The sequence below is a fragment of the Bacillus sp. AR4-2 genome, from assembly GCF_008274865.1.
Classification (GTDB): Bacteria; Bacillota; Bacilli; order Bacillales; family Bacillaceae_G; genus Bacillus_A; species Bacillus_A cereus.
Map to the genome: position 1 here is coordinate 577,672 of NZ_CP031062.1, position 115,343 is coordinate 693,014.

A 115,343-nucleotide genomic window follows, 5' to 3' on the forward strand; every position below is an offset into this window, starting at 1 on the left:
TATGTATCGGAAAATTGTAAATGAAATATGGCAGCCGCATAATAACGAACTTCTCTTTCTAGGACACCCTCAAGGAGAAGCGAGCTTAAGAGAAGAGATTACGAATTATTTGTATGAATCTAGAGGTGTACGTTGTTCAGCTAGTCAAATTGTATTAGGAGCGGGAACACAAATATTAGTGAAACTATTGTTTCAATTGTTAAAGGGAAGCAATTATGCAGTTGAAAACCCAGGATATCATAGAAAGATGGTTGTTTTTGAACAGGGAGAAGCAAGAGTCCAAATGTTATCTTTAGATAGAGATGGAATTTGTATTGCAGATTTAGAAAATAGCAATGCGAATGTTGTATTTGTTACACCTTCCCATCAGTTTCCATATGGAATGATTATGCCTATTACGAGAAGGATGCAGCTTTTACAATGGGCAAAGAAAGAAGAGAGCAGGTATATTATTGAAGATGATTACGATAGTGAATTTCGCTATTCTGGAAAGCCTATACCGGCGCTGCAAGGGTTAGATACAGAGGGGAAAGTTATTTATATGGGGACGCTATCTAAAGCATTATTGCCATCGCTACGGATGAGCTATATGGTGTTGCCGAAGAAATTAATTAAAAAGTATCAACAGCAATATTTATTTTATACACAAAGTGTTTCAAGAATGGACCAAGAAGTGATTAGAAGATTTTTAAATGAAGGCTATTGGGAAAAACATATTCATAAAATGCGTGTCGTCTACCGAAAGAAGAGAGATCGACTTGTTTTTGAAATAGAGAAGTATTTCTCTAATCGTGTTGAAGTGATAGGAGAAGATTCGGGATTACACATTTTATTAAAAGTGCATAATGGAATGCGGGAAGAAGAATTAATTCAAGAAGCTGCGAAACATAGTATCAAAATATATCCTGTGTCTACGTACTATAAAGACGGTACGGCGCCTGAGAATGTAGTTTTACTTGGGTTTGCGATATTATCAGAGGGCGAGATTGCGAAAGCGATTCAATTATTACACACGGCATGGTTTACAAGAAAGTAAAAAACATCCTCCAAACATGAGGATGTTTTTTATTATTTATTTTCATCTAAGAATAAGACCATATGCTCTTCATCCCAATATTGTCCGTTATATTTTAATGAACGTTCTTGTACACCGAATGTTTTAAAACCTAATGATTCATAAAGTTTTTTCGCTCCATCGTTGCCAACAACAACATCAAGCATAACTTGTTCTACTTCTAAAGATTTAGCAAGCTCAAGACATTCTTTAATAAGTGCTTTTCCTGCTCCAAGTCCGCGTGCTTTTGGAGATACATATACAGAACCGATTTTAGCTTTATGTTCTTGTTTTACATATGGTTTCGTTTCCAGTGTTGCAACCCCGATTAATTTTCCATCTTTAAATGCACCTAGCGTATAGTTTTCGTCTTGTGCTAATTTTTGTGCTTTATATTCAATTGCACACTCTTTATTAATAATATCTTCATAAGAAGAGCTGAATGCTTCAGGGTTTTGCTTTAATCCTTCTACGCGAAGTTCTAAGTAAATTTCTGCTTCGTCTTTTGTTAATACATGGATATCCAATTATATCACCCTCCAAATCTTTGCAAATGTACCTTTATTTTATATTGAAATAAGAATAATTTCAAAAGCTTAGCTTATATGAGCTGTTGTTATGAACAAAATAACACCAGTAGTGTTTACTACTACTGGTGTTTTCACACGCATATTATTCAAAAGGTAGCTCGATTATAAAGTTTGTTCCCGCTCCTAATTGGCTTGTTACTAGAATAGAACCGTTATGCAATTCTACAATTTCTTTTGCAACAGCTAGCCCGATGCCTTTTCCGCCTGTAGCTCGTGTTCTGGATTTATCAACACGATAAAAACGGTCAAAAATATGCGGGATATCTTCTTCAGGAATACCTTCACCTTCATCTTGTACACTTATTGTAAAAGAATCTGTTTCCATGAGTACACGTATCGTAATGGATGTGTTTTCTGGCGAATGTTGATAAGCGTTGTGTAATAAATTTAACATAACTTGTTCCATACGTCTTTCGTCTATGCAAACTTCTAAATCATCTTTGCAATATACATGAAGTTGCATTTGCTTATTCGTTAATGTTGTTTTTGTTTTTTCAACCATTCGTTCTAAAAATGGCTGAAGAAGCACTTTTTGTTTTTTTATAACAAATTGGTGTTGTTCTAATTGTACAAGCATAAATAAATCTTGGACGAGATCGGTTACACTATCCGTTTCATCCTCAATAATTTGTAAGTATTCTTCTCGCTCCTCTTTTGTTAAAGAGTCTCTCTTTGCTACCTTCGCATAACCTTTCATATAGGTCAATGGAGTTAATAGTTCATGAGCGACACTAGCGAGAAATTCATTGCGCTCTTTTTTCATATACGTAAGTTCACTCGATAAATCTTCAATTGTTTTTGCTAAACTTCCGAGTTCATCATTTCGTTTAATACCTAATTGAATTGGCTTGTTTAATTTTGACATTTTTTCTGTCGCTCTCTTCATTTTTACAAGTGGTTCTGTAATAACGCGTGAAAAAACAAAGACAGAAATTGTTGTTAAAATAATTGTTAAAACACTAATGATAAGAAATTGGTTCATGAGTTTAAGTAACATATTTTCTAGGAAAGATGTTTTTAATAACATATATAGCTTTCCTTGAAACTTTGTTGTGTTAAGTGGGCTTACTGTTGTGATGAACTTTGATTTTTTCCAGTTCCTTTCAACGACCAATCCGCCGTCTGGGACAGTTTCTGTTTTACAAGTAAGTTGTTTTTGCATATCTTTTGTTACGGGTTCTGAGGTGGAAATAATTTTGCCGTTATGGTCAGTAATAATGATAGCTATATCAGAGTTAGAAATTGATTCCGATTCAACTAAGTGTGCAGCCTCATTCGTAATATCGAACTCAGGGTACACAGGACGTTTAGGATTTTTATTATGTTCAGCGTGTTTCATTTCTTTATAATATTCATCCCGTCTCTCGCGGCTTTTAATTTTTTTACTATAGCGATTACCTTTCTCTAAAAGAGCATCTGTTTCCTCTACAATACGCATTTTTGAAAGGCTTTTATAAAAAGATACGAAGGCAATTGTTTCAATACATAAAGCTAATATTAAAAAGTATGTCCCAATTTTAAGGGAAAGTTTACTCATTTTTTCACCATACCTTATTCATAATAAAGAGTCAGTGGTATACGATTTCCCACTGACCGAAGTAATTATTCACTTTTCCATTTATATCCGACTTTATAGACCGTTTCTAGGTAATCTTCAATAGGAAATCCTTTTTTGCGTAGTTTATCACGGATATTACGAATGTGTGAATCAATTGTTCTATATTCGATATCTGTTTCATAGCCCCAAATTTTTTCGATTAAATCATCTCGGCTATAAGCACGGTTTGTATTTTGTAAAAATAGTCCGAGTAACGAAAATTCGATAGGAGTTAATGAGATTTTTTCATCATAAACTGTGACAGTATGTTTCGTTTTATCCCACTCAATACCATTGAAACTAACAAAGCCATCTTTTTTTGTACGGCGTAATATAGCCTCGATTCGTGCGACTAATACATGCTCATCAAATGGTTTTGTAATATAATCATCTGCGCCCATCGTGAGGCCTTTCACCATATCGTAGTTTTGGTTGCGAGCTGTTAACATAATGATAGGAACGTTGGAAATTTGACGAATTTGATAGCAAGTATCCCATCCATCCATACTTGGCATCATAACATCTAATAAAATAATATCGAATTCTTTTTGTTCGATTAATTTTAGTGCTTCAAGGCCAGAGGTAGCTTTCATACAAAAATAGCCGCGAGGGCTTAAGAACAGATCTAATAATCGTAACATACGTTCTTCATCGTCTACTAATAAAATTTTTACCATAATCTTGTGCACCCCAAACTGTTCATTCTACTTGTATAGTTTACATGAAAATAATAAAAAACTCTTTTTATGTGATTGAATGGAGGGCTGATTTTTTCGCTCAGAGTAATTGACATAAAAAATGCACTAGTTTTGCACAACTATTTTTTATAATAGAAAACGTAGCGACACAAAATACCCTATGTTGCGACATAACGTCATGTCATTTTATTTATAAAATGACAATTCCATTCTATTGTGTATGTGAGATAGAGAGGGTTTTCGTATTCACCTCGCATCGGATAAGAAAAATTTCCTATCTCACACTTTTTTTAAAAGGAGATCATACACATGAATTCAAAAGAAGAAATTTCAAAAAAAGAAAAGCAAGATCGTAATACGGTTGTCATGTGCGTTGCCGTATCTATGGTTATTATTATAAGTTGCGTAAATAAAATTTTGGGGATTTTATAATATAAAAAAAGCTGATTGCTTCTTAAGAAGCAATCAGCTTTTTTCATTGTTAGGGGGAGTGTTCATATAATAAACCAAGGTAAAATTGCTAATCCAGAAGTTACAATTGCTGTAGTAAATATTAAAAGCATAGCTCGTTTGTTTTGTTTCATGTCACATTCTCCTCTACATATCAAGTACATGCGATCAGCGTGGGATGTAGTTCCCCACTGAGTAAAGTTTCACTTTATATTTTTAGTATAATGAATGGAAAGGTTTGGTACGATCGATAAAGGTGACATGAAGATTACATTGTTGTAATGAAAAAAACATCTTTCTTATTAAGAAAGATGTTTTTGGAAAACTCCCCCACTGAGTAAAGTTTCACCTTATATTGAAGTATTAATCATTTAAGAACAGAACCATATGTTCCTCGTCCCAATATTGACCGTTATGCTTTAATGAACGCTCTTGTACGCCGTAAGTTTGGAAACCTAATGACTCATATAATTTTTTTGCTGCATCGTTACCAACTACAACATCGAGCATAAGTTGTTCTACATGTAATTTATCGGCATTTTCAATAATTGCTTTAATTAGAGCTCGTCCTGCTCCGAGGCCACGCGCTTTTGGGGAAACAAAAACGGAGCCAATTTTTGCTTTATGTTCTTGTTTAATGAAAGGCTTTGTTTCTAAAGTAGCGATACCAATTAAATCGTTATCTTTGAAGACCCCTAGAGTATACTTATCCGGATTGCTTAATCGTTTTGCCATAGCAGCTACAGGATCCTCATGTTTAAGAACATCTTCATAAGAAGAGCTAAAAGCTTCCGGGTTCTTCGTTAAACCTTCCATACAAACTTTTAAATATATTTCTGCGTCCTCTGTCGTTAATAAGCGAATTTCCATCGTTGTAACCTCCTTGGTCGATTTTAAATAAAATAAATCCATTGCTTTTATAAGAATGTGTATGCGTTTTGTTAGAAGTCTCTTTTAATTTGTAAAAGAATGAAAAGATATATGCTACAATATTTTGTTTTAATTATGTAATGAAATTATATATTAACTTTATTAACTATTCAAGTGTTTAATATGTTACATTTTTATAACTAAAATAACTCCTCGATTGAGGAGTTATTTTTTAAACATTGGATTGATAGCCATCAATTCGTGTTGGATGTGTGTAAATATTACAAGAGTCATTTCTAATAAACCCTACGACTGTAATGCCTAAATCATGGGCAAGTTGCAATGCTAGTTTTGTTGGGGCAGATTTAGATAGAACAATTTCACATCCGATTTTTGAAACTTTGAGTAAAATTTCAGATGAAATACGTCCGCTAAATGCGATAATTTTTCCTTTAACAGATATATCATTGCGTAAACAATGACCGTATATTTTGTCTAATGCATTATGTCTTCCGATATCCATTCTTGATAGAAGGATATTATTTCGATCACATAGCGCGGTATTGTGAACACCACCAGTTTGGCGAAAGGTAGTGGAAGATTGTTGTAAAGTATTCATTAAGTAAAAACATTCTTCAGGAGTAATTTTTACATGTATATCATGTAAGTCTTTTGCTTTTGCTGCGTCGTTTACGAAAATAAAACCTTGTCTACCTTTTCCGCAGCAAGAAGTGACGTATCGTTTATTATATAAAGTTTGATAGAGCGGATTCACTTTTGATGATTTTACATGGACAATTCCGTTATCTTTTTGAACCCATAGTTCTTCAACATCGTTATAGGAAGAAATAATCCCCTCAGAAATTAAAAAACCAATTACCATATCTTCAATATAATTTGGTGTGCATACGACTGTTACATATTCTTCACCATTCAATTTAATAGTAATAGGAGATTCTGTAACAATCTCATCCAGTTGTTTTGAAAATGTACCAGATTGATAACGTACAATTGTATAAGTCTCTTGCGTAGGCCCCATATTTAATTCCCCTTTTATATGTATTTCTCTCCCACATTTATCATAAAACAATGGGAAAAATAAAAACACCTATTAACAAGAAGATCACAGATTATTTTGGTTATTATTGTATATGTACGATATAATAGAACTGTAGAATAGTGATATTTTCAAGCTTTCGTAGTTATACCTTATAACATCTAGAATCGACTTCATAAGAAAGTATTTGGGTAGAGCGTTTCAAAAATATGTACAGTAATGCGATTTTGAAAACGGATTCATGATTGTGTTGTACAGTTGGTTGTAAGGAGAGGGGAAACTATGGCAGAACAGACAGTCCGTGTAACCGTCGATGGTAAAGAATTTTCTGCATCAGGTGAAAAGACGATACTACAATTATTTAACGAGAGTAATTTGGAACATCCTCAAATTTGTCATGTACCAGAAGTAGATCCAATTCAAACTTGTGATACGTGTATTGTAGAAGTAAATGGAAAGTTATTGCGTGCTTGTTCAACGAAATTAGAGAACGGTATGCATATCGAAAGACAGTCCCAGCGTGCAAAAGAGGCACAGACTGAGGCAATGGATCGAATATTAGAGAATCATCTACTGTATTGTACCGTTTGTGATAACAATAATGGTAACTGTAAAGTCCACAATACAGTACATATGATGGGAATTGAGGAACAGAAATATCCGTATGAGCCAAAAGTAAGTGCGTGTGAAGTGGATATGTCACATCCGTTTTATCGATATGATCCAAATCAATGTATTGCTTGTGGACAGTGTGTAGAAGTATGTCAAAACTTACAAGTGAATGAAACTATATCGATTGATTGGAGCTTAGACCGTCCACGTGTTATATGGGACAATGGTGTAAGTATAAATGACTCATCTTGTGTAAGTTGCGGGCAATGTGTAACAGTATGTCCATGTAATGCGTTGATGGAGAAATCAATGTTAGGTGAAGCTGGATTCATGACAGGATTGAAACCGGATGTGTTAGATCCGATGATTGATTTTGTAAAGGATGTAGAGCCGGGATATAGTAGTATTTTAGCAGTTTCAGAAGTAGAGGCTGCGATGCGTAAGACGAAAGTGAATAAAACAAAAACAGTTTGTACATTTTGTGGTGTAGGTTGTTCATTTGAAGTATGGACGAAAGACCGCCACATTTTGAAAGTGCAGCCTGTTTCAGATGCGCCGGTTAACGGTATTTCAACATGTGTAAAAGGCAAATTTGGATGGGATTTTGTAAACAGTGAAGATCGTATTACAAAGCCATTAATTCGCCAAGGAGATATGTTTGTTGAAGCTTCATGGGAAGAGGCTCTTGAAGTTGTTGCATCCAATATGCAGCATATTAAATCGGAATATGGAAGTGATGCATTTGGGTTTATTTCTTCTTCGAAAGTAACGAATGAAGAAAATTATCTTATGCAAAAACTAGCCCGTCAAATATATGGAACGAATAATGTAGACAACTGTTCCCGTTATTGTCAATCTCCAGCAACAGACGGTTTATTTAAAACTGTCGGTATGGGCGGGGACGCTGGAACAGTGAAAGATATTGCGGAAGCAGGCCTTGTCATTATCGTTGGAGCAAATCCGACAGAAGGACATCCTGTACTTGCAACGCGTGTAAAACGTGCTCATAAATTACATGACCAAAAATTAATTGTGGCGGATCTTCGTAAACATGAAATGGCAGAGCGTGCGGATTTATTCATTCATCCGCGCCAAGGAACTGATTACGTATGGCTCGCTGGTATTACGAAATATATTATTGATCAAGATTGGCACGATAAAAAGTTCATAGCTGAAAATGTGAAGAATTTTGATGAATATAGCAAAATGGTAGAAAAGTATACGCTTGATTATACAGAAGAAATTACGGGGATTTCGAAAGAAAATCTGAAAGAAATGGCACGTATGGTATATGAAGCAGATGGTACTTGTGTACTTTGGGGAATGGGTGTAACTCAAAATACTGGAGGAAGTACAACTTCAGCAGCAATTTCAAATCTATTGCTTGTTACGGGTAACTATCGTCGTCCTGGTGCAGGTGCATACCCATTACGCGGACATAATAACGTACAAGGCGCTTGTGATATGGCAACATTACCAAACTGGCTTCCAGGTTACCAAGCGGTTTCAGATGATGTGCTTCGTGCGAAATTTGAAAAAGCATACGGTACTACAATTCCGAAAGCACCAGGCTTAAATAATATTGCAATGTTACTGGCAGCAGATGAAGGAAAACTGCGTGGTATGTATGTTATGGGTGAAGAAATGGCTTTAGTAGATTCGAATGCCAACCATGTACAACATATTTTAGCGAATTTAGATTTCCTTGTTGTTCAAGATATGTTCTTATCGAAAACAGCTCGTTTTGCTGATGTTATTTTACCGGCAGCACCAAGCTTAGAAAAAGAGGGAACATTTACGAATACAGAGCGCCGTATTCAAAGATTATATGAAGTATTGAAGCCGCTTGGTGATTCAAAGCCAGACTGGTGGATTTTACAAAAAGTAGCTCGTGCGCTTGGCGGGGACTGGAATTATGAAAGTCCAAGTGAAATCATGGATGAAATTGCATCGCTTGCACCTTTATATTCTCAGGCAACATACGATCGTTTAGAAGGATGGAATAGTTTATGTTGGGGTAGCCATGATGGTAGCGATACACCGCTATTATATGTGGACGGATTTAACTTCCCGGATAAACTAGCTCGTCTATCATTAGATGAATGGGTACCACCAGTTGTAGCGCCAGATGAGTATGATTTACTTTTAAATAATGGTCGTATGTTAGAACATTTCCACGAAGGGAATATGACGAATAAATCGGCTGGTATTTTATCTAAAGTATCTGAAGTGTTCGTTGAAATCTCGCCTGAACTTGCCCTAGAGCGCAATGTGAAAGATGGTGGCCTTGTAGAATTAGCATCACCATTTGGGAAAATTAAAGTACAGGCACTTGTTACAGATCGTGTAACGGGGAAAGAGCTATATTTACCGATGCATGCAACGGTAAATGAAGAGGCAATCAATATTTTAACTGGAACGGCGACAGATCTTTATACGTGTACACCAGCGTACAAACAAACAATGGTAAAGATGCGTGTATTACGTGAAAAAGGGAATCGTCCGTTACCATCTTCAAACCCGAGAGATAAAAAGCGTAATCCGCAAAACGGTGTTGAAATCGAGCGAAAATGGCAAAGAAAACAATACGTATCACTTGTGGACTAGGGGGCGGAGATAGTGGCGAAAGAAATTACTGTAATTAAAAAGAAAGTTGTAACAGAGGAAGAACAGAAACAGCAAGTAGCAGATGAACTTCTAAATGAGCTATCTAATAATCGTGAAGCAGTAGAAGAAACAATGCAGCTTTTAGCACAGTTGCAGAAGGCTGGTATATTAGATGCGGCAATTAGTTTACTTGCTGCGAAGGAAGATGTTTCAAAAATCGCTGTGGAGCAACTAAATCGTGAACCAGTTAAAAATGCACTCAACAATATGATGGGGGCAGGAGAAGCGTTATCTTCAGTTGACCCAGAAATAACGAAGCAAATTACGTCAAGTTTAGTTACAGGATTGCAATTTGCAACAGATGAATTAAATAGTGGTAAAAAAACAAAAGTGATGGATTTCTTTAAAGTATTAAAAGATCCAGATATCAATAGAGCTATTACATTCGGTTTTAGCTTCTTGAAAGCATTTGGACAAGGGCTAGAGAAAAAATAGAATAAATGAAAAAGTGATGGGAAGTAGCCATCACTTTTTTCATTATATGTATAAGAGTGTTCATGTTAAGCGGAATATATTATTATTAAAAAGATGGATTAGGACTGGAAATATGGAATCCATCTCAAATACCGTTTTAGAATTTGGAGGAATATATGCAACACCGTAAAAAACTATCTATACCAGGAGTAATGAGACATTCCTTTCAAACAGTTAAATTTGCTTTTTGGAATGTATTAACTTTTCAACTTGCTTATAAATTATTAGCAGCGATTGTGTTCGTTCCACTATTTGGAATTATTTTTAATAAGTTATTGTATTTTGGTGGTTATGCAAATGCGACAAATGATGAATTATTAGCGTTTTTAAAGACGCCTTATGGCATCTTAGCAATCGTAATTTTATCATTGTTAGCACTGTTTCTTATCTTTACAGAATTTGCGGTGCTTATTATTATTTCGTATTTCGCTCATAAAAGACAGAAGGTGAAATTACGTCCGATTTTATATAAAACGGTAACGTATTTACCTACTCTTTTCACATATTGCTTACCAGGATTTATTTTATATGCTGTCGTATTGTTGCCTCTTTTAAATATGGGATATGAAACGGCATTAATCCCGCAAATTCAAATTCCTAACTTTATTACAGGAGAACTGTTTAAGACAACGATGGGACAAGTTGGTTATTACACGTTCTTTGCTGTAGTCGCGTATTTGAATCTTCGATGGATTTTCGTTCTACCTATTGTTGTTTTAGAGCAAAAACCATTTCGCGTGGCAGCACGTAAAAGTGCAACTTTAGTAAAGGAAAGCTTTTTTAAAGTACTATTCTTTTTAGTAGGATTTTTTATCTCAATTGGAATTGTATATGTCGTGTTTTTGGGAATGTATTTATTGTGCCTATGGGGTGTTTATGAATTTACAAACCCGAAAGGAACATTTGCATTATTAGCTGAATCAACGATTTCTGTATTTTTAACGAGTACATTGTATTTATTCAGCTTTATCGTGACGCCATTTTATATTATGGCGATTACGCGATTATACTTACAAAAGGTTCCAGTTGAGGATGTTTTATTAGAAGAAGGATTAGATTATTCGAAAACGAAAGCAGATAAATGTTTCTTCCAAAAACATCGTTGGAAATTCATTGGCGTATACATTGTAGGAATTATTACTGCGGGAATGGTCGTTGCCTTCATTGTAACGTTTATTTCAAATTCGTATAAAGAACCGATTATTATGGCGCACCGCGGGTATATATCAAAAGGCGTAGAAAATACGAAAGAAGCTGTGCAAGGTGCTATTGATGCAAAAGCAGACTACGCTGAAATAGATGTATTACAAACGAAAGACGGTGAACTAGCGGTTATACATGATTTGAAGCTGAAACGTCTCGCAAATGCCAATGTGCATGTGTCAGATTTAACGATGGCGGAGTTAAGGCAGCTTACCCTTAGTCAAGATGGACTTTCAGGACAAATAAGTACACTTGATGAAATCATTAAGCTAGCAAATGGCAAAATCAAACTTAATATAGAAGTGAAGCTTCATGGGGGCGAAAAAGATTTTGTAAACAAAGTCTTAAAAACGATTAAAGATAATGAATTTGAGAAGCAATGTGTAATTCAAACGTTACACTATCCACTTATTAAAGAGTTTAAGCGTGCAAATCCAGATATAAAAGTAGGGTATATACTGTATGCAAGTAGAGCTAACTTAAAGAATGTGAAGGCTGACTTTTACGTAGCAGAAGAATATATGTTAAATAAGAAATTAGTAAAAGAAGCAAGGAAGTTAAACAAACCAATTTACGTATGGACAGTAAATGATATGGAAAATTTAAAGGCATATTATAAGTTAAACGTAGATGGTATTATAACCGATTACCCTGAAGATGCACGTGAAACAATTAAGATGTTAAAAGAGCAAGAAGCGGAAGAAAGTGATCTGTTTGATAAAATTACTGAAACGACAGATGATTTATTTTCTAAGTTATTTATAAGTTACCCAGCTGCTAGCTAAATGCTCGCAGCTGTTTTTTTTGTGAAAAGAATATATCTCTAAAGTATTGAGTAAAGTAATAACTGTATATGTATACGTTATCGCTTAGGTTTCTTACATTGTTACATTATTGTCAAATAATAAATGATTGCTGTTTATTTTGAAGCAGTATAATAAAAATAGAGTGAAAGATAATGGAATGAAACGAAACCCCTAATAGAATCAATGTTTTATATATTTACACTATTCTAAATATAAAAACTTTAGGAAAATGATATGTTAGCGTTTTCATAACTTTTAAGTTATGCTAGAATAAGGACATAAGTTATTAATTATTACAAAAAGAAAAAAGAATCTCTTTTTTCTGTTAATTATAAGGGGGCATTTCATTATGCGTATTGGGGTACCAGCAGAAATTAAAAACAACGAAAACCGTGTGGCAATGACACCAGCAGGTGTTGTACATTTAATTCGTAACAATCACGAAGTATTCATTCAAAAGGGTGCAGGTTTAGGGTCTGGTTTCACAGATGCTCAGTATGTTGAAGCGGGAGCAAAAATTGTTGATACAGCTGAAGAAGCTTGGAATATGGAAATGGTTATGAAAGTTAAGGAACCAATTGAAAGCGAATACAAACACTTCAGTGAAGGCTTAATCTTGTTCACATACTTACACTTAGCTCCAGAGCCAGAATTAACAAAAGCTTTAATCGAGAAAAAAGTTGTTTCTATCGCATATGAAACAGTACAATTAGAAAACCGTTCATTACCATTACTTGCGCCTATGAGTGAAGTAGCTGGTCGTATGGCTGCACAAATTGGTGCACAATTCCTTGAGAAAAACAAAGGCGGTAAAGGTATCTTACTTGCAGGTGTTCCAGGGGTTAAACGTGGTAAAGTAACAATCATCGGTGGTGGACAAGCTGGTACAAATGCTGCTAAAATTGCAGTTGGACTAGGTGCGGATGTAACAATCATCGACTTAAGTGCAGAACGTCTTCGTCAATTAGATGACATTTTCGGAAACCAAGTAAAAACTTTAATGTCTAATCCTTACAATATTGCAGAAGCTGTTAAAGAGTCTGATCTTGTAATCGGTGCAGTATTAATCCCAGGTGCAAAAGCTCCAAAACTTGTAACAGAAGAAATGATTAAATCAATGGAACCAGGTTCTGTTGTTGTAGATATCGCGATTGACCAAGGTGGTATTTTCGAAACAACTGACCGTATTACAACTCATGATAACCCAACTTACGAAAAACACGGCGTTGTTCATTATGCAGTTGCAAACATGCCAGGTGCGGTTCCACGTACATCAACTCTTGCATTAACAAACGTAACAGTACCATATGCAGTACAAATTGCTAACAAAGGCTACAAAGAAGCTTGCCTAGGCAACTCTGCATTACTAAAAGGTATTAACACATTAGATGGCTATGTAACATTCGAAGCAGTTGCAGAAGCTCACGGTGTAGAGTACAAAGGTGCTAAAGAATTATTAGAAGCAGAAACAGTATCTTGCTAATAGAAGCATTATACAAAACAAAATCGAACAATATATAAAACAACATGATAAGAGCTAAGAGTGAAGATCTCTTAGCTCTTCTTGGCAAAAGGGGGCATACATCGTGGCCAACCTATTTAAAAAGAAATCCGTTACGCAATTGTTAGGGGAAAGTAAAAGTAAAACTTTGACGAAAACGCTAGGGGCATTTGACCTAACAATGCTAGGGATTGGTGCGATAATTGGTACAGGAGTTCTAGTATTAACTGGATTAGTAGCAGCAAGAGATGCTGGTCCAGCAGTTATTTTTTCATTCATGATTGCAGCCATCGTTTGTGGATTTGCAGCATTATGTTACGCAGAGGTTGCTTCTACACTTCCTGTTTCAGGTAGTGTGTACACATACTCATATGCAACAATTGGTGAGTTTGTAGCTCATTTAATGGGATGGACATTACTATCCGTATATGTTGTAACGACTGCCGCAGTAGCTGGCGGATGGACTGGTTACTTCCATAACTTAGTGAGTGGATTAGGACTTGAAATTCCAAAAGCACTGCTAACGATTCCGTCTCAAGGTGGTATAGTGAATTTACCAGCAGTTATCGTTACATTAGTTATAACTTGGTTATTATCAAGAGGTACGAAAGAAAGTAAACGAGTGAATAACATAATGGTATTAATTAAAATTGGTATCGTTGTTTTATTCATTGCAGTTGGTGTATTCTACGTGAAACCAGAAAACTGGATACCATTTGCACCGTACGGTTTAAGTGGAGTTTTCGCGGGGGGAGCAGCAGTATTCTTTGCTTTCTTAGGATTTGATGCATTAGCAACTTCTGCTGAAGAAGTAAAAAATCCGCAACGTGATCTACCGATTGGTATTATCGCTTCGTTAGTCATTTGTACAATCATTTATGTTGTAGTTTGTCTCGTTATGACGGGTATGGTTTCATATAAAGAGCTAGATGTACCGGAAGCGATGGCGTATGTGTTAGAAGTTGTAGGACAAGATAAAGTAGCTGGTATAATCGCAATTGGAGCTGTAATTGGTATTATGGCAGTAATTTTTGCTTACATTTATGCAACGACACGTGTATTCTTCGCTATGAGCCGTGACGGTTTATTGCCAGAATCTTTCGCGAAAATTAATAAAAAGACAGAAGCACCAACATTTACAGTTTGGTTAACAGGAATTGGTAGTGCTTTAATTGCTGGATTTATCGATTTGAAAGAATTGTCGAATTTAGCGAATATTGGAGCGTTGTTAACATTTGCGATGGTTGGTGTGTCAGTTATTATTCTTCGTAAAACACATCCAAAATTACAACGTGGATTTATGGTACCACTTGTACCGATCTTGCCGATTATTTCAATTGCATGTTGTCTATTCTTAATGGTAAACCTACCATTAAAAACATGGATGTACTTCGGTGCTTGGTTAGCAATCGGAGTAGTTGTATACTTTGTTTATTCGAAAAAACATAGTCATTTAAAAGACGATGGAAGTTCGCAGGATAATTTAGAACAAGCTAATTAAAAGCTTAATTAAAAGGGATATAAGTATAGTAAGCCTTGTGCGTCTAGGGAGCGCGCAAGGCTTTTTCTTTTGTTGAAATAAAGGGAATATATATTACTTTGTTGAATTTTTATGTCGGAATATGAAAAAAGGGTGGGAGCAAAATGGAAGAAACAAAAGTTGTTGTTGGAGCAGAGGGTTATAATAATAACTCTGGTTGGTTACATACGAATGAAGAAGAATTAAATTTATTACGGAGAGAAACTTGGCTTGATAAATTTCAACCTAATTCTTTATCAGTAATTTTGGCAGAACATGTATGGGAGCATTTATCATATGAAGAAGGAATTGAAGCTGCAAAAATTTGTTATGAGTTTTTAATGGAGAATGGATATATTCGTTGTGCAGTACCAGATGCATTTTTTCCAGATGAAGAATATCAGCAAGGGGTACAAGTAGGTGGACCTGGTCCATTAGATCATCCTGCAGCAAGCCATAAAATTGTTCATAACTATAAAACAATCACGTCCATGTTTGAATCAGCAGGTTTTCAAGTGAGGCTCTTAGAATACTGTGATGAGAATGGTAAGTTTCACTATAATGATTGGAATGAGAAAGATGGATTTATTTATCGATCGAAGCGCTTTGACCATAGAAATCGGGATAATCAGTTAGGATTTGTTTCTTTAATTGTGGATGCGGTGAAAATGAAAAGTAAGTAAAAAAGGGTGTGCGAATTGTACATCCTTTTTTGTATGAGAATATAGAGGGTGCGAAAAATATGTATATGACTTATTAAAATGTGAACGGAAAGTTCATAAAAAAAAATCAGATTTCATTGACACATATGAGTAGGCGCTCATATAATAAGAGTATAAGATATATGAATGATTGTTCATATGTTCAATTAAAGAGGTGAGCTATAATGGCTGGAAATAAAGTAGAAACACCACAAGAGACATGTTCTCAAACGATAATTCATGAAGAAGTTGTAGAGCAAGTAAAACAAACAATTCCAACTGATGAAAGTTTAAGTAAAGTAGCAGAACTATTTAAAGTGTTAGGTGACCGTACACGTACGAGAATATTACATGCGCTATTTGAAGCTGAAATGTGCGTTTGTGATTTAGCTTATTTATTAGGAATGACACAATCATCTATTTCGCATCAGCTTCGTGTGTTAAAGCAAGCGAAACTTGTGAAGAATCGTAAAGAAGGAAAGGTTGTTTATTATTCGTTAGCTGACCAGCACGTAATTCATATCTTCGAGCAAGCGTTTGAACACGTAAACGAAGAAGAATAAAAAGAACGCGAGGAGGGAGAACGATGGCTGAAGCATTAGTGAAAAAGAAACTGATGTTAGAAGGTTTAGATTGTGCGAACTGTGCAATGAAAATTGAAAAAGGTGTTGGGAATATAGAAGGAGTAAATTCTTGCTCTGTAAACTTCGCAACAAAGACAATGATCTTAGAAACAGCGCAAAATAAAGAAAACGAAGTTGTTACGGAAGCAAAACAACTTGTTACAAAATTAGAACCGCATATTAAAGTGCAAGAAGAACAAAAAAATAAAATTGCTAAAGAAGTACTTATATTAGAAGGTTTAGATTGCGCGAACTGTGCAATGAAAATTGAAAATAAAGTGAAGGAAATGCCAGCTGTCTCAGAAGCAACTGTTGATTTCGTATCGAAGAAACTACGAGTAGAAATTGCGAATAAAAGAGAACTAGAAGCGACTGTAGCAAATATAACAAATGTCGTTCAAAAGTTAGAACCAGATGTGAAAGTTGTTCGTGAAGAGAAGAACGGTCATGACCACGGACATAGTCACGATCATGGTGAAGCAAATGTGAAAAAGATGGTAGGGAGATTAGTGGTCGGCGGAATTTTGACAGCAATTGCTGCATTAGCGGGCTTACCACAAATGGTAACAATTCCGTTATTCGTCCTTGCTTATTTATTAATAGGTGGAGATATCGTTTGGAGAGCGGTAAGAAACATAACTCGTGGCCAAGTATTTGATGAAAACTTCTTAATGGCAATTGCAACTGTAGGAGCTTTTGCAATTCAACAATACTCAGAAGCTGTAGCAGTAATGCTATTTTATCAAGTAGGAGAACTATTCCAAAGCATTGCGGTAAACCGCTCTCGAAAATCAATTACTTCATTAATGGATATTCGTCCTGATTATGCGAATGTAAAGGTTGGAAATGAAACGAAACAAGTATCACCAGAAGATGTACAAATTGGCGATTATATTATCGTTAAGCCAGGTGAGAAAGTGCCGTTAGACGGAAAAGTAATTGAAGGAACATCAATGGTAGATACTTCAGCATTAACAGGTGAATCTGTACCACGTGAAGTTGAAGTTGGAAATGATGTATTAAGTGGCTTTGTGAACCAAAACGGTGTGTTGACAATTGAAGTTACAAAAGAATTCGGTGAATCCACTGTATCGAAAATTTTAGATTTAGTTCAAAATGCAAGCAGTAAAAAAGCACCAACGGAAAACTTTATTACGAAGTTTGCACGTTACTACACTCCAGTTGTAGTTATTACAGCGGCGATCATGGCGTTTATTCCACCACTTATTTTAGAAGGAGCTACATTCTCTGAGTGGATTTATAGAGCTTTAGTGTTCTTAGTAATCTCTTGTCCATGTGCGTTAGTTGTATCCATTCCTCTTGGATTCTTTGGAGGTATTGGTGGTGCATCTAAAAGTGGTGTGTTAGTAAAAGGTAGTAACTATTTAGAAGCTTTAAATGATGTAAAATATATTGTTTTTGACAAAACAGGAACATTAACAAAAGGTGTTTTCAAAGTTACAAAAATGGAACCGAGCGAAGGTACTACAAGTGAAGAGTTATTAGAGTATGCGGCATTTGCTGAAGTATATTCTAACCATCCAATTGCCCAATCTATTCGAAAGGCATATGGAAAATCAATTGATGAAAAAATAATCGATGATTATAACGAAATTTCTGGTCACGGTACAGTTGTAAAAGTACAAGGAAAAGAAATTTTTGCAGGTAATGCAAAATTAATGAGAAAAGAAAATATTGAATTTAAGCAACCAGAAACAGTAGGTACATTAGTTCATGTTGCTGTAGATGGAAGATATGCAGGTTATATTGTTATCTCTGATGAGGTAAAAGAGGATTCGAAACAAGCGATTCAAAAATTAAAAGAACTAGGTATTAAAAAGACAGTAATGTTAACTGGTGATGCAAAACCAGTTGGTGAAGCTGTCGGTAAAGAATTAGGCTTAGATGAAGTTCATGCGGAATTACTACCGCAACAAAAAGTAGAAGAGATTGAAAAAATTGATGCAGCGAAGCACGGAAAAGAAAAAATTGCCTTCGTTGGTGACGGTATTAACGATACACCAGTATTAGCCCGTGCAGACGTTGGTATTGCGATGGGTGGTTTAGGGTCAGATGCAGCAATTGAAGCGGCAGACATCGTTATTATGACTGATGAGCCTTCAAAAATTGCGACAGCTGTAAAAATTGCAAAACGCACAAGAAGTATAGTGTGGCAAAATATCATCTTTGCTCTAGGTGTAAAAGGGATCGTTTTATTACTTGGTGCCTTTGGTATTGCAACAATGTGGGAGGCTGTTTTCTCAGATGTTGGTGTAACACTACTTGCAGTGTTAAATGCAATGCGTGTATTACGAGTGAAAGATTTATAAAAAAGAGGACGCAACCTGCGTCCCCTTTTTTATTAGTGATTTTGTTGAAATTGATTCAATAAAATAATATCAAATATTATTTTACTTTTAAATAGTATTATATTAAAATTTACAAATTAAAAACATTCGTCGTATTATTTTAATATATTTTTTACAAATATCCATATAGTATTGAAAAAACCAGAGAAGGAGAAACTTCTCTGGTTACTTTTGTATGTTTTTTTCAACTTGTTCTCGAACAGTTTGAATGTAATTCATTTTATGATCCCAACACTCTTGGCTTAAATCGACAGGGTATTCTTCAGGATTTAAAGTTCGCATATATTCTTCCCAAAATAGAGAGAGACTCTGTTCATTATATTTTTGAATATCTAATATACTTGGTAGTTCATATGTTCTTTCACCGTTAACGAAAATATCTTTATGCAGTTCACGGGCTTCAAAGTTTGTTACGAATTTACTTATATATGTGTGAACTGGATGGAACATTTTTAAGCGCTCTTCTTTTCCAGGTTCTTCAGAATCTAACGCAATATAATCGCCTTCTGCATGATCGTTTACCCGATTGATAATACGATAAATTCGTTTCAGTCCTGGAGTGGTAATTTTTTCAGGGTTAGATGAAATTTTAATCGTATCATTTAATTTTCCGTCAGTATCTTCAATCGCAACTAGTTTGTAAACAGCCCCCAATGCAGGTTGCTCAAAGGACGTAATTAATTTTGTCCCAACGCCCCATACGTCAATTTTTGCTCCTTGAGATTTAAGGTGCATAATTGTGTATTCATCTAAATCGCTAGAAGCGATAATTTTTGTATTTGTAAACCCTGCTTCATCTAATAGTTTTCGTGCCTTTTTCGATAAATAAGCCATATCACCACTATCAAGACGTATGCCATAGAAATCAATACGATCCCCAAATTCTTTTGCAACACGAATCGCATTTGGAACACCAGATTTCAATGTGTCATATGTATCAACGAGAAAGACGCACTTTTTATGAGTTTCAGCGTATTTTTTAAACGCGACGTATTCATCGCGATATGCTTGAACGAAAGAGTGAGCGTGTGTGCCAGCTACAGGAATCCCAAAGCGTTTCCCAGCACGAACGTTGCTTGTAGAGGAGAAACCACCAATAAAGGCAGCACGCGTCCCCCAAAGGGCAGCATCGAACTCATGGGCACGTCTTGTGCCGAACTCTAAAAGCTCATCATTACTTGCAGCATGTTTCATACGTGCTGCTTTTGTGGCAATTAATGTTTGGTAATTCACAATATTTAAGAGGGCAGTCTCAATAATTTGTGCTTCACCAAGTGGTGCATCAACACGTAATAAAGGCTCGTTATTAAATACAACTTCACCTTCTTGCATACTGCGAATCGTCCCAGTGAATTTCATATTTTGTAAATAATGAAGGAATTCTTCTTCAAATTGTAATTCTGCTAAATAAGCGATATCGCTTTCAGTAAAACTGAAATTTTCTATGTACTCTACAATTTTCTCAAGGCCAGCAAAAACAGCGTAGCCGTTCTCAAATGGAAGCTTTCGAAAATATAAATCAAAAACAGAACGGCGATTATGAATACCATCTTTCCAATATGTATAAGCCATGTTGATTTGATATAGGTCTGTATGTAAGGCATAACTATCGTCTTTATAATGAGTCATCGCGAGAACACCTCCATAATTTGGTTATAGTATACCAATTTTTCACCATTCGTAGCAAAGAAGAGATATTGATGTGAAGTCAAGAGAGAAAAAAATGAAATTATGCATATTTTTTAGAAAATTTATATTTATCAATTTATATTTCTCCAGATTTTATGTATTATTAGAGTAATGGGGGTAATGAGAATGGAGGAGGACAATGCAACAAACATTAGAAAAAATAGGCAAACAAGTCTTTTATAAACGGCTCCAGCAAAAAATGACACAAGAAGAATTATGTCAGGGCATTTGTTCTGTCTCATACTTAAGTAAGATCGAAAATGGAAAGATCGAAGCATCAGAAGAAATTCTACAATTGCTCTGCGCAAGACTAGAAATTGCTGTGACGGATTTGAGAGATGTAGAAGAAGATGTGAAGGGGAAGTTGGATGAATGGTTAAATGCACTAGTTCATTTAGACAAGCAACAAGTAGAACGTATATATGAAGAGTTGCAAGGTGAAATGAAGCATGTGTTGGATTTTGAAATTATAAATTATTATAAACTGCTGTATACACGTTATTTAATTATGAAAAGGGATTTTCCTGCTGTCGAAAAAGCGTTAGAGAGCTTAAAGAAGATGTACAAAAAGTATTCACCATTCCAAAAATTATTATATACGTATAGCAAAGGGTTATATTATTTTTTACAACATAGATATAAGAAGGCATTGGAGTATTTGACTCGAACAGAAGTAATGGCAAAGGAACAAGGTTATCATGAGAATGGAATATATTTCAATTTGGCTCTTGTTTATAATGAATTAGAAGTTGAACATATGACTTTACATTTTGCTAATGTAGCAATGGAAGGATTTAAGAATGAATATAAATTCCGTTATGTGATAAATTGCCAGTTACTTATTGCGTTGAGTTATATACAAAAAAAGCAATATAATGAGGCACTATCTATTTATAATAATATTTTGAGGGAAGCAAATTCTTTTGCTGATAAAGAAAGTATAATAGCTATTGCTTTAAATAATTTAGGCTTCTTGTACTATAACTTAAAAGATTATGCAAAAGCAAAAGATTATTATTTACAATGCCTAAAGTACAAAAAGGAAGAGGATTTAAATTATATTGATGCAGTGTATGAGATCGCTTTGCAGTGTATTGAATTAAAAGAATTTGAAGAAGCGAAAGATTGGATTAATAAAGGAATAGATGTTGCCAAGAGGGATGAAAAGTATAAAAGTATGCTATATATACTTTCAATGCTTAAGAATAAATACTTTGAAACGAAAGATGTTTATAAAAGATTTTTAGAAGTTGAGGCAATCCCATTTTTTAGAGGCGAAGAAAATAAAAAGGAATTAAAAATGGTGTATTTAGAACTAGCAGGATATCACGAGGAATTACTAGAATTTAAGGAAAGTAATAACTACTATAAATTAGCAATTAATTTATTAGAAGAAAAGGGAGGAAAATAATATGAAAAAAATAATTATTGGTGCTTTGGCTTTGGTAGCTGTATTAGTGGTATTGGAACCGCAATATGCTTGGACATCGGATATTTATGGTCAAGGCGAAAAAGTAGTAGAATTAATAAATTCTTAACAAAAACCCCTTTCCAATCGGAAAGGGGTTTTTCAATATTTGTTCCTCAAAATTCTACAAAACTTGAGAAAATAATTATTTGAATTTTTAGTATATTAATAGTGGAAACATAATGCTAATATAAAACTACTCTTTTTCAAAAAAATTTTTTATTAGGGGGAAGGTTCATGAAAAAGAAAAGTTTAGCGTTAGTGTTAGCGACAGGAATGGCAGTTACAACATTTGGAGGGACAGGCTCTGCATTTGCGGATTCTAAAAATGTACTCTCTACGAAGAAGTACAATGAGACAGTACAGTCACCTGAGTTTATTTCTGGTGATCTAACTGGAGCGACTGGTAAGAAAGCGGAATCTGTTGTGTTTGATTACTTAAATGCAGCAAAAGGTGATTACAAGCTAGGGGAAAAGAGTGCGCAAGATTCTTTCAAAGTGAAACAAGTGAAGAAAGATGCTGTAACTGATTCAACAGTAGTACGTATGCAACAAGTTTACGAAGGAGTGCCTGTATGGGGTTCTACTCAAGTGGCTCACGTAAGTAAAGACGGTTCTTTAAAAGTATTGTCTGGAACAGTTGCACCTGATTTAGACAAAAAGGAAAAGTTGAAAAATAAAAATAAGATTGAAGGCGCAAAAGCAATTGAAATCGCGCAGCAAGATTTAGGGGTAACACCGAAATATGAAGTAGAACCAAAAGCGGACTTATATGTATATCAAAACGGTGAGGAAACAACATATGCATATGTTGTAAATCTAAACTTCTTAGATCCAAGCCCAGGAAACTACTACTATTTCATTGAGGCAGACAGCGGTAAAGTATTAAATAAGTTTAATACAATTGATCATGTGACGAATGATGATAAGTCACCAGTTAAGCAAGAGGCTCCTAAACAGGATGCGAAAGCTGTTGTAAAGCCTGTAACAGGAACGAATAAAGTAGGAACTGGTAAAGGTGTATTAGGAGATACGAAGTCGCTTAATACAACGTTATCTGGATCATCTTACTACTTACAAGATAATACACGCGGGGCAACGATTTTCACATATGATGCGAAAAACCGTTCAACATTACCAGGAACATTATGGGCAGATGCAGATAATGTTTTCAATGCAGCGTATGATGCAGCAGCAGTAGATGCTCATTACTATGCAGGTAAAACATATGATTACTATAAAGCTACGTTTAATAGAAATTCTATTAATGATGCAGGAGCACCGTTAAAATCGACAGTTCATTACGGAAGTAATTATAACAATGCATTCTGGAACGGATCACAGATGGTATACGGAGATGGTGATGGTGTAACGTTTACTTCATTATCTGGTGGAATTGATGTAATTGGTCACGAGTTAACGCATGCTGTTACGGAAAATAGTTCAAATCTAATTTATCAAAATGAATCTGGGGCTTTAAATGAAGCGATTTCTGATATCTTTGGTACTTTAGTAGAATTCTATGATAACCGTAACCCGGATTGGGAGATTGGTGAAGATATTTACACACCTGGTAAAGCAGGAGACGCACTTCGCTCTATGAGTGATCCTACGAAGTATGGTGATCCAGACCATTATTCTAAGCGTTACACTGGTTCAAGTGATAACGGTGGTGTTCATACAAACAGCGGCATTATTAATAAACAAGCTTATTTATTAGCAAATGGTGGTACGCATTATGGTGTAACTGTAACTGGTATCGGTAAAGATAAATTAGGTGCGATTTACTACCGTGCAAATACACAGTATTTCACGCAATCTACTACATTTAGTCAAGCTCGTGCTGGTGCAGTACAAGCTGCTGCAGACTTATATGGTGCAAATTCTGCTGAAGTAGCAGCAGTTAAGCAATCATTTAGTGCTGTTGGTATTAACTAAGGATTAAAAAGGATAGCTATTAATAAAATACCTCAAAAATAAAGAAGGAGCCTATGCTCCTTCTTTATTTTTTTTTCTCCATTTTTTCCACAAATAAAACAATCCAATAGCGCCTGCGATTGTTACAATCCACTTTGCTTCATTTGTTCCGTTCATGACATGATAGGCAGAATATACTTCGATTAACAATGCCGGTATTTTCCCTATTGTGCTGGCAATACTGAAGGAGAGTAATGACATCTTACCTAGAGCCGCAAATAAAGTCACGATACTTGATGGGATGAAAGGTATCAAGCGAAATGATAGAACGAGTAGAAAGGCCTCTCTACCTTCTACATAAAGAAGACGCTCTACCTTTGGGTATTTATTTACTTTATCGTGAGTGAACTTTTGAAGGCCCATGCGGTAAATATAAAACGAGATAATAGCCCCTAATGCTTCGCCTACGATCGAAATAACAGTACCATTTGTTACGCCAAAGAGCTGTATATTAATGGCGGTTAAAAAAATACTAGGGATAAAACCTAAAAGACTAATGATGATGTTAATTAAGATACTAAGTGGAATTGCGATTGAATAGTATTCTGTTAAGAAATTTTGAATCGTTTCAGCCATTGTTTAAAATCCTTTATCTTTTTTTGCATTACACCACATTTCGTTTGTATAGGCAAGGAGAAATTTACATAATGTAGAAAAACGTTGATAAGAAGGGTATTTTATACCTTATATGGGTATTGGGTATATGAAAATAGGGGTATTTTAAAATGTTTTTAAAAATACTATAAAAACCTTTGTATAAAAGAGTTTTATAGTTATGTTATCGGTGATTTCATCTGGGAAATAATCGAAAAATATAGGGGGTATATATTATAAAAGGCGAAAAATAGAGGGTTGATGAAATTGCTGGGGTAAATATGGAAAAATAGATAAAAAAAATGAAAACTGATAGATTTTTTCGTTGTGAAATTGACTTTTAGTGAAGTTGCGATAATAATCATGGAAGAGGTGATATGATGAAACGAATAAGTAGTCTTTTCTTCAGTAGTTTATTGGTATTAATGCTGATCTTAAGCGGATGTGCAGGAAAAGAACAAAAAACAGAGAAACAGACAGGGAATCAAGCTACATCGGTAGAAAAAATTAGTGATAATATTTTAGATGAAATGGAAGGACCACCTAAAAATGGTCATACGATTGAAAGACATGTAGGCAAGTCAGAAGAGGATTTGAAGAATCGCTTGAAGACAGATAAAGTGTCAGCCGCAAGTACATACTATGATAAAGAAACAGCGACGAAAGCTGTAAAAGATAGCTTGAAGCAACATGACAAGGAAATTCAAGATTGGTTAAAAAATTCTAAAGAGGCTCGTCTCGTATTAAATACAACTCATTCATTTCCTGTTGGAAAAACGGTAATAAAGAAAAATATGAGTGTAAAAGACAAGTTAGTAAAAACTGTTACTGTTTTAGCAAGAGATAAGTCAGGAGAATTAGGGTTTAAGATTATTACTTCTTATCCATCTGATAAATAAGAAGGGGGAGTACATTATGTATACGACATTACAATACTTTCTTAAATCGTACTGTACGTTAAGTATTCATGAGGATGAAATAGTAAGCGTGATGGAAGAGTTTATTGAACAAGAAGACGAAGAAATTGTTTTGAAATTACGTGATGAATTAATAAATATGAAGAAAAAGAACGCGTGGGAAGAGGCGTGTGTATTAGCTGCGAAGCAAGGAAATCGTATGTGGTCTTTAGAAGAAACGAAAGACCATCTTGAAACTTTTTTACTATTACTGCAAAAGAAAAAGGCGTGATTTAATCACGCCTTTTTCTTTATGCTATTCGGTTGGTATTATCTATTCTTTTGGAGCGCTTTTATATACGCTTTTTGAAATTTGTCCATTTGATATTACTTCCCCGTTTTGTGTTACTTTTTTATACGTAACCGCGGTGATTTTATCACTAGTTCTACTAATTACTTGAGAAGAAACTTCAACATTTTTACCAGTATTTGTACCGAAAATGCGTGTAGTAATACTACCTCCATTTGAAAATGCTTGAATATAAATATGATTGCCTGTATTATTTTTAAATTTTAAATCTGGACCATAATCTGCTACTGCTGCATCTTGCCCAAGTGGTAAATAATTTACTGGCATAGAATGATTGCTTCGAGAAACAATGCCTAAATCTGCCCTTAAAGCTGCACTGTATAATGTACTACTGACTTGGCAAACTCCTCCGCCTGCACTTTGTATTACTTTACCTTGGGAATATACTGCTGCAGATTTATAACCATGTGCAGCATCAGTTACGCCAACGCGACCGTTAAAACTAAATGTTTCATCAGGTGCGACAATAACCCCACTTAAAGTATTAGCTGACTTATTTACGTTAAATGATTGATTTCCGTTACGGCCAGCCATTGGAGTAGAATATTCAGCAATGACTTCTTTAATACCCATTTTCTGTATGTCTTCTGTAGAACGTTCTGGTTTTATGAATGTAACTGGTAATGTAACATCTGATTTACCAGTAGTAATAGCTTCATTTGTTAAACCGCTTAGTTTCCCTTTATCAATTTTTTCTCCGTTTTGGCTTTGACTAATATTTACTGTTGAGCCTTCAATACTTAATTCTGCGTTAACAGGATTTTTTAATGTTTCATTATATTTATCTTTTATAAAGGTTTCATAAGCTGTTGCATTTAATTGTGGTGTTAATTTATAGTCACGTTTTAATTCACCGTTTTCAGCTTGCTTACGCATTTTATAACGATTCATTACGTTTCCTTCTTGTTCTTTGAAGATTTTGTCAATAATATCTTTCTCTTTATAATTTATCCCTAAATCTTTCCATGTGTAAGTTTGTTTATCGTTTTGGAATATGTAGGTAAGGGATTTTTGATCTAACTCAGTTACCTTTTGATTAATAATTGCTTGAATATCCTTCTTATTTTTTCCGTCGAGAGAAATACCTTCAAATGTAGTATTTGGTAATGCAGTAGTATCTAATTGATTATTTAATTTGGATACATATTGATATCCCCCAACACCGCCTACACAAAGTAATATGCCCCCAGCAATTGCAGAACCAATCAGTATTTTACTTAGCTTCATTTATTTCCCCCCAGAAATTTATGTATAAATATATGTATTACATTTTTTGTATAAAAATGATGAAAATAACATTATGTACGTACTAGTATACTATTATTTTCACTGTGTGTGTAATGTTTTCATAAAAAATGTTACACCGCTGTAATAATTGTCACTTCTTGTCACAATGTGTATGAAAAATATGTTGAAAAATATAATAAAAAGGCTGTCTAGAAAGATCTAGCAGCCTTTTTATTATAATTTTTTATGTTCATTTTTATTCGTAACACCGAGATGTTTTTGAAGGGTAGTTGAAATAGTATCGACGCTTTTTTCATTTGGAACGTAATAATAAATACCACCTATATATTTATCTGTACCCTCTACTTGCATTTTTTCCATTTTTAAATTTGAATCCATTGAATTTTTTGTAATTGTCATCATATCATCAAAAGTTAAATTGGTTTTTAAATCTTTATCGACAGCGTCTAGTAGGCCACCGATTTTATTAATGGAATTAAGAGATAGTGCCTTTTCAGCAATGGCCTCTAATACAAGCTGTTGACGTTGACCACGCATATAATCACTATCGATATGACGAGTTCTAGCTAGTGCCAGTGCCTCTTCTCCATTTAAATGTTGACGTCCTTTTTTTAGATGAATGGCATCTGCTTCATCTTTACTATTTTGCTCTGTGAACTCAACTGGAACGTCTACAGTAATACCACCAAGAGAATCAACAATTTTAATAAAGGATTTAAAATTGAATTTTACATAGTAGTCAACTGGAACATCTAAAAAGTTCTCTACCGTATCAATTGTGCTGTCTACACCACCGAATACGTGCGCATGTGTGATTTTATCGTATTTATCACGTGATTTAATGTAGACGCGTGAGTCACGTGGAATGCTTACAAGTTTAACGGATTTATCGTTTTTATTAATTGTTGCAAGTAATAACGCATCTGTTCGAGTTGCTTTTCCATAACCTTTTTCCCTAATATCACTTTCATCAACACCCATAATTAGTACGGAAATATTGTCGGTCATAGGTTTAACAGCTTTTTCACGTTTACTGGACTTATCTCCTCGACCTAGTTCAGCATAAGCATTATTTAAGACGGACTTTGCTTTACTGTATATATGGAAGGAGTAGCCTCCTGCTCCAAGTGCTACAATTAGTAATGGAATAAGAAGGAACCAAAGTAGGCGTTTTTTCTTTGAGCGTCCTTTTTTGGCTCGCGTATTGTTGTTCGTGTCGGATTTCATCATTTTTTCTCCTTTAAAACTATCAAAGTGTATACATTTAGAAGTGTATTCAAACACATAAAAAATATTTTACGCTAAATAAAAGCGATTGTACATGTATAAAAAATAGATGTCTTGATTATTTATAAGACACCTATTCGTTATTGTATACAAAAGATAGGGATAAGAAAATGATAAAATTTTACCTAATTACAACATAATGCTTACGATAATTGCAGATAAAATACTAACGAGAGTAGCTCCATATAGTAATTTAAGGCCAAACCTCGCAACAACGTTTCCTTGTTCTTCGTTTAATCCTTTTACCGCACCTGAAATAATACCAATGGAAGAAAAATTGGCAAAAGATACAAGGAAAACAGAAATAATACCAACTGTACGGGGAGAAAGGCTATTAGAAATTTTACTAAGGTCCATCATTGCGACAAATTCATTCGTTACAAGCTTCGTTGCCATAATGCTGCCAGCCGCGACAATTTCAGAACTGGGTACACCGATAAGGAATGCGATAGGTGCAAATACATAGCCGATTAATTGTTGGAACGTAATACCGAATATAATGAGGAACAGGTCATTAATACAACTAATTAATGCGACGAATCCGATGAGCATAGCGCCGACAACAATGGCTACACGAAAACCATCAAGAATGTATTCTCCAAGCATTTCAAAAAAGCTTTGTTTTTCACCTTTGATTTCTAAAATATCTTCGTCATCTTTAACGTCGTAAGGGTTAATGATGAGTACGATAATAAAACCGCTAAATAAATTGAGAACGAGTGCAGTTACTACATATTTAGGTTCAATCATTGTCATATAGGCACCTACGATAGACATAGATACGGTTGACATAGCAGAGGCACAAAGTGTATAAAGACGGTGTTTTGGAATTTGAGCTAATTGTTTTTTCACTGTAATAAAAACTTCTGATTGGCCGACAATGGCAGAGGCGATAGCGTTGTAAGATTCTAATTTACCAAGACCATTTATTTTACTAAGAAAGTACCCGATCCAACGAATAAAAAATGGTAGTATTTTGAAATGTTGTAATATACCAATTAAAACAGAAATAAAGACGATTGGTAATAATACAGTAAGGAAAAATGGCATTTCACCTTTATTTGCAAGACCACCAAATACGAAATTTATTCCATCAGCAGCATACTCGAGTAGCTTGGTAAACAAACTGGAAATGATTCTAATAAGTATGAGGCCGATTTCTGTATTTAATAGTAAATAGGTTAAAATTAACTGTATAATAAGCATGATAAAAATTGGTTTAAATTTAATATGCTTCTTATTATTGCTAGCAATATAAGCGAGCAAGAAAACAACAATTAGTCCGACGAAAAAAGTAATGAATTTCATGGTAAGCCCCCTAAAAGAGATATTCTGCTATATATGTTTTTCATTTCAAGGGAGAATATGCATCTTTGGTAAAGAAAGGAATAGAGAGAGCATGAATATATGTAGAGTGCATCACGTTGCAATTATTTGTTCGAATTATGAGACGTCAAAGGATTTTTATACTAGGATATTAGGGTTTAAAGAGATAAATGAAGTATATAGAAAGGAACGAGATTCTTATAAATTAGATTTATGTGTAGGAGAAGAGTATCAAATCGAATTATTTTCATTTCCAAATCCGCCTGAGCGCAAAAGTTTTCCAGAAGCAGCCGGTCTTAGACATTTAGCATTTGCTGTTACAAATATAGAAGAAGCTGTGAAGCATTTAAACCAATGTGGTGTTGAGACGGAACCAATCCGTATTGATGAAATAACGGGGAAGAAATTCGTCTTTTTCCAAGATCCTGATGGTTTACCTTTAGAATTGTATGAGGTTTGAAAATTGGTGGATTTTATATAGAGTTGCTTTCCAATAATCGAAGAAACTAAAGTGAAACTTCTTTTTAAAAGGAGGTGTAACTTTAGCTAAGAAAGCTAAAGAGCATATGTGGATATTTTAAAATTATTGATGGTAGTCATTCTTATTGGGTTAACAGCATTTTTTGTGGCTGTTGAATTTGCAATTATTAAGGTACGTAGCAGTCGTATTGATCAACTCGTTAGCGAAAAAAGACGAGGTGCACTGGCAGCTAAAAAGGTAACTTCAAATTTAGATGAATATTTATCGGCCTGTCAGCTAGGTATTACAATTACTGCTTTAGGGCTTGGGTGGTTAGGGGAACCAACCATTAAACATTTACTCGAGCCGTTGTTTTTAAAATTAAAATTCTCACCTGCAATTTCCAGTACAGTTTCATTTATTATTGCCTTTGCAGTAATTACATTTTTACATGTTGTCATTGGGGAACTTGCTCCAAAGACATTTGCTATACAAAAAGCAGAACAAGTTAGCTTATTGTTATCGAAACCACTTATTTATTTTTACCGAGTTATGTATCCGTTTATTTGGGCTTTGAATGGTTCAGCGAGGGTTGTAACTGGTTTATTCGGATTACATCCAGCTTCTGAACATGAAGTAGCTCATTCAGAAGAAGAATTAAGGTTAATCTTATCTGAGAGCTATGAGAGCGGAGAGATTAACCAAAGGGAATTTAAATATGTAAATAATATTTTTGAATTTGATAATAGAGTAGCAAAAGAAATTATGGTACCTCGTACGGAAGTTGTAGGCTTATATGAGGATGAACCATTTGAAACACATATTAAAGTAATCGCGCAAGAAAAGTACACGAGATATCCTGTATTTGGTGAAGATAAAGATGAAATTATTGGGATGGTTAATGTAAAAGATTTATTTATTCGTTATATGGATGGTAATCGGGATGAGGAGTGCTCGATTATGCCATATACAAGGCCAGTTATTGAAGTGCTAGAAAATATTCCAATTCATGATTTACTATTACAAATGCAAAGAAAACACATTCCATTAGCTGTATTGTATGATGAATATGGTGGTACAGCTGGGATTGTTACACTAGAAGATATTTTAGAAGAAATTGTTGGAGAAATTCGAGATGAATACGATGAAGATGAGAATCCTCCTATAGAGCATGTAAGTGAAGGTTATAAAATCGTAGAGGGAAAAGTGCTTATTAGTGAAGTAAATGATTTGCTTGGCATACATTTAATTGCTGATGATGTAGATACAATTGGTGGCTGGATTATGGTACAAAAACAAATCGTTGCTGAAGGAGATATTATTGAGAAACACGGTTTTTATTTTAAAGTCCTTGAAAAGGATATGCATCAAATTAAACGAGTGGAAATAAGGAAAGTAGAAGAATGATTTTCTATAAACTTTAATAAAAAGGATATACAGAAAAATAAATGTTTGCGCTTTCAAAAAAGGTGCTATATAGTGAAGGTGGATACTGAAAAATTCTTCTGAATGATACTCGTGTTTTTAGAGGGCGGATTTTTTGGATAAGGATTTAGAATGAAAAAGTATAGGTGATAAAAATGATAGCAACGAAGGATATACGTATAGAAAAAGATTTTTTAGGTGAAAAAGAAGTACCAAGTGCAGCTTATTATGGTGTACAAACATTACGTGCCGTAGAAAACTTCCCAATTACAGGATATCGCATTCATCCATCACTCATTACAGCAATGGCAATTGTGAAAAAAGCGGCGGCGCTTGCGAATATAGATACTGGTTACTTAGCTAAAGACATTGGGCATGAAATTGCAGAAGCAGCGCAAGAAATTGTTGATGGAAAGTTTCATGATCAATTTATCGTGGATCCTATTCAAGGTGGAGCCGGAACTTCTATTAATATGAATACAAATGAAGTAATTGCGAATAGAGCGTTAGAACGTATGGGATATGAAAAAGGGGCGTATGCGAAAATTAGCCCAAACACTCATGTGAACATGGCCCAATCAACGAACGATGCGTTTCCAACAGGGATTCATATTGCAACTCTTATGATGTTAGAAAAGCTTCTTATTACAATGGAAGAACTTCATTCTGCTTTTCGTAAAAAAGCAAAAGAGTTTGATCATGTTATTAAAATGGGACGCACACATTTACAAGATGCAGTTCCAATTCGCCTTGGACAAGAATTTGAAGCGTATAGCCGAGTGCTTGCGCGTGATATAAAAAGAATTAAACAGTCTCGTCAACATTTATATGAAGTGAATATGGGCGCGACAGCTGTTGGTACAGGATTAAATGCAAATCCTACGTATATTGAACAAGTGGTAAAACATTTAAGAACGTTTAGTGGATTCCCACTTGTTGGTGCAGAGCATTTAGTTGATGCAACGCAAAATACAGATGCATACACAGAGGTATCTGCAGCACTTAAAGTATGTATGATGAACATGTCTAAAATTGCAAACGATCTTCGTATTATGGCGTCTGGTCCACGTGTTGGGTTAGCTGAAATTCAATTGCCAGCACGTCAGCCAGGTTCATCGATTATGCCAGGAAAAGTAAATCCAGTTATGGCAGAAGTGATTAACCAAGTCGCATTCCAAGTAATCGGAAACGATCATACAATTTGCTTAGCATCAGAAGCAGGACAATTAGAGTTAAACGTAATGGAGCCTGTGCTTGTATTTAATTTAATTCAATCTATTAGTATTATGAATAATGGATTCCGTGTATTCCGTGAATATTGTATTGAAGGAATTACGGCAAATGAAGAATTGCTGAAGCAATATGTTGAGAAAAGTGTTGGAATTATTACAGCAGTTAATCCTCATATTGGTTATGAAGTAGCATCTCGTATTGCACGTGAAGCAATTGAAACAGGGAAATCTGTTAGGGAGTTATGTTTAGAACATGGTGTACTGACAGAAGAGGAATTGGATATTATTTTAGATCCATTCGAAATGACTCACCCTGAAATTGCTGGAGCTTCTTTATTAAAAAATAAAAAAATGTAATGTGAAAAACACCGATCCACTTGGATCGGTGTTTTATTTTTAAAAGATATTAAATACAGCGTTTAATTGAAGTAAGCTAATAACAGCTAAGAAGATTAAACTGTATTTCATTGCTGTTTTAAATAGAGCAGATTCTTTACCAACTAGTCCAACTGCGGCACAAGCAACTGCTACAGATTGTGGTGAAACCATTTTTGCCATTGTACCACCTACTACGTTTAAGGCAACGAGTGTAGAAGGAACGATGTTTAACTGGTCTGCTGTTACTGCTTGAAGTGGTGCGAATAAAGAACCACTTGAAACTACTGAACCTGTAATGAATACGCCAATCCATCCTAAGATTGGAGAAAGAACTGGGAATGCATTACCAGTAGAAGAGAATGCAAGTCCAAGTGTAGATGACATACCAGAGTAGTTTTCTACGTAAGCTAAAGCGATAACGCTACAAATTGTATATACTGGAGCTTTTAATTCTTTCATTGTTTCAATCATTAATTCTTTAACCATTTTACCTTTTACGCGGTAAACGATAAGTGAAACGATAATTGCTAGTACAATCGCAGTAGTTGTAGAAGAGAATACATCAAATTTGAAAACAGCTGCGAAAGGTGTATCAGCTTTTGTAATTGGTGTAGTTTTCATAACAGCATTATGAAGACCAGGGAACTGAATGTTAAATACTAAGTTTGCTAACGCACCATCTGGAGCAAATAAAGCTTTAATCGGTTTTAAGTTAAAGATTGTTACAAATGCAGTTAAGAATACGAATGGAGACCAAGCATATAAAATTTGATTGAATGTGTGTGATACTTTAGTTTCTTGTTTTTCTTCTTTAGTAGAAGATTTTGGTTGCCAAACACGTAAGAATAATGCAAGAGAGATCATACTTACAACGGCTGCGAAAATATTAGTAAGTTCTGCGCCTAAGAAGTAAGTTACAGCGAATTGAGTAATAGCGAAAGAAACACCACTTACAAGAATACCTTGCCAAGTTTCTTTAATACCTTTAATTCCATCGACCATTGAAACAAGTAAGAAAGGTAAGATAACACTAATGAAAGGTAAAATAAGAACAGTTTGACGACCAATAGTTAATGCGTCAAGTTGAGTTAATTGTGCTGGTACTGTAACTGGAATACCCATAGCACCCATAGCACCACCAGCAATATTAGCTACTAAACAAATACCTGCTGCTTTTAATGGATTAAAGCCCATACCTACAAGTAGTGCAGCTGTAATAGCAACTGGAACTCCTAGACCAGCTGCGCCTTCTAAGAAAGCACCGAAAGAATAAGCGATTAATAATACTTGTAAACGTTGATCATTTGTAATGCTTGAAATACTATCGCGAATAATATTGAATTGCTCTGTTTTAACAGTTAATTTGTAAAGGAAAATTGCGGCGATAACGATAGTACAAATTGGATAAAATCCAGATAAAACACCGAATCCGGCAGATGCTACAGCTACTGTTGCTGGCATTTTATAAACAAATATTGCAAGGATAATAGCGACAATCACACTATAAAGACCAGCCATGTAACTTTTCATTTTGAATCCCATTAAACAAATGATGAAACAAAAGATTGGAAGTGCTGCGATTAGTGCAGATAACCAAATATTGTTTAATGGGTCATAAATTTGTGTCCAAGTACTCATAATAATGACAACTCCTATCTATTATATGTGAAGAAATTCACATTATTTGTGAAACTATTCACAATCAACTTACATGCTTAGTATATTCTCCTTCAACACTATTGTCAACGTAAAAAAGTATAATTATTCCATAATAGTGTTAAAAGAAAAGCTTTGTTCATAAAGTAGACAAAAAACACACTCAAATGAATTTAAGTGTGCTGTATAAACTATGTGCATATTATTTTGCTTATTCAGATGGCATGTTCCTTATAGGCGTATATTAGATGAAGTCTTTTATATTAAGTATAAAGTTTGATATATGCAATTATCTGTCCTGTTTGATCTAGTGGGGGGAACGGTGAGTGGATTTAATAGGAAGTTTTGCACAACAATCCAACCGCTTGCAATACGAATAAAAAATAAGAAACAAATTTTTAATATCACATCATCTCTTTTTACTGAAAATTCCTTTTAGCGTAACAAAGAGGTTAATTATAGTTCAACTACATTACGATAGGTTATCAATTATAGACGGTATTTTACAATACCGTTACTGTGCATTTCAATGAGGTGAAAATATAACAAAAAGCCTGATAAAACAACGTTTGCAAGCAAAGTATTCGTAGGCCATTATTTTGCTTTTTCGTTATATCATATAGTATAATATTCAAAATCAGCAAGGATTTTTTCCTGAATTTTTGCTGATGAAGATGGAAAAATTTTTCGGCTTTATAGGTTGATAAAGTTATGTCGTAACAGGAAATATAAGAACAGATATATAAATAAATAAAAAGAACATAAAAACGCAAATAAAAACGAAAATGAGGGGAACTTTATGAGCCAAAATCAATTCGAATGTCGTATTTCAGAAGAAGATGTACAAATGTTAAGAGCGTTAGCTCACCCACTTCGTCTACGTCTAGTAATGGAACTTATGCAAAGAGGAACATGTAATGTAACACAGCTACAGGAAGTATTAGAAATTCCACAATCAACTGTTTCACAACATTTAACGAAGTTAAAGCAAAATAAAGTAGTACGCTTTGAAAGACGAGGATTAGAAGTGTATTATCAAATCCATAATGATAAAGTAAGTGCGGTAGTAAAAACATTATTTTCTTAAAATTTGAATATTATGGAAAAAGACGTGTAGAATATACGTCTTTTTTTATTTGTCAGAAAGGTAGCGAGAGAGTAAATATTAGCATGTTAGGAAGAAATGACTATCAATCAACATGCTGCCTTACGGAATATATTCTAAAAGGAAAAGAAAAAATAAAAAGGAGTGTAGTAAGCAAAAGGAGGGATAGTAGTATGGATGTGAAACGTGTGAAACAAATCTTATCTTCTTCAAGTAGAATTGACGTTACATATGAGGGCGTACCAGTATGGATTGAGAGCTGTGATGAGCAGAAGGGGAGTGCTCAAGTGTATGATGTATCTAATCCTGGTGAGAGCGTTCATGTGGACGTGACAGCTTTAGAGGAGAAGTAATAAAAAAGACGCTTCTAATTTTAGAAGCGTCTTTTTGTTATTCCATCATATGTGCAATTTTCTTAGAGAACATAAGAAGTACTAATCCCAGTACAATTACGATAATACCGATGCTTGCGAATACTTCTAAATATCCTAAAGATTGAGTGAAAGCGGCTAATTGTCCTGCTAATAAGTTTGCGAAGCCAGTACCAGCTAACCATACACCCATTAATAATGATGCTAATTTAACAGGAGCGATTGCACTTACCATAGATAATCCGATTGGTGATAAGAATAACTCACCGATTGTGTGGAACATGTAAGTGAATACAATGAATAGTAAGTTTGCTTTCATTGTAATGTTACCTTCATCGCTACCCGTTTTTAAAACAGCTAAAGTTAGAACTAAATATCCAATCCCTAGTAAAATCATACCTAATGCCATTTTTGTTGGGATTTTCAAATCGCCATTTTTTGTTTTTGAAAGCTTAATCCATAACGCAGAAACAGGTAATGCTAGTAAGATAATGAATAGTGGGTTTACAGATTGGAACCAAGGTGTTGGAATTGTAAATCCACCAATTGTACGATCTACGAACTTATCTGTGTAAAGTGTTAAAGAACTACCAGCTTGCTCAAATCCTGCCCAGAAGAATACAACGAAACAAGTTAAAATTAAAATTGCAGCAGTACGTTTTTTCTCTTGTGTTGTTAAAGGTTTTTTCTCAATTGCTTTTGCATTTTTTTCTTTAGATTTTTTTCCTACAACAGTTGTTCCGATAGACCCTAAGTAACGAGGTGCTAAGAAATTAAAGGCAAGCTGCCCAATAATCATACCGATACAAGCTGTTAAGAAACCGTATCTATAATCTGCGAAGTAACCGCAAATGAATGGAGCGATAAGAGCTCCTAAGTTAATTCCCATGTAGAAGATAGTGAAGGCACTATCACGACGAGAATCGTTTTCGCTATATAATTGACCTAATAAAGTCGAAATATTTGGTTTGAAGAATCCGTTACCAATAACTAATAATCCTAATCCTAAGAAAAGTCCAGTTTTTGTGTTCATTGAGAATAATACAAAGTTACCAATTGCCATGATGATACCACCAATAGTAATGGCATGTCGCTTCGTAATGAAATGGTCAGTTAACCAACCACCAATAATAGGTGTGAAGTATACTAACATTGTGAAAATACCGTAAATTTGAACTGCAACTGCTTTATCAAATCCTAAACCGCCGCTTACTAAGCTCGTTGTTAAATAAAGAACTAATAAGCCACGCATTCCGTAATAACTAAATCTTTCCCACGCCTCTGTAAAGAACAACAAGTATAACCCTGGTGGATGTTTTTTTGGTGATTGTTGCTCTCCAGCTTTGTCTAATTTTAAAGCTGCATCCATTTTTGTTTCCCCCTAATCCTGTATAACGGATATTTATGTAATCATTTTAATTTACAAAATATTTAGAAGTCAATAGAATTATATGGAAATAGAAAGAAAATTTCTAAAAAAGTTCTATTTTTCTTCGACCGTTACTGTATTTTGCCCTGAAAACGAGATGATAAGCGTTTTCAAATGTAATAATTGAATTCTAAAAGAAAATAAAATAGTGATTAATCAGAAAATTTAGATTAAAATATTTATTCTGATATAAAGAAAATATATTCTATTTACTTTCTCAATATAACATATTGGGAATAAAAATACAAAACGAAATAATGTGACATTTAAGTGAATTGAAAAATAACCAGCTCCACAGAAGGGAGCTGGTTAAGGAAATATTATTTAACAAAGCGTTTTTCGATGTCATCTAATAGTAGGTTAGCGGCCATTACGCCACCAGCTGTATTCCAAATAACGTCATCAACTTTGTATGCTTTACCATTTTTTACTGCATTTAAATTTTTAAATAGAGGATCGTTTATATACTCTTTTTCTAGTTCAGATCCTTTTTTCTCATTTCCTTTATCGAATGTGAAGTAGAATAATACGTCACCATCCATAGCAGAAATACGCTCTTTAGATACGTTACGCTCTGCAAAATCATCTTTATTTTGATCTCCAGGACGTTTAAATCCAAGTTCTTTTAAAATAACACCAGAGAATGTATCGCCATGATAAATACGAACATCACCAGGCATGAAACGAACCATAGAGATTTCTTGGTTTACTTTATCGCCAAGTTTGCCTTTTAAATCTTTTATACGTGATTCGTAATCAGCTACAACTTTTTGACCTTCTTTTTCTTTATTTAATGCTTCTGCATAAAATTTGAAGTTATCTTTCCATTCACCACGTAATGTTTCTGAGAACACAGTAGGTGCAATTGCTTTTAGTTGTTCGTACACTTTTTCGTGGCGCATTTTATTACCGATAATTAAGTCTGGTTTTAAAGAAGCAATTGTTTCAACGTTAACTTGTCCTTCATCACCAACAACTTTTACATCTTTCATTTTATCCTTAATATGTGGATACCATGGGTCACCAGTCCAAGACTTTACAGCACCAACTGGTTTCACACCTAATTCAAGTAAAGCTTCAGTTCCTTCATTTGTTAAGATAACTACACGTTTTGGATTAGCAGGAACTTCTGTTTTACCCATTGCATGTTCTACAGTAACCACTTCTTTTTTATTATCTTCTTTTGTAGATTCTTCTTTGTTATTTGATTTTCCACAAGCGCTTAAAAGCATTGAAAATGCTAGTAAAAATACAAATACTGTAAACGATTTCTTCCGCATGAAATTCATTATGTACCCCCTACATGTTGAGAATATTTTTCAATAGCAAGCATGATATTAAGCCTTTATCTTTTGATTGTCAATACATATGGGTGAAAATAATTCTCATTTCCGTTGACAATGAGAATTAAGTTGAAATACACTAACAACGTATCATTATACATTGAAGGGGAAACGCTGCATGTTATTAAAAACAAATCGAGCAAAATGGATTGGATTATTTGTTGGAATCATTGCAGTCGTTATTTGTATTTGGGGAAGTATTATTTTTGGATATACAAATACGAGTTGGAAACTAGCATTGGATGCTTTTTTCCATTTTAACGGTTCCAATGAACATATTATTATTCAAAATGTACGTCTGCCTAGGGCGTTAATTGCAGCTAGTGTTGGTGCTAGTTTAGCCATTGCTGGTTGTCTTATGCAAACTTTAACTAAGAATCCACTTGCTTCTCCAGATTTTATTGGATTAAATTCAGGTGCTGCGTTCTTCATAGTTGTAGCAATTGTAATCTTTTCAGTAACATCATTATCAGCTTTCACATGGATTGCCTTTTTAGGAGCGGCGGTTGCAGCTGTACTTGTATTTGCTTCTAGTTCTTTAGGAAAAGAAGGAACTACTCCTCTTAAGTTAACGTTAGCAGGGGTCGCAATTAGTGCGTTATTTTCATCATTAACACAAGGATTACTTGTGTTAAATGAAAAAGCACTTGAAGAGGTATTATTTTGGCTTGCTGGATCTGTGCAAGGGAGAAAGTTAGAAATTTTACAATCTGTATTCCCATATTTATTAATAGGATGGATTGCATCTCTTATGATGGCAGGGAAAGTAAATACATTGATGATGGGAGAAGACGTCGCGAAAGGACTTGGACAACGAACAATTTTAATGAAATCATTAGTGTTACTTATTATTGTACTGTTGTCTGGTGGTTCGGTTGCGGTTGCTGGCCCAATTGGATTTATTGGAATTATTACTCCGCATTTTGCGAGATTTCTTGTTGGAGTTGACCACAGATGGAGAGTGCCTTATAGCGGATTGTTAGGTGCAATACTACTAATATTGGCTGATATAGCAGCAAGATATGTCATTATGCCACAAGAAGTACCAGTAGGAGTTATGACAGCATTTATTGGAGCTCCATTCTTTATTTATATTGCACGTAAGAGAGGGCTTAGCAAATGAAGAAATATATTCCGTTTCGTATAGGAAAAGGTGAGCTCTCGTTTTTAATGTATAAACGAGCTTGTCTCGTCTTGTTAAGTTTACTAGTTGTTTTAATAGGATTATTCTTTGCGAGCGCAGGTATGGGAGACATGAAAATTGCTCCTTATGATGTATGGCAAGCGATCACTGGAAATGGCGATGCGATGTCTAACATGGTTGTAAATAAGTTTCGTATGCCGCGTATTTTAATTGCCATCCTCGTAGGAATTGCGCTTGCTGTAGCAGGATGTATTTTACAAGGTCTCGTTCGAAATCCACTTGCTTCTCCGGATATCATCGGGATTACGGGCGGGGCAAGTGTTGCAGTTGTATTGTTTTTAGCTATATTTAGTGATAAAAATAATGCGCTAACTGTAAGCATTCATTATATGCCGTTAGCAGCCTTTGTTGGGGCAACGATTGTGGCGCTTTTTGTATATTTATTTGCATGGAGAAATGACGGGTTATCGCCGATTAGTCTTGTTTTAATTGGTGTGGGGTTTTGGGCATTAACGAAAGCGGCAACGACTTTGTTTATGTTGTTAGCACCAATTTATCAAGCGAGTCAAGCGAATGTATGGATTACAGGTACTGTTTATGGTTCTTCATGGCAAAACGTTATGGTGCTTGCACCGTGGGTTCTCATTTTAACGGTAATATCATTTATAGCTGCTAGACATTTAAATGCGCAAGAGCTAGGGGATGATATTGCGGTAGGACTTGGTGTTCCTTTAACGAAGTCACGCGTATTCATGTTATTACTTAGTACGGCTTTAATTGGGGGAGCAGTTGCCTTCGCCGGAGGAATTGGATTTGTCGGTTTAATGGCACCTCATATTTCACGAAGGCTAGTTGGTTCTTTATACGGTGCATTACTCCCAGTTGCAGCTATTGTTGGTGCAATTCTAGTACTTGCTGCAGATTTAATTGGGCGTACAGTTTTCACACCACTTGAAATTCCAGCAGGGGTATTTACATCAGCAATTGGTGCACCTTATTTTATTTATTTACTTTATAAAAGTCGGAATTCATAAAGGGAGATGAATATGCAAAAAGCATTGGAGACGAAACGTTTGACGTTGTCTTATGGTGAAACAATTATTATCGATGAGTTGAATTTAGAAATTCCAAAAGGTGAAATTACAATCTTTATCGGTTCCAACGGTTGCGGGAAATCAACTTTATTACGTTCACTAGCTAGATTATTAAAGCCAACAACTGGTGACATTTTGTTAGATAATCAAGCTATTCAAAGTATGCAAACGAAGCAAATTGCTCGTCAAATGGCAATTTTACCGCAAGGACCGCAAGCACCTGAAGGGCTTACAGTATTGCAACTTGTAAAACAAGGACGCTATCCATATCAAACATGGCTGAAACAGTGGTCAGAAAAAGATGAGGAAATGGTACAGAAGGCACTTGCAGCAACAGGTATGACAGAATTTGCTGAGCGTGATGTGCATGCTCTTTCAGGTGGACAACGACAACGTGCTTGGATTGCAATGACGCTTGCACAAGATACAGATATTATTTTACTGGATGAGCCTACTACATATTTAGATATGACTCACCAAATTGAAGTGCTAGATTTATTATTCGAATTAAATGAAACAGAACAAAGAACAATTGTTATGGTATTACACGATTTAAATTTAGCATGTCGCTATGCAGATAACATTGTAGCCATTCAAGATAAACAAATATATGCACAAGGTAAACCTGAAGAAGTGGTAGATGAGAGACTAGTACGTGATGTATTCCGAATGGAGTGTCAAATTAGTACGGATCCGTTGTTTGGAACACCGCTTTGTATACCTCACGGAAGAGGAAGACGTGTAGTTAAAGAAGTTGCTCAGGTAATGAGATAAAAAAACGATGAGTGATTCATCGTTTTTTTATTTGGTACAAGAAAATAAGAGGAAGAGAGGAATACGTAAGCGACGTTTATACTCTTCTTCATTTTGAAAATAGGTTGGATTTGGTGTAGCTTCTTTTAATGATGTAATGGTAAATCCGGCTTGCTGTAATAATGTGAAATAATCTTCCGTTGTACGATGATATTTAATAACTTCTTGGTCAATCCATGGTTCAACCCGTTTGCCTAGTTTAAAGTAATCATCGACGAGCCAACTCGTTCTTTTACCACTTGTTTGTAAGCTTTCAAACGAAGAAGTAATAACGGGATGTTGAACGCTAAAGGTAAAGGTGCCATTTGTTTTTAAAGTTTGAAACACATTTTGAAAAATGGTATCAAGATGTTCAATATAATGTAAGGCGAGTCTAGATGTTACTAAATCAAAAGTGGAAGAGGGGTAGGTATAATCTTTGAGGTTTAAAAAATGAACAGATCCATTTTTATTTTCTAGTTGTTTTTTAGCTTTTTCATACATAAGTTCAGAGCCTTCAATGCCGGTGTAAGAGTAGCATCCCTTTTCTAATAATTCCGCGCCAAACTTAGCATCACCACAGCCTAAATCGAGAATTTGTTTTCCTCGTACATGACCAATGAGCTGAAAGAATACTGGTTTTTCAATGGATTCATTTGGGCTATTTTCTCGGTATCTTCGTTTCATATATTGTTCGAAAAATGCTGTGTTATTGTATACATCAGATTCTGTAAATGCCATGTTTGAAACCTCCGGAAATATTTTTTTAATTCTATCAAATATGAAAAGTAAATAATAGATTTATTGTAATGAATCATATATAATCTAAAATTGTAAGCGGTTACTTTAAACTATTTTTCTATAATAAATTCTGAAAACGTGTTAAGCTAGTAGAGGGATTATTAGAACTATTAAGACAATAATCCGCTTACATGAACGATGGGAGGCTTCACGATGTCTAGTAAAACACTTGCGAAATTTTTAGAAGAAAATTTAGAGGATTTAAAATCAAAGGGGCTTTATAACGTAATTGATCCGCTTGAGAGTTCAAATGGACCGATCATTACAATTGGCGGAAAAGAATATATTAACTTATCTTCAAACAACTATCTTGGATTAGCAACAGATAGCCGTTTGCAAGAAGCAGCAATTGGTGCTATTCATAAGTACGGTGTTGGAGCAGGGGCTGTTCGTACAATTAACGGTACTTTAGATTTGCATATTAAGTTAGAAGAAACAATTGCAAAGTTTAAACATACAGAAGCAGCAATTGCTTATCAATCAGGATTTAACTGTAATATGGCAGCGATTTCAGCTGTTATGGATAAAAATGATGCAATTCTTTCAGACGAATTAAACCATGCTTCTATTATTGATGGTAGTCGTCTATCAAAAGCAAAAATTATTGTTTATAAACATTCGGATATGGAAGATTTACGCCAAAAAGCAATTGCGGCGAAAGAATCAGGTCTTTACAATAAATTAATGGTAATTACAGACGGTGTCTTTTCAATGGATGGAGATGTTGCAAAACTACCAGAAATTGTTGAGATTGCAGAAGAGTTAGATTTAATGACATACGTAGATGATGCACACGGTTCAGGTGTACTTGGAAAAGGTGCAGGAACTGTAAAGCACTTCGGTCTTTCTGATAAAGTTGATTTCCAAATTGGTACATTATCAAAAGCAATTGGGGTAATTGGTGGATATGTAGCAGGGAAACAAAATTTAATTGACTGGTTAAAAGTTCGTTCACGTCCATTCTTATTCTCTACAGCATTAACACCAGCTGATGCAGCAGCTTGCATGAGATCAATTGAAATCTTAATGGAAAGCACAGAGTTACACGATCGCTTATGGGAAAATGGTCGCTACTTAAAACAAGGATTAAAAGAACTTGGCTTTAACATTGGGGAAAGTGAAACGCCAATTACACCTTGTATCATTGGGGACGAAGTATTAACACAAGAATTTAGTAAACGTCTAAATGAAGAAGGTGTATACGCAAAATCTATCGTGTTCCCAACTGTAGCAAAAGGAACAGGGCGCGTTCGTAATATGCCTACAGCAGCTCATACGAAAGAAATGTTAGATGAAGCAATTCTTAAGTATGAAAAAGTAGGAAAAGAAATGGGCATCATTTAAGTAACGACATCTTTTGAATAGCTTGCAAATGAGGAGTGGGGAAAATGAAAAAAATTCTAGTAACCGGTTCTTTAGGGCAAATTGGTTCTGAACTAGTAATGAAACTTCGTGATGTATACGGCGCATCAAATGTTATTGCAACAGATATTCGTGAAACAGATAGTGAAGTAGTAACGTCTGGTCCATTTGAAACGTTAGATGTAACAGATGGACAAAAACTACATGATATCGCAAAGCGTAATGAAGTAGATACAATTATTCATTTAGCAGCTTTACTTTCAGCAACAGCAGAAAAAAATCCGTTATTTGCATGGAATTTAAATATGGGTGGACTTGTAAATGCTCTAGAAGCAGCTCGTGAATTAAACTGTAAGTTCTTCACGCCAAGTTCTATCGGTGCATTTGGTCCATCAACGCCAAAAGATAATACACCGCAAGATACAATTCAGCGTCCTACTACGATGTATGGGGTAAACAAAGTGGCAGGAGAATTACTGTGTGATTATTATCATCAAAAATTTGGCGTAGATACGCGCGGTGTCCGTTTCCCAGGTTTAATTTCTTACGTAGCGCCTCCAGGAGGCGGAACGACTGATTATGCAGTTGAAATTTATTATGAGGCGATTAAAAAAGGTGCATACACCTCATACATTGCTGAAGGAACATATATGGACATGATGTATATGCCTGATGCTTTACAAGCGATCATTTCATTAATGGAAGCTGATCCAAGTAAGCTAGTGCATAGAAATGCATTTAACATTACAGCAATGAGCTTCGAGCCAGAGCAAATTGCAGCGTCAATTCGTAAACACATTCCGACGTTTACAATGGATTATGCAGTAGATCCAGCTCGTCAAACAATTGCTGATAGCTGGCCGAACTCTATTGACGCAACAGCAGCAATGAAAGAGTGGGGCTTTAAAGCAGAATACGATTTAGACAAAATGACAACTGACATGCTGGCTAAGTTAAAAAAAAAGCTCACAGCTGAGTTAGTGATGAATTAATAGGAAGAGTCGATTCTTAGGAATCGGCTCTTCATTATTTTTGGGAGGAGAGAAGTCTTATGCAAAGAGTTGATGTCGTATACGCACTAATACATGACGAAGAAACAGATAAAATATTAATGGTACATAATGTAGAACAAAACGTTTGGTCATTGCCAGGTGGGGCTGTGGAAAAAGGTGAAATATTAGAGGAAGCACTAATAAGAGAAGTGAAAGAAGAGACAGGTTTAACCGCCTTGGCTGGGGGGCTTGTTGCGATCAATGAAAAATTCTTTGAAGAATCAGGGAATCATGCACTATTTTTTACATTCCGAGCGAATGTAGTAAAAGGGGAACTTATTGCGGAAGATGAAGGTGAAATTTCTGCAATAGAGTGGGTAGATCGAACAATTGCGAATGAGCGTTTCCCATACTATGACGGAGGATTTGAATCTTTATTAGAAGTAGCCATTCCATACAAGTTTCAACCAGAAACAAAGTAATTGAACGAAAAAACAGGAGCCACAAGGCTCCTATTTTCTATTCAATCGTCTTCAGTAATAGTTTTTTCAGCAATGGTTTAATCTTCAATCGTAAATCTTCAGCATGATTTGCAACTAAGAAGTGATGGTTATAAATGTTTTTCATCAATTGATAAGTTGCTTCTTTCGCTTCGCCTTCTTCGATGAAGATACCGATTACTTCCATACCACTTTTACGCGCGAGTTTAACAGCTTCATGCGTATCTAAAATTCCGTCTTGTTGATAGTCTAGCGCAGAAGGCTCACCGTCTGTGAAGACTAGTAAGAATTTATGTTTCTCAGGTCTTTTGGCAAGCTTTTCAGAAACGATACGAATAATATATCCGTCGCGGTTATCTTCTTCTTCACGAAGTTGCATAATTTCTGGACCAACGTTTGGTAACGTTGAGTTTTTATAATTTACAACTTCATGGATAACGTTCGGCTTATCTTCAGGTTTAGCGCTAGATGCATCTTCCCAAAATCCGCTAATAGCGTGCGGGATTTTTAAAGACTTTAAAGCTTCATGGAATAGTACAACACTCTTCTTCGTTTCTTCCATTTTGTTATACATAGAACCAGAACAGTCAACTAATAGTTGGAATGCAACATCGAGTTCTTGTGACTCTTGTCCTTTTTTATAAAACATACGCGGTTGTTTTTCGGTATAAATACGAAGGAATTTCTTACGAAGTCTTCCGTAATATTTATCACTATTCGCATTCGTTTTATTTTCAATTGTTTTTTCGATAATTTTCTTTAATTCTTTTACATCTTTATTGACGACTGATTTGATAGCTTGGTAATCTTTTTTCTCATCTGAGTTTGGTTTGCGAGCTTCTTTAAATGTATGAGAAGCACCTACATTATACTTACCGTATGCACCGTCGTGCTGGCTAGAAGCGTGTGAAGCCCTTGCTTCTTCTGTATCAGCGCCATCAAAGTTGGATTGTGTACTTTTTTGTGAAGTACCTTGTACAGAACCAAGTGCTTGGTCGCCATCTTCTGATTCACGGGCAGTATCACCCATCATATTAGTTTTTGTTCCGCTTTCTAATTCAAAGCGTAAAAAGTTCTCGTTTTCGTTATTTTTATTTTCACGATGCCATGTGGAGAAACTTTCATCCATTTTGTTTTTATTTTCATCGTCATCTATAAGCTGCGTATCATCATTTGCTAAATCTTCGACGCGACAGTTCTTTTCGTCTGCAAGGACAGATAAGTAAAGTGGGGCATGTCCGAAATAGTTGTTAAGCATATCACTTTCAAGAAGCGCCTCTAAGCGATAGCGAATTTTCTCAACGATATACATAATATCTTCTGTATTACGTGCTTGGAATGTTTCATGTAAAATCGCTTCAATTTGCTCAAAATATTCATTATTAAACATTTCATATTTATCACTCGTTAATGAAAGATAGCATAGGCAAAATAGACGATCGCCGTGATAATTACGAACGCGGTTTATTTCATTTTGAGAGCCGAAATAGTTGCGGTACATTTCTTTTCGACGTTTAAAAACATGCTTCGTGCCAGGACGTAAGTTCTTTACGATTTCCTCAACGCGTAAATCTTCTAATAGAACAAATAATTGTGTTAAAAACTTTTTTAGGGGCGATTCTTGCAATTCAATCGCATAAGAACGAATTAAAGTCATGTCCGAGTAATGTTTATTACCAAGTGCTTTTAAGAACACTTCGCTTTTTAATCCGATTACTGTATCTTCTTCTTTTCGATCATCCCAAAAGTGACTAATGACAACTTTCTTTTCAATTTCGTCGTAGTATGCTTTATAGCCATATTCAAGATAGGCATCGTCTTCTTTTAGAAGGGCATACATTAAGTTTTCCATTTGTAGAAACAGCGACGCATCAATTTTTTTGTCACTAAAAATTTGTCTCATAAATTATCCCTCAAAGAAATAACTTTCTGCTAATTCACGGACAGTCATTTGTTCTGTTTCATCATTAAGTTTTGCAATTATGCTTCGTTCAATCGCTCGCATAACAGGAATATATACACCTAAATCACATGCGTCGATAATGCCACGAATACTTGCCGCTTCTTCACTTACACGTCCATCGCGAGCTAAAGGCATAAGGTCGCTTGCAAAGGCAACGAACTTTTCAATTGTTGCAACATCTTTTAATTTTGATTCTGCTAATAATAATTCTTTTAATGTATCACCTTGAATGTAAGGAACTTCAATAATAACGAAACGGTTTTTTAACGCTTCGTTTAGTTCACTTGTTCCAACGTAACCTTCGTTAATCGCAGCAATTACACGGTATTCGTCATCACCGTATACAACCTCTTGTGTAAATGGGTTTGTGATCATTTTACGGTAATCTAATGCGCCGTGAAGAAGTGGTAACGTTTCAGGTTTTGCCATATTGATTTCGTCAATATATAGGAAGTGACCGTTCTTCATTGCTTTCATAAGAGGACCGTTAACGAATGAAACTTCAGATGCACCATCTTTCGTTTGTAGTGTGTTGTATCCTAAAATACCCTCTACATCTAAGTCGACAGAGCAGTTAATGCTATGCATTGGTTTTTGGAATAAAGAAGAAAGAGTTTCCGCTAGTACTGTTTTACCACTACCAGTCGGTCCTTTTAATAGAATGTTCTTGCCAAGAAGAAGTGCTGTAATTGCATCTTCAATAATGCTATTATCAGACGCTTTATATATTTTCGTTCCGATTAAATGTGCATTTTCACCAGCTTCTTGTTTATTCTTTTCATGAATCGTAGAAAGCTGTTGTTTTAAATCAGCATGTATATGAAATTGTTCTAACATGTATTTCCCACCTAACATTATTTTCATAAAGTAATACATCTTATGATAACTTGTTTTAATATGGTATGCAAAGAAAAGGAAGGAGGATAAAGGGAAAAGAAAAAGCAATCAAGATGAAGTTGATTGCCTACAGTAAAGGAGAAATGAGCCTCATGAAAGACTCCAATATGCGTTTTTTTATACTTCTTTTTTGGAAAGAGTTCCATTTAATTTCAGTCGAATGTTTAAAATCTTCTTCAAAATCACGTTTAATATCGTGAACTGTTTTTGATTCATAAAGTACGCTAATAATTTCGTAATTCAATTCAAAGCTACGTACATCCATGTTCGCTGTTCCAATAGTTGCAATTGTATCATCAACGAGTACAATTTTTGCATGCATAAAACCATCTTTATAACTGTAAATAGAAGCACCAGCTTTTAAAAGCGGAGTGAAATAGGATTGAGATGCTTGATCACTAATGATGCTATCACTTTTACCTGGATATAAAATCCGTACATCTATTCCGGCAATTGCACTTAAGCGTAATAATGTTAAAGTTTCTTGATCTGGAATAAAGTAGGGTGTAGCGATCCAAATGGATTTTTTTGCAGAGCCCATAACAGCTAATAATGTATTACGAATACTTTTATCATCGGAGCTTGGTCCGCTTGCTACAATTTGAACAGCACCTTCTGCATTTGAAATCTCTTTACCTGGGAAGTATTGTCTATTCATGAATTGATCCCAGGAATAAGTATTTAAACCACTAGAGGCATAGAGCCAGTCTTCTAGAAAGATTGCTTGTAATTTATATAATGCTTTTCCTTCTATTTTTAAATGACTATCACGCCAAACAGGAAATTTCTTTGAACGGCCAAGATATTCATCACCGACATTGAGTCCTCCGGTAAAACCAATTTCGCCATCTACAATAACAATTTTTCGATGGTTACGATAATTGACAGTTTCAAGTAACCAAGCTGAAAAAATAGGGTCAAATTCTACAATTTCAATCCCAGCTTCTTTCATAGGTTGTAAAAATCGTCTTCTTAACGTATTACTTCCAAGGCCATCATAAAGGAAGCGTACAATAACACCATCTTTTGCTTTTTGTATTAAAGCATCTCGAACTTTTGTACCAATTTCATCAGATTTATAAATGTAGTATTGAATATGTATATGATGTTTTGCTTGCTCTATAGCTCGCAAAATTTCTGAAAATGTTTGATCTCCGTTTGTTAAAAGTTTTGTAGTTGTTCTATCTGCGGCAGGACCGCCTCCAAATTTTTGTATGACTTCTGTTAAATGTATGGAACGTTCATTTAGTGGGACTGTGAGTAATAACTCTAGTCTTCTTCCTTCTAATATTTCACGGAATAATTTTCTTTGTTCTTCTGAACGATGGAGATGTTTTTTTCTTCTCCAGCGGCTGCGTCCGAAAATAGCGTATAAAAGCACACCTATAATAGGAAGAAGTGCTAATACTAAAAACCATGCTAATGTACTTTGTGGAGATCTATTTTCTATAAAAATAACGAATGAAATTCCTACGATTGTGATGGACCATAGAGCACCGACAAATGTATATAACGAGATATACGATGTATTTAATAGGAACAGAACGATAGATACAATTGTAAATATTAATAGTAATTGAACGATAGGCTTCTTCATTTCTATATAATTCCCCTAATCTTTTTTCAATATAGACTTCTTAAATAGAAGATGTAATATGACATCTTTATTATAAGGTGTTTTGCTTTTTTTACAAAATATAGACATTTCACCTATACTTTCCGCATTTGTCCTACATACAGTGTACTATCCCATTTTTTATCCCACTCTTAACGCATATGAAAATGAAAAAATCGAAAAGGAGCGGAGAAACATGAATTATATAGAAAATAATGGATTGTATTATCGAAATCATCATGGAGGACACAATCATGGTGGGCACAATCATAACGGTGGACATCATCACCATGGAGGACACAATCACTATGATCACCATCACCATCATCATCACGGAGGCGGATGGGGCTGGGGTGGTGGTAGTTCATGGGGAGGCGGATTTTTCCCTGGAAGCTTTGCAGGAGGAGTGTTAGGCGGACTGACAGCTGGTGCATTAACAGGTGCAACAAGTGGAGGGTATTATCCCGCTCCATATCCAGTAGCTTATCCATCACCATACCCTGTAACGTATCCAATGCCATACCCAGGTTATCAGCAAATACCATATTCGTATTAAACTAAAAAAGAGGCTATCCTCTTTTTTAGTTTAATACGGTATTTATTTATAAAATACTTCCAAAATTAAGGTGAAAATATGTTAATATTTTGTTATTGTAATTCAAAAACATATACATTGATGTAGAGTTTTATATTATTATTCGTGAATAGTTATGTAGTATGCTCTAATTTCTATTTCGTTATTAAAAACAAAGAGATCAGATGTGAGTGGTATTAGTTGGAAACAAGGCTTGCATAGAGACACTTAAAGGGATTGCAGTATAATAAGGCGCGAAATAATTAGGGAGATGAGAAGCTACTATTTATAATTAGAACGGTATAATATTGCTTTTTATTACAAATAATATTATGTTATTTTAATCGGTCTATTCAAAAAGATAATTTATGTAATGGGCTAGTATTAGAAAATGAAATATCTCTATTTCTATGAAGAGAAACAGGTTGTGTTTTAGTCAGATAGAAGCAAGGAGAGATGCGCATGCTAGAACAGAGAGGTCATGCATTATATGACTCTTCATTGCGAGATTTAAAGTTAGCATTAGATGAGTCTTCAATTGTTGCAATTACAGATCGAAAAGGTCTTATTACATATGTAAATGATAAATTTTGTGAAATCTCTAAATACAAAAGAGAAGAATTAATTGGGAAAGATCACCGTATTTTAAATTCAGGACATCATCCAAAAACCTTTTTTCAAGACTTATGGAAGCGTATTTTGAATGGGAAAGTATGGACAGGTGAGATTCGGAATCGAGCAAAAGATGGTACATATTATTGGGTCAAAACAACAATTGTTCCATTTTTAAATGAAAAAGGAGAGCCATACCAATTTATCGCAATTCGAAATGATATTAGTAGTAGAAAAGAAGCGGAACATAGATTGCGGCTAAGTGAAAGTCGTTATAGGGAACTTGCCTATCATGATGCTTTAACGAGTTTGCCTAACCGTTTACAATTAATAACGACCGTTAACGAATTGATTGCAGATAAAAAAGAATTTGGTATGATTTACTTTGATTTGGACCGTTTTAAATTAGTAAATGATACATTAGGTCATATGATAGGGGATTTACTTTTAAGTGAAGTTGCTTCAAGGTTGCATTATGTACTAGGAGAGAAAGATGTTCTGGCTAGGCTAGGTGGCGACGAATTTGTGCTGTTAACAAAAAATCATAGACAAGATGATATGAGTCAGTTAGCGACATCTGTGTTGTCATGTTTTCAGGCACCATTTATGCTGGAAGGCCATGAAGTATACATTTCAGCTAGTCTGGGACTTTGTTCTTATCCACAAGACGGACAAGATGTGGAAACGTTATTGAAAAACTCTGACTTAGCTATGTATAGTGCAAAAGAACAGGGGAGAAACGCTGCGTGTTTCTTTACAGATGAGCTACGCGCGAAAATAAATCGTAGAATGAAAGTTGAGTTTGCTTTGCAAAAGGCAATTCGTGATGAAGAGTTAGATGTAGCATTGCAGCCTATTATTGATTTGAAAACGAAGAGATATTCTGGTATAGAAGCTCTAGTACGTTGTATGACAGAAGACGGACCTATTTCACCAAGCGAATTTATCCCTGTAGCTGAAGAGTCTGGACTTATTATAAAACTAGGAGACTGGGTATTAGAAAAATCATGTCGCTTGTTTAAAACATTGCCGAATTATCAAGAAGGACTAAAGTTATCTGTGAATTTATCTATACAACAATTAATGCAGAAACGTTTTATTTTATCAGTACGTAGCATTTTAAAGAGAACTGGCTTTCCTCCGAACCGTTTAATATTAGAAATAACGGAAAGCATTGCAGTCCGTCATTTTGATTATATTATTGCTACATTACAAGAATTAAGAAATATGGGTGTTTTAATTGCTTTGGATGATTTCGGGACTGGCTATTCTTCCTTATATTATTTAAAACAACTACCACTGGATATTGTAAAAATTGATCGTAATTTTATTCGTGAATTTCATTATGATCACGCACAACCAGAACGAACGATTGTAAAATCCGTTATTGAAATTGCTCATAGTTTAAATTTAGCAGTAGTTGCTGAAGGAGTAGAAACAGTAGAGCAAGAGAGTTTGTTACAATCAATGAGCTGTGATTATGTACAGGGATTTTATTATGCGAAACCTTTATCTGTAGGAGAGCTAAAAGAAAAGTTAATTACAGATTTTTAATAAAAAAGAGAAGCCAGCAGCTTCTCTTTATTTAATCCGTTTTTTGTGAGTCTTTCATTAGTACTGGATAAAGAATAAGACCTAATACGAACAATCCAATTCCTAAGAAGAATGTTTTTAAATCAGCAGTTCCCGTTTTGATAACCCAAATGGAGTATATCAACGCTAATGTCGTAATGATTCCATCTTTTACTCGAGATCCTGGCAGTATATCATACGTTTCTCCTGTAATAACTAATTTTAATTGGTACAAGGTAGAAACAAGGTATGGAATTAAATAGGCTAATGTTGCTACGACGATAGCGAAACTATACGCTTCTGAAACAGTACCAGAAATCGTTGAAAATAAGAAAATTTGCGTCATTACATTTGTAATCAATAGTGATTTTGAAGGACTACCTTTTTTATTTGTTTTCCCGAAAAACTTAGGGAAAAGTCCATTTTTTGCTGCCTGGTAAGGTACTTCTGAACTAACAACAATCCAGCCAACTGTAGATCCAAATAAAGATATAAGAGCGAGTAAAGCCATTATATATGCACCTTTATTTCCAATTGCTAAATTTAATGCGTCTACTAATGGTTTTTGAGACTCTTTTAAAGCATCTTGCGGAAGAGCTCCCATTGTAAGTAAAGTAATTGACATGTAAATAAGAAGAGCGATAATTAATCCGAAAATCGTAGCTTTTTTTACATCGCGCTGTGATTTTGCACGATTAGAAAGCATAACTGCTGATTCAATACCGATAAATGCCCAGAGTGTTGCAATAGCAGCTGAATTGATTTGTCCACCTAATGAGATTGATTGTCCTGCTTCATTCATAAAGGTTTGACCGTCTCCGAAATTAGAGGCGTTGAAAATGAATAATGTAATTACAATAAACATTGTAAATCCGATAATTTTTGCAATGGTAGCAAGTAGATTCATGTTTCCAGCTCGATCAATATTTTGAGAAAGAATATATTGAATTCCCCACAGCATAAGGCTACATACGAGGAAAGTTAATCCTTTTCCGAGTTCCAGTGAAAATCCATTTATTGAAAAAAGAATTTGCTTACTTTGTAAAACTGGAAAGAATGTTGATAAATATCCAGCAAAGGAAATAATAACAGATGCTGTTGCAGCCCAGTTAGCAGCCCAATATCCCCATGCCATACTATATCCTGCAACTTTACCAGCTTTTTTTGAAGGAAACATCGCTTGAGCATAGCTTTGTGGTCCAGCTTTTAATTCTGGTTTCCGAATCGCTAAATTTCCAAATACAAGTGCAATCATAAATACGCCAAGGCCTGTAATACTCCATGCGAGTGTAGAACCCATTGGCCCTGATACTTGTGCTAAATTTGCTGGAAGCATAAATACGCCACCGCCAACCATATTCCCGATAACAAATGCTGTTAAAACCCATAATCCCCATTTTTTCGTTTCCATTTTTGTTAACTCCTTTGTAGTAAGTTTTGCTTAAACATCATTTTTTACTAGCTTTTTGACAATAAAAAAAGAGCCATGTAGATAAAAAAATACCTACATGGCTCTTTCGCCAAAGCGTAGGTACAACGGGAATAACCCTTGTACCTACGCGTAATTTTTCCGCTAGGTTTCAAGGGTTACGTATGATGATGATGTTTTTGTGCAAATGTAACTACAGTTGTTGTATAAGTAAGCATAGTTCTTTGCTCCCTTTCTCCTCTGATTTTGAAGTTAGTATACTACATGTTTTTTTGAATGAAAAGAAAAATATAAAAATTTTTATAAAAATACGTTTTAAAGATTAAATATTTACCTATATTTTTCTTGTACTGGAAAATAAGTGAGAGATTGGCAGAAGAGTGAAGCATGTTATAATACATATAGAATTAGAAGGTGACAAGGGGCTATTGTAGATGATGAGTAAGTATGAACAAATTTATACAGAAATCAGTAAATCTATTGATAATAAACAATTAAAAGAGGGATGCAAAATCCCATCAGAAACAGAATTAATGAAGCAGTATGAGGCAAGCCGAGGCACGGTAAGAAAAGCTGTAGATTTACTGCAAGAGCGTGGATATGTGCAAAAAATTCATGGGAAAGGTGTTTTTGTTTTAAAGCGAAAAAATATTGAATTTAATTTTGGCGGTATTGTAAGTTTCCAAGAAGAAAATGAACGTTTAGGACGTCATTGTATTACGGAAGTTGTGGAAATGGACAAAGAAAAAGCCACAAAAGACATTGCGAAATTATTAAATGTAAAAGAAAAAACAGAGATTGACCATATTAAACGTGTACGAAATATTGATGGAGAAAAAGTAATTTTAGATATAAATCATTTTGTATCTGAGTTTATTCCAGGATTAACGAAAGAAATTGCAACTGCATCGATTTATAAATACATCGAGAAAGAGCTTGGGCTACATATTAGTTATTCGCAGAGGGTAATAGAAGTACAGCCATGTACAGAGGATGACAGAAAGTATTTAGATTTAAATGGAACAGACTATGTTGTCGTTGTGAAAAACTTTACACATTTGTATGATGGAAGTCAGTTTGAATATACAGAATCACGCCACCGTTTAGATATTTTTCACTTTTCGGATGTGGCACGCAGGAAGTAAAGAGGTGGAACAAAATATTGTTTCATCTCTTTTTTTTATAAAAAAAACACAAACTCGTATATACGAGTGTTGACTAACTTATATATACGAGTTAATATGTAATTGTAAACGGTATCAAAAAAAGAAAAGAGGGACGGGAATATGGGGAAAGACTATCGTAAAACAGCAGAGGAAGTGTTGCAGTATATTGGTGGGAAAGACAATATTGAACAAGCTGCACATTGTGTGACGAGGCTCCGTATCGCTTTAAAAGATGAAAGTAAAATAGATAATGATAAATTACAGTCTGTTTCATTAGTGAAAGGAGCGTTTCATAACGCTGGTATATTTCAAATTGTAATTGGTCCAGGGGATGTAGATCGTGTTTACGCTGAATTGATAACGCTTGCAGGTATGAAAGAATCGACTGTAGCGGACGTAAAAGACTCTGGAAATCAGAAGTTAAATCCAGCTCAAAAGTTTGTGAAAATATTTTCGGATGTATTTATGCCGATATTACCAGCAATCGTAACAGCTGGTTTACTAATGGGTATTAACAATCTATTAGGCGCAAAGGACTTATTTTTTGATGGGAAAAATTTATTAGATGTTTATCCGAACTTAGGCGGGCTTTGGGATTTAATTAATATGATGGCCAATACAGCATTCGTATTCTTACCAGCACTTGTCGGTTGGTCAGCAACGAAGCGTTTTGGTGGTAGTCCAATACTAGGGATTGTTATGGGATTAATGCTTGTGCACCCGGTCTTATTAAACGCTTGGGACTATGGAAAAGCAGCGACTGGTTTAGAGGGTCAAAAGATTGAGTACTTCAATATTTTAGGACTATTCCAAATTGAGAAGGTAGGATATCAAGGACAAATTTTACCCGTTTTAGTAGCAGCATTTGTATTAAGTAAAGTGGAAATTTTCTTAAAGAAACATGTACCAAATGCAATTCAATTATTAGTTGTACCAATTACAACAATAGTTGTGACAGGTGTGTTAGCACTAGGAATTATCGGTCCGGTTACACGTCATATTGGAGATTTATTAACAGTAGGATTAGTAGGTGTATATGAAACAGTACCAGTAGTTGGAGCAGTATTATTTGGAGCGTTATATGCACCGCTTGTAATTACAGGTATGCATCATATGTTTATTGCAATTGATTTACAATTGATTGCACAACATGGCGGGACATTTATTTGGCCGATGATCGCTCTTTCTAACATTGCGCAAGGTAGTGCGGCACTTGCGATGTTCTGGATTTCTAAAAATCAAAATGATAAAAGTATGGCATCAACATCAGCCATTTCAGCATACTTCGGTATTACAGAACCAGCGATGTTTGGGGTGAATTTACGAAATAAGTTCCCGTTCTATGCAGCGATTATAGGATCTGCTGTGGCAGCGATATTCATTACATTAAATGGTGTATTAGCGCCTGCTATCGGAATTGGCGGATTGCCAGCATTTATTTCTATCATTCCGAAATCGATTCCAATGTTTATTGTAGGAATGATTATTGCAGTTGTAATCCCGTTTACTTTAACATGGTTATTTGCAAAAAGAGTCAAACAGAAGTAGGAGGAAGTTAAACATGAAGGATTGGCATAAAAGTGTAGTCTATCAAATTTATCCGAAGAGCTTTAATAGTTATTACAATAGAGAAACCGGGGATATAAAAGGTGTTACAGAGAAACTAGATTATTTAAAAGAACTCGGAGTGGATTATATATGGTTAACACCGATATACCAATCACCACAAAATGATAATGGATATGATGTAAGTGATTACTACAGCATTGATCCATCTTACGGAACGATGGAAGAGTTTGAAGAACTTTTAGCAGAAGCGAAAGTACGTAACATTGAGATTATGCTTGATATTGTTGTAAATCATAGTTCGACTGAACATAAGTGGTTTAAAGAAGCGAAGGAAGATAAAAATAGTCCATATCGTAATTACTATATTTGGCGTGATGAAAAAAATAATTGGCAGTCTAAGTTTGGTGGATCTGCTTGGAAATATGATGAGAAGACGGAGCAATATTATTTACATTTATTTGATGAAACACAAGCTGATTTAAATTGGGAAAATGAAAAACTTCGTGAAGAAGTATATGATATGATGCGTTTTTGGCTGGATAAAGGAGTAACAGGATTCCGATTAGATGTCATTAACTTAATTTCAAAAGACCAATGTTTCTTAAACGATGAAGGTAGTACTGCGACAAGTGATGGACGCAAGTATTATACAGATGGTCCGCGTGTTCATGAATATTTACAAGAGATGAACCGAAATGTTTTTGCAGGAAAAGATGTAATTACAGTTGGAGAAATGTCATCTACGACAATTGATAATTGTATTAAATATTCAAACCCTGAGCGTAATGAATTAAGTATGACGTTTAGTTTCCATCATTTAAAAGTAGATTATCCGAATGGTGATAAGTGGACGAAGGCTGATTTTGATTTTATTAAATTAAAAGAGATTATGTCTAGCTGGCAAATTGAAATGCAAAAGGGCGGAGGATGGAATGCGTTATTTTGGTGTAATCATGACCAGCCTCGCATCGTGTCACGCTTTGGTGATGATGGAAAGTACCGAAACGAATCTGCAAAAATGTTAGCGACAGCCATGCACATGCTGCAAGGAACGCCTTATATTTATCAAGGGGAAGAAATCGGTATGACGAATCCTAAATTTGAGTCCATCGAGCAATATCGTGATGTGGAATCGTTAAATATATACGATATAAAGCTAAAAGAAGGGCTATCAAAAGAAGAGATTATCGGGATTTTAAAGCAAAAATCTCGTGACAACTCTCGCACTCCGATGCAGTGGAATGAAGAGATGAACAGTGGTTTTACAACAAGTACACCTTGGATTTCAGCGGCTGAAAACTTTAAAGAAATAAACGTAGAGAAGGCATTAGAAGATAAAGAGTCCGTATTTTATCATTATAAAAAGTTAATAGAACTTAGAAAAACATATGATGTAATTACAGAAGGAGAATATGCTATTTTGGATAAAAATGACCCTAAAATTTGGGCATATACTCGTACTACAGAAAGTGAAGTACTACTTGTTATAAATAACTTCTATGGAGAAGAAATAACGTACTCTGTACCAGCGCATGTTCAATTAGATGGAATGAAACAAGAAGTACTACTGTCGAATTATAAAGATGCTAGCAAGGATATTGCAAAACTTAACTTAAGACCATATGAATCAATTGTGTATCGATATATGAAATAAAAAGGTTGTATGCCCATGCGGCATACAACCTTTTATTTTAGGACACCACTGTACAAAATGTTTACCTCTACCTCAGGTTTGAATTTTACTTTTGCATAATCTTTATTCCAATTTTTCTTCTTCCATAAGTCAGGGTGATAGGCGATAAGGTGTCTGCCGATACCGAAAGCATCACAGTTTGCTTTTTGTAACTTTTTCGTTATCTTTTTAGCTTCTTTCGTAAGTTGTGTAGACAATTCTTTATTTAGTTTTTTTCTTTCATCCATTTTGTAAAGATTATCTCTCGGAGCTTCAAGCGCTATAACTTTTAGTTGGAGCTTAATGTGAGCATAAACATTTCCTTTTTTATCTGTTGTTATTTTTAAGTCGCGTTTTAACTTTCGATTGCTAATTTCCATTGTTAAATAATCAGATGTTTTCTCTGATTCATCGCTAGTAAGCTTTTGGGTTATACGGGCACTTGTTCCCATTTTTCCAGTTAATAATACGAATAAAACAGATTGTTTCAAAGGTAAATGCCCAGTTAATTTATCATTATTAAATAAAGCTAGACCGTTTGTAATCACTTCTTTTCCTTTTATTTTTATAGAAGGGAGGGTAAAGTCTTTACCGGGATCTAACATTTTTGTAGAAGCTGTTTCTAAAGTTTCTTTTGGAAACACACTCATATCTTCTAAACTTTTCACTTTTTTCTTTAGAAAATCTCCAATTAGTAAATTTCCTACTTTCTTTTTTTCTAGTATCTCGGATGTTTCACCATCTACTGCAATAAGTTTTACTAAAGCAGTTGGGTTTGTTGGGTCCCGAAAGCTGACATCTAAATAAGGTAATATACCTTTTTTTAGAATTTTGGTTCCTAGTAATTGAACACCATATTTAAAATAACGAATATTCCCAGTCACATTTTTTTTTAGGGCATCGCTTGTATCCCTTATGTTATGCCCCGTTGCTGAATGTATTTCATTTTCGAATGAAGATTGCTCTCCGCTTGAACTTTTTACGAGCTCGATTGTTTGCTGGAGTTTATTCTCTTCCGTAATATCAGATCCAATACTATAAGCTAACCTTGCTTCCCTTAATGGTTCTTGATCCCAACAGCCAGAAAGGACGGAACTAGCACATAATATAGAAAGTAATTTAACTTTTCTTGTGAACATACTGTTCTCCTTTCTTATTTCGTATCACAGAATAAAGTAGAAATAAAAGAGGGAGGACAACAATAAAAATATACGTGAACTTATCAGTGAAAGTTGAGATTACTTTTAATTCTTCAGGTGTATCTATAAATAAGGCTACACTAAAAGCAATAATACCGACGATTGGAACAGCTTTTTTATGATTAGCAAGATTGAATATATGCCCAACTCCGATTGAAGCAGCGCAATAATAACTAGCAATAGAAGCCACAACTGTTATCATCCATATTGGTATAAATAGTAAATCCGTCCGGTCTATAATCCCAATATGTAAGGAACGTAATAAGTAAGCAACTGGTTCTGGAATAAGCTCAATTTGTTTTGGACTAAATACGATAAAGCAAATCCAAACAGTAAAAGTATAAAAAAGAGTTACAAATCCGTTAGCGATAGAAATGGCCTTCAGTTTTGCGACAGAACTCCCGTTTACTTTTGGGAAAGCGATAAGAATGATTTCAAAACCATACATAGCTGTAATTGTTTCTTTGGATGCTTGAATAATATTCCACCATCCAGCTTCTGTAATTGGAAAAATATAAGAAAAGTCAGCCCGTGAGAGCCCAAGTCCAATTAAAAGTGCCATTGGGAAAATAAGAATAGAAGCCATGACATAAAATCGTACAATTACTTTAAATGTATTATAGGCTACATAGCAACAAGCTATTGTAAATAGGATGAGAATGGCAGACCAAGGAGTGGCTTGTAATATCCAAACTTTAATGACATTACAAGCATTCAACATAACCGTCATACCAATAAGCGTAAAATAAAAAACATAAGCAAAACCTAATAGTTTTCCAAACTTATTACCAAATAGCATACAAACACTTTCATACATATCTGCATCAGGAAATCGTTTTAAAAAAAGCCACATAAGTAAAATAATAAGCTGAATTGCAAGCCCGGCGATGAGAGCAGAAATCCATCCGCCACCTTTTGCTATCGGGTGAAGACGGTTAGGTAGAGAAAGGATACCAACTCCGATTTGGCATTGAATAACGAAAAAGGTAAATTGAACGAGCGAAATTTTACTTTGCGTGTTTGTCACCGTCCTCATCCTCTCTCGTTACATGTTGTCGTTGCATTTTTTTCGGTTTTGGATCATGTGGTCGTTCCCAAAACGACCAAATTGGAAGTCTTACAAAAGAATCTTTCATATCTTTTATCCGCATCGGGGCAACAGGAGAAAGATATGGCGTATGAAATGAATGTAATTGACATAAATGAACGAAAGTTATAATGAGACCGAATGATATTCCGACGTATCCGAATATAGCAGCAAGAATCATTAATGGAAAACGAAGAATTCGAACTGCTGAACTCATATCGTTTGATGGAACGAGAAAAGATGAGATTGCAGTTAAAGCTACAACGATAATCATTGTGTAAGAAACGAGTCCGGCTTTTACAATCGCATCACCAATTACTAAACCACCTACAATACCGATTGTTTGTCCAACTCGGCTTGGTAAGCGAATACCAGCTTCCCGTAATAATTCAAAGATTAATTCCATTAAGAGAGCTTCAAAAATAGGAGGAAGTGGTACTTTCTCTAATGAAGCTTTAATTGTATACACAAGTTCGAGCGGCAATACATCAGGATGGAAGGCTACGGTTGCGATATATATAGCTGGTAAGAGAAAGGCAATCAAGAAGCTTACTAGGCGAATCATTCGGACGAAAGAACCAACAATCCAGCGGTTATTATAGTCATCTGGTGATTGGTAAAAAGCAAATAATGTAACAGGAACGATAAGAGCTGTTGGATCTCCATCAGATAAAATAGCAACTCGTCCTTCCATTAAATTTGCTGCGACTCTATCTGGACGCTCTGTATTTAATTGCTGCGGAAATGGTGAGAAAGACGTATCCTCTATAAATTCTTGTATATATCCTGGAGGCATAAGTGCATCTGTCTTAATCGTTTCTAACCTTCTTTTTACTTCTGTAACTAAATCGTCATTCGCTATGTTTTGCATATAAGCAATTGCCACTTTCGTATGCATTTCTTCACCAAGTGTGAAATATTTAATGACGACATGTGGACTTTTTATGAGTTTGCGAATGGAAGCTAAATTGGTTGCTAAGTCTTCTACAAAACCAGTATGCGGTCCACGGACAATTCCTTCATTATCAGGTTCTGCTATATCTCTCTTTAAGGATAGAGCTGTTTCGAAAATACAAAAACTGTCGACGTGTTCATGAAAATATAAGGATTTACCTTGTAATAAAAGCTGCACACCATAATTTAAATTCGTTTCTTTTTTCATATTTAATGTAGAAAAAGCTTTATCTATAGCTAAGTCTGACCGTGTCAATAAAGGCTCAAGAGCTAACTGATGAATTAGATTTGGATCTGCTAAAGATTCGATATATAAGATTATTCCTTTTCCGTTTTGAAAAGGGAGATCTAATTTTTTTATATCATCAGAATGAGAAAGTTTATTTTCAATGTAACTAATGTTCTCCGGAAGTGATGGAAACATATGCTTTTGTTTTTTACTCTCTTGTTGTTCTTTTTTCTCTGTCATAATTTCCACCTCTTTTAAAGTGCAATTGTTTCTGTTAATTTTTGTCGTTTGTGAGAAATTTATGCTTGAATTATTTTTTAAAAAGAGGGTTGAAGGTTACGTTACATTGTCTTTTGTGCATTATTCAATTTCATAGCAGTACTTCTAACATTTGTGTCGAATTAAGAAGATATATAGGAGGGATATATATGGAAATAGCTGTAGAACGTGTTTTTACGAAAGAGATTTTAAAAAGAGCAGCGAATTTGTTTCATGTAACAGTAGAAGAAAAGCCACTTGGAGATTTTGAGAATTATATTTTTAAGGCGAAGGGTGATAATGATGAAGATTATGTATTACGTTTAACACATTCTTCTCATCGTTCTAAACAAGAGGTAGAGGCTGAACTAGATTTTTTACGATATGTTGCGGAGAATGGGGCAAAGGTAGCAGGACCTCTTTATTCAACGTCTCGAAATCTCGTAGAAGAAATCGTAGCAGAGGATGGGACTTTCTTTTTCGCTTCTTTATTTATATATGCAAAAGGTGAGCAAGTAAAAGGAGCAGAATCGCCTTATTGGGGAGATGCTTATTTTGAAGCGTGGGGAAAAGCGATTGGGCAACTGCATCGCCTTACAATGGATTATCCTAAAACAGACTACCGTGATACGTGGGAAGAAGACGAAAGTGGAATTGTTAATGAATTAGAAGATGGTCAAGTGAAAGAGATTGCAGCGGTATTAATGGATGAAATTAAGGCTCTTCCAGTTGAAAGAGAAACGTTCGGTCTTATGCACGGTGATATTCATCAAGGTAATTTTCATTATGATGGTAAAGAGCTAACAATCTTTGATTTTGATGATGCTGCTTATAATTACTTTATACATGATTTAGCGATGGTTTTATACTACTCTGTTCTATTTACACCGTGGACAGCAGAAGAGAAGACAGATTTTGCTCGTAAACAGTTACAAGTGTTACGAAAAGGATATGAGTATGAGCACAGGCTGGCGGATAGTTGGTATGAATCGTTACCACTATTTTTACGTTTACGTGATATAGGTTTATATGGAACGCTTCAAAAGAAGTTTAAAGGGAAAGATATGCCTGATAACTTCTTGAAATTATCAGAAGAGCTATACGAAAGAATTATTAAAAGAGAAGCAATTGTGAATATATAATACATTTAGTTCAAAACAAAGTATATAAAACAAATATATACTTTGTTTTTTTATACAAAAATATGTTTACTTTATTAAAATAATATTGTCCTAGATTCGGTATACACTTATAATTTTATATATATTCTGAATATTCTTTATAAAAGAGGAGGGGGAATGTTGGAAGCTTTCGTAAATTGGTTAAATAATATTGTTTGGAGTCCAGCACTTGTTTATTTATGTTTAGGAGTAGGTTTATATTTTTCTATTCGAACGAAGTTTTTACAAGTAAGACATGTAGGAGAAATGGTGAAGCTGACATTTCAAGGAGAAAAATCAGAAGCTGGTGTTTCTTCATTCCAAGCGTTAGCACTTTCGTTATCAGGACGTGTTGGAACAGGAAATATCGCTGGGGTAGCAACAGCCGTTGCATTCGGTGGACCAGGAGCTGTATTTTGGATGTGGGCAGTAGCCTTTTTAGGAGCAGGATCAGCTTATGTAGAATCAACACTCGCGCAAATATATAAGACGAAACATCAAGGACAGTTTCGTGGTGGACCTGCTTATTACATTGAAAAAGGTTTAGGTGTGAAATGGTATGCTTTAGTATTCGTTGCAGCGACAATTCTTGCAACGGGGCTTTTACTACCAGGTGTGCAAGCAAATAGTATTGCTGTAAGTTTAGAAACTGCTTTTGGTATTAATACTACCGCATCAGGGGCTATATTAGTTGTCGTATTAGCTCTTATCATTTTCGGTGGAGTAAAGCGAATTGTTAACGTAGCGCAAGTTGTCGTACCGTTTATGGCAATAGGCTATATTTTAGTAGCTTGCGTCATTGTTGCTATGAATATTGAAAAATTGCCAGAAGCATTTATGTTAATTATAAGAAGTGCATTTGCATTAGAAGCTGCTTTCGGTGGTATTATCGGTTTAGCAATCTCTTGGGGGGTAAAACGTGGTATTTATTCCAATGAAGCAGGACAAGGGACTGGACCACACGCAGCAGCTGCAGCCGAAGTATCACATCCAGCTAAGCAAGGTTTAGTACAAGCATTTTCCGTTTACATTGATACATTATTTGTTTGTTCAGCAACAGCATTTATGATGATTATTACAGGCATGTATAACGTATTTGATGCAAGCGGAAAAAACTTTATCGTTAATAAACTAAACGGCGCTCAGCCAGGACCAGGATATACACAGGCGGCGGTAGAATCTGTTTTCCCTGGATTTGGAAATGGCTTCGTTGCAATCTCGTTATTATTCTTCGCGTTTACAACAATTATGGCGTATTACTACATTGCAGAAACGAATATTGCGTACTTAAACCGCGATAAAGACCGTCCTTGGATGTCTATGGTACTAAAGTTTGTATTTTTAGGAGCTGTATTCTATGGATGTATAAAAACAGCAGCAACGGCTTGGGCTTTAGGCGACATTGGGGTAGGAATTATGGCATGGGTAAATATCATTGCGATTTTATTGTTACAAAAACCTGCATTAGTCGCATTAAAGGATTATGAAAAACAGAAAAAAGAAGGAAAAGATCCAGTATTCGATCCAGGGCCATTAGGAATTAAAAATGCTGATTTTTGGGAGCATGAATACGGGAAAGATAAGAAAGAAGAAGTATCTTAATCGAATAAAAATGAAGAAGCAAAGGGGAAACCCTTTGCTTTTTTTTATGGACAAATTGAAGCTAAAAGTTATTTTTGGGACTATTTTTGAATATAAAAAGAATGTACATGCATTGTTAGGGGAAGGGGGAGTATGTTGATAGAATTTCGTAATGTAAATAAATATTATGGTAACTTTCAAGTTTTGAAAAATATTAATGTGCAAGTGAAAAAAGGCGAAGTGGTAGTAGTTGTCGGGCCTTCAGGATCAGGAAAAAGTACATTGCTTCGATGTATAAATCAATTAGAGGCAATTACAGATGGAGAATTAATTGTACAAAATACAGAGGTACACAATAAAAAAACGGACATGAATGAATTGCGGCGAAATATTGGCATGGTCTTTCAACATTTTTATTTATACCCACATAAAACAGTTCTGCAAAATATTACATTGGCACCGATTAAAGTAAATAAAGTTTCCAAAGAAGAAGCAGAGAAAACAGCGATGTTTTATTTAGAGAAAGTAGGAATCCCGGAGAAGGCTAACGTATATCCGCATCAATTATCCGGAGGACAACAGCAACGGGTGGCAATTGCTAGAGGACTTGCAATGCAGCCGGAAATTATGCTATTCGATGAGCCTACGTCTGCTCTTGATCCAGAGATGATTGGAGAGGTACTTGATGTTATGAAAGCACTGGCTAAAGAAGGGATGACAATGGTCGTTGTCACGCATGAAATGGGATTTGCTAGAGAGGTAGCAGATAGGATCTTATTTATGGATGATGGTCAAATTATTGAAGATACAACACCGGCGAACTTTTTTGCAAACCCTGAACAAGAAAGAGCTCGTTTATTTTTAAGTCGGGTGCTAAATCATTAGAGGAGGAATTTCATGCTTAAAATGAAAAAGTTGTTCACCTTAATTGTATTTTCATGTTTATTCGTACTTGTCGTTGCTGGGTGCGGAAGTAAAAAAGATGAGGCGAAAGAAACGAATACGAAGCAAGGCGGGGCCGTTGAGCAAATTAAGAAGCGCGGGAAATTAGTAGTTGGGGTGAAGAATGATACGAATTTATTTGGATTAAAAAATCCTTCAACAGGGCAGGTAGAAGGATTCGATGTTGATGTCGCGAAGGCACTGGCGAAAAAGATTCTTGGAGATGAAAAGAAGCTAGAGCTGAAAGAAGTAACGTCTAAAACACGTATTCCAATGCTGAAAAATGGTGATATTGATGCAATTATTGCAACAATGACAATTACGGAAGAACGCAAAAAAGAAGTGGATTTTTCAGATGTATATTTTAAAGCAGGACAATCGTTACTTGTGAAAAAAGGAAGCAATATTAAGAGCGTCGATGATATAAAACAAGGCGTTAAAGTATTAGCTGTAAAAGGATCAACATCTACAAATAACATTCGTCAAAAGTCACCAGAAGCGACTGTATTAGAGTTTGAAAATTATAGTGAGGCATTTACAGCGTTAAAGGCAGGTAAAGGTGATGTGTTAACGACAGATAATGCGATCCTTTACGGAATGGCAAAACAAGATTCTAATTATGAAGTAGTAGGAAAAATTTTCACAGATGAACCGTATGGAATTGCAGTGCAAAAAGGGGCAGATGATTTAACGAAAGAGATTAATACTTTAATTAAAGACATGAAAGCAAGTGGGGAGTATGACAAATTATATGAGAAGTGGATTGGACAAAAACCAGAAAAGTAGATAGTAAAAGTGAGAGGATGAGAGTACTCATCCTCTTCTTGTAAAGAAAGAGGGGAGAATATGTGCCTGATTTTTCTATATTAACGAATAACATTGATATGTATTTAGAAGGGTTTAAATATACAGTTATGTCTAGTGTAATTGCATTGATAGGTAGTTTTATTTTAGGAGTAATTTTGGCAGTAATGCGTATTGCACCTATTCGCATTTTAAATTGGATAGGATCAGCTTTTGTGGAGTTTGTAAGAAATATTCCACTTGTATTAATTGCATTTATATTCTATTTTGCTTTACCTGTAATAGGAATTACTTTAAATGGTTTTGTAGCAGGAACAGTTACGCTTACGGTATATACGGCAGCTTTTATTGCAGAAGTAATTCGCGCTGGTATTTTATCAGTTGCGAAAGGGCAGCTGGAAGCTGCTCGCTCTTCAGGGCTAACGTATGTGCAGGCGATGTATTATGTTGTCTTACCCCAAGCAATGAAAATTGTAATTCCTCCTTTAGGAAACCAGTTTCTCAATTTAGTTAAAAACTCTTCAATACTTGGAATTATTGCTGGTGCTGATTTAATGTATCAAGGAGATTTAATTTCAACGAAGACGTTTGTTACGTTTGATGTTTATATATTTGTCGGGATGTTTTATTTAATATTAACAATTCCGCTCAGTATGCTAGTGCGTTATTTAGAAAAACGCTTAGCAAAGGAGGCGGTGTAAATGGATTTTAAGGGAGCAATTACAGGGGATCATATTCTATTTTTATTAAAAGGATTACTTATAACGTTAGAGGTAGCGCTCGTAGCAATTGTACTTAGCTTTATTATCGGTAGTGTAATAGGAATATTGCGCTACACGAAAATACCTGTCGTCTCACAAATATTAGGAATTATCGTTGAAGTGATTCGAAACTTACCACTACTGTTAATTATATTTTTCACGTATTTTGCACTTCCAGAAGCAGGCTTGAAATTAGAAATTATAACAGCTACAATTGTTGCTTTAACAATATTTGAAGCTGCAATGATATCTGAAATTGTTCGAAGTGGTCTATTATCTATCGAAAAAGGGCAAATCGAAGCAGCGAGGTCTTCCGGATTAACGTATGTTCAAGCGCTGTGGCATATTATTTTGCCACAAGCATTAAGAAGAATGGTCCCGCCACTTGTCAGTCAGTTTATTTCATTGCTGAAAGATACAGCGCTAGCAGTCGTTATATCACTACCAGAGCTTATTCATAATGCTCAAATTATTAGCGGGCAAAATGTGAATTACATGATTCCGACGTTTATAGTAGTAGCTTGTATGTACTTTATAGTAAATTATAGTTTATCAATTTTATCGAGAAGATTAGAACTCCGTTGACTCTTACAATATATGTAAGGGTTTTTTCCTTGTTTCTCCTTATTTTCCTCTAAATAGAATCTAAATCTTGCGATAATTCGATTTTTATATTGTTTTATCAGAAAAGTTTTAATTTTATATAGAAAATGTAATCGCTTTCGTGTATATTTTTATTATCAGAAAATTTTAACAGGATATAGGGGTATGGTAGGGGGAGGATTTAGATGCAGCAACCAACGAATGAGAAATTACATCGTACGATGAAGAGTAGACATTTATTTATGATCGCACTTGGTGGTGTAATCGGAACTGGTTTCTTCTTAGGTTCAGGTTACACCATTAATCAGGCTGGACCAGGGGGAGCCATCCTTTCATATTTAGTAGGCGGATTTATTATGTATTTAACAATGCTTTGTCTTGGAGAGTTAACGGTAGCGATGCCGGTTTCAGGTTCTTTCCAAAAGTATGCGACGAAGTTTATTGGACCAGGAACGGGCTTTATGATTGGCTGGTTATACTGGCTCGGCTGGGCAGTAACAGTGGGTCTAGAATTAACGTCAATCGGTTTAATGATGAAAAGATGGTTTCCAAATGTTGATGTTTGGGTATGGTGCCTTGTATTCGGCGTTATTTTATATGCTTCAAACGCAATTTCGGCGAAAAGTTATGCTGAATTAGAATTTTGGTTCTCTAGTATTAAAGTAATTACAATTCTTGCATTTGTTGTGCTTGGTGGTAGTGCATTATTAGGATTTATATCATATGACGGAAAAGAAGCAGCACCTCTTTTCTCTAACTTTGTAAGCGATGGTGGACTTTTCCCGAATGGACTAGCTGCCGTATTACTTACAATGATTACAGTTAACTTCTCGTTCCAAGGAACAGAGTTAATCGGAATTGCAGCGGGAGAAAGTGAAAATCCAGAAAAAACAATTCCACGTGCAATCCGTAATACGGTATGGCGCATTATGTTATTCTTCATTTTAACAATGACGATTTTAGTAGGATTAATTTCTTGGAAAGAAGCAGGCGTAATTGAAAGTCCATTCGTAGTCGTATTTGATAAAATTGGTATTCCATACGCAGCTGATATTATGAACTTCGTTATTATTACTGCGTTATTATCTGTAGCGAACTCTGGATTATATGCAGCGACGCGTATACTATGGTCACTTGCAAATGAGGGAATGGCACCAACTTCCTTCCAGAAAGTAAATAAGCGTGGTATTCCAATTACAGCGCTAGTCGTAACGATTGCGGTAGCTGGATTATCTCTATTCACAAGTTTCCTTGCAGAAGATACAGTATACATGTATTTATTATCGATAGCTGGTTTATCGGCTGTTTCAAGTTGGATCATTATTGCTCTATCGCAACTTCGCTTTAGAAGTCAGTATATAAAAGGCGGAGGAAAGTTAGAGGACTTAAAGTATAGAACACCACTATACCCAATTGTCCCAATTTTAGCCTTAATTACAAATAGCATCGTTGTTATTAGTTTAGCGTTTATTCCTGAACAAAGAATGGCGTTATACTGTGGTATTCCATTTATCATTTTCTGCTATATATATTATTATATTAGTAAGAAACGGCAGAAACCGATGAAAGTGGAGATGGAAAAAACAAATGAAACTAACAATCAAACACGATGATATAGAAGCAGATTTATCGTATGGTCAATTAGCGATTGGAAAAGAAAACGGGTATTCACCTTTACAATTACTCATTTCTTCTATCGCAGGATGTAGTGCAATTGTCTTTCGAACAATTTTAGAAAAGAAACGTATTCCATATGATACGTTTACAATCGAAACTGAAATTGGTAGAAGTGAAGCTTTATCGAAGCCAGTTGAAAGTGTTCATTTGCACTATAAAATTAAAGCGCAAAACATTACAGAAGAGCAGCTGGACAAGGCGCTGCAACTTGCAGTGAAAAATTGTACGATTGTTCAATCTGTAAAAGATAGTATAAAGGTTACGGAAACAATTGAATTAATAAAGTGAAACTGTAATCAGTGGGAGTGTTTATCCCCCACTGATTACTAGTTGAACCAATCGGGCTTTTACGGGCAGTTGATCTCCTATTTCACTTCTTTGCTTTACAGCAGAATTTTGAGATAGGGATCTTACTGCCCGTTAATGCGGGATAAAATGAAACATAAAAACGTGAGAATACGGCTCTCACGTTTTTATGTTTTTAATAAAGGGAGAAAGTATGATGGAATGTTTAGGTTGTAAATTAGCAAACGAAGAGGAAAAAATATATAAAATATATGAAGATGACTATGTAACATGTTTTTTAGATCATGAACCTTTCTATACAGGACATACTTTAATTGTGCCAAAGCAACATGTTGTAGAAGTAGACGAATTAGATGATGTTGTAGCAAAATCCATTATGGATGCTTCTAAGCTTATTGCAAAAGCGATTAAGATAGTATATAAACCTGACGGAATTACGATTTGTCAAAATGGTGGAATCTTTAATGAACTTACGCACTATCATATGCATGTTGTACCGAGATATAAAGAGCGTTCATTTGCTGAGTTTTATACGGTAAAGCCGGGAGAAAAGAAGAATCATAATTTGGAAGAAATAAAGACGTTGTTAAAAGAAGAGATAGAGAAAATACTGCACACTAAAAAGGCGTAAGAGAATTTCTCTTACGCCTTTTTAGTCTTCATACATACTTAAAACTTCTTTCGCACGCATACGTAAACCATCTATCAATTCTGTCGGTTCTAAAACTTTTGCATCTTTTCCGAGTCTATAAAATAAAGGGGTAATAAAATTGATTTCTCCTTTATCAATTGTTGAATTTATATATCCTGTCCCATCCTCGTTTATTATAACGAATTCCTCAAGATAAGGGACGCTTTTACATTGGCGTACGCCTTCTGTTGTCAGTAAAACATGTAACTGAGTAGGGATGTGTACTACGTTAGAGTTAGAGGCAAACCACTCTTCTAAATTCATGAATGTATCCTCATTTTCTTCCGTTGATAATATGGAAAGAATACGATCGATGCGATACAGTAATACTTTTTTTCTACTGAAGTCATAGGACGGTAAATACCATAGCCCGTCATGAGCATATACACCGATAGGATGAACGTGTTTTGTTTTTAACCCCGATTTAGATTCGTATTGAAAGTGTAAATTTTTATTTTCAATAGCCGCGGTTAACACTTCGTTTAAAAGAGGTGTATCAATTGTGCGCTTAGGATTCCAAAAAGCGATGTAAGAACGTATTTTATCAACTTTCGTTTTTGCATCATGTTGTAGGGAGCTATACAGTTTATGTGTAACGGAATTGATTTCTGTGTTAAAAGGTAAGTCGCGATAGTAACTTAAAGATTGAAAAGCAAAAAAGATAGAGACTGCTTCTTCTTCCGTAAATAAAATAGGCGGAATTACTCTATTCGTTAATACTTTATAGCCGCCGTTACGACCTTGTTCTGCGTAAATGGGCAACCCCATATCACTTAAATCTAAAATGTATCTATGGACAGTACGAACGGAGATATTAAATTCATCAGCTATTTCTTGCGCTGTAAATGTCTTTTTGGCAGAAGCAAATATAAGAATATCTAATAAGCGTTTAGCTTTTGACAAATGTATCACCTTTTTTCTTTTTAACATGACATAAATTGTCATGTTTTATTGTTAGTATATTGTTTACATCATATGTTATCAAGATGAGATGCAAGGAGGAAAAGATATGTCACGTGAAATAGTTTTATTTATTGCGGCGAGCTTAGATGGATATATTGCGAAAGAAAATGATGATTTAGAGTGGTTAATGGAAACAGAAGGAGAGGGAGATAACGGTTATACAGAAATGTATGAAACAATTGATACAATAATTATGGGAAAGAAAACGTACGACTATGTAGTAGAGCATACGGAAACATTCCCGTACTTAGATAAATCATGTTATGTTTTTTCTCGTTCAGAAAAAGGTTCAGACGGAAACGTAGAGTTTGTAAATGAAGATGTAGTGGAGTTTACAAAAAGGTTAAAAGCAAAAGAAGGATCTAAAATATGGATGGTTGGTGGAGGAGAGCTACTGAGAGAATTCTTTAAGAATAATCTAATTGATGAATATGTTGTCACGATTACCCCTCACATATTAGGTTCTGGAGTTCCGTTATTTCAAGACAAGAACCCAGAAATTAATTTAACTTTGACGGATACGAAACGTTTTGGGCAATTTGTAAATTTATATTATAAAGTAAAATGATAAAGAAACACGACTACTGATGGTAGTCGTGTTTCTTTACAGATGGTAATGAAATGATAAAACAAGATCCATGATCAACTTCACTCGTGACAGTAATCGTCCCGCCGTGTAGCTCTACAATTTCTTTCACGATAGATAGTCCTAAACCAGTTCCACCTGTAGCTCGTGATCTTGCTTTATCGACACGGTAAAAGCGGTCAAAAATGTGAGGGAGGTCTTCAGGTGGAATACCTTCGCCTTCATCTTCAATTGCAATGGAAATATGTTTATGTTCTTCTGTAACAGAAATGTTTATATGAGAATGCTCTTTTGAATGTCTATAAGCGTTATTTAAAATATTCACCACAACTTGTTCGAATCGTTGTTCATCTAAGTTTACTAGCAGTGTAGGAGGACAAGAGAAAGAAACTTTACTGTACCTTTCTTTATACATGGCGTTTACTTTTTCACATATACGCGTAAGGAAGGTGTGTAAATGCACTTCCTTTACTTGAATAGAAAAGTTATGTTGTTCCATTTGTGCAAGTGAAAATAAATCTTGAACTAAGTTTGTAATGTAATCAGACTCATCTTTTATAATTGATAAATATCGCAAACGTTGTTCAGAAGGGGTGCTTTCTTTTAAAGCAATGTCAGCATAACCTCTTACGTATGTTAACGGTGTTCGTAATTCGTGAGCAACACTTGCTAGAAATTCACTTCGCTCTGTTTTCATATAATGCAAATCATTTGCGAGCGTTTGAATAGATGATGCCAGTTCACCAATTTCATCATTACGAGTAGTCGTTAACGAAACGGACAAATCGCCTTTACTCATTTTTTCAGTTGCATGTTTCATGTGTAACAATGGTTTTGTTAATAAACGTGATAATAGGAAAATTGTGATGACTGTGAGTAGAAATGTGATGGCACCAGCAATAATGAATTGTTTCGTTAATCCATTAACTAACTTTTCAATTGATTCTGTTCCAAGAAACATGTACACATAGCCTTCATGTTTTCCATCTACTACAATGGGGCTAACTGTACATATATAATTAGATGTTTTCCAATGATTTTCTATAATCGCTCCATTATGGTCTGTTCGAGTTTGCATTTTACTAATATGATCGTTTATAGTCGTGTTTATTTCGTTAGATTTAGCTAGTATTTCTTTATTTGCATTTGTAATAACGACAGTTGTTTCAGCTTCAGATTCCATTAATGCTACGTGAGAGATGGTTTGCTCATCGTAATATTTTTCAAGTACATCTCGATGACTATTTCCTCGCTTTAATAAAGCTGTCATTTCTTCATTTACTCTAGTGTTTACAAGACTATAATAGAGCAAAATAAAGAGAACACTTTCAATTAAAAGTGTAACAATTAAAAAATAAAATCCGAATTGAATTGAAATTCGTTTCATCGTTTTGCCCCTTACTGTTCAGTATCAATCCATCGATAACCTATTCCATACACGGTTTTTAAATGATGATCAATAGGAAAATTTGCTTTTCGCAATTTATCACGTAAATTACGAATATGTGAATCGACTGTGCGATCTTCTGTATTTGTGTTTAATCCCCAAATTCGTTCGATGAGCTGATCACGGTTTAATACGTAGTTCACATGGCGTAAAAATAATCCGAGTAAAGAAAATTCAATTGGTGTGAGAAGGAGTTCTTCATTATGGACAGAAACGAAGTGTTTTGTTTCATCCCATACAATACCGTGATATTGGATTTGTTTATGTTCATTTGTACGTCTTAAAACGGCTTCAATTCTTGCGAAAAGTTCTTCTTCATGGAAAGGTTTCGTTACGTAATCATCGGCTCCAATTTTTAATCCTTGAACGACATCTACTGTTTGATCACGAGCTGTAACCATAATAATAGGAATGTTACTAAAAGATCGGATTTTTTTGCACGTTTCCCATCCGTCCATCTTTGGCATCATAATATCGAGTAAAACAAATTTAAAGTTTCGATTTTCTATATGTAAAATAGCTTCTTCTCCTGAAGTCGCACATACGCAGTTATATCCAATTGGTGTAAGATAAAGCGTTAATAATTCAAGCATTCTCGGTTCATCGTCTACGAGCAGTATATCAATCATAGAGAGCCCTCCATATTTATAATCGTTACTTAAAGTGTAATGCAAAATCATGAAGAAATGGTGCAGATTATGATGTGTCTGCATAATTTCTTCAGAATTGCTTGTTATTGTGGAGTTGAAATTACATTTTAGGTAATCATATTGGCTCAAAAATGATTAATACGGAGGCGGTATAGTGAAAAAAATGACCCGAATTTTTGGGATAATAATAATTACAGCAGTTGGTCTTGCTGCATGCGGACAAACGAATACAGACCATAAAAACCATGAATCTACAAAAGAGAAGAAAACAGAACAAAAGGAAATGAAAATGAATCAGGAGGTAACGGCGCCAAAAGAAATGAACCAAGGTGCATCTAATGATTTATTAACGACAAGTTTAAAAAATGTAACGAGATTAAACACAAATGATCCTTCGCAAATGGCAGTATTAACTTCGCAAACGATATGGCCAGCAACTCATAAGGAGAACCAGCCAGGTGCTGTTATTTTAGTACCAGCAAGCGAGTGGCAATTAGGTATTGCGAGTGCAGATCTTATTCATCATCCGAATAACGGGCCGATTTTATTTATAGAAAAAGAAAAGATACCGGAAATGACGTTAAAAGAAATAAAACGATTAAATCCAATCGGAACGAAAGATGGAACACAAATTATGGTGATGGGAGATGTAGGTACTAGCGCGCTTGAACAATTAAAAGGTTATAAAGTAAAACAAATAAAAGAAACGGACCCAGCTATATTTGCGAAGGATGTTGATAAGGAGTATGCCGATATAACAGGAAGCTACCCAAATAGTGTTATTATCGGTTCGTCTGCAGAAGAAGGACGTTTATATACAACCCCCGCTGTAAATTGGATTTCTCATATGCCGGAACCACTACTCTATACAGAAAAGAATAAAGTGCCAGAAGCGACAATAGAGGCACTAAAAATGAGAAAAGATAAAGCAAATATATATGTATTAGGGCCAGAAAAAATTGTTTCAAAAGAAGTAGAAAAAGAGCTAAGCAAATACGGGAAAGTAACGCGTATTAGTGGAGAGACCCCTACAGAAAACTCGATTGCGTTCGCTAAATTTAAAGATGAAAAAACAAAATTTGGCTGGGGATTCACAAAACCTGGTCACGGTTTATCATTTGTTTCAAGTAAAACACCAGATTTAGCAGTTGCTGGGGCACCTTTTTCACATATGGGTAAACATGCACCTGTTGTATTATTAGAAGAAGGTAAAGCTTCACAACCAGTGTATGACTTCCTTGCAAGCATTCAGCCGAAGTTTAAAGATGATCCAACACTTGGACCATATAATCACGGTTTCTTATTAGGAAGTACGAGTGATATTTCATTTGAAACACAAGGAATACTAGATGAGAGGTTAGAAATTGCTCAGGAAAGTGGTCAAGGACACGGTGGACATTAATGAAATGAGCAAAGACGCTACTGATATAGCGTCTTTTTTTATTTTCCTCGACAAAATATGACAAAAAAGTTGTAACTGTTTCTGTTATGATAGTTTCGGAAATCTTACATTTTACATAATCGGAGGAAAAGAAATGTATAAAAAATTGGGTACTATTGCTTTAACAGGTGCACTTGCTTTTAGTTTAGCTGCTTGTGGTGAAACTGAAGTTAAAGAAGTGAGTAAAAACGATGCTCCTAAACAGGCTGAAAAGAAAGATAAAAAGGAAAAAGCTGAAAGCAAGATTTATAAAATTGGAGATACTGTAGAAGTTAATGGTCTACAACTTACTTTCAGTTCAGCTAAATTCGTTGAGCCTAACGAATACGTAAAAGCTGAAAAAGGGAAAGTACTAGAAATCGCTTTTAACGCTAAAAATAATGGCAAAAAAGATATATATTTTGGAACTTCTGAATTAAAAATTGCTGATACTAACGGCAACCAATTCAAAGAGTACTTTGGTGGGGAAAATACGTTTATAAATGAAAATATTGCGTCAGGTAACCAAATTACAAACAAAATGTTATTTGATGTACCAGAAGGCGATAAGTTTGTTGGTACATTTAAACCTACATTTACATTTGACGAGAAATCAGTGAAATTTGAATTTGAAGTTGCTAAATAAGGAGAGATTGAAATGAAAAGAACAGCTGAATTTGTATTAGGTCTTATTGGAGGTATTTTTGGTATTATTTGTGCATTTGTTGCTTTATTGATCGGCGGTATGGGAGCTGCTTTTGAAGCTGATGGAGCGAATACTGTTATTGGTTTAGGTTGGGGAGCTGTGGCTCTATCAATCTTAGGAATTGTTGGATCTGTTATGGTAAGAAGTAAAGCGAAGGTTGGCGGTATTATGATGACTGTGGCTGCTATCGGTGGATTTATTTGTATTTCTATAATTTACTTATTACCAGGCGTATTACTATTAATCGGTGGGTTAATGGGTATATTCCGTAAGGATAAAGCAACTGTATCTGCATAAAATGAGCACTCGAAAGAGTGCTCTTACTATTTTCATTAAATTAGTATAAACTCCTCTAACCCTAAACTATCCAAACTAAACCTCATATATGAAGTGGAAATATCTATAGAACTTTAAATGAATTCCCTTGGTAGCTAATATCTTGATCCGTGGATTATTCAATTAAATGAACTAAATTACATGTGCATTTTTCATCCATCCAAACAAAGTTCTCTTCATTTGACATACTGTAGAATCCGAAATCATTGTACGTTAAATCAACAATAGGTGATAGTATATTTAAAGTTTCCTAAAAAAGAAGCTACGAAGGTGACATCATTTTTAGGAAACTTTTACATAGCAAAAAATCTTCTACTCGTTATATAATATCCTTCGTGCAGTCGGCTAGATTTTCTTATGGAGAAAATCAAATTATAAAGGAGTAGAGGAGTGGTATTTTGTTTCAAACGATAAAAAATGACTGGTTTTCTAATGTGAGAGGGGACGTGTTATCAGGAATTGTCGTTGCTTTAGCGTTAATCCCTGAAGCGATAGCCTTCTCTGTTATTGCAGGCGTGGATCCGACAGTTGGACTATACGCAGCCTTTTGTATTGCAGTTACCATTTCATTTGTTGGCGGGAGAACTGGAATGATTTCAGCTGCAACAGGTGCAATGGCATTATTAATGGTAACGCTTGTTAAAGATCATGGTTTGCAATATTTATTTGCTACAACAATATTAACAGGTATTGTCCAAATTATTTTTGGCGTGTTCAAACTGAGCTCATTTATGAAGTTTGTTCCGAAATCTGTTATGAGTGGTTTTTTAAATTCACTTGGAATTTTAGTTTTTACAGCGCAATTGCCACATTTTAAAAATGCAACTTGGCAAATGTATGCACTCGTTGTATTAGGACTTGCAATTATATATTTATTTCCACGTATTACAACGGTTGTACCTTCTACGCTTATTTCAATTATTATTGTGACGAGTATTGCACTTATGAGCGGATTACAGTTGAAAACAGTAGGAGATATGGGAAGCCTGCCGAAAGAATTACCGTTCTTTAGTATTCCTGACGTGCCTTTTACACTTGAGACATTAGGGATTATTTTACCGTATGCAGTTATGCTTGCAATTATCGGTTTACTAGAATCATTATTAACAGCTTCAGTTTTAGATGATATGACGCATACGGAAAGTAATAAGCATAAAGAGGCACGCGGACAAGGGATCGCAAACATTGTTGCTGGTTTCTTCGGAGGAATGGCAGGTTGTGCAATGATCGGTCAATCTGTTATTAATATTAAATCAGGTGGACGAGGTCGCCTATCAACATTTGTAGCGGGCGGATTTTTAATCGTATTACTATTCGTTTTAGGAGATTATGTCGTTCATATTCCGATGGCAGCTTTAGTTGCAGTTATGATTATGGTTTCAATCGGAACGTTTGATTGGAACTCTGTAACAACAATTCATAAAGTACCAAAAGGAAACTCATTTGTTATGATCGTAACAGTTGTGATTGTCCTAATTACACATAATTTAGCATTAGGTGTAATTATCGGAACAGTAATTAGTGCGGTTTTATTTGCATTCAATATGGCAAAGATTCACGTGAAACATTTATATATTGAAAATAAGAAAATATACGAAATTCACGGTCAACTTTTCTTTGCATCTACAGCCGATTTCATAACTAATTTTTCATTTAATGAAGATGTAAAAGAAATTGAAATGAATTTTACTCATGCGCACGTATGGGATGATTCAGCAGTGGCATCAATTGATAAAGTTATCATGAAGTATGAACAAAGTGGTGTGAAAGTAAGTATAACAGGATTAAATGAACGTAGCTCAAAACTTGTTGCAAATTTAGCTACTTATAATAAAAGAATTGCTAGTTAAAAGCCTCCTTTTTAGGGGGCTTTATTATATAATACGAGTAGGATAACGAAAAGGGGATTCAGCATATGTACAAACAAATTATATTAGCATGTGACGGTTCTGAACATGCACTTCGAGCAGCGGAACATGCAACATATATTGCAAAATGTAGCGAAGAAACAAATGTTGAAGTTGTGTACGTAGTAGATAATAGAACGGCAAAATCAGATATTATACAAGGTCAAACAGATTTAGAAACAATATCAGCTAGTCGAAAAGATAAATTAAAAGAGATTGAAGGTTTATTAAAGAAAGAGAACATTTCTTATACAATTACGATATTACATGGTGATCCTGGAGATACAATTGTTCAATATGTAAATACAGGAGATATAGATCTTGTCATTGCTGGAAGTAGAGGGCTCAATACACTGCAAGAAATGGTGCTGGGAAGTGTAAGTCATAAAATAGCAAAGCGTGTGAAATGTCCAGTGATGATTGTAAAATGAAATAGAATGTAACGAAGATCTTAGTATAACTGAGGTCTTTTTTTATGTATAAATGACTCTTATTTGTGGAAATACTAGATATATAAGTTGAAAAGATGTTAACTTACAAATTTGTAAGTTAGTTGTTAGAGAAATCGATGTTATGAAATTTTTCCCATTGGTAAAATAAAAGTATCAAAGGGGAGATAGGGAGGATGGAAGCAATGAAATCATTTCAAAATTTGTCATATAGCCAAGGTGTCAGTCTTATTTGTTTAGGGGGATTTGCTGCATCTGTTACGTTAGCTGTTTTAATAAAGGTGTTTCATCAAATCTTTTAATCTTATAGTAGGGAAGGAATTGGTTGTTATCATTAGTAGGAACAGCAATGAAAATAAAAAATAGCTCTTAGCATGTATGTAAATGCTAAGAGCTATTTTTATGGTTGTTATATATTATTTAAGCTTGTTTTGATTTTACTGACCCTGTATTTAAAGTAAGAGCAAGGAAGAACATTGCAAGTACGCAAGATGCAAGTAATAAGATGAATCCGCCATCCCATCCGAATGCATCTACGATAAAGCCCATAGCTGCACTAGCGAAAGCTGCTCCGCCTAAGTAACCGAAGAATCCAGTTAAGCCTGCTGCAGTTCCAGCAGCTTTCTTTGGTGCTAAATCTAGAGCGTGTAGACCAATTAACATAACCGGTCCGTAAATTAAAAATCCAATTGCGACAAGTGCGATACTATCAACCATTGGATTACCAGGAGGGTTTAACCAGTAAACAAGAACTGCGATAAATACACCAACCATAAATAAAATACCAGCAGGTGCACGACGTCCTTTAAATAGTTTATCACTCATCCATCCGCAAAGAAGTGTACCTGGAATACCAGCCCATTCATATAGAGCGTAAGCAGTACGTGAGCTACTATGAGTAAAGCTTTTTTCTTCTACTAAATAAGTAGGAGCCCAGTCTACAACGCCGTAACGTACGAAATATACGAAAACGTTCGCAATAGCGATGTACCATAAAAACTTATTGTTTAATACGTATTTAAATAAAATTTCCTTTACTGAAAGCTCGCGTTCGCGATCTTTTACTTTTTCATCTGGTGGATATTCCCCAGTATGTTCTTCAATAGAAGGTAGTCCGCAAGATTGAGGCGTATCTTTCATCGTAATTAATACATAAATACCAACTAAAATTGAAAGAATACCTGGGAAGTAAAAAATACTTTTCCAGTCATCTGCGAAGAAGTATAAGCCTAATGTTACAAGGGAAGGCATAAGCGCTCCGCCAACATTATGAGCGACGTTCCAAATGGACATTTTTGTACCACGTTCGCTAATAGAGAACCAGTGAACCATCGTACGACCACAAGGAGGCCATCCCATACCTTGTACCCATCCATTTAAAAACTGAAGTACAAACATAAGTATAATGCTCGTTGTAATGAAAGAAAATGAGCCGAAAATAATATTAATGATACCTGATAAAAATAGCCCAGCTGCTAAAAAGTAGCGAGGATTACAACGATCGGATACGATACCCATAAGAAATTTACTTAATCCGTAAGCAATAGAAACTGCTGAAAGGATAACCCCAAGTTCCCCTTTACTAAAGCCTTGCTCGATTAAGTATGGCATTGCTAGTGAAAAGTTTTTTCGAACAAAGTAGTAACCTGCATAACCGATGAAGATACCTAAGAATACTTGTAAACGTAATTTACGGTATTCGCTATCAACGCGATCAGCTGGTAAGCGTTCCGCGTGGGGCGCAGGTTTAAATAATTGTGTGAAAAACATAAAATGAAAATCCTCCCCTAATTAATTCGAAGCGTTTTAAGACAGAGAACATAAAAAGGCCATGAAATATAAAAAAGTTTCCTTTTTTATGATTCATAGCCGTGTACTCCGTTTCTCCGTGACTGTCAATATTAACTTCGTCGAAAATTATACAACTTTGTGACAAAAATGTAAACGTTTTTATGAATAAAAGTATTGACGGATTTTATTCGTGGGATTAATATTTAAATACATTAAATATTTTATTGTTTAAATAAGAGGTGGATAACATGCCAAATGATATGACGCATATCGATAAAATTCAAGCTCTTGCCTTTTCGATTGGAAAGAAAATGCAAACGGAGTTATTAGAACAAATGCAAGCGACAGGACTTACACCACCGCAGTTTTATATTTTAAAGATTCTAGATCATTATGGGGCTTCAAGAGCGACAACATTAGCGAAAAAGATGTATGTGAAGCCTAGCGCGATTACAGTGATGATTGATCGTCTAATCGATCAAGAACTTGTAGAACGCTATCACGACAAAGATGACCGTCGCGTTGTCATCATCGAGTTAACGAAAAAGGGGAAAGCTAGAGTAGAAGAGGCAATGACAGCTCGTAACGAGCATATTGCAAAATACTTTTCACATTTAGAGTTGCAAGAAAGAGAAGATTTATTACGTCTCTTTGAGAAGTTAGAAACCATTATTTGCGGGACACAAGAGAAAAAAGAGAATAACTAAGAGGAATTGAGGAGATTACATGGAGCAACAAGAAAATCAAAATAGAAAGTTGTTGTTAATCGGTTTAATTATCGCGATGCTATTTGCTGCATTAGATGGAACAATTGTCGGTACAGCAATGCCACGTATCGTCGGTGACCTAGGTGGATTAAGCTTAATGACATGGTTAACAACAGCTTATATGTTAACATCAACGACAGTTGTACCAATTGCAGGTAAATTAGCTGATTTACTTGGTCGTCGTAACGTATATATAACAGGGCTAGTTATTTTCATGATTGGTTCGGCGTTATGTGGTATGGCAAATGGTATGACAGAATTAATTATTTTCCGTGGTATTCAAGGTCTTGGTGGCGGTATTATGATGCCAATGGCTATGATTATTATTGGAGATATGTTCACGGGAAAAGAACGTGCGAAATGGCAAGGTATTTTTGGGGCGTTATACGGCCTTGCTTCTGTAATTGGACCACAAGTTGGTGGTTGGATTGTAGATGCAGTGAACTGGAGATGGGTATTCTACATTAACTTACCGGTTGGTATTTTAGCAACAATCTTTATTGCAATGGGATTAAAATCACATAAACAAACAGGACCAATTAAAATTGATATCGCTGGAATCTTTACGATGATTCTCGGTGTTGTAAGTTTATTACTTGCGCTAACGTTTGGCGGAAAAGATTATGCATGGGATTCTTGGCAAATTATCGGTTTATTTGCACTAGCTGTAATTGGTATCGTTAGCTTTGTTATCGTTGAAACGAAAGCTGAAGAGCCAATTTTACCAATGCACTTCTTTAAAAATCACACATTTACAATACTGAATGCGATTGGATTCTTTATGAGTATTGGAATGTTCGGTGCGATTATGTTCGTACCATTCTTCATGCAAGGGATTGTAGGAGTAAGTGCTGCTGAATCAGGAACAATTATGACTCCAATGATGATTACAATGATTGTGATGAGTATTATCGGTGGGCAACTTGTATTAAAAGTTGGTGTAAAACCACAAATTATCGCAGGTATGCTTATTATGGCCGGTGGTTTCTGGTTATTAACAACGATGGATATGCACACAACGAAGCTTACAGCTACTTCTTATATGATGGTTATCGGTTTAGGAATGGGTCTTGTAATGCCTACATTAACATTAGCGTTACAAGAAAGCTTCCCGAAAAAAGACCTTGGTGTCGTAACGTCATCAAGTCAATTCTTCCGACAAATCGGTGGTACATTTGGTATTACAATTTTAGGGTCAATTATGAATAACACTTCAGGTACGACATTAACAAAAAATTTAGTACCTGTATTAGATACATTCCCGAAAGAAGCGGGACAAATGGTAACGAAATTTAAAGATATGATTCACACAGATCCACAAGGTTTATATTCAATGCTATTTAGCCCAGAGGCATTAAAACAAATGCCAGAAGCGTTCGCTAACAGCATTGTACCTATTTTGAAAAACTCTTTAGTAGACTCGCTTCATACTGTATTCTTAACAGGATTAGTATTTATCGTAGTAGGTGCCATCTTTACGATTTTCTTACAAAAAATTAAATTATCAGATCGTAAAAAAGATGCTAAAGAGCCTGTTGTAGAAGAAAAAGAAAAAACTGTATCATACTCGTAATGAAGAAGCATCGCCTTATGGCGGTGCTTTTTTGAGTATAACCTTAAAAGCTTTTTAGTGAGAAATGATTGACGTATTTTTAGAAATACGTTATATTATTTTCTGTAAACGGTTACATGAAATGAGGAGAAAAGAGAATGAGTACGATCAAAGACGTTGCCAAATTAGCGGGAGTATCTGTTGCGACCGTTTCCAGAGTTCTAAATAAAAATGGATATGTTCACGAAGATACATTAAAAAAGGTAGAACGTGCAATTGAGATGTTAGATTATAAGCCTAGTACAGTAGCGCGTTCACTGTATAATAAAAAGTCTCGTTTAATTGGCTTAGTTGTTCCAAATATCGTGAATCCATTCTTTCCGGAAGTTGCACGTGCCGTAGAAGATGTAGCACATAAACAAGGTTACACAGTTGTCCTTTGTAACTCTGATGAAAGTTTAGAAAAAGAGAAACAATATATTGATGTACTTAGACAAAATAATGTAGATGGATTTATTGTAGCAACGAATCCACAAAATAGTGTTAATTACATGAATTTATCTGTTCCAGTTGTTGCGATTGATCGTATGTTTAATGAGCGTATTCCTACTGTATATGCAGATAACTATGCAGGAAGTCAGGCTGCGACAAAGTTGTTACTAGATAAAGGATGTAAACATATTGCACATATTCGCGGTCCACGTGATGTGAGTACTGCAAATGAACGTTTTGAAGGTTTTGTAGACGTTATTACGCAAAATAATCTTTCGTATATGATTGCAGAGAGTACGTTTGATCCAGCAAATAGTGAGCGTGTAGCGATGGAATTATTAGAAGAATACCCGCATATTGATGGTATTGTCGCTGGGAATGATTTAATTGCGATCGGTATTGTAAAGGCGGCACTTCAAAAGGGGATTGCCATTCCAGATGATTTACAAATTATCGGATTTGATGGCATTTCTTTAACGGAAATGATGTATCCATCTATTACGACAGTTGCACAACCGATATATGAAATGGGGAAAATTGCAACAGAGTTGTTGTTAGAGCAAATGGAAGGAAATACATTAGAAGAGAAACATTATCGTTTGCCGATTGAAATTATAGAACGAAATACAACGAAGTAAGGAGATGAAACAGATGCCAAATATTGCAGTAGTAGGAAGCATTTCAATGGACTTAGTGGCTGTTTCAAAAAAACGCCCGAAAGCAGGAGAAACAGTAATTGGTGAAGCGTTTCATACAATCCCAGGAGGGAAAGGGGCAAACCAAGCAGTTGCTGCAGCTAGGTTAGGAGCAAATGTAGCAATGGTTGGAGCGGTAGGAAATGATGATTATGGAACAGTAGTTAGAAAAAATCTAGAGAACGAACGCATTTTTATCGATTATGTGGTACCGGTTACAGATGGAACGACAGGAATTGCTCATATCGTTTTAGCAGAAGAAGATAACAGTATTGTTGTCGTACAAGGGGCAAATGCTCTTGTAAATAAGTCAGTTGTAGATCGCTCCAAAGACCTTCTTGTAAAAGCGGATATGGTTGTTCTTCAACTAGAAATTCCACTTGAAACAGTAAAATATGTATTGGCTATTTGTGAGGAACATAATATTCCTGTTATGTTAAATCCAGCGCCAGCACAAGTTTTATCAGAAGACATTTTAGAAAAGGCAACTTATATTACGCCAAATGAACATGAGTGCCGCATCGTATTAGATGATTTTACATCACCAATTGAAGATTTATTGGCGAAGTATCCCAATAAATTATTGATGACAGAAGGTTCTAACGGTGTTCGTTTCCATAATGGCACGGAGATTGTACATGTTCCTAGCATTGCTGTTGATGTAGTGGATACAACTGGAGCTGGTGATACATTTAATGGTGCGTTAGCAGTTGCACTTTCTGAAGGAGAGACACTTCAAAAAGCAATTCGTTTCGCGAATATTGCCGGTGGTCTTTCTGTAACGAAACTTGGAGCACAGGGCGGTATGCCAACGAGAGATCGAGTACGTGAAGTGCAGGTGATTGTTGGATGAAAAAGCATGGTGTATTAAATAGTGAAATCGCAGCAGTCCTTGCTTCACTTGGGCATACAGATACGATTGTAATTGCTGATTGCGGGTTACCGATTCCGGATGGAGTAAAACGAATTGATTTAGCTGTTGAGATTGGAAAACCTAGCTTTTTAGATGTATTGCAAGTGGTAGCTGATGATATGGCAATCGAAAAAGTGACGTTAGCAGAAGAAGTCATTATAAATAATGCGGAAGTAAATAAAGAGATCGAACAGAAATTAATAGAGCCAGCATTTGAGTATGTATCTCATGAACAATTTAAAGAGCATACAAAGAAAGCGAAGGCAATTATTCGTACAGGCGAGGCTACGCCTTATGCAAATGTAATTTTACATGCAGGCGTGATTTTTTAATAAAGGGAAGTGATGGGAATGCATATTGAAATGAAAAACATTTCAAAGGCGTTCAATGGCAATCCTGTTTTGAAGAATGCACAGTTTATGATTGAAACAGGAGAAGTCCATGCATTGATGGGGGAAAATGGAGCGGGTAAATCAACGCTCATGAAGATTTTAACAGGTGTATACAAAAAAGATGGTGGGACAATCACGATTGATGGGCAAGAGCGCACCTTTAAAAATGCGAAAGAAGCTGAAGAGTACGGCATCGCATTTATACATCAAGAACTAAACATATTGCCGAATTTAACAGTAGCTGAAAATATGTTTCTCGGTAAAGAGTTAATGTATGGGAAAACAGGTATTTTACGCACTCGACAAATGAACGCGATTGCGCAGCAGCAACTAGCAGAGCTAGGATTGCATGTAAGAGGTGCTATGTTAGCAGAGGAACTATCGGTTGGACAACAGCAAATTATCGAAATTGCGAAAGCATTAATGACAAACGCGAGCGTTATTATTATGGATGAACCTACTGCGGCACTGACGGATCGTGAAATCGAAACGCTCTTTACAGTAATCAATAAGTTACGTAAAGAAGGTGTTTCATTCGTGTACATTTCGCATCGTATGGAAGAGATTTTCTCAATATGTGATGCTATTACGATTTTGCGTGATGGAGAATACGTGGGAAAGAGATTAATTCCAGAAACATCATTTGATGAAGTAGTGAGTATGATGGTGGGGCGCAGCATTGGTGAACGTTACCCAGAGCGAAATAGTCAAATTGGTGATGTCATTTTTGAAATGCGTAACGGAACGAAGAAAGGGAAATTTGAAAATGTTTCGTTTCAAGTGAGGAAAGGTGAAATCCTTGGTGTAGCTGGTTTGATGGGGGCTGGTCGCACTGATATTATGAAAGCGATATTTGGTTATGAACCTTTAGACTCTGGACAAATTTTTATAAATGGACAAGAAGTAAAGATTGATAGTCCAATAGATGCAATTAGACAAAGAATTGCTTTCATTACAGAAGATAGAAAGTCTGAAGGATTAGTGTTAGATTTTTCAATTCGAGAAAATTTAGCTTTACCGAATTTAGAAAGTCTTTCAAAGGGAAGTGTTCTAAGCAACGAGCTAGAACAACAGTTTACAGAGGATATGATGAAGCTTCTTAATGTGAAAGCATCTAGCGGAGAGCAGGCAGTGAAATCTCTTTCTGGTGGAAATCAGCAAAAGATTGTAATCGCAAAATGGCTAGGCATTCATCCGCAATTACTCATTTTAGATGAGCCAACAAGGGGTGTTGATGTTGGAGCGAAAAAAGAAATTTACTCTATTATGAATAAGCTTACAGAGCAAGGCGATGCCGTTATTATGGTATCATCTGAGCTTCCGGAAGTTTTAGGGATGAGTGATCGAGTTCTTGTTATTCATGAAGGAAAAGTCGGCGGAGTTTTAGGGAAAGATGAGGCATCACAAGAGTCTATTATGGCACTAGCTACAGGGGGAGAGTAAGGATGGCTAAGAAGGGGAATGTATTACAACAACTTGGTTCTTTAATCGGTTTAGTATTAATTATCGTCGTAATTACAGCTTTAAATCCAGCGTTTATTGAAATTCCAAATTTATTTAATATACTGCGTCAAGTATCGATTAATGCGCTTATTGCATTCGGAATGACCTTCGTAATTTTAACAGGGGGTATTGACTTATCGGTAGGTTCTATTTTAGCATTATCAAGTGCACTTGTAGCTGGAATGATGGCAAGTGGCATGGATCCGTTCCTTGCAATGGCAGTTGGACTATTAGCAGGTCTTGTAATGGGAATTGTAAACGGTATCATCATTGCGAAAGGAAAAGTAGCTCCATTTATTGCAACTTTAGCAACAATGACTATTTTTCGTGGGTTGACGCTTGTTTATATGGACGGACGTCCGATCACTGGTCTTGGTGATCATTTAATGTTCCAAATGTTTGGCCGTGGTTATTTTCTTGGTATTCCGGTACCCGCTGTTACAATGATGATCGCTTTCGCAGTACTGTACTTCATTTTGAAGAAAACGACATTTGGTCGCCGTACATTTGCAATTGGTGGAAATGAAGAAGCAGCAGCACTATCAGGTATTAATGTTACGAGAATTAAAGTAATGATTTACGGTCTTTCCGGAATTTTGGCAGCGCTTGCAGGTATTGTCTTAACATCACGATTAGATTCTGCACAGCCGACTGCAGGTACTTCTTACGAATTAGATGCAATTGCAGCAGTTGTATTAGGTGGAACAAGTCTTTCTGGGGGAAGAGGATGGATTGTTGGTACATTCATCGGTGTACTTATTATTGGTGTACTAAATAACGGTTTAAATTTATTAGGTGTATCTTCTTTCTTCCAACAAGTTGTAAAAGGACTTGTAATCTTACTAGCTGTATTAATTGATCGCAGAAAAGAAGCGTAATGGAGGGACAGTTCATGAAGAAATGGTTACTTATACTCGTTGCATGTATTATGGTCGTTACTGCTGGTTGTTCAATGGAACCACCAGAATGGGCAAAGGATTCTAGCGATAAAGGTCGAAATAAAACTATTAAAGTTGGATTCTCTGTTTCAACTTTAAATAATCCCTTCTTTGTAACTTTGAAAAAGGGTGCAGAAAAGAAGGCGAAAGAAAGCGGCATTGAATTGATTGCTGTTGATGCACAAAATGATGCAGCAAAGCAAACGAACGATGTTGAAGATTTAATTCAAAAAGGTGTCGATGTAGTTGTTATTAACCCGACCGATTCAGATGCTGTTGCTTCAGCGGTAAGTGCTGCAAATGCAGCGAACGTTCCTGTTATTACAGTAGACCGCGTTGCAAATTCAGGTAAGGTTGTTTCTCACATTGCCTCTAATAATATTGAAGGTGGTCAAATGGCTAGTGATTACATTCGTGAATTAGTCGGCGAAGGAGCAAACGTTGCTGAGTTAGAAGGAATCCCTGGATCCTCTGCCGCTCGTGAACGTGGGAAAGGATTCCATAACGTAGCCGATAAGTCTTTAAAAGTAGTTGCAAAACAAGCGGCTGATTTTGATAGGGCGAAAGGATTATCTGTTATGGAAAACATTTTGCAAGCAAATAGCGATATTAAAGCCGTGTTTGCTCATAACGACGAGATGGCATTAGGTGCACTTGAAGCGTTGAAGTCTGCTGGAAAAACAGATGTAGTAGTTGTTGGATTTGATGCAACAGAAGATGCTGTGAAAGCGGTTAACGATGGGCGTATGGCTGCAACAGTCGCTCAAAAACCAGAATTAATCGGAGAGAAGGCGATGCAAACAGCAAAAGAGATAACACAAGGTAAAAAAGTGGACAAATCTATTCCGATTGAATTAGAGCTTATTAAGAAAAAAAAATAAATATAAAATGAAAATTAGGAAGGAAGAATAACAAATGAAATTCTTTATTGATACAGCAAACATTAACGAAATTAAAGAGGCAAATGCATTAGGCGTATTAGCTGGAGTAACGACAAATCCATCACTTGTAGCAAAAGAAGGCGTAGATTTTCACGAGCGCATTCGTGAAATTTGCAACGTTGTAGAAGGTCCTGTAAGTGCAGAAGTAATTAGCTTAGAAGCTGATAAAATGATCGAAGAAGGAAAAGAATTAGCGAAAATTGCTCCAAACGTTGTTGTAAAAGTTCCAATGACAACAGAAGGTTTAAAAGCAGTAAAAGCATTCTCTGACTTAGGAATTCGTACAAACGTTACATTAGTATTCTCAGCAGTTCAAGCGTTACTTGCAGCTCGTGCTGGTGCAACATACGTTTCACCATTCTTAGGTCGCTTAGACGATATCGGTCATAACGGTATGGACTTAATTCGTCAAATCGCAGAAATCTTTGCGATTCATGGCATCGAAACAGAAATCATTGCAGCATCTGTACGTCACAGTGTTCACGTAACTGACGCAGCATTAAACGGTGCACATATTGCAACAATCCCAGCAAACGTAATTGCTTCATTAGTGAAGCACCCATTAACAGATCAAGGAATTGAGAAATTCTTAGCTGATTGGGAAAAAACACAAGAGAAATAATAGAAAAGCAAGAATCCTAGTTTAATTGACTAGGATTCTTTTTTATTTAAAAGAATTTTCATGCAATTTTGCATATTGTCTTTTAAATTTGTTATATAAGATATTTAATATATATCACATAACTCTTTATTTTTCATATTTCGATATAAAGTGAAACTTTAATCAGTGGGGACTTTGTTCATCCCCACACTGATTATTAATTGAACCAAGGGATAAAAAGATAGAGGGTCTGACCAGAAAACTGGAGGGCATGATTCTATAACAGAAAGCTTAACGTTTATAGAATTATGCCTTTTTATATAGGGAGGGTAGTAAACGGGGATTTCGACAAAAATGTACTTATTTATCTGAATTTTAAGTTTTATAAAAGGAGAGAAATGGAATGAGAAGAAAAGCGCCATTTAAAGTGTTATCGTCATTAGCAATTGCGGCAATTATCGGATGCACATCTGTAATGAGTGCTCCATTAACATACGCAGAAACGCCAGCAAAAGAGAAAGATAATGTATCTACAACACCAATTGATTACAATTTAATTCAAGAAGATCGTTTAGCGGAAGCACTGAAAGAAAGAGGAACAATTAATCCAGCATCTTCTAAAGAAGAGACGAAAAAAGCTGTCGAGCAATATATTGAAAAGAAACAAGGAGATCAGGCGAATAAAGAAATTCTTCCAGATGCTCACTCACAAGAAACGTCTGATTTCACAAAAAAAGTAAAAGAGAAAAAGATGGAAGAAAAGGAAAATGTAAAAAAGGCTGAAAAAAATGTTAGCCTTGAGCAAAAGCCAGAACCAAATAAAAAGCAATTGAATGGGCAAGTTCCAACTTCAAAAGCAAAGCAAGCTCCATATAAGGGATCTGTTCGATCGGATAAAGTATTAGTGTTACTCGTTGAATTTAGTGATTATAAACATAATAATATTGATCAAACACCAGGTTATATGTATTCGAAAGACTTTAGTAGAGAACATTATCAAAAGATGTTGTTCGGTAATGAGCCGTATACTTTATTTGATGGTTCAAAAGTAAAAACGTTTAAACAATACTATGAAGAGCAGTCTGGTGGTAGTTATACGACAGATGGATATGTAACGGAGTGGCTAACTGTTCCAGGAAAAGCATCTGATTATGGAGCTGATGGTAGCAGTGGTCACGATAATAAAGGTCCAAAGGGTGCACGTGATTTAGTGAAAGAAGCTTTGCATGCAGCTGCTGAGAAAGGACTAGATTTATCCCAGTTTGATCAATTTGATAGATATGATACAAACGGGGACGGGAATCAAAATGAACCTGACGGTGTAATTGATCATTTAATGGTAATCCATGCTGGTGTTGGTCAAGAAGCTGGTGGCGGTAAATTAGGTGATGATGCGATCTGGTCACATCGTTCAAAATTAGCAGTAGATCCAGTAGCGATTGAAGGTACGAAATCAAAGGTAGATTACTTTGGTGGTAAAGTAGCAGCACATGATTACACAATTGAACCAGAAGATGGAGCTGTAGGTGTGTTTGCACATGAATTTGGACATGATCTTGGATTACCAGATGAATATGACACGAAATATACTGGAAATGGTTCACCAGTCGAAGCTTGGTCATTAATGAGTGGAGGTAGTTGGACAGGGAAAATCGCAGGAACAGAGCCGACTAGTTTTTCACCACAAAATAAAGATTTCTTACAAAAGAATATGGGTGGCAACTGGGCAAAAATATTAGAAGTAGATTACGATAAAATTAAGAGTGGTGTGGGAGTTCCTACCTATATTGATCAAAGTGTTACGAAATCAAATCGTCCAGGCGTTGTACGTGTTAACTTACCAGGTAAAAGTGTTGAAACGATTAAACCGGAGTTTGGAAAGCATGCATATTATAGTACAAGAGGCGATGATATGCATACAACGTTAGAGACACCATTCTTTGATTTAACGAAAGGAACAAATGCAAAATTCGATTATAAAGCAAATTATGAGTTAGAAGCAGAGTGCGATTTCGTCGAAGTACATGCAGTAACAGAAGATGGAACGAAAACATTAATTGATAGACTTGGGGAAAAAGTAGTCCAAGGAGATAAAGATACAACAGATGGGAAATGGATTGATAAATCATATGATTTAAGTCAATTTAAAGGCAAAAAAGTGAAACTACAATTCGACTATATTACAGATCCGGCTGTAACATATAAAGGTTTTGCGATGGATAATGTAAATGTAACTGTTGATGGACAAGTTGTATTTTCTGATGATGTAGAAGGACAGTCTAAAATGAATTTAAATGGTTTTGTTGTTTCTGATGGGACAGAGAAGAAAGCTCATTATTACTACTTAGAGTGGAGAAACTATGCGGGATCAGATAATGGTTTAAAAGCAGGAAAAGGTCCAGTGTATAATACAGGCCTTGTCGTTTGGTATGCAGATGATAGTTTCAAAGATAACTGGGTTGGGATGCATCCAGGTGAAGGATTCCTGGGTGTTGTAGATTCTCATCCAGAAGCGCTAGTTGGTAATTTAAACGGAAAACCAGCATACGGTAATACGGGCATGCAAATTGCAGATGCTGCATTTTCATTTGATAAAACACCAGCATGGAGTGTAAATTCATTAACACGTGGTCAGTTTAACTATTCTGGATTACAAGGTGTTACAACTTTTGATGATTCAAAAGTATATAGTAACAAGCAAATTGCAGACGCAGGAAGAAAAGTTCCAAACCTTGGACTTAAATTCCAAGTTGTTGGACAGGCAGAAGATAAATCGGCAGGCGCTGTTTGGATTAAACGTTAATAACATAAAAGCACATTCTTCATATGAAGAGTGTGCTTTTTGATTTGTACAGTAAGTTATTACTTTAGTTTATCCCGCATTAACGGTCAGTAAGATCCCCACCTCAAAATTCAGTGGAAGTAAAGAAGTTAGTTGGGAGATCAACTGCCCGTAAAATCCCGATTGGTTCAACTAATAATCAGTGGGGAGGAACAAAACCCCCACTGATTAAATTTTCACTTTATGTAATACAAGTGTTTATTCATGTGTACTGTATCAAATTATGTGGGGAAAGGAAATATTTCCGAGGAAATTGTCGAAGTATCGTCAGTATTTATAAACTTTCTGTTTAAAAGAAGAGATGTATTATTGCCTCTACGGCTCAATTTATTTACATTGTTATTTGGTTATACACAAAAGTAATATATTGGGCAAAAAGAGTTCTATTCGATAGGGCTCTTTGGTTTTGTATTTGATATACAAATATTAACCTCAATTGTTTGGAAATGTATCTTCTTGTTTAGCGTCATTTGGACTTTAACTACAGTTTTTGTTTTTCGTTTATATGAAGAAGGAGATGAGCGGTTACCTTTTATATTTAAATTAATTGGCATTATTCCAACGCTTCCATTATATTACGAGTTATATCAATATGCATTTAAAAAAAGACAACGATGGATTATCCCATCATTGTCTTTTTTACTTTGCTTCTTACATAAATCATCCCAGCAAATGTTAATAAAAATGCTGTCCCGATAATGAAGCTGACGCTAGGTGATGCTCCGATTGCGCCGACTGTAAAGGAGCCAGCAACAACTCCTAATGAGAAGAAGGCATAAAATAATCCGAATGCCTTTCCGCGATTATCGTCTGTAGTATTTTCAACGAGTAAAGCGTTAATAGATGGAAAGAGGATTGCGAATCCAATTCCATAAATCATCATTACGATAAAGAGCATACCTTTTGTAGCAAATAATCCGAGTAAAGATAATGCGAATGCCATAACTGCAATTCCGATTAGCATTAGTTTCGAACGATTAAATCGGTCATAAATACGATTTGTTGGAAGTAAGAAGAAGAGGATAGCAGTTATACCAAATACACTTAACATCATGCCTGTTGTGGATGCTTTAAGCGCTAATGCCTCAACTTTTACTGGTAACATGTAAGTGACAATTCCTTGTGAAAACATTAATGTGAAAGCACCAATATATGCTTGTAATAACGGTTCTGATTTTAAAAGTTCAACCATATCTTCTTTGTTCATCATTTGTGTTCTTGATGTATCTTTTCTTGATACGTTATTTGGTAAGAAGAATAGAGATACGATCGTACCAAGAGCCATTAAAATAGAAATAGTAATGAAGACCCATTCTACGCCAGCTGTTGCTTTCATAATACCGCTGAAAGCAGGTCCTACGATTGCCGCTGTTCCAACAGCAGCACCAGATAGAGCCATTGCTTTTCCTTGTCTTTTTGCATTTGTTTGTTTTGATAAAAATGTAAAGGCAGCAGGAATTAAAAAGCCATCACTAAATCCATGCATAAAGCGAACAACTAATAGTTGTTCACCACTTTGAACAACGGTGTATAACAAGACTATGAAACTCGTAATTCCCATGCTTATATAAAGGATTTTTTTTGCACCAAATTTATCGACAGCGGCTCCAGCAATAATATTACCGATCATATTAGCGAATGAGTACATACCGACAACTAGCCCGATAATAAGAGGGGTTCCTCCAAGGCTTTGAGCGAAAGTACTCATAATAGGTAATTGTGAAAATGTATCTAAAAATGCCACGATAACGATAAAGTAAATAAAATATTTCAAGCGATATTCACCTCTCCTATGCTATTATGGCATAATGCTAATTTCACCTGCAATGAAATTGAATTAACAGATGTGGAAAAAAGTACAAAGTGACAAAATATTGAACGTTATTTGTAAAAAATTAGTAGTAATGTGATTGTTTTTTTGAAATATATGGATAGAAGTATTATAATAGAATTGTAAACTTCACCAGGTTAAGTATATACATAGAGAGGGATGTATAAAATGAAAGCACTACTTTGGCATAATCAACGTGATGTACGAGTAGAAGAAGTACCAGAACCAACAGTAAAACCAGGAACAGTGAAAATCAAAGTTAAATGGTGTGGTATTTGTGGGACAGACTTGCATGAATATTTAGCAGGGCCTATTTTTATTCCAACAGAAGAACATCCATTAACACATGTGAAAGCACCTGTTATTTTAGGTCATGAGTTTAGTGGTGAGGTAATAGAGATTGGTGAAGGAGTTACATCTCATAAAGTGGGAGACCGCGTTGTTGTAGAACCAATTTATTCTTGTGGTAAATGTGAAGCTTGTAAACATGGACATTACAATGTTTGTGAACAACTTGTTTTCCACGGTCTTGGCGGAGAAGGCGGCGGTTTCTCTGAATATACAGTAGTACCAGAAGATATGGTTCATCACATTCCAGATGAAATGACGTATGAACAAGGTGCGCTTGTAGAACCAGCAGCAGTAGCAGTTCATGCAGTACGTCAAAGTAAATTAAAAGAAGGGGAAGCTGTAGCAGTATTTGGTTGCGGTCCAATTGGACTTCTTGTTATCCAAGCAGCTAAAGCAGCAGGAGCAACTCCTGTTATTGCAGTTGAACTTTCTAAAGAACGTCAAGAGTTAGCGAAATTAGCAGGTGCGGATTATGTATTAAATCCAGCAACTCAAGATGTGTTAGCTGAAATTCGTAACTTAACAAATGGTTTAGGGGTAAATGTTAGCTTTGAAGTAACAGGTGTTGAAGTTGTACTACGTCAAGCGATTGAAAGTACAAGCTTTGAAGGACAAACTGTAATTGTTAGTGTATGGGAAAAAGACGCAACAATTACTCCAAATAATTTAGTATTAAAAGAAAAAGAAGTTATTGGTATTTTAGGATACCGTCACATCTTCCCAGCCGTTATTAAATTAATTAGCTCTGGTCAAATTCAAGCAGAGAAATTAATTACGAAAAAAATTACAGTCGATCAAGTTGTTGAAGAAGGATTTGAAGCACTTGTAAAAGATAAAACCCAAGTGAAAATTCTTGTTTCACCTAAATAAGATAGAATCGAATAAAGTAGCCCTTTTCTAGAAATAGAAGAGGGCTACTTTTTTTCTATACTGAAAGGTGATAGACTTTCCTTTGACTAAATGTATTTTTGTTTGGAAGGGAGAATCTAATGCTTTCATTTTTGTTAACTTTAAAGCGAATGTTAAGAGCCTGTTTACGAGCGTGGAAAGATAAAGAATTTCAAGTATTATTTGTATTAACAATTCTGACTTTAATATCGGGTACGATTTTTTATAGTACAGTTGAAGGATTACGTCCTATTGACGCTTTATATTTTAGTGTGGTCACGTTGACGACTGTCGGTGATGGGAATTTTAGTCCGCAAACTGATTTCGGAAAGATATTTACAATCTTATACATATTTATTGGGATTGGACTAGTGTTTGGATTTATTCATAAGTTAGCAGTTAATGTACAATTGCCAAGTATATTATCGAATAGAAAAAAAGAGTAAAGCATTCAGATGCTTTACTTTTTTTTTACATTAGTTTAGACAAGCCTTAATAATAGTTTATTAAAATGAAAGTGTATTCATTCATTATATTCACTGTGTATAAAGTTATAATGATATGAACATTTGCATATTTTAATTTAGTGATAGAAATTTCGTGAAAGGTGGGATATTCTAGTCATAGGTTAACCGGACGACATCATAGGATCCTAACAAAATGTTTACAATAATTCAATTATAAAATGGAGGATTTTATATGAAAAAGAAAGTACTTGCTTTAGCAGCAGCTATTACATTAGTTGCTCCATTACAAAGTGTTGCATTTGCTCATGAAAATGATGGGGCACAGAGATTTGGAGTTATTCCGCGCTGGTCTGCTGAAGATAAACATAAAGAAGGCGTGAATTCTCATTTATGGATTGTAAACCGTGCAATTGATATTATGTCTCGTAATACAACACTTGTAAAACAAGATCGAGTTGCACTATTAAATGAATGGCGTACGGAGTTAGAGAACGGTATTTATGCTGCTGACTATGAAAATCCTTATTATGATAATAGCACATTTGCTTCACATTTCTATGACCCTGACAATGGGAAAACTTATATTCCGTATGCAAAGCAAGCAAAGGAAACAGGAGCTAAATATTTTAAATTAGCTGGTGAGTCTTATAAAAATAAAGATATGAAACAAGCGTTCTTCTATTTAGGATTATCTCTTCATTATTTAGGGGATGTAAACCAACCGATGCATGCGGCAAACTTTACGAATCTATCGTATCCACAAGGATTCCATTCTAAATATGAAAACTTTGTAGATACGATAAAAGATAATTATAAAGTAACGGATGGAAATGGATATTGGAACTGGAAAGGTACGAATCCAGAAGATTGGATTCATGGAGCAGCAGTAGTTGCGAAACAAGATTACGCTGGCATTGTAAATGATAATACGAAAGATTGGTTCGTGAGAGCTGCTGTATCACAAGAATATGCAGATAAATGGCGCGCTGAAGTTACACCAATGACAGGTAAGCGTTTAATGGATGCACAACGTGTTACTGCTGGATATATTCAGCTTTGGTTTGATACGTACGGAAATCGTTAAGTATTTAAAAAAGGTCAAATCTCAGAATAGAGTATTTGGCCTTTTTATCACTATACAATACATGGGGGTATGAAACGTGAAATGTAAATTGCTAAAAGGTGTACTTAGCTTAGGTGTTGGTTTAGGAGCTTTATATAGCGGAACGTCAGCTCAAGCAGAAGTGTCTACAAATCAAAATGATACATTAAAAGTGATGACGCATAATGTATATATGCTATCAACAAACTTATATCCGAACTGGGGACAAACTGAGCGTGCTGATTTAATCGGGGCGGCAGATTATATAAAGAATCAAGATGTAGTTATATTAAATGAAGTGTTTGATAATAGCGCTTCAGATCGTTTATTAGGGAATTTGAAGAAAGAATATCCAAATCAAACAGCAGTATTAGGTCGTAGTAGTGGAAGTGAATGGGATAAAACGTTAGGAAACTATTCATCTTCAACTCCTGAAGATGGTGGCGTTGCGATTGTGAGCAAATGGCCAATCGCTGAAAAGATTCAATATGTATTTGCAAAAGGATGCGGGCCAGATAATTTATCGAATAAAGGATTTGTATACACGAAAATTAAGAAAAATGATCGTTTCATTCACGTGATTGGGACGCATTTGCAGGCTGAAGATAGTATGTGCGGAAAAACTTCACCAGCATCTGTACGTACAGACCAATTAAAAGAAATTCAAGACTTTATTAAAAATAAAAATATACCAAATAATGAGTATGTGTTAATTGGTGGTGATATGAACGTAAATAAAATTAATGCAGAGAACAAGAATGATTCAGAGTATGCATCTATGTTTAAAACATTGAACGCTTCTGTACCATCTTATACTGGACATACAGCGACTTGGGACGCAACGACAAACAGTATTGCAAAATATAATTTCCCTGATAGTCCTGCTGAGTATTTAGATTATATTATTGCAAGTAAAGACCATGCGAACCCATCATATATAGAGAATAAGGTGTTACAGCCGAAATCTCCACAATGGACTGTTACATCATGGTTCCAAAAATATACGTATAATGATTACTCTGATCATTATCCAGTAGAGGCGACTATTTCTATGAAGTAGTTTCAAAAAGTTTCTTCGTAAAGAAGAAACTTTTTTTATTTGCAAACAGGAAAATCACACTTTCTTTCCAATATGTATAAGACATATTGAAAAGAGGAGAGAAAAATGTGGATAGAGGAATTTTTAAAGAAGTTCCATTACCGTGTGCATTTTTGGATGAAATGGCTTTAGATAGAAATATTCAATCGATTATAGAGTTAAGTGGAAATAAAAAGATTCGTATAGCGAGTAAATCGTTACGCTCTGTTCCGATTATGCAAAAGATACTAGCTGCAAATGATCGATTTCAAGGTATTATGTGCTTTTCACCTAGAGAGATTTTATTTTTAATAGAACAAGGATTTAATGATTTATTGCTTGGATATCCTGCTTACGATGAAAGAGCTCTGTATGAAATTAGTTTGTTAACAAAGAAAGGTTTCATTATAACTTGTATGGTGGATTGTGAAGAGCATATTGTGTATTTAGAAAGCATTGCTGAGAAATCTAAAGGATGTTTTCGTGTTTGTTTGGATATTGATATGAGTAGTCGTTTCTTTCAATTTCATTTTGGTGTACAAAGGTCCCCAGTAAAAAATGTGCAGGATGCGTTGAAAGTAGTAGAAAAGGTGAGAAGGTCATCATATTTAATGTTAGATGGTGTAATGGGTTATGAAGCTCAAATTGCTGGGGTGGGAGATCATATACCGAATCAATGGTTGAAAAGTAAAATAATTTCATATTTAAAGCAGAAATCAGTGCTAGAAGTGAAAGAAAGAAGAGAACATATTGTAAAAGCAATACAAAACCTTGGTATTGAGCTAAGGTTTGTAAATGGAGGCGGAACAGGAAGTATAAAAACAACCGAGAAAGATAATTCAGTTTCAGAGATTACAATAGGTTCTGCTTTTTATTCTCCGAAGCTGTTTGATTATTATAAAGAGGTAAAATTTTATCCAGCGGTCGGATTTGCCTTACCAGTTGTGCGTAAACCAGCCCCGTTTATTTACACTTGCCTAGGTGGTGGATATATTGCTTCAGGAGCAGTTGGAAAAGATAAAGAGCCTGAAGTTTGGAGACCGAAGGGTGCAAAACTATTAGCTTTAGAAGGTGCTGGCGAGGTACAAACGCCAATTTTTTATAAAGGTGAGGAACGAGTGGATATAGGAGAGTCCATTTTGTTTCGCCATAGTAAAGCTGGTGAGTTATGTGAGCGTTTTCCCTTTTTGTATCGTGTTAAAAAAGGAGAGATTGTTGGGGAGTATTCAACATATCGGGGGGATGGCCAATGCTTTCTATAGAGGGACAAAAGTGGAGAAATTGGACAGGGAATGTAGAAGGAACGCCGCATTATACGATGTATCCAGAAAGTATACAAGATGTAGTAGAAGTTGTGGGACTTGCGCGAAAAAAGGGGAAGAAAATTCGTGTTGTCGGTTCAGGACATTCGTTTACACCCCTTGTGCAAACGGAAGAAGTTTTAGTTTCTTTAGATGAATTGAAGGGTATTGTGAATATTGATGCAGAGAAGATGGTTGCTGAAGTATGGGCAGGAACAAAGTTATATGATTTAGGGAAGTTACTTGAGGAAAAAGGTTATGCGCAAGAAAATTTAGGGGATATTGATTCGCAATCTATTGCAGGAGCGATTAGTACGGGGACTCATGGAACGGGTATTACCTTTGGGAGCTTATCAACACAAGTTATAGAGATTACGGCAGTTCTATCTAATGGTGAGAGTATAGTTTGTTCGGAAGCTGAGAACGTAGAATATTGGAGAGCGTTTCAGTTGTCACTTGGAATGTTAGGTATCATTGTAAAGATAAAATTGAAGGTTATTCCAGCGTATTCACTCGTTTATGAAAGTGAAAAACAGTCATTATCCACTGTAATGAACAAACTAGAAGAATATAAGAAGCATCGTCATTTTGAATTTTTCGTTTTTCCTTATTCTGATGAAGTACAAGTAAAACTTACGAACGAAACAACGAATCAAGGCAGTGATTTGAAATGGCATAAACTAAAGGTGGAGTTACTTGAAAATAGGATGTTCTCTTTACTATCTAAAGGGTGTAAATGGTTTCCTTCTATAAGTAAAGGAGTGAGTCGATTATCAGCTAAAGCTGTACCAAACACAAAAATAATTGGCCCGAGCTATGAAGTATTTGCTACATCACGTACGGTACCATTTTATGAAATGGAGTATAGCATTCCTTCAAAGTATATGAGGACGGTTGTAGAAGAAATCTCAAATCTTATTGAAAAGAAAAAGTATAAGGTGCACTTCCCGATCGAATGCCGCTATGTAAAAGGGGATGATATATGGCTTAGTCCAGCCTATGGAAGAGATTCAGCGTATATCGCTGTTCATATGTATAAAGGTATGAAATATGCTGCTTACTTTGGCGAAGTGGAAAAAATTTTTCTGAAGTATGAAGGGCGTCCGCATTGGGGGAAAATGCATACATTATCATATGAGCAATTACAAGATATATATCCAGAGTTTCATTCGTTTTTACAGGTGAGGAAATCTCTAGATGAACTTGGAATGTTTTTTAATCCTTATGCAGAAAAGTTATTTATCCCGCTATTTGTCGGGCAGTAAGACCCCCGCTGATTAAGGTTTCACATTATGTATATGAAAAAGCTGACAAATAATTATTTGTCAGCTTTTTTTAGTGTAATTGCATTTCTTGTATGACTAATATGTTCATAAAATAGTAGTTTATCACGGCTAAATACATGCAGTAAAACATGAATAATGAATAGGCCGTTAATGATAAATAGGAATAACAATGTAACGAGTAATACTAAAGGCTCTGTGTGATTTAAAATAGAGCTACTAGAAAGAATATAATTGATTCCGCCTAGCGCAAAATAAAATATACCGTAGCGAATAAATAGTTCTTTTAATGTAATACGATTTGATTTTCCTTTCACGTGAATGCGAAGCAATGCTTTCCCAATTGTTTTTCCATTCGTAAAGTATGGAATAATAATAAAGTAAATAAGGATTGAACACGTAATGAAAATGAGTTCATACATATTGGTGTAAGATTGCATATTAGAAACGAAGAAAGAATTTCCTTTGTTTTTAACGACAGGTACGACGATAGATAAGAAAATCCAATCAATTTGCATCGCGATAAGGCGACGAATGAATCCGACTGGTTTCGTTTCCAAATTAATATGACTATCTAACTCGTTTGTCTTCGGAAGGAAGTACGTAAATATTGGTGCAATGATAAAACCAATTACGCCACCTAATGTATTTAAAAACAAATCATCGATATCAAATAATCGGTATGCACAATTGTATATACCGTATAATCCAGTCACTTGTGTTAGCTCAAAAAATAGTGAAAGGAAAAAGGAAATGCAAATTGTTTGTAAGAAACTACGTCGGAAATAATAACGCAAGTAAATGCCGAATGGAACAGTTAATAGAACATTAAAGGCAACTTGTAAAAACGCAGACTCTTTTAATAAGTAGAAATAAGTAGTTGGTTTCGTTAAAACTGCCGATGTATGACTACTAATCTCTTGTATGAAATAAAATGGTGAGAGTTGCATGTGTTGTGTATTAGCCGGTTGTAGGCTACAAGTATCAAACGTTTGTGGCAACGGCAAAATAACAAGAAAATAGGCATTTAATAAGTAAAGTAATAATGAGTATAAAATAAATGAGCGCCATTTATTTAAATAACCGTATTTTCGATAATTAAATATTAAAAAAGGAATTAAAAGAAACATTGCTAAAAAGGGAAATAAAATAAATGCTGTTTTCACTGGAAATAAATATGCAGTCAAAGTAAAACTCCTTTCAATAAAAATTCGTTTATCATTATAGCGCTAAAAATATTTAAATACAAAGTTAAAATCTTTCGAAATAGAAATAATTACTAATTTTATAGGAATTAAGTTATAATAAATTTAATATGAGGATATTATGATTATATAAGTTGAGAGAGGGTACAAGAGATGCGATATGAACTTTTTTCTGTAAGTGGGGATCATATTACGACTTTTGAAAGTGCATGGCGTTTTCAGGAGGGAGAACAGATTTTTGTTCATGATGATCAAACAAAACGAAACTTTATTATTATTCGGCTGACGCATGATGTATTTCAACAAAATAAACATGTTATTCGTTTGTATTGTCAAGAGAAGAAAGTGTATGCATAAGAGAAGCCCTCTTACAGTATGAAAAGTAAGAGGGTCCTTACCTCGTTATTTGTGAACAGCCCAATTGATGAGGGCTGATTAAAGTTTCACTTTATCATTTTGTCCCTCGTAAGGAATAAAAAGAGAAGGGTTAATGCACATAGGTAGCATTTGATTTGGAAGAAAGGATATAGCCTTGTATTTTGTGCTTCAAAGTTTCATTGCCTTCTTTTTGAGAAAGCCATGTATGGTAATCTTGTTGTGTTTTCCATAACATACGAATCATATATTCTGCCTTATCATTTGTACGATGAACATGTGAAAACTCTATGTTAATACAACCGTTCGTTCCAGGGGAAGGATAATATTGTTTAAGCCCATAAAATAGCTCATTTTCATATCCGTACTTAATGTGAATGAGTTTAGTAACTATAAACATATAAACACCTCTTTTACGATAATAGTAGGAAAGATAGAATTACTGTAATAGTGAACTTAAATAATATTATACTATTCAGAAAATTCAAAGTAAATGATAGGTTTTAACTTAATAAAGGTATAAAAAAGCGAGTCATTCTATTACACTAGATGACTCGCTTTCAATTTGTAAGTTTTACTTTATAAGAAAATAAGAGTAAGTACACCTACGATAATACAATAGAAAGAGAAATATTTTAAATTTCCTTTTGCCATAATGTTCATAAACCATTTTAGTGAAATATACGTCATGATAAATGTTGCGATGAATGCAACGACATATGGTACGAATAATGTGTCTAGATTTGGATCATTTGCAATGTCTGTAATGCTTAACAACAAGCCACCTAAGCTAACAGGAATGTATAGTAAGAATGAGAAGCGAAGAGCTGTTTCTTGCTTCATACCAAGTAACATTGCTGCTACGATTGTGGCACCAGATCGGCTTATTCCGGGAATCAGTGCGCAAGCTTGTGCTAATCCGACGATGATTGCATCTTTCATAGAAAGGTCGCCATCATTTTTACGACCGCGTAAATTTCTAATAATCCAAAGGCCGACAGCAGTAATAAGAAGGGAAATCCCAACCATCTTCACACCTTTTAAGTACTGATCGATGTAATCTTTAAATAAAACACCAATAACACCTGCTGGAATGGTTGCAATAACAAGATAAATAATAAAGAAGAAATCTGATTTTGCGTCTTCTGCTCTTGTAAATATATAAGAGAGACCATTCTTCGTTAGACGAATTAAATCATTTCTATAAATAAGTAATACAGCTAATAATGAAGCTGAATTAACAAGTAGTTCGAAGCTAAACCCTTCTATTTTTAGTCCTAGCAAATGTTGTGCTAAAACGAGATGACCACTTGAAGAAATCGGAATTGGTTCTGTTAGTCCTTGGAACAGACCGAGAATTAAATATTTTAAAACGTAGTAAAATTGTTCCATAATAACCTCCTTGTTTATTAGTTGAAAGAAACAACTTTTCCATTATAACAAAGATATGGATGAATATTGAAAAGAAATAAATATTCAAAATAAAATAAAAATCCCTTATAGCAGTATAAGGGATTTTTATTTTTAATTAAGAAGTTACTGTTTCTTGAAGACTTTTAGACAATTGAACATCGACTTTTTCAGCATCATGAATATGATTCATAATAGTAGTATTTAATTTTTGGAACATTTGTTGTGTGTTAGCGAATTCTCGTAATATGTCATCATTACAAGACTTTTGGTTTTCGATAGCCTTAATAACATTTGTAGCACCATTTTGTAACGTTTGAATCATAACTAAAATATTTTCAATTCTAGCATTTGTATCGGCGCTCATTTCTACACCTTCATCGACTAAATGTAAATTATCTTTTGTGTTATCATATGCTTTTTCAATTTCTTCTTGAATTTTTTTCGTTAAGTTGCCGATGTTTTTTGTACTTTCTGCTGTACTTTCCGCTAGTTTTCTTACCTCATTGGCAACGACAGCGAATCCTTTACCGTGCTCCCCAGCACGTGCGGCTTCAATACTCGCATTTAATGCAAGTAAATTTGTTTGTGCTGCAATGTTTTGAATGACTTCTACAATTTGCTCGATTTCCTTTGAGCGTTCGCTTAGATGATTCATACTATTAGACGTGCGTTGAGATTGTTCACCTAATTTATTAATTACAATAAGTAAGCGGTGAACGGATTCTTTTCCTTCATTAGAGCAGTCAATAATTTCTGCAATAGACTGAATTAAGCTTTGTTCCTTTTGTAACATTTCATTATTTAACTCATTGGAATGTGTCGTACGTGTTGAAACATTTTCGAAACATGAACTTAATTGTTGAACTAAATTTTGAAGTGTATTGTGTTGGTTATTTACAAGTTGATGCTCTTGGACAACGCTTTGTACACGATCGTGGATAGTAGAAATAGTCTCTTGCTTTTCAATATCCTTTTGTTTTAATTCTAATTCTAATTCTTGTATACGCTCTTCTAATTGAGCAATTGTATGTTGGAGTGATTTTTTTTGAGTAAACATGTATTTATTTCAACCGCCTTCGAAAGTTATATTTTCTCTATATTTGGATTTTAGCATCTTTTGTATTTTTTAAATATAGGAATTGTTAAATATTTAAGAATCTATTACATTTTATTCATAATTCTCTTTTTTTCGTCACGAAAAATAAACTGTATTTAATCGTTTTGTAAACAAACTGTAAAATAAATCATGTATAACTGTATAAGAAGGGAGTCGGATTATGAACTATTTTAAGCGAATCAGCTGTCTAGTATTAGCAGGAATTATCGGTCTTTCTAGTACAGTCGCTGTTAAAGCAGAGTCAAACGACGAGAAACTTAACAACATGCAACAGCAATTGCAACAAAACGATGCAGAAATGCAAAAGAAAGAGCAAGAAAAGCAAGCTGTTAGTAAAGAAATTAAAGGTATCGAAAACGAACTACATAATTTAAATAATACAATTGCAAAAAATAAAGAGGATCAAGCTGCTATTCAACGTAAAATTGATGAAACACATAAGCAGATTGAACAAAAAAAGGAAGAAATTATCGTTTTAGAGGATAAAGTCCTTGCTCGTAAAGATATTATGAGAAAACGTATGGTTTCTGTTCAAAACAGTTCAAATACAAGTTTAGTAGTAGAAGTTGTAGTAGAGTCAAAAAACTTTGCAGACTTCTTACAACGTATGAACGCAGTTTCTACTATTCTAGAAGCTGATAAAGAAATTTTACGTCTACAAGAACAAGATCTTCGTCAAATTGAAGAGGACAAGAAAACAATTGACGAAAAAGAAGCATCTTTAGTAGTAGATAAACAAAAATTAGCAAAAGCACAAGCTGAACTGCAAGATAACTTGAAAAAACGTCAAGATAACTTGCAAACAGTTCAAGCTAAATATAATGAAGTGGCAAGCCAACTTAATTTAGCAGCGGAAGAGAAAGCTAAAATTGAATCAAATATGAAGGCAGTACAAGAAACAATTGCTCGTGAACAAGAAGCAGCAAGAATTGCGGCAGAAGAGCGTGCAAAAGCAGAAGCGGCTGCAAAAGCAGAGCAAGAAGCTTTAGCGAAAGCGCAAGCAGAAATTGCTGAAAAGCAAAAGCAAGAAAAAGCTAGTAAACCGGTTGAACCAGTAGCTAATAATAATTCGAAGGTAGAACCTGCACAACCTGAACCATCTTCTAAGCCAACTGCTGGTGGGAAAGAAATTTATGTAGAAGCTACAGCTTATACAGCTGATCCAGGTGAAAATGGTTATGCACCAGGTCAACAAGTATTTTCTGCATGGGGACACTATAACTTAACTGCAAACCCAGGAATGAAATTAATTGCTGTAGATCCAAAAGTTATTCCATTAGGCAAAACTGTAAATGTTGAAGGGTATGGAGTCGCAATTGCAGCAGATACTGGTGGAGCGATTAAAGGTAACAGAATTGATGTGTTAATGCCTGATAAAGGGTCTTCTAGTCAATGGGGAAGAAAAATCGTTAAAGTTACAATTTTAAACTAAAACGTAATCCAACTTTACAATACGTAGAGTTGGATTTTTTTATAATAATAATGTTAAGTTGAGTTTACATTTTGTTAAGGATAGCATACAATAATGGTGAGAGGTGGTAAATTTGACCATTTTAAACAGAGTAAAAGAATTAAGAGCTCGTTTTAACTTTACGCAAAGTGTATTAGCAGAAAAGGTTGGAGTAACGAGACAAACAATTGCTGCAATTGAAAAAGGGGATTACGTTCCTTCGTTGTTATTAGCACTTACGATTTGTGATGTGTTTCAGTTAAAGATGGAAGATGTGTTTGTTTTAAATAAGGAGGGGGAAGAGGATGAATAGAATTGTTTTTTCTTATATCATAAACGTGCTTTATACTGCTTTAGCATGCTGGACATTTGTTGAATTTTATAGTGTTATTACAGAGTTAGCAGATATAATTAAAAACGAGAAATTCCCATTTGAAGTATGGTTTAATGGAGTACCATTCATTTTATTATTTATTGGAGCAATTATAGTTACAATTTTTTATAGAATTCAAAAGAAAAAATATAAGAATTTATCTTTTTGGATGTATCCATTATTATTTCCGCTAGAAGATGAACGTGAAAAAGCGATTACGGATAAAGCTTGTCGAACAACATTTGTATCGTTATGGTTTGTGTTACCTTGTGCAGTTGGATTTTTAACTTTTTCGCCTATTATTAATGAATATCTTCCTGGATACCCATTATATATTCTATTTTCTATTTTCTTTATTCAAATGACAGTATTTCACGTATCACTATACAGAAATAAATTAGCTTAAAAAGAAACCTTCTTGCACTGGCAAGAAGGTTTCTTTTTAAGCTAATACTTGTACATATAGCGATATTATTTTATCATTTTATATAGAGTAAGATTTTGTAAGGGAAAGGAACTGTGTATGAATAAGCAAAGAATTTATAGTATAGTAGCAATTCTGCTATTTGTTGTAGGTGGCGTATTAATTGGAAAGCCATTTTATGATGGATATCAGGCTGAAAAGAAACAGACTGAAAATGTGCAGGCTGTTCAAAAGATGGATTATGAAAAGCATGAGACGGAATTTGTAGATGCTTCCAAAATTAATCAACCAGACTTGGCGGAAGTAGCGAATGCATCATTAGATAAGAAACAAGTAATTGGTCGTATTTCGATTCCAAGTGTTTCAGTAGAACTGCCTGTTTTAAAAGCTTCTACTGAAAAAAACTTATTATCAGGTGCAGCGACAGTAAAAGAGAATCAAGTTATGGGAAAAGGAAATTACGCATTAGCAGGACATAACATGTCTAAAAAAGGTGTTTTATTTAGTGATATAGCTTCTTTGAAAAAAGGCGATAAAATTTATTTGTATGACAATGAAAATGAATATGAGTATGCGGTTACTGGTGTATCTGAAGTGACTCCTGATAAGTGGGAAGTTGTAGAGGATCATGGGAAAGATGAGATAACGCTTATTACATGTGTATCTGTAAAGGATAATTCTAAGCGTTATGTTGTTGCTGGTGATTTAGTAGGAACGAAGGCGAAGAAGTAAAAAAAGAAGGTGAACTCTTTAAAGAGTTCACCTTCTTTTTTTACTAATGTTGAGAAATAATAGAATATTTTGGTTTGTATTTAAACATTCTTCTATTTATGTATAATAAAGTTAGAATTCTATTTTGGGGAGGAACAAGAGTGAGACAACAGGTGAAGAAACTTCTTTTCACAACGAGTATAGCGTTATTGGTAGCTCCAATTTCAGCTTATGCGCATCCAGGGCGTACAGATGCTAATGGAGGACATACGTGTCGTACAAATTGTGAGAAATGGGGATTACAGTACGGGGAATATCATTATCACAATAAACCAGCTTCTAGTAGTGGTGCAACGAGCCCAGCTCCTAGCCAGAATAATAATAGTGCTGTAGAAGCTGAGAGACAAGCAGAAGCACAGCGCAATACTGAGGCTGAAAAACAACGTGCTGCAGAAGCACAGCGTAAAGCTGAAGAAGAGAGACAACGTGTAGCCGAGGAACAAAGAAAAGCTGAAGAGGCACGTAAACAAGAGGAAGCGCAGCGCCAAGCTGATATGGAAAAAGGTCAACTTGAAGGTCAAAAGAATGGAGAAACTGATTTTAAAGCAGGAAAAAATGATGTAGAAGTGCATGTAGCTGGAAAATCTGATGCATATAAACAAGCGTTTAAAGCGACTTATGCAGCCGCATGGTCTTTAGAAGAGCAGAAGAAAACGCATTTTGAAAAAGGAAAAGAACAAGGTTTAGCACAAGAGACGATGGACGATAGTCAAGTTGCTTCAGAGTTTAAGGTAAACTTTGCAGACGGATTTAAAGTAGGGAATAAAGAAAGAACAGAAAAAATTGAAAAAGAGCAAGCTGAGTTAGGGGAAAAGACAGGGAAAGAATTAGCTGAAAAGAATCCTGGAAATAGAGAGAAAGAAGTATACGTGAAGGCATATGAAACAGCGTATGAAAAAGGCTATAAATCTACAAAAAAGGCAGTAGAAAAAGCTGGCTATAAGTATGCATTTGAAAACTATGATTTAAAAGTTCCTGCTAAGTATGAAAGAAATGAATTGTTAAAGAAATGGTTTACTGAAGGATTTAAATCGAATAAAAAAGCAGCGGAAATTCGAGAAGAAGGGTATAAAAAGGGAGACAGCTGGTTCTCATTCTTCTATAAGAGTTTCGTACCAAGTGAATATAAAGAACATAAAGAGCTGTACGAACAAGCAATAGAACAAGGTAAAACAGCATAAAAAAAGATGAGGAGAAATTCCTCATCTTTTTTTAATCCATCCATTTCACTAATTTCTTAGAAATTAATAATAAAACACAACCTAGTACAATTGCCACAGCGCCAATAACTGTGAATACTTCAGCGTATCCAAGTGAAGTTGTGAAGCTTGCAAGTTGTCCGCCTAAAATGTTGGCGATACCTGAACTTGCTAGCCATACACCCATTAGTAAAGATGCTAATTTTACCGGAGCAAGCGCACTAACCATTGATAGTCCGACAGGTGATAAGAATAGCTCACCTAACGTATGGAAAAGATACGTAAAGACGATAAATAGTAAGTTTGCTTTTTCTGTAATGTTATGTTCATCACTACCTGTTTTTAATGTAGCGATAACGAGAATGATATAACCGATACCGAGCAAGATCATACCAAGTCCCATTTTAGTTGGGATTTTTAAATCACCCTGCTTGCGAGTTGCAAGTTTTGCCCATAATGCAGAAATGACTGGAGCAAGCAAAATAATAAATAATGGATTGACCGATTGGAACCAAGATGTTGGAACTTCCCATCCGAACACAGAGCGGTCTACAAATTTGTTTGTATATAATGTTAATGAGCTACCAGCTTGTTCAAAGCCAGCCCAGAAGAAGACAACGAAGCATGTTAAAATGACGATAACTGCGGTACGTTGTTTTTCTTTTTTTGTTAATGGTGTATCTCCTACTGATGGTTGTCCAGCAGCTGTTTGTAAATCGCGAGTTGGTTTTTTACCGATATTACCAAGGAAGCGATTTGATAGTGTTGTAAATAAAATTTGTCCAATAATCATTCCGATTGAAGCGGCTAAGAAACCGTAACGGAATCCGTAATGTACAACGCCATCAACTGTTGTTTTGAATAAATTTTCTGATAAAAATCCGCAAACGAGTGGAGCTAAAAATGACCCGACGTTAATACCCATATAGAAAATGGTAAATGCACTATCACGTTTTGGATCGTTCTCTTCGTATAATTCTCCAACCAGTGTAGAGATGTTCGGTTTGAAGAATCCGTTACCGATAATAATAAGCGCTAATCCGAGGTATAGGCCTAATTGGTTTTGCAAGGCAAATAGTGTAAGGTTACCGATTGCCATTGTTATACCACCAATTGTGATTGCTTTTCGTCTACCTAGAAAACGGTCTGTTAAGTATCCACCAATCATTGGTGTGAAATAACAGGCTCCAGTATAAAATCCGTAAATAGAGAGTGCCCATGCGGGACTAAACCCAAGACCACCGCTTACTAAAGCTGTCGTTAAATATAATGTTAATAATCCTCGTAATCCATAGTAACTAAATCTTTCCCACATTTCTGTAAAGAAGAGTAAGTATAAACCTGGAGGATGTTTCTTTTTTCTTTGTTGTTCTCTTTCTAGTTGTATCGCTGATTCCATGTTATTTTCCTCCTGACACAAACAAAAACAAAGTTAATAATTTTGTACATTTAATATTTTACCTTATTAACTATTATAAGTCAATAAAGGTTGATTTTTCAGAAGAAATTGGAAAAGAGGAATAGCTATAGAATGGGTGTTTCTTTTGTGATAGACTATGGACTATGTTTTCTTTGCAAGGAAGCGGGTTATTGTACTTTTTTATATATGAAATTGATTTCATAAAAGATGAGATTAAAGAAGGAGAAAGAAATGAAATTGTTACAGAAAAAAGAAATTTTACTTATTAGCCTTATGTTATTCTCTATGTTCTTTGGAGCAGGGAATCTGATATTTCCACCTTTCCTTGGGTATGAAGCAGGAGAACATGTTTGGATTTCATTAGTAGGGTTTATTATATCAGCAACAGGTCTTCCTATATTAGGTGTTATCTCTATTGCAAAAGCAGGAAGTTTTCAAACGTTAGCGGGTAGGGTTCATTCTTCATTTGCAATTATTTTTCCATGTATCGTGTATGTATTTATTGGACCTGGGCTTGGTATACCACGTGCGGGAAGTTTAGCCTTTGAAATGGGGCCAGGTCAGTTATTCCCTGAAGCAGGAAACGGATTATTATTGTTTTACACAGTTATTTTCTTTAGTATTGTTTACTGGTTAAGTTTATCACCATCTAAACTAATGGGGTTGTTTGGAAAAGTCTTGACGCCATTATTATTATGTATGATTGCACTCATTTTTATAAAGAGTATGTTTACAACAGTAGGAGATATGAAAGAACCAATAGGGAACTATGGCCAAGCTCCTATGTTTCAAGGGTTTTTAGATGGATATTTAACAATGGATGCGTTAGCTGCTTTAATCTTTGGAATTGTTATTGCAAATGCATTACGTGCAAAGGGTATTGAAGATGATAAAGGTTTAGCGAAATATATGAGTATTGCTGGAATTGGGGCAGGACTATTATTATCGATTATTTATGTCATCCTTGGATATGTGGGGGCAATTAGTGGCTCATTAGGAACATTTGATAACGGTGCGAAAGTGTTAGCACAAGTTATGATTACATTATTTGGACAGGGCGGAGTCGTTTTATTAGGTCTTATTTTTACTATCGCGTGTTTATGTGTTTCAATTGGACTTGTTACGTCTTGTAGTCAATTTTTTGCGAGTGCATTTCCGAAAGTATCTTATAAATTGTGGGCATTTATAGTAAGCGTTGTTAGTATGATTTTAGCTAATTTAGGGTTAACGCAAATTTTAAAAGTATCAGTACCAATTCTTGGATTTATTTATCCAATTGCGTTAACGCTTATTATTCTAGGGTTATTCCATCAGTATATTGGAAAGTATGCATACGTATATGCAGTAACTGTTTTGGTTGTAGCGTTATTTAGTGCAATTGACATTTTAAATAAAAATGTAATGATGAATCAGTGGACGTCAGCATTAAAATACATCCCGTTTTATACAGAAGGTGTTGGCTGGATTGTTCCAGCTATTGTAGGCATGTGTCTTGGTTTTATCGTTAGCATTTTTCTAAATAAGAATAAATGAGTAAAAAGGTGTTTTCCTATTTTGGGAAGACACCTTTCTTTTTTTTGGAAAAATACTATTGAAAATGAATAGACTAAGAGTATGATAAAGATAATTGGTAATATATAGGTTTAATGAGAGTGACGAATAAGGGGGGAGCGTATGAAGAAGGATTTGGATAAGAAAATAGAAGCACTCGAAACGGCAATTGAAACAATTCAAGAAGCACTTGCTGAATTAAAAGTAAAGCAAAGGGAAATAGAAGTAGAAAACGCTCAGCAACATGTTAGTAAGAACAAGAAAGAATATATTGAAACGGTAATGGAGGAAAAGCCAAAAGAAGAAATAGTTAAGATAAAAGAGCCTTTGCAAGAACCTGAGTTAAAACAAGTAGATATATCGGCTTTTAAACCAGAGCCATTTAATATTATTAAGTTTTGTCAGACGTGGTTACCGCGTGTATTTGTCGGTATTATGTTGCTTGGAGTGATCTGGTTATTTAAAGCAGGGGTAGATGCTGGTTTATTAACACCAGCGATACGAATTGTGTTTGGTATCGCATTATCTATCGGGTTGTATTATATAGGAGATATTCAAATTAAAAGAGAGCGGCAAGCGTTAGGATTAGTATTAGCTGGAGGAAGTATTACCGGGATTGTTCTAACGACGTTTGCAGCACATTATTTATATGGATTTATTCCGGCAAGTGTCGCGTTTCTCTGTAATATTGCATGGGTTATTTTAGGTATTTATTTAGCGAAAAGATATCAATCGGAATATCTCACTATTTTCGTAGCGGTCGGTGCGTTCTTCGTACCATTCTTGTTAAATAGTACGACTCCTAATCCTTATATTTTCTTTGGATATGAGACAGTATTAACACTTAGTTTATTATGGTATGCGTTGAAAAATCGTTATAAATACTTATATATGATTTCTTACGCTGTTGCTGCCATTGTCCTTTTCGTTTTCTTTGCTGTTATGTCAATGTTAGTAGAGAACTTGCAAATACAGTTAACGATTGTATATGGTTTGATTCATTTACTATTATTTTGGCATATGTTTACGGAGAGAAGTTTTATACCAGAACCACGTTTGGCGATATTTAGTGCGAATGCAGTTTTCTTTATACTAGCTATTGCCAAAATACCTGATTTTACAACATGGGGATTGATTATTAGTGCAATTGTGCACGCTGCTATGTTTGTGCTTGAGTATAGGAAGAATAGACATTCTACATTTACAAATCTCTTATTTGGTTTCGCAATGGGAGCATTTAGTTTAGCGATTTTATACGAGTATAGTTTAGTGAATGCAGCGATTGTACTATTATTACAAGGTTTCCTTGGCATGGTCACTTCTATTAAAGTAAAACAACAGATAAAATTGTATGTTAGTGCGACGGTTTACGCAATTGGAATGATACAGACTATTTTTAGCCCGTTTGATCAATTTATTTCGGCAGGCTTTGTTGCTCATCTTATTTTAATAGGAACGTTCTATTATTGCATGAGAGAAGCGAAAGAAGTATTAGCGAGCTTCGGCAAATATATGTATTCTATAGTGCTCTATTGGTTTATGATAATTGTATTTATTACAATTACGAGAATCGGTGAAGTTTTATCTACAGATGGAAGCGTAATTAGTGTATCAGTATCGTTATTATGGATGGTATATGCATTATTTGCGGTTTGGTTTGGAAGAAATAGAAATATGAATGAAATATTATATGCTGGTTTAGTCGTTTTAGTCGTAACGGTAGGGAAGTTATTCTTACTTGACTTACCAGAGGTATCGATGATGATTAGGGCAGTGTTATTCCTAATCGTCGGTAGTATAGGTATCGTTATTTCAAGAATGTTTTTCTCGAAGGAAGAGAAGTGAGAAGAAGGCAATCCATGTATGGATTGCCTTTTTTATTATTTCTTATTAATCGTTACAGTTTCATTATATTTCGTTGTTGTATTTTGGCGTAGACGAAGCGTTGCTTGTCCAGTTGTATTTGAATCAATCTGTACATTTACAACTTTCTCAGCAGAGCCTAAGCTGTTTGTTGTGAAAGAAAATGCACTACTATATCCGAAAGTAGATGGCCAAGTGCCGTTTGCATTTTGTACTTTAGCCACTTGTGTTCCACCAGTAGTGAAGATACCTAAAGAATAGTTGTTATACGTTGTATTAGGTAGTAAGTTATTTACTTGAATCTTCATTTGGAAAATTTCATTGTTTGGTAGAATGCTAGGGTGTGTAACGACGTAGTCGCTTGTTGTTACCGCACCGTTATAACCGTATGAACCTGGTTTAAAAGTATTTGTATTAAACCATTGATAACCTGCATTTGGTGCACTCCAAGGTTCAGGTTGTGGTTCTGTTGATAAGTTTGGCTGTTCAAATGTTTGTAGAGCTGTAGGTGAATCAAGTTGTAAACCATTTACTTGATCTAAACTTGTAAATGTCTCTTTATTTGATAACCAATTTACGATGTTTTCTAATAAAATCGCATCGTTTTCTTCTTTATAACCATCGTAAGTTTTCTTTGTTTGACCAGAATCTTCACGAACGTATTTTGGCGTAGCATCTTCAACAGGAGAAGAGTCACCAATAAAGGCAGCTTTTCCAAGTCCTACTTTTGCGATAGCAGCATATGGGCCTTCTGCAATACCACCGCCATTATAAACGCCACTATCAACAGCGTTATTCCATTTTGATGGATTTTCTGGAAGGTAAACAAGTCCTTTTGCTAGTTTTGGGTTTGTAATTGCTAGAGTAGAACCAGCATGCATTGCTACAGACGAAACACCTTTTGTAATTCCGAAAGATTGTTCAGGCGATACAATTGTT

General features: G+C 35.2%; 103 protein-coding genes and 1 pseudogene (2 of these 104 only partly in view). 72 read left to right on the forward strand and 32 right to left on the reverse strand.

Going from position 1 to position 115,343, the window contains the following annotated elements:
- Nucleotides 1–1,036, forward strand: the 3' portion of a protein-coding gene (gene pdxR, locus DN399_RS03025; RefSeq protein WP_016121821.1) for a MocR-like pyridoxine biosynthesis transcription factor PdxR. It extends 365 nt beyond the left edge of the window; the window shows 1,036 of its 1,401 coding nt (coding positions 366–1,401); the start codon falls outside the window, past its left edge; its stop codon occupies nucleotides 1,034–1,036.
- Nucleotides 1,037–1,068: 32 nt separating this feature from the next.
- On the opposite strand, the gene DN399_RS03030 is transcribed toward pdxR, so the two are convergent.
- From DN399_RS03030 to DN399_RS03040, 3 genes are all read right to left on the reverse strand, one after another.
- Nucleotides 1,069–1,581 carry a GNAT family N-acetyltransferase gene (locus DN399_RS03030; RefSeq protein WP_000351212.1) on the reverse strand — a complete coding sequence of 171 codons (513 nt, stop codon included), beginning with the start codon at nucleotides 1,579–1,581 and terminating at the stop codon, nucleotides 1,069–1,071.
- Between the two features lie 145 nt (nucleotides 1,582–1,726).
- The gene (locus DN399_RS03035; protein WP_000041024.1) at nucleotides 1,727–3,181 is read right to left on the reverse strand and encodes a HAMP domain-containing sensor histidine kinase; all 1,455 of its coding nucleotides are present in this window, start codon (nucleotides 3,179–3,181) and stop codon (nucleotides 1,727–1,729) included.
- Between the two features lie 65 nt (nucleotides 3,182–3,246).
- Complete coding sequence (locus DN399_RS03040) at nucleotides 3,247–3,918, reverse strand: response regulator transcription factor (RefSeq protein ID WP_000238957.1); 672 nt, start codon at nucleotides 3,916–3,918, stop codon at nucleotides 3,247–3,249.
- Between the two features lie 330 nt (nucleotides 3,919–4,248).
- Between DN399_RS03040 and DN399_RS28285 the strand changes: the two genes are divergently transcribed.
- Nucleotides 4,249–4,371 carry a hypothetical protein gene (locus DN399_RS28285; RefSeq protein ID WP_001085006.1) on the forward strand — a complete coding sequence of 41 codons (123 nt, stop codon included), beginning with the start codon at nucleotides 4,249–4,251 and terminating at the stop codon, nucleotides 4,369–4,371.
- A gap of 381 nt (nucleotides 4,372–4,752) precedes the next feature.
- Here the strand turns inward: DN399_RS28285 and DN399_RS03045 are convergent, their stop codons facing one another.
- Together DN399_RS03045 and fdhD are read right to left on the reverse strand one after the other, a co-directional pair.
- Nucleotides 4,753–5,259: a GNAT family N-acetyltransferase gene (locus DN399_RS03045; RefSeq protein ID WP_000405875.1), complete on the reverse strand. Its 507-nt coding sequence runs from the start codon at nucleotides 5,257–5,259 to the stop codon at nucleotides 4,753–4,755.
- 232 nt (nucleotides 5,260–5,491) lie between these two features.
- Complete coding sequence (fdhD, locus tag DN399_RS03050; RefSeq protein ID WP_016121822.1) at nucleotides 5,492–6,298, reverse strand: formate dehydrogenase accessory sulfurtransferase FdhD; 807 nt, start codon at nucleotides 6,296–6,298, stop codon at nucleotides 5,492–5,494.
- Between the two features lie 300 nt (nucleotides 6,299–6,598).
- Between fdhD and fdhF the strand changes: the two genes are divergently transcribed.
- The 8 genes from fdhF to DN399_RS03090 all read left to right on the forward strand — a co-directional run bounded on the left by fdhF (nucleotide 6,599) and on the right by DN399_RS03090 (nucleotide 18,752).
- Nucleotides 6,599–9,535, forward strand: a complete 2,937-nt coding sequence (gene fdhF, locus DN399_RS03055; RefSeq protein WP_006925034.1) for a formate dehydrogenase subunit alpha — start codon at nucleotides 6,599–6,601, stop codon at nucleotides 9,533–9,535.
- Between the two features lie 12 nt (nucleotides 9,536–9,547).
- A complete protein-coding gene (locus DN399_RS03060) occupies nucleotides 9,548–10,030 on the forward strand; it encodes a helical membrane plugin domain-containing protein (protein ID WP_001040540.1) in 483 nt (160 codons plus the stop codon).
- Between the two features lie 155 nt (nucleotides 10,031–10,185).
- Nucleotides 10,186–12,057: a glycerophosphodiester phosphodiesterase gene (locus DN399_RS03065; RefSeq protein ID WP_001164717.1), complete on the forward strand. Its 1,872-nt coding sequence runs from the start codon at nucleotides 10,186–10,188 to the stop codon at nucleotides 12,055–12,057.
- A gap of 370 nt (nucleotides 12,058–12,427) precedes the next feature.
- Nucleotides 12,428–13,561: an alanine dehydrogenase gene (ald, locus tag DN399_RS03070; RefSeq protein ID WP_001219742.1), complete on the forward strand. Its 1,134-nt coding sequence runs from the start codon at nucleotides 12,428–12,430 to the stop codon at nucleotides 13,559–13,561.
- A 103-nt stretch (nucleotides 13,562–13,664) separates the two neighbouring features.
- Nucleotides 13,665–15,080 carry an amino acid permease gene (locus tag DN399_RS03075; RefSeq protein ID WP_001284887.1) on the forward strand — a complete coding sequence of 472 codons (1,416 nt, stop codon included), beginning with the start codon at nucleotides 13,665–13,667 and terminating at the stop codon, nucleotides 15,078–15,080.
- Nucleotides 15,081–15,223: 143 nt separating this feature from the next.
- Nucleotides 15,224–15,781 carry a class I SAM-dependent methyltransferase gene (locus DN399_RS03080; protein ID WP_016121823.1) on the forward strand — a complete coding sequence of 186 codons (558 nt, stop codon included), beginning with the start codon at nucleotides 15,224–15,226 and terminating at the stop codon, nucleotides 15,779–15,781.
- A 203-nt stretch (nucleotides 15,782–15,984) separates the two neighbouring features.
- Entirely contained in the window at nucleotides 15,985–16,362 is a 378-nt protein-coding gene (locus DN399_RS03085; protein ID WP_000918378.1) for an ArsR/SmtB family transcription factor, read from the forward strand.
- Between the two features lie 23 nt (nucleotides 16,363–16,385).
- Nucleotides 16,386–18,752: a heavy metal translocating P-type ATPase gene (locus tag DN399_RS03090; RefSeq protein ID WP_069604560.1), complete on the forward strand. Its 2,367-nt coding sequence runs from the start codon at nucleotides 16,386–16,388 to the stop codon at nucleotides 18,750–18,752.
- A gap of 204 nt (nucleotides 18,753–18,956) precedes the next feature.
- On the opposite strand, the gene DN399_RS03095 is transcribed toward DN399_RS03090, so the two are convergent.
- Entirely contained in the window at nucleotides 18,957–20,420 is a 1,464-nt protein-coding gene (locus DN399_RS03095) for a nicotinate phosphoribosyltransferase (protein ID WP_000150184.1), read from the reverse strand.
- Nucleotides 20,421–20,619: 199 nt separating this feature from the next.
- Here DN399_RS03095 and DN399_RS03100 point away from each other — a divergent pair, with 199 nt between their 5' ends.
- From DN399_RS03100 to DN399_RS03110, 3 genes are all read left to right on the forward strand, one after another.
- Entirely contained in the window at nucleotides 20,620–21,891 is a 1,272-nt protein-coding gene (locus DN399_RS03100; protein WP_149149318.1) for a helix-turn-helix domain-containing protein, read from the forward strand.
- 1 nt (nucleotide 21,892) lies between these two features.
- Nucleotides 21,893–22,018 carry an NprX family peptide pheromone gene (locus tag DN399_RS03105; RefSeq protein ID WP_000720172.1) on the forward strand — a complete coding sequence of 42 codons (126 nt, stop codon included), beginning with the start codon at nucleotides 21,893–21,895 and terminating at the stop codon, nucleotides 22,016–22,018.
- Between the two features lie 167 nt (nucleotides 22,019–22,185).
- On the forward strand, nucleotides 22,186–23,886 hold the full coding sequence (locus DN399_RS03110) for a M4 family metallopeptidase (protein WP_088362175.1): 1,701 nt from the start codon (nucleotides 22,186–22,188) through the stop codon (nucleotides 23,884–23,886).
- A gap of 51 nt (nucleotides 23,887–23,937) precedes the next feature.
- On the opposite strand, the gene DN399_RS03115 is transcribed toward DN399_RS03110, so the two are convergent.
- The gene (locus DN399_RS03115; RefSeq protein ID WP_000852225.1) at nucleotides 23,938–24,501 is read right to left on the reverse strand and encodes a TVP38/TMEM64 family protein; all 564 of its coding nucleotides are present in this window, start codon (nucleotides 24,499–24,501) and stop codon (nucleotides 23,938–23,940) included.
- 398 nt (nucleotides 24,502–24,899) lie between these two features.
- On the opposite strand from DN399_RS03115, the gene DN399_RS03120 reads away from it, so the two are divergent.
- On the forward strand, nucleotides 24,900–25,418 hold the full coding sequence (locus tag DN399_RS03120; protein WP_000822700.1) for an RNase A-like domain-containing lipoprotein: 519 nt from the start codon (nucleotides 24,900–24,902) through the stop codon (nucleotides 25,416–25,418).
- A gap of 16 nt (nucleotides 25,419–25,434) precedes the next feature.
- Nucleotides 25,435–25,707 carry a hypothetical protein gene (locus DN399_RS03125; protein WP_000288803.1) on the forward strand — a complete coding sequence of 91 codons (273 nt, stop codon included), beginning with the start codon at nucleotides 25,435–25,437 and terminating at the stop codon, nucleotides 25,705–25,707.
- Nucleotides 25,708–25,749: 42 nt separating this feature from the next.
- On the opposite strand, the gene DN399_RS03130 is transcribed toward DN399_RS03125, so the two are convergent.
- The 3 genes from DN399_RS03130 to DN399_RS03140 form a co-directional block, all read right to left on the reverse strand.
- A complete protein-coding gene (locus tag DN399_RS03130) occupies nucleotides 25,750–27,012 on the reverse strand; it encodes a VanW family protein (protein ID WP_000777355.1) in 1,263 nt (420 codons plus the stop codon).
- Nucleotides 27,013–27,246: 234 nt separating this feature from the next.
- A complete protein-coding gene (locus tag DN399_RS03135; RefSeq protein ID WP_002163841.1) occupies nucleotides 27,247–28,263 on the reverse strand; it encodes an LCP family protein in 1,017 nt (338 codons plus the stop codon).
- Nucleotides 28,264–28,449: 186 nt separating this feature from the next.
- Nucleotides 28,450–29,628, reverse strand: coding sequence for a NupC/NupG family nucleoside CNT transporter (locus tag DN399_RS03140; RefSeq protein ID WP_006925013.1), 1,179 nt, complete (start codon nucleotides 29,626–29,628; stop codon nucleotides 28,450–28,452).
- Between the two features lie 91 nt (nucleotides 29,629–29,719).
- Between DN399_RS03140 and gloA2 the strand changes: the two genes are divergently transcribed.
- From gloA2 to aspA, 3 genes are all read left to right on the forward strand, one after another.
- Nucleotides 29,720–30,106, forward strand: coding sequence for an SMU1112c/YaeR family gloxylase I-like metalloprotein (gene gloA2 / locus DN399_RS03145; protein WP_001017675.1), 387 nt, complete (start codon nucleotides 29,720–29,722; stop codon nucleotides 30,104–30,106).
- Between the two features lie 108 nt (nucleotides 30,107–30,214).
- Entirely contained in the window at nucleotides 30,215–31,513 is a 1,299-nt protein-coding gene (locus tag DN399_RS03150) for a hemolysin family protein (RefSeq protein ID WP_000353314.1), read from the forward strand.
- A 173-nt stretch (nucleotides 31,514–31,686) separates the two neighbouring features.
- Complete coding sequence (gene aspA / locus DN399_RS03155; protein WP_000562131.1) at nucleotides 31,687–33,120, forward strand: aspartate ammonia-lyase; 1,434 nt, start codon at nucleotides 31,687–31,689, stop codon at nucleotides 33,118–33,120.
- A 39-nt stretch (nucleotides 33,121–33,159) separates the two neighbouring features.
- On the opposite strand, the gene DN399_RS03160 is transcribed toward aspA, so the two are convergent.
- Complete coding sequence (locus DN399_RS03160) at nucleotides 33,160–34,779, reverse strand: L-lactate permease (protein ID WP_044306389.1); 1,620 nt, start codon at nucleotides 34,777–34,779, stop codon at nucleotides 33,160–33,162.
- Nucleotides 34,780–35,596: 817 nt separating this feature from the next.
- Between DN399_RS03160 and DN399_RS03165 the strand changes: the two genes are divergently transcribed.
- Entirely contained in the window at nucleotides 35,597–35,884 is a 288-nt protein-coding gene (locus DN399_RS03165; RefSeq protein WP_000081428.1) for an ArsR/SmtB family transcription factor, read from the forward strand.
- A 191-nt stretch (nucleotides 35,885–36,075) separates the two neighbouring features.
- Complete coding sequence (locus DN399_RS03170) at nucleotides 36,076–36,255, forward strand: acid-soluble spore protein H (RefSeq protein ID WP_000382679.1); 180 nt, start codon at nucleotides 36,076–36,078, stop codon at nucleotides 36,253–36,255.
- Between the two features lie 37 nt (nucleotides 36,256–36,292).
- Here the strand turns inward: DN399_RS03170 and DN399_RS03175 are convergent, their stop codons facing one another.
- Both DN399_RS03175 and DN399_RS03180 read right to left on the reverse strand, forming a co-directional pair.
- Entirely contained in the window at nucleotides 36,293–37,642 is a 1,350-nt protein-coding gene (locus DN399_RS03175) for a peptide MFS transporter (protein WP_000338311.1), read from the reverse strand.
- Between the two features lie 380 nt (nucleotides 37,643–38,022).
- On the reverse strand, nucleotides 38,023–38,991 hold the full coding sequence (locus DN399_RS03180) for an ABC transporter substrate-binding protein (protein ID WP_001010272.1): 969 nt from the start codon (nucleotides 38,989–38,991) through the stop codon (nucleotides 38,023–38,025).
- Nucleotides 38,992–39,163: 172 nt separating this feature from the next.
- On the opposite strand from DN399_RS03180, the gene DN399_RS03185 reads away from it, so the two are divergent.
- Genes DN399_RS03185 through DN399_RS03195 form a run of 3 tightly spaced genes read left to right on the forward strand, consistent with a single transcriptional unit; the run spans nucleotide 39,164 to nucleotide 42,057 of the window.
- The gene (locus DN399_RS03185; protein WP_049107293.1) at nucleotides 39,164–40,168 is read left to right on the forward strand and encodes a FecCD family ABC transporter permease; all 1,005 of its coding nucleotides are present in this window, start codon (nucleotides 39,164–39,166) and stop codon (nucleotides 40,166–40,168) included.
- On the forward strand, nucleotides 40,165–41,223 hold the full coding sequence (locus DN399_RS03190) for a FecCD family ABC transporter permease (RefSeq protein ID WP_000760054.1): 1,059 nt from the start codon (nucleotides 40,165–40,167) through the stop codon (nucleotides 41,221–41,223). Before DN399_RS03185 ends, DN399_RS03190 begins: the two co-directional genes overlap by 4 nt.
- A gap of 12 nt (nucleotides 41,224–41,235) precedes the next feature.
- On the forward strand, nucleotides 41,236–42,057 hold the full coding sequence (locus DN399_RS03195; protein WP_149149319.1) for an ABC transporter ATP-binding protein: 822 nt from the start codon (nucleotides 41,236–41,238) through the stop codon (nucleotides 42,055–42,057).
- A gap of 27 nt (nucleotides 42,058–42,084) precedes the next feature.
- Here DN399_RS03195 and DN399_RS03200 read toward each other — a convergent pair whose 3' ends face one another.
- Nucleotides 42,085–42,816, reverse strand: coding sequence for a class I SAM-dependent DNA methyltransferase (locus DN399_RS03200; protein WP_000885978.1), 732 nt, complete (start codon nucleotides 42,814–42,816; stop codon nucleotides 42,085–42,087).
- A 213-nt stretch (nucleotides 42,817–43,029) separates the two neighbouring features.
- Here DN399_RS03200 and DN399_RS03205 point away from each other — a divergent pair, with 213 nt between their 5' ends.
- The 3 genes from DN399_RS03205 to DN399_RS03215 are packed head-to-tail and all read left to right on the forward strand — an operon-like array spanning nucleotide 43,030 to nucleotide 45,712.
- Nucleotides 43,030–44,220 (forward strand): glycine C-acetyltransferase, encoded by a 1,191-nt coding sequence (locus tag DN399_RS03205; RefSeq protein WP_000095905.1) that lies wholly within the window; start codon nucleotides 43,030–43,032, stop codon nucleotides 44,218–44,220.
- A 44-nt stretch (nucleotides 44,221–44,264) separates the two neighbouring features.
- Nucleotides 44,265–45,230, forward strand: a complete 966-nt coding sequence (locus DN399_RS03210) for an L-threonine 3-dehydrogenase (RefSeq protein WP_000723125.1) — start codon at nucleotides 44,265–44,267, stop codon at nucleotides 45,228–45,230.
- Between the two features lie 59 nt (nucleotides 45,231–45,289).
- Nucleotides 45,290–45,712 carry an NUDIX hydrolase gene (locus DN399_RS03215; protein WP_001189940.1) on the forward strand — a complete coding sequence of 141 codons (423 nt, stop codon included), beginning with the start codon at nucleotides 45,290–45,292 and terminating at the stop codon, nucleotides 45,710–45,712.
- A 37-nt stretch (nucleotides 45,713–45,749) separates the two neighbouring features.
- Here the strand turns inward: DN399_RS03215 and DN399_RS03220 are convergent, their stop codons facing one another.
- From DN399_RS03220 to DN399_RS03230, 3 genes are all read right to left on the reverse strand, one after another.
- The gene (locus tag DN399_RS03220) at nucleotides 45,750–47,633 is read right to left on the reverse strand and encodes a vWA domain-containing protein (RefSeq protein ID WP_001248851.1); all 1,884 of its coding nucleotides are present in this window, start codon (nucleotides 47,631–47,633) and stop codon (nucleotides 45,750–45,752) included.
- 3 nt (nucleotides 47,634–47,636) lie between these two features.
- A complete protein-coding gene (locus DN399_RS03225; protein ID WP_000892971.1) occupies nucleotides 47,637–48,530 on the reverse strand; it encodes an ATP-binding protein in 894 nt (297 codons plus the stop codon).
- Between the two features lie 127 nt (nucleotides 48,531–48,657).
- Nucleotides 48,658–50,187, reverse strand: a complete 1,530-nt coding sequence (locus DN399_RS03230) for a cardiolipin synthase (RefSeq protein ID WP_000743034.1) — start codon at nucleotides 50,185–50,187, stop codon at nucleotides 48,658–48,660.
- A 214-nt stretch (nucleotides 50,188–50,401) separates the two neighbouring features.
- Between DN399_RS03230 and DN399_RS03235 the strand changes: the two genes are divergently transcribed.
- Together DN399_RS03235 and DN399_RS03240 are read left to right on the forward strand one after the other, a co-directional pair.
- Nucleotides 50,402–50,761, forward strand: coding sequence for a cobalt transporter (locus DN399_RS03235; protein WP_086412276.1), 360 nt, complete (start codon nucleotides 50,402–50,404; stop codon nucleotides 50,759–50,761).
- A gap of 480 nt (nucleotides 50,762–51,241) precedes the next feature.
- Nucleotides 51,242–52,945: a putative bifunctional diguanylate cyclase/phosphodiesterase gene (locus tag DN399_RS03240; RefSeq protein WP_000893345.1), complete on the forward strand. Its 1,704-nt coding sequence runs from the start codon at nucleotides 51,242–51,244 to the stop codon at nucleotides 52,943–52,945.
- Nucleotides 52,946–52,976: 31 nt separating this feature from the next.
- Here DN399_RS03240 and DN399_RS03245 read toward each other — a convergent pair whose 3' ends face one another.
- Complete coding sequence (locus DN399_RS03245) at nucleotides 52,977–54,374, reverse strand: amino acid permease (RefSeq protein WP_000448447.1); 1,398 nt, start codon at nucleotides 54,372–54,374, stop codon at nucleotides 52,977–52,979.
- 452 nt (nucleotides 54,375–54,826) lie between these two features.
- Between DN399_RS03245 and treR the strand changes: the two genes are divergently transcribed.
- The 3 genes from treR to treC all read left to right on the forward strand — a co-directional run bounded on the left by treR (nucleotide 54,827) and on the right by treC (nucleotide 58,781).
- A complete protein-coding gene (gene treR, locus DN399_RS03250) occupies nucleotides 54,827–55,537 on the forward strand; it encodes a trehalose operon repressor (protein ID WP_000987240.1) in 711 nt (236 codons plus the stop codon).
- Nucleotides 55,538–55,678: 141 nt separating this feature from the next.
- Nucleotides 55,679–57,106, forward strand: a complete 1,428-nt coding sequence (gene treP, locus DN399_RS03255) for a PTS system trehalose-specific EIIBC component (protein WP_149149320.1) — start codon at nucleotides 55,679–55,681, stop codon at nucleotides 57,104–57,106.
- Between the two features lie 13 nt (nucleotides 57,107–57,119).
- On the forward strand, nucleotides 57,120–58,781 hold the full coding sequence (gene treC, locus DN399_RS03260; protein ID WP_149149321.1) for an alpha,alpha-phosphotrehalase: 1,662 nt from the start codon (nucleotides 57,120–57,122) through the stop codon (nucleotides 58,779–58,781).
- Nucleotides 58,782–58,813: 32 nt separating this feature from the next.
- Here the strand turns inward: treC and gerKC are convergent, their stop codons facing one another.
- The 3 genes from gerKC to gerKA are packed head-to-tail and all read right to left on the reverse strand — an operon-like array spanning nucleotide 58,814 to nucleotide 62,508.
- The gene (gene gerKC / locus DN399_RS03265) at nucleotides 58,814–59,938 is read right to left on the reverse strand and encodes a spore germination protein GerKC (RefSeq protein WP_016121831.1); all 1,125 of its coding nucleotides are present in this window, start codon (nucleotides 59,936–59,938) and stop codon (nucleotides 58,814–58,816) included.
- Nucleotides 59,919–61,025 (reverse strand): GerAB/ArcD/ProY family transporter, encoded by a 1,107-nt coding sequence (locus tag DN399_RS03270; RefSeq protein WP_086412270.1) that lies wholly within the window; start codon nucleotides 61,023–61,025, stop codon nucleotides 59,919–59,921. Before DN399_RS03270 ends, gerKC begins: the two co-directional genes overlap by 20 nt.
- Nucleotides 61,006–62,508, reverse strand: coding sequence for a spore germination protein GerKA (gerKA, locus tag DN399_RS03275; protein ID WP_000136667.1), 1,503 nt, complete (start codon nucleotides 62,506–62,508; stop codon nucleotides 61,006–61,008). Before gerKA ends, DN399_RS03270 begins: the two co-directional genes overlap by 20 nt.
- 188 nt (nucleotides 62,509–62,696) lie before the next feature.
- On the opposite strand from gerKA, the gene DN399_RS03280 reads away from it, so the two are divergent.
- The 9 genes from DN399_RS03280 (at nucleotide 62,697) to DN399_RS03325 (ending at nucleotide 70,991) form a co-directional block, all read left to right on the forward strand.
- Nucleotides 62,697–63,668, forward strand: a complete 972-nt coding sequence (locus DN399_RS03280; protein ID WP_000401644.1) for a phosphotransferase enzyme family protein — start codon at nucleotides 62,697–62,699, stop codon at nucleotides 63,666–63,668.
- Nucleotides 63,669–63,827: 159 nt separating this feature from the next.
- Nucleotides 63,828–65,288 carry an alanine/glycine:cation symporter family protein gene (locus tag DN399_RS03285; protein WP_033693388.1) on the forward strand — a complete coding sequence of 487 codons (1,461 nt, stop codon included), beginning with the start codon at nucleotides 63,828–63,830 and terminating at the stop codon, nucleotides 65,286–65,288.
- Nucleotides 65,289–65,420: 132 nt separating this feature from the next.
- Entirely contained in the window at nucleotides 65,421–66,152 is a 732-nt protein-coding gene (locus DN399_RS03295; protein WP_006917993.1) for an amino acid ABC transporter ATP-binding protein, read from the forward strand.
- A gap of 12 nt (nucleotides 66,153–66,164) precedes the next feature.
- A complete protein-coding gene (gene glnH, locus DN399_RS03300; RefSeq protein WP_000916491.1) occupies nucleotides 66,165–66,995 on the forward strand; it encodes a glutamine ABC transporter substrate-binding protein GlnH in 831 nt (276 codons plus the stop codon).
- A gap of 62 nt (nucleotides 66,996–67,057) precedes the next feature.
- The gene (locus tag DN399_RS03305; RefSeq protein WP_016121835.1) at nucleotides 67,058–67,714 is read left to right on the forward strand and encodes an amino acid ABC transporter permease; all 657 of its coding nucleotides are present in this window, start codon (nucleotides 67,058–67,060) and stop codon (nucleotides 67,712–67,714) included.
- Nucleotides 67,715–68,359, forward strand: coding sequence for an amino acid ABC transporter permease (locus DN399_RS03310; protein WP_000345978.1), 645 nt, complete (start codon nucleotides 67,715–67,717; stop codon nucleotides 68,357–68,359).
- A 203-nt stretch (nucleotides 68,360–68,562) separates the two neighbouring features.
- Nucleotides 68,563–69,990: an amino acid permease gene (locus tag DN399_RS03315; protein WP_001187097.1), complete on the forward strand. Its 1,428-nt coding sequence runs from the start codon at nucleotides 68,563–68,565 to the stop codon at nucleotides 69,988–69,990.
- Nucleotides 69,965–70,342, forward strand: a complete 378-nt coding sequence (locus DN399_RS03320; protein WP_069604275.1) for an OsmC family protein — start codon at nucleotides 69,965–69,967, stop codon at nucleotides 70,340–70,342. The genes DN399_RS03315 and DN399_RS03320 overlap by 26 nt, the downstream gene beginning before the upstream one ends.
- Before the next feature lie 187 nt (nucleotides 70,343–70,529).
- The gene (locus DN399_RS03325; protein ID WP_179953524.1) at nucleotides 70,530–70,991 is read left to right on the forward strand and encodes an HIT family protein; all 462 of its coding nucleotides are present in this window, start codon (nucleotides 70,530–70,532) and stop codon (nucleotides 70,989–70,991) included.
- Nucleotides 70,992–71,012: 21 nt separating this feature from the next.
- Here the strand turns inward: DN399_RS03325 and DN399_RS03330 are convergent, their stop codons facing one another.
- A complete protein-coding gene (locus DN399_RS03330; protein WP_171009799.1) occupies nucleotides 71,013–71,996 on the reverse strand; it encodes a helix-turn-helix transcriptional regulator in 984 nt (327 codons plus the stop codon).
- 64 nt (nucleotides 71,997–72,060) lie between these two features.
- On the opposite strand from DN399_RS03330, the gene DN399_RS03335 reads away from it, so the two are divergent.
- Entirely contained in the window at nucleotides 72,061–72,582 is a 522-nt protein-coding gene (locus DN399_RS03335; protein WP_000085783.1) for a dihydrofolate reductase family protein, read from the forward strand.
- 13 nt (nucleotides 72,583–72,595) lie between these two features.
- Here DN399_RS03335 and DN399_RS03340 read toward each other — a convergent pair whose 3' ends face one another.
- Together DN399_RS03340 and DN399_RS03345 are read right to left on the reverse strand one after the other, a co-directional pair.
- The gene (locus tag DN399_RS03340; RefSeq protein ID WP_006918010.1) at nucleotides 72,596–73,987 is read right to left on the reverse strand and encodes a sensor histidine kinase; all 1,392 of its coding nucleotides are present in this window, start codon (nucleotides 73,985–73,987) and stop codon (nucleotides 72,596–72,598) included.
- An 11-nt stretch (nucleotides 73,988–73,998) separates the two neighbouring features.
- Nucleotides 73,999–74,676 (reverse strand): response regulator transcription factor, encoded by a 678-nt coding sequence (locus DN399_RS03345; RefSeq protein ID WP_006918011.1) that lies wholly within the window; start codon nucleotides 74,674–74,676, stop codon nucleotides 73,999–74,001.
- Between the two features lie 175 nt (nucleotides 74,677–74,851).
- Between DN399_RS03345 and DN399_RS03350 the strand changes: the two genes are divergently transcribed.
- From DN399_RS03350 to DN399_RS03375, 6 genes are all read left to right on the forward strand, one after another.
- The gene (locus DN399_RS03350) at nucleotides 74,852–76,099 is read left to right on the forward strand and encodes a cell wall-binding repeat-containing protein (RefSeq protein ID WP_149149323.1); all 1,248 of its coding nucleotides are present in this window, start codon (nucleotides 74,852–74,854) and stop codon (nucleotides 76,097–76,099) included.
- Nucleotides 76,100–76,232: 133 nt separating this feature from the next.
- Entirely contained in the window at nucleotides 76,233–76,763 is a 531-nt protein-coding gene (locus DN399_RS03355; protein WP_000277058.1) for a DUF4352 domain-containing protein, read from the forward strand.
- 12 nt (nucleotides 76,764–76,775) lie between these two features.
- Nucleotides 76,776–77,120: a DUF4064 domain-containing protein gene (locus tag DN399_RS03360; RefSeq protein ID WP_000831286.1), complete on the forward strand. Its 345-nt coding sequence runs from the start codon at nucleotides 76,776–76,778 to the stop codon at nucleotides 77,118–77,120.
- Between the two features lie 437 nt (nucleotides 77,121–77,557).
- Nucleotides 77,558–79,009 carry a SulP family inorganic anion transporter gene (locus DN399_RS03365; RefSeq protein WP_000487920.1) on the forward strand — a complete coding sequence of 484 codons (1,452 nt, stop codon included), beginning with the start codon at nucleotides 77,558–77,560 and terminating at the stop codon, nucleotides 79,007–79,009.
- 65 nt (nucleotides 79,010–79,074) lie between these two features.
- The gene (locus DN399_RS03370; protein WP_000277999.1) at nucleotides 79,075–79,497 is read left to right on the forward strand and encodes a universal stress protein; all 423 of its coding nucleotides are present in this window, start codon (nucleotides 79,075–79,077) and stop codon (nucleotides 79,495–79,497) included.
- Between the two features lie 203 nt (nucleotides 79,498–79,700).
- Entirely contained in the window at nucleotides 79,701–79,817 is a 117-nt protein-coding gene (locus DN399_RS03375) for a DUF4027 family protein (protein ID WP_000834733.1), read from the forward strand.
- Nucleotides 79,818–79,935: 118 nt separating this feature from the next.
- Here the strand turns inward: DN399_RS03375 and glpT are convergent, their stop codons facing one another.
- Nucleotides 79,936–81,285: a glycerol-3-phosphate transporter gene (gene glpT, locus DN399_RS03380; protein ID WP_000466385.1), complete on the reverse strand. Its 1,350-nt coding sequence runs from the start codon at nucleotides 81,283–81,285 to the stop codon at nucleotides 79,936–79,938.
- 269 nt (nucleotides 81,286–81,554) lie between these two features.
- Here glpT and DN399_RS03385 point away from each other — a divergent pair, with 269 nt between their 5' ends.
- The 11 genes and pseudogenes from DN399_RS03385 to DN399_RS28290 all read left to right on the forward strand — a co-directional run.
- The gene (locus DN399_RS03385) at nucleotides 81,555–82,013 is read left to right on the forward strand and encodes a MarR family winged helix-turn-helix transcriptional regulator (protein ID WP_001132365.1); all 459 of its coding nucleotides are present in this window, start codon (nucleotides 81,555–81,557) and stop codon (nucleotides 82,011–82,013) included.
- A 19-nt stretch (nucleotides 82,014–82,032) separates the two neighbouring features.
- The gene (locus tag DN399_RS03390; protein ID WP_149149324.1) at nucleotides 82,033–83,646 is read left to right on the forward strand and encodes an MDR family MFS transporter; all 1,614 of its coding nucleotides are present in this window, start codon (nucleotides 82,033–82,035) and stop codon (nucleotides 83,644–83,646) included.
- Between the two features lie 137 nt (nucleotides 83,647–83,783).
- Nucleotides 83,784–84,755: a ribose operon transcriptional repressor RbsR gene (rbsR, locus tag DN399_RS03395; protein WP_000104047.1), complete on the forward strand. Its 972-nt coding sequence runs from the start codon at nucleotides 83,784–83,786 to the stop codon at nucleotides 84,753–84,755.
- Between the two features lie 13 nt (nucleotides 84,756–84,768).
- A complete protein-coding gene (gene rbsK, locus DN399_RS03400; protein WP_001132860.1) occupies nucleotides 84,769–85,665 on the forward strand; it encodes a ribokinase in 897 nt (298 codons plus the stop codon).
- Nucleotides 85,662–86,057 carry a D-ribose pyranase gene (gene rbsD / locus DN399_RS03405; RefSeq protein ID WP_000716137.1) on the forward strand — a complete coding sequence of 132 codons (396 nt, stop codon included), beginning with the start codon at nucleotides 85,662–85,664 and terminating at the stop codon, nucleotides 86,055–86,057. The genes rbsK and rbsD overlap by 4 nt, the downstream gene beginning before the upstream one ends.
- 18 nt (nucleotides 86,058–86,075) lie before the next feature.
- Nucleotides 86,076–87,560 (forward strand): ribose ABC transporter ATP-binding protein RbsA, encoded by a 1,485-nt coding sequence (gene rbsA / locus DN399_RS03410; protein ID WP_006918021.1) that lies wholly within the window; start codon nucleotides 86,076–86,078, stop codon nucleotides 87,558–87,560.
- Nucleotides 87,561–87,562: 2 nt separating this feature from the next.
- Nucleotides 87,563–88,498, forward strand: coding sequence for an ABC transporter permease subunit (locus DN399_RS03415; RefSeq protein WP_001074641.1), 936 nt, complete (start codon nucleotides 87,563–87,565; stop codon nucleotides 88,496–88,498).
- Between the two features lie 14 nt (nucleotides 88,499–88,512).
- Nucleotides 88,513–89,439, forward strand: coding sequence for a ribose ABC transporter substrate-binding protein RbsB (gene rbsB / locus DN399_RS03420; RefSeq protein WP_000758998.1), 927 nt, complete (start codon nucleotides 88,513–88,515; stop codon nucleotides 89,437–89,439).
- A 34-nt stretch (nucleotides 89,440–89,473) separates the two neighbouring features.
- The gene (gene fsa, locus DN399_RS03425; RefSeq protein ID WP_000667661.1) at nucleotides 89,474–90,121 is read left to right on the forward strand and encodes a fructose-6-phosphate aldolase; all 648 of its coding nucleotides are present in this window, start codon (nucleotides 89,474–89,476) and stop codon (nucleotides 90,119–90,121) included.
- A gap of 382 nt (nucleotides 90,122–90,503) precedes the next feature.
- Nucleotides 90,504–92,903 (forward strand): M6 family metalloprotease immune inhibitor InhA2, encoded by a 2,400-nt coding sequence (gene inhA2, locus DN399_RS03430; protein ID WP_001252990.1) that lies wholly within the window; start codon nucleotides 90,504–90,506, stop codon nucleotides 92,901–92,903.
- A gap of 429 nt (nucleotides 92,904–93,332) precedes the next feature.
- Nucleotides 93,333–93,542, forward strand: a pseudogene (locus DN399_RS28290) (hypothetical protein); the annotation flags it as partial.
- A 19-nt stretch (nucleotides 93,543–93,561) separates the two neighbouring features.
- On the opposite strand, the gene DN399_RS03440 reads toward DN399_RS28290, so the two are convergent.
- Complete coding sequence (locus tag DN399_RS03440) at nucleotides 93,562–94,716, reverse strand: MFS transporter (protein ID WP_000873272.1); 1,155 nt, start codon at nucleotides 94,714–94,716, stop codon at nucleotides 93,562–93,564.
- A gap of 225 nt (nucleotides 94,717–94,941) precedes the next feature.
- Between DN399_RS03440 and bdhA the strand changes: the two genes are divergently transcribed.
- The 6 genes from bdhA (at nucleotide 94,942) to DN399_RS03470 (ending at nucleotide 101,225) form a co-directional block, all read left to right on the forward strand.
- Nucleotides 94,942–95,994 (forward strand): (R,R)-butanediol dehydrogenase, encoded by a 1,053-nt coding sequence (gene bdhA / locus DN399_RS03445; RefSeq protein WP_000645827.1) that lies wholly within the window; start codon nucleotides 94,942–94,944, stop codon nucleotides 95,992–95,994.
- Nucleotides 95,995–96,113: 119 nt separating this feature from the next.
- Complete coding sequence (locus DN399_RS03450; protein WP_000948210.1) at nucleotides 96,114–96,458, forward strand: potassium channel family protein; 345 nt, start codon at nucleotides 96,114–96,116, stop codon at nucleotides 96,456–96,458.
- Nucleotides 96,459–96,711: 253 nt separating this feature from the next.
- Nucleotides 96,712–97,563, forward strand: coding sequence for a phospholipase CerA (gene cerA / locus DN399_RS03455; RefSeq protein ID WP_000730995.1), 852 nt, complete (start codon nucleotides 96,712–96,714; stop codon nucleotides 97,561–97,563).
- A gap of 76 nt (nucleotides 97,564–97,639) precedes the next feature.
- Nucleotides 97,640–98,641 (forward strand): sphingomyelinase C, encoded by a 1,002-nt coding sequence (sph, locus tag DN399_RS03460; protein ID WP_086388463.1) that lies wholly within the window; start codon nucleotides 97,640–97,642, stop codon nucleotides 98,639–98,641.
- 107 nt (nucleotides 98,642–98,748) lie between these two features.
- Nucleotides 98,749–99,921, forward strand: coding sequence for an amino acid deaminase/aldolase (locus tag DN399_RS03465; RefSeq protein WP_006920837.1), 1,173 nt, complete (start codon nucleotides 98,749–98,751; stop codon nucleotides 99,919–99,921).
- Nucleotides 99,909–101,225 carry a D-arabinono-1,4-lactone oxidase gene (locus DN399_RS03470; RefSeq protein WP_006920836.1) on the forward strand — a complete coding sequence of 439 codons (1,317 nt, stop codon included), beginning with the start codon at nucleotides 99,909–99,911 and terminating at the stop codon, nucleotides 101,223–101,225. The genes DN399_RS03465 and DN399_RS03470 overlap by 13 nt, the downstream gene beginning before the upstream one ends.
- Nucleotides 101,226–101,278: 53 nt before the next feature.
- On the opposite strand, the gene DN399_RS03475 is transcribed toward DN399_RS03470, so the two are convergent.
- Nucleotides 101,279–102,430 (reverse strand): VanZ family protein, encoded by a 1,152-nt coding sequence (locus tag DN399_RS03475; RefSeq protein ID WP_000128028.1) that lies wholly within the window; start codon nucleotides 102,428–102,430, stop codon nucleotides 101,279–101,281.
- Nucleotides 102,431–102,601: 171 nt separating this feature from the next.
- Here DN399_RS03475 and DN399_RS03480 point away from each other — a divergent pair, with 171 nt between their 5' ends.
- Nucleotides 102,602–102,805, forward strand: coding sequence for a hypothetical protein (locus DN399_RS03480; RefSeq protein ID WP_001268332.1), 204 nt, complete (start codon nucleotides 102,602–102,604; stop codon nucleotides 102,803–102,805).
- A 130-nt stretch (nucleotides 102,806–102,935) separates the two neighbouring features.
- Here DN399_RS03480 and DN399_RS03485 read toward each other — a convergent pair whose 3' ends face one another.
- The 3 genes from DN399_RS03485 to DN399_RS03495 form a co-directional block, all read right to left on the reverse strand.
- The gene (locus DN399_RS03485) at nucleotides 102,936–103,223 is read right to left on the reverse strand and encodes a hypothetical protein (RefSeq protein ID WP_000471249.1); all 288 of its coding nucleotides are present in this window, start codon (nucleotides 103,221–103,223) and stop codon (nucleotides 102,936–102,938) included.
- A gap of 179 nt (nucleotides 103,224–103,402) precedes the next feature.
- Entirely contained in the window at nucleotides 103,403–104,215 is an 813-nt protein-coding gene (locus DN399_RS03490; protein WP_000434794.1) for an undecaprenyl-diphosphate phosphatase, read from the reverse strand.
- A gap of 136 nt (nucleotides 104,216–104,351) precedes the next feature.
- Nucleotides 104,352–105,293 carry a methyl-accepting chemotaxis protein gene (locus DN399_RS03495; RefSeq protein ID WP_000495036.1) on the reverse strand — a complete coding sequence of 314 codons (942 nt, stop codon included), beginning with the start codon at nucleotides 105,291–105,293 and terminating at the stop codon, nucleotides 104,352–104,354.
- 220 nt (nucleotides 105,294–105,513) lie between these two features.
- On the opposite strand from DN399_RS03495, the gene DN399_RS03500 reads away from it, so the two are divergent.
- The 5 genes from DN399_RS03500 to DN399_RS03520 all read left to right on the forward strand — a co-directional run bounded on the left by DN399_RS03500 (nucleotide 105,514) and on the right by DN399_RS03520 (nucleotide 109,552).
- Nucleotides 105,514–106,785 (forward strand): 3D domain-containing protein, encoded by a 1,272-nt coding sequence (locus DN399_RS03500; protein WP_006920835.1) that lies wholly within the window; start codon nucleotides 105,514–105,516, stop codon nucleotides 106,783–106,785.
- Nucleotides 106,786–106,897: 112 nt separating this feature from the next.
- Nucleotides 106,898–107,116, forward strand: coding sequence for a helix-turn-helix transcriptional regulator (locus DN399_RS03505; protein WP_000154019.1), 219 nt, complete (start codon nucleotides 106,898–106,900; stop codon nucleotides 107,114–107,116).
- Nucleotides 107,109–107,582 (forward strand): DUF2178 domain-containing protein, encoded by a 474-nt coding sequence (locus tag DN399_RS03510; protein ID WP_001080043.1) that lies wholly within the window; start codon nucleotides 107,109–107,111, stop codon nucleotides 107,580–107,582. The genes DN399_RS03505 and DN399_RS03510 overlap by 8 nt, the downstream gene beginning before the upstream one ends.
- A gap of 117 nt (nucleotides 107,583–107,699) precedes the next feature.
- Complete coding sequence (locus DN399_RS03515) at nucleotides 107,700–108,332, forward strand: class A sortase (RefSeq protein WP_001041724.1); 633 nt, start codon at nucleotides 107,700–107,702, stop codon at nucleotides 108,330–108,332.
- Nucleotides 108,333–108,472: 140 nt separating this feature from the next.
- Nucleotides 108,473–109,552 (forward strand): YHYH domain-containing protein, encoded by a 1,080-nt coding sequence (locus DN399_RS03520; protein WP_001249798.1) that lies wholly within the window; start codon nucleotides 108,473–108,475, stop codon nucleotides 109,550–109,552.
- Between the two features lie 31 nt (nucleotides 109,553–109,583).
- Here the strand turns inward: DN399_RS03520 and DN399_RS03525 are convergent, their stop codons facing one another.
- Complete coding sequence (locus tag DN399_RS03525) at nucleotides 109,584–110,969, reverse strand: peptide MFS transporter (protein ID WP_000443143.1); 1,386 nt, start codon at nucleotides 110,967–110,969, stop codon at nucleotides 109,584–109,586.
- A 252-nt stretch (nucleotides 110,970–111,221) separates the two neighbouring features.
- Between DN399_RS03525 and brnQ1 the strand changes: the two genes are divergently transcribed.
- Together brnQ1 and DN399_RS03535 are read left to right on the forward strand one after the other, a co-directional pair.
- On the forward strand, nucleotides 111,222–112,523 hold the full coding sequence (gene brnQ1, locus DN399_RS03530; protein WP_000771692.1) for a branched-chain amino acid transport system II carrier protein BrnQ1: 1,302 nt from the start codon (nucleotides 111,222–111,224) through the stop codon (nucleotides 112,521–112,523).
- Nucleotides 112,524–112,664: 141 nt separating this feature from the next.
- Nucleotides 112,665–114,386, forward strand: a complete 1,722-nt coding sequence (locus tag DN399_RS03535; protein WP_149149325.1) for a DUF2339 domain-containing protein — start codon at nucleotides 112,665–112,667, stop codon at nucleotides 114,384–114,386.
- Between the two features lie 35 nt (nucleotides 114,387–114,421).
- On the opposite strand, the gene DN399_RS03540 is transcribed toward DN399_RS03535, so the two are convergent.
- Nucleotides 114,422–115,343: the 3' portion of a DNA-binding protein gene (locus DN399_RS03540; RefSeq protein ID WP_000791506.1), read on the reverse strand. 626 nt of this gene lie beyond the right edge of the window; the window shows 922 of its 1,548 coding nt (coding positions 627–1,548); its start codon lies beyond the right edge, outside the window; it ends in the stop codon at nucleotides 114,422–114,424.

Bases quoted from the DNA above. Each gene is read 5' to 3' on its own strand.
- DN399_RS03035 (WP_000041024.1), bottom strand. From the start codon at position 3,181: ATGAGTAAACTTTCCCTTAAAATTGGGACATACTTTTTAATATTAGCT.
- DN399_RS03040 (WP_000238957.1), bottom strand. From the start codon at position 3,918: ATGGTAAAAATTTTATTAGTAGACGATGAAGAACGTATGTTACGATTA.
- DN399_RS28285 (WP_001085006.1), top strand. From the start codon at position 4,249: ATGAATTCAAAAGAAGAAATTTCAAAAAAAGAAAAGCAAGATCGTAAT.
- DN399_RS03045 (WP_000405875.1), bottom strand. From the start codon at position 5,259: ATGGAAATTCGCTTATTAACGACAGAGGACGCAGAAATATATTTAAAA.
- fdhD (WP_016121822.1), bottom strand. From the start codon at position 6,298: ATGGGGCCTACGCAAGAGACTTATACAATTGTACGTTATCAATCTGGT.
- fdhF (WP_006925034.1), top strand. From the start codon at position 6,599: ATGGCAGAACAGACAGTCCGTGTAACCGTCGATGGTAAAGAATTTTCT.
- DN399_RS03065 (WP_001164717.1), top strand. From the start codon at position 10,186: ATGCAACACCGTAAAAAACTATCTATACCAGGAGTAATGAGACATTCC.
- ald (WP_001219742.1), top strand. From the start codon at position 12,428: ATGCGTATTGGGGTACCAGCAGAAATTAAAAACAACGAAAACCGTGTG.
- DN399_RS03080 (WP_016121823.1), top strand. From the start codon at position 15,224: ATGGAAGAAACAAAAGTTGTTGTTGGAGCAGAGGGTTATAATAATAAC.
- DN399_RS03085 (WP_000918378.1), top strand. From the start codon at position 15,985: ATGGCTGGAAATAAAGTAGAAACACCACAAGAGACATGTTCTCAAACG.
- DN399_RS03090 (WP_069604560.1), top strand. From the start codon at position 16,386: ATGGCTGAAGCATTAGTGAAAAAGAAACTGATGTTAGAAGGTTTAGAT.
- DN399_RS03095 (WP_000150184.1), bottom strand. From the start codon at position 20,420: ATGACTCATTATAAAGACGATAGTTATGCCTTACATACAGACCTATAT.
- DN399_RS03100 (WP_149149318.1), top strand. From the start codon at position 20,620: ATGCAACAAACATTAGAAAAAATAGGCAAACAAGTCTTTTATAAACGG.
- DN399_RS03105 (WP_000720172.1), top strand. From the start codon at position 21,893: ATGAAAAAAATAATTATTGGTGCTTTGGCTTTGGTAGCTGTATTAGTG.
- DN399_RS03110 (WP_088362175.1), top strand. From the start codon at position 22,186: ATGAAAAAGAAAAGTTTAGCGTTAGTGTTAGCGACAGGAATGGCAGTT.
- DN399_RS03115 (WP_000852225.1), bottom strand. From the start codon at position 24,501: ATGGCTGAAACGATTCAAAATTTCTTAACAGAATACTATTCAATCGCA.
- DN399_RS03120 (WP_000822700.1), top strand. From the start codon at position 24,900: ATGAAACGAATAAGTAGTCTTTTCTTCAGTAGTTTATTGGTATTAATG.
- DN399_RS03125 (WP_000288803.1), top strand. From the start codon at position 25,435: ATGTATACGACATTACAATACTTTCTTAAATCGTACTGTACGTTAAGT.
- DN399_RS03130 (WP_000777355.1), bottom strand. From the start codon at position 27,012: ATGAAGCTAAGTAAAATACTGATTGGTTCTGCAATTGCTGGGGGCATA.
- DN399_RS03135 (WP_002163841.1), bottom strand. From the start codon at position 28,263: ATGATGAAATCCGACACGAACAACAATACGCGAGCCAAAAAAGGACGC.
- DN399_RS03140 (WP_006925013.1), bottom strand. From the start codon at position 29,628: ATGAAATTCATTACTTTTTTCGTCGGACTAATTGTTGTTTTCTTGCTC.
- gloA2 (WP_001017675.1), top strand. From the start codon at position 29,720: ATGAATATATGTAGAGTGCATCACGTTGCAATTATTTGTTCGAATTAT.
- aspA (WP_000562131.1), top strand. From the start codon at position 31,687: ATGATAGCAACGAAGGATATACGTATAGAAAAAGATTTTTTAGGTGAA.
- DN399_RS03160 (WP_044306389.1), bottom strand. From the start codon at position 34,779: ATGAGTACTTGGACACAAATTTATGACCCATTAAACAATATTTGGTTA.
- DN399_RS03165 (WP_000081428.1), top strand. From the start codon at position 35,597: ATGAGCCAAAATCAATTCGAATGTCGTATTTCAGAAGAAGATGTACAA.
- DN399_RS03170 (WP_000382679.1), top strand. From the start codon at position 36,076: ATGGATGTGAAACGTGTGAAACAAATCTTATCTTCTTCAAGTAGAATT.
- DN399_RS03175 (WP_000338311.1), bottom strand. From the start codon at position 37,642: ATGGATGCAGCTTTAAAATTAGACAAAGCTGGAGAGCAACAATCACCA.
- DN399_RS03180 (WP_001010272.1), bottom strand. From the start codon at position 38,991: ATGAATTTCATGCGGAAGAAATCGTTTACAGTATTTGTATTTTTACTA.
- DN399_RS03185 (WP_049107293.1), top strand. From the start codon at position 39,164: ATGTTATTAAAAACAAATCGAGCAAAATGGATTGGATTATTTGTTGGA.
- DN399_RS03190 (WP_000760054.1), top strand. From the start codon at position 40,165: ATGAAGAAATATATTCCGTTTCGTATAGGAAAAGGTGAGCTCTCGTTT.
- DN399_RS03195 (WP_149149319.1), top strand. From the start codon at position 41,236: ATGCAAAAAGCATTGGAGACGAAACGTTTGACGTTGTCTTATGGTGAA.
- DN399_RS03200 (WP_000885978.1), bottom strand. From the start codon at position 42,816: ATGGCATTTACAGAATCTGATGTATACAATAACACAGCATTTTTCGAA.
- DN399_RS03205 (WP_000095905.1), top strand. From the start codon at position 43,030: ATGTCTAGTAAAACACTTGCGAAATTTTTAGAAGAAAATTTAGAGGAT.
- DN399_RS03210 (WP_000723125.1), top strand. From the start codon at position 44,265: ATGAAAAAAATTCTAGTAACCGGTTCTTTAGGGCAAATTGGTTCTGAA.
- DN399_RS03215 (WP_001189940.1), top strand. From the start codon at position 45,290: ATGCAAAGAGTTGATGTCGTATACGCACTAATACATGACGAAGAAACA.
- DN399_RS03220 (WP_001248851.1), bottom strand. From the start codon at position 47,633: ATGAGACAAATTTTTAGTGACAAAAAAATTGATGCGTCGCTGTTTCTA.
- DN399_RS03225 (WP_000892971.1), bottom strand. From the start codon at position 48,530: ATGTTAGAACAATTTCATATACATGCTGATTTAAAACAACAGCTTTCT.
- DN399_RS03230 (WP_000743034.1), bottom strand. From the start codon at position 50,187: ATGAAGAAGCCTATCGTTCAATTACTATTAATATTTACAATTGTATCT.
- DN399_RS03235 (WP_086412276.1), top strand. From the start codon at position 50,402: ATGAATTATATAGAAAATAATGGATTGTATTATCGAAATCATCATGGA.
- DN399_RS03240 (WP_000893345.1), top strand. From the start codon at position 51,242: ATGCTAGAACAGAGAGGTCATGCATTATATGACTCTTCATTGCGAGAT.
- DN399_RS03245 (WP_000448447.1), bottom strand. From the start codon at position 54,374: ATGGAAACGAAAAAATGGGGATTATGGGTTTTAACAGCATTTGTTATC.
- treR (WP_000987240.1), top strand. From the start codon at position 54,827: ATGATGAGTAAGTATGAACAAATTTATACAGAAATCAGTAAATCTATT.
- treP (WP_149149320.1), top strand. From the start codon at position 55,679: ATGGGGAAAGACTATCGTAAAACAGCAGAGGAAGTGTTGCAGTATATT.
- treC (WP_149149321.1), top strand. From the start codon at position 57,120: ATGAAGGATTGGCATAAAAGTGTAGTCTATCAAATTTATCCGAAGAGC.
- gerKC (WP_016121831.1), bottom strand. From the start codon at position 59,938: ATGTTCACAAGAAAAGTTAAATTACTTTCTATATTATGTGCTAGTTCC.
- gerKA (WP_000136667.1), bottom strand. From the start codon at position 62,508: ATGACAGAGAAAAAAGAACAACAAGAGAGTAAAAAACAAAAGCATATG.
- DN399_RS03280 (WP_000401644.1), top strand. From the start codon at position 62,697: ATGGAAATAGCTGTAGAACGTGTTTTTACGAAAGAGATTTTAAAAAGA.
- DN399_RS03295 (WP_006917993.1), top strand. From the start codon at position 65,421: ATGTTGATAGAATTTCGTAATGTAAATAAATATTATGGTAACTTTCAA.
- glnH (WP_000916491.1), top strand. From the start codon at position 66,165: ATGCTTAAAATGAAAAAGTTGTTCACCTTAATTGTATTTTCATGTTTA.
- DN399_RS03310 (WP_000345978.1), top strand. From the start codon at position 67,715: ATGGATTTTAAGGGAGCAATTACAGGGGATCATATTCTATTTTTATTA.
- DN399_RS03315 (WP_001187097.1), top strand. From the start codon at position 68,563: ATGCAGCAACCAACGAATGAGAAATTACATCGTACGATGAAGAGTAGA.
- DN399_RS03320 (WP_069604275.1), top strand. From the start codon at position 69,965: ATGAAACTAACAATCAAACACGATGATATAGAAGCAGATTTATCGTAT.
- DN399_RS03325 (WP_179953524.1), top strand. From the start codon at position 70,530: ATGTTTTTAATAAAGGGAGAAAGTATGATGGAATGTTTAGGTTGTAAA.
- DN399_RS03330 (WP_171009799.1), bottom strand. From the start codon at position 71,996: ATGACAATTTATGTCATGTTAAAAAGAAAAAAGGTGATACATTTGTCA.
- DN399_RS03335 (WP_000085783.1), top strand. From the start codon at position 72,061: ATGTCACGTGAAATAGTTTTATTTATTGCGGCGAGCTTAGATGGATAT.
- DN399_RS03340 (WP_006918010.1), bottom strand. From the start codon at position 73,987: ATGAAACGAATTTCAATTCAATTCGGATTTTATTTTTTAATTGTTACA.
- DN399_RS03345 (WP_006918011.1), bottom strand. From the start codon at position 74,676: ATGATTGATATACTGCTCGTAGACGATGAACCGAGAATGCTTGAATTA.
- DN399_RS03355 (WP_000277058.1), top strand. From the start codon at position 76,233: ATGTATAAAAAATTGGGTACTATTGCTTTAACAGGTGCACTTGCTTTT.
- DN399_RS03360 (WP_000831286.1), top strand. From the start codon at position 76,776: ATGAAAAGAACAGCTGAATTTGTATTAGGTCTTATTGGAGGTATTTTT.
- DN399_RS03370 (WP_000277999.1), top strand. From the start codon at position 79,075: ATGTACAAACAAATTATATTAGCATGTGACGGTTCTGAACATGCACTT.
- DN399_RS03375 (WP_000834733.1), top strand. From the start codon at position 79,701: ATGAAATCATTTCAAAATTTGTCATATAGCCAAGGTGTCAGTCTTATT.
- glpT (WP_000466385.1), bottom strand. From the start codon at position 81,285: ATGTTTTTCACACAATTATTTAAACCTGCGCCCCACGCGGAACGCTTA.
- DN399_RS03385 (WP_001132365.1), top strand. From the start codon at position 81,555: ATGCCAAATGATATGACGCATATCGATAAAATTCAAGCTCTTGCCTTT.
- DN399_RS03390 (WP_149149324.1), top strand. From the start codon at position 82,033: ATGGAGCAACAAGAAAATCAAAATAGAAAGTTGTTGTTAATCGGTTTA.
- rbsR (WP_000104047.1), top strand. From the start codon at position 83,784: ATGAGTACGATCAAAGACGTTGCCAAATTAGCGGGAGTATCTGTTGCG.
- rbsK (WP_001132860.1), top strand. From the start codon at position 84,769: ATGCCAAATATTGCAGTAGTAGGAAGCATTTCAATGGACTTAGTGGCT.
- rbsD (WP_000716137.1), top strand. From the start codon at position 85,662: ATGAAAAAGCATGGTGTATTAAATAGTGAAATCGCAGCAGTCCTTGCT.
- rbsA (WP_006918021.1), top strand. From the start codon at position 86,076: ATGCATATTGAAATGAAAAACATTTCAAAGGCGTTCAATGGCAATCCT.
- DN399_RS03415 (WP_001074641.1), top strand. From the start codon at position 87,563: ATGGCTAAGAAGGGGAATGTATTACAACAACTTGGTTCTTTAATCGGT.
- rbsB (WP_000758998.1), top strand. From the start codon at position 88,513: ATGAAGAAATGGTTACTTATACTCGTTGCATGTATTATGGTCGTTACT.
- fsa (WP_000667661.1), top strand. From the start codon at position 89,474: ATGAAATTCTTTATTGATACAGCAAACATTAACGAAATTAAAGAGGCA.
- inhA2 (WP_001252990.1), top strand. From the start codon at position 90,504: ATGAGAAGAAAAGCGCCATTTAAAGTGTTATCGTCATTAGCAATTGCG.
- bdhA (WP_000645827.1), top strand. From the start codon at position 94,942: ATGAAAGCACTACTTTGGCATAATCAACGTGATGTACGAGTAGAAGAA.
- DN399_RS03450 (WP_000948210.1), top strand. From the start codon at position 96,114: ATGCTTTCATTTTTGTTAACTTTAAAGCGAATGTTAAGAGCCTGTTTA.
- cerA (WP_000730995.1), top strand. From the start codon at position 96,712: ATGAAAAAGAAAGTACTTGCTTTAGCAGCAGCTATTACATTAGTTGCT.
- DN399_RS03470 (WP_006920836.1), top strand. From the start codon at position 99,909: ATGCTTTCTATAGAGGGACAAAAGTGGAGAAATTGGACAGGGAATGTA.
- DN399_RS03480 (WP_001268332.1), top strand. From the start codon at position 102,602: ATGCGATATGAACTTTTTTCTGTAAGTGGGGATCATATTACGACTTTT.
- DN399_RS03485 (WP_000471249.1), bottom strand. From the start codon at position 103,223: ATGTTTATAGTTACTAAACTCATTCACATTAAGTACGGATATGAAAAT.
- DN399_RS03490 (WP_000434794.1), bottom strand. From the start codon at position 104,215: ATGGAACAATTTTACTACGTTTTAAAATATTTAATTCTCGGTCTGTTC.
- DN399_RS03495 (WP_000495036.1), bottom strand. From the start codon at position 105,293: ATGTTTACTCAAAAAAAATCACTCCAACATACAATTGCTCAATTAGAA.
- DN399_RS03500 (WP_006920835.1), top strand. From the start codon at position 105,514: ATGAACTATTTTAAGCGAATCAGCTGTCTAGTATTAGCAGGAATTATC.
- DN399_RS03510 (WP_001080043.1), top strand. From the start codon at position 107,109: ATGAATAGAATTGTTTTTTCTTATATCATAAACGTGCTTTATACTGCT.
- DN399_RS03515 (WP_001041724.1), top strand. From the start codon at position 107,700: ATGAATAAGCAAAGAATTTATAGTATAGTAGCAATTCTGCTATTTGTT.
- DN399_RS03525 (WP_000443143.1), bottom strand. From the start codon at position 110,969: ATGGAATCAGCGATACAACTAGAAAGAGAACAACAAAGAAAAAAGAAA.
- brnQ1 (WP_000771692.1), top strand. From the start codon at position 111,222: ATGAAATTGTTACAGAAAAAAGAAATTTTACTTATTAGCCTTATGTTA.
- DN399_RS03535 (WP_149149325.1), top strand. From the start codon at position 112,665: ATGAAGAAGGATTTGGATAAGAAAATAGAAGCACTCGAAACGGCAATT.